The sequence below is a fragment of the Microtetraspora glauca genome (assembly GCF_040656155.1).
GTDB lineage: Bacteria > Actinomycetota > Actinomycetes > Streptosporangiales > Streptosporangiaceae > Microtetraspora > Microtetraspora glauca.
The window spans coordinates 35,845-148,061 of sequence record NZ_JBFALK010000001.1 but is presented as its reverse complement, the minus strand read 5'-3'; the positions used below and the strand labels follow the sequence as shown (position 1 = coordinate 148,061).

117 protein-coding genes, 2 tRNA genes and 2 pseudogenes are annotated in these 112,217 nt (G+C 68.9%); 30 read left to right on the top strand and 91 right to left on the bottom strand.

Annotated features, from left to right (window positions below; translation table 11 throughout):
* Positions 1–91 precede the first annotated feature (91 nt).
* From AB0I59_RS00800 to AB0I59_RS00610, 39 genes are all read right to left on the bottom strand, one after another.
* Complete coding sequence (locus AB0I59_RS00800; protein WP_061253233.1) at positions 92–745, bottom strand: adenylate kinase; 654 nt, start codon at positions 743–745, stop codon at positions 92–94.
* A complete protein-coding gene (secY, locus tag AB0I59_RS00795; RefSeq protein WP_061253232.1) occupies positions 745–2,052 on the bottom strand; it encodes a preprotein translocase subunit SecY in 1,308 nt (435 codons plus the stop codon). Before secY ends, AB0I59_RS00800 begins: the two co-directional genes overlap by 1 nt.
* A gap of 168 nt (positions 2,053–2,220) precedes the next feature.
* Positions 2,221–2,676: a 50S ribosomal protein L15 gene (rplO, locus tag AB0I59_RS00790; protein WP_061253231.1), complete on the bottom strand. Its 456-nt coding sequence runs from the start codon at positions 2,674–2,676 to the stop codon at positions 2,221–2,223.
* Between the two features lie 2 nt (positions 2,677–2,678).
* A complete protein-coding gene (gene rpmD, locus AB0I59_RS00785) occupies positions 2,679–2,861 on the bottom strand; it encodes a 50S ribosomal protein L30 (protein WP_020542293.1) in 183 nt (60 codons plus the stop codon).
* Between the two features lie 3 nt (positions 2,862–2,864).
* Complete coding sequence (rpsE, locus tag AB0I59_RS00780; protein WP_061253230.1) at positions 2,865–3,497, bottom strand: 30S ribosomal protein S5; 633 nt, start codon at positions 3,495–3,497, stop codon at positions 2,865–2,867.
* 64 nt (positions 3,498–3,561) lie between these two features.
* A complete protein-coding gene (gene rplR / locus AB0I59_RS00775; RefSeq protein WP_061253229.1) occupies positions 3,562–3,939 on the bottom strand; it encodes a 50S ribosomal protein L18 in 378 nt (125 codons plus the stop codon).
* Positions 3,940–3,941: 2 nt separating this feature from the next.
* The gene (gene rplF / locus AB0I59_RS00770) at positions 3,942–4,484 is read right to left on the bottom strand and encodes a 50S ribosomal protein L6 (RefSeq protein WP_061253228.1); all 543 of its coding nucleotides are present in this window, start codon (positions 4,482–4,484) and stop codon (positions 3,942–3,944) included.
* 18 nt (positions 4,485–4,502) lie between these two features.
* On the bottom strand, positions 4,503–4,901 hold the full coding sequence (gene rpsH / locus AB0I59_RS00765) for a 30S ribosomal protein S8 (RefSeq protein ID WP_061253227.1): 399 nt from the start codon (positions 4,899–4,901) through the stop codon (positions 4,503–4,505).
* Between the two features lie 160 nt (positions 4,902–5,061).
* Positions 5,062–5,247 (bottom strand): type Z 30S ribosomal protein S14, encoded by a 186-nt coding sequence (locus AB0I59_RS00760; RefSeq protein ID WP_061253226.1) that lies wholly within the window; start codon positions 5,245–5,247, stop codon positions 5,062–5,064.
* A 2-nt stretch (positions 5,248–5,249) separates the two neighbouring features.
* The gene (gene rplE, locus AB0I59_RS00755; protein WP_061253225.1) at positions 5,250–5,819 is read right to left on the bottom strand and encodes a 50S ribosomal protein L5; all 570 of its coding nucleotides are present in this window, start codon (positions 5,817–5,819) and stop codon (positions 5,250–5,252) included.
* Positions 5,819–6,109 (bottom strand): 50S ribosomal protein L24, encoded by a 291-nt coding sequence (gene rplX / locus AB0I59_RS00750; RefSeq protein WP_358129500.1) that lies wholly within the window; start codon positions 6,107–6,109, stop codon positions 5,819–5,821. The genes rplE and rplX overlap by 1 nt, the downstream gene beginning before the upstream one ends.
* 9 nt (positions 6,110–6,118) lie before the next feature.
* The gene (gene rplN / locus AB0I59_RS00745) at positions 6,119–6,487 is read right to left on the bottom strand and encodes a 50S ribosomal protein L14 (RefSeq protein ID WP_055482781.1); all 369 of its coding nucleotides are present in this window, start codon (positions 6,485–6,487) and stop codon (positions 6,119–6,121) included.
* Between the two features lie 348 nt (positions 6,488–6,835).
* The gene (gene rpsQ, locus AB0I59_RS00740) at positions 6,836–7,120 is read right to left on the bottom strand and encodes a 30S ribosomal protein S17 (RefSeq protein ID WP_061253223.1); all 285 of its coding nucleotides are present in this window, start codon (positions 7,118–7,120) and stop codon (positions 6,836–6,838) included.
* A complete protein-coding gene (gene rpmC, locus AB0I59_RS00735; protein WP_061253673.1) occupies positions 7,113–7,349 on the bottom strand; it encodes a 50S ribosomal protein L29 in 237 nt (78 codons plus the stop codon). Before rpmC ends, rpsQ begins: the two co-directional genes overlap by 8 nt.
* Positions 7,349–7,768, bottom strand: a complete 420-nt coding sequence (gene rplP / locus AB0I59_RS00730) for a 50S ribosomal protein L16 (RefSeq protein WP_061253222.1) — start codon at positions 7,766–7,768, stop codon at positions 7,349–7,351. The genes rpmC and rplP overlap by 1 nt, the downstream gene beginning before the upstream one ends.
* 2 nt (positions 7,769–7,770) lie before the next feature.
* Positions 7,771–8,619: a 30S ribosomal protein S3 gene (gene rpsC, locus AB0I59_RS00725; protein ID WP_061253221.1), complete on the bottom strand. Its 849-nt coding sequence runs from the start codon at positions 8,617–8,619 to the stop codon at positions 7,771–7,773.
* Positions 8,619–8,972, bottom strand: a complete 354-nt coding sequence (rplV, locus tag AB0I59_RS00720; RefSeq protein ID WP_061253220.1) for a 50S ribosomal protein L22 — start codon at positions 8,970–8,972, stop codon at positions 8,619–8,621. The genes rpsC and rplV overlap by 1 nt, the downstream gene beginning before the upstream one ends.
* 32 nt (positions 8,973–9,004) lie before the next feature.
* Positions 9,005–9,283 (bottom strand): 30S ribosomal protein S19, encoded by a 279-nt coding sequence (gene rpsS / locus AB0I59_RS00715; RefSeq protein WP_012887835.1) that lies wholly within the window; start codon positions 9,281–9,283, stop codon positions 9,005–9,007.
* A gap of 11 nt (positions 9,284–9,294) precedes the next feature.
* Positions 9,295–10,131, bottom strand: coding sequence for a 50S ribosomal protein L2 (rplB, locus tag AB0I59_RS00710; protein WP_061253219.1), 837 nt, complete (start codon positions 10,129–10,131; stop codon positions 9,295–9,297).
* A 142-nt stretch (positions 10,132–10,273) separates the two neighbouring features.
* Positions 10,274–10,576 (bottom strand): 50S ribosomal protein L23, encoded by a 303-nt coding sequence (rplW, locus tag AB0I59_RS00705; protein ID WP_061253218.1) that lies wholly within the window; start codon positions 10,574–10,576, stop codon positions 10,274–10,276.
* A complete protein-coding gene (gene rplD, locus AB0I59_RS00700; RefSeq protein WP_061253217.1) occupies positions 10,576–11,223 on the bottom strand; it encodes a 50S ribosomal protein L4 in 648 nt (215 codons plus the stop codon). Before rplD ends, rplW begins: the two co-directional genes overlap by 1 nt.
* On the bottom strand, positions 11,220–11,873 hold the full coding sequence (gene rplC / locus AB0I59_RS00695) for a 50S ribosomal protein L3 (protein WP_061253216.1): 654 nt from the start codon (positions 11,871–11,873) through the stop codon (positions 11,220–11,222). The genes rplD and rplC overlap by 4 nt, the downstream gene beginning before the upstream one ends.
* A 14-nt stretch (positions 11,874–11,887) precedes the next feature.
* The gene (gene rpsJ / locus AB0I59_RS00690) at positions 11,888–12,196 is read right to left on the bottom strand and encodes a 30S ribosomal protein S10 (RefSeq protein WP_012887830.1); all 309 of its coding nucleotides are present in this window, start codon (positions 12,194–12,196) and stop codon (positions 11,888–11,890) included.
* 252 nt (positions 12,197–12,448) lie between these two features.
* Positions 12,449–13,642 (bottom strand): elongation factor Tu, encoded by a 1,194-nt coding sequence (gene tuf, locus AB0I59_RS00685; RefSeq protein WP_061253215.1) that lies wholly within the window; start codon positions 13,640–13,642, stop codon positions 12,449–12,451.
* A 182-nt stretch (positions 13,643–13,824) separates the two neighbouring features.
* The gene (gene fusA / locus AB0I59_RS00680; RefSeq protein ID WP_061253672.1) at positions 13,825–15,873 is read right to left on the bottom strand and encodes an elongation factor G; all 2,049 of its coding nucleotides are present in this window, start codon (positions 15,871–15,873) and stop codon (positions 13,825–13,827) included.
* An 83-nt stretch (positions 15,874–15,956) separates the two neighbouring features.
* Positions 15,957–16,427 carry a 30S ribosomal protein S7 gene (gene rpsG / locus AB0I59_RS00675; protein ID WP_061253214.1) on the bottom strand — a complete coding sequence of 157 codons (471 nt, stop codon included), beginning with the start codon at positions 16,425–16,427 and terminating at the stop codon, positions 15,957–15,959.
* A 1-nt stretch (position 16,428) separates the two neighbouring features.
* Positions 16,429–16,803 carry a 30S ribosomal protein S12 gene (gene rpsL, locus AB0I59_RS00670; RefSeq protein WP_061253213.1) on the bottom strand — a complete coding sequence of 125 codons (375 nt, stop codon included), beginning with the start codon at positions 16,801–16,803 and terminating at the stop codon, positions 16,429–16,431.
* Between the two features lie 636 nt (positions 16,804–17,439).
* A complete protein-coding gene (locus tag AB0I59_RS00665; RefSeq protein WP_061253212.1) occupies positions 17,440–21,315 on the bottom strand; it encodes a DNA-directed RNA polymerase subunit beta' in 3,876 nt (1,291 codons plus the stop codon).
* A 23-nt stretch (positions 21,316–21,338) separates the two neighbouring features.
* A complete protein-coding gene (gene rpoB, locus AB0I59_RS00660; RefSeq protein WP_358128646.1) occupies positions 21,339–24,803 on the bottom strand; it encodes a DNA-directed RNA polymerase subunit beta in 3,465 nt (1,154 codons plus the stop codon).
* Between the two features lie 422 nt (positions 24,804–25,225).
* Positions 25,226–25,732, bottom strand: a complete 507-nt coding sequence (locus tag AB0I59_RS00655) for a hypothetical protein (protein ID WP_358128643.1) — start codon at positions 25,730–25,732, stop codon at positions 25,226–25,228.
* Positions 25,729–26,217 (bottom strand): Rv1363c family protein, encoded by a 489-nt coding sequence (locus AB0I59_RS00650; protein ID WP_358128641.1) that lies wholly within the window; start codon positions 26,215–26,217, stop codon positions 25,729–25,731. Before AB0I59_RS00650 ends, AB0I59_RS00655 begins: the two co-directional genes overlap by 4 nt.
* Positions 26,218–26,369: 152 nt before the next feature.
* The gene (rplL, locus tag AB0I59_RS00645) at positions 26,370–26,759 is read right to left on the bottom strand and encodes a 50S ribosomal protein L7/L12 (RefSeq protein ID WP_061253208.1); all 390 of its coding nucleotides are present in this window, start codon (positions 26,757–26,759) and stop codon (positions 26,370–26,372) included.
* Between the two features lie 81 nt (positions 26,760–26,840).
* The gene (rplJ, locus tag AB0I59_RS00640) at positions 26,841–27,365 is read right to left on the bottom strand and encodes a 50S ribosomal protein L10 (protein WP_061253207.1); all 525 of its coding nucleotides are present in this window, start codon (positions 27,363–27,365) and stop codon (positions 26,841–26,843) included.
* A gap of 227 nt (positions 27,366–27,592) precedes the next feature.
* Positions 27,593–28,414: an SCO4651 family lipoprotein gene (locus AB0I59_RS00635; protein WP_358128636.1), complete on the bottom strand. Its 822-nt coding sequence runs from the start codon at positions 28,412–28,414 to the stop codon at positions 27,593–27,595.
* A gap of 147 nt (positions 28,415–28,561) precedes the next feature.
* Positions 28,562–29,275: a 50S ribosomal protein L1 gene (rplA, locus tag AB0I59_RS00630; RefSeq protein WP_061253205.1), complete on the bottom strand. Its 714-nt coding sequence runs from the start codon at positions 29,273–29,275 to the stop codon at positions 28,562–28,564.
* Positions 29,276–29,348: 73 nt separating this feature from the next.
* Positions 29,349–29,780 carry a 50S ribosomal protein L11 gene (gene rplK / locus AB0I59_RS00625; RefSeq protein ID WP_061253204.1) on the bottom strand — a complete coding sequence of 144 codons (432 nt, stop codon included), beginning with the start codon at positions 29,778–29,780 and terminating at the stop codon, positions 29,349–29,351.
* Positions 29,781–29,919: 139 nt separating this feature from the next.
* Positions 29,920–30,690, bottom strand: a complete 771-nt coding sequence (nusG, locus tag AB0I59_RS00620) for a transcription termination/antitermination protein NusG (protein ID WP_061253203.1) — start codon at positions 30,688–30,690, stop codon at positions 29,920–29,922.
* Between the two features lie 52 nt (positions 30,691–30,742).
* On the bottom strand, positions 30,743–31,000 hold the full coding sequence (gene secE / locus AB0I59_RS00615) for a preprotein translocase subunit SecE (RefSeq protein WP_061253671.1): 258 nt from the start codon (positions 30,998–31,000) through the stop codon (positions 30,743–30,745).
* Between the two features lie 77 nt (positions 31,001–31,077).
* Positions 31,078–31,150, bottom strand: a tRNA-Trp gene (locus AB0I59_RS00610).
* A 199-nt stretch (positions 31,151–31,349) separates the two neighbouring features.
* Between AB0I59_RS00610 and AB0I59_RS00605 the strand changes: the two genes are divergently transcribed.
* The gene (locus tag AB0I59_RS00605) at positions 31,350–32,555 is read left to right on the top strand and encodes a pyridoxal phosphate-dependent aminotransferase (protein ID WP_358128631.1); all 1,206 of its coding nucleotides are present in this window, start codon (positions 31,350–31,352) and stop codon (positions 32,553–32,555) included.
* A 79-nt stretch (positions 32,556–32,634) separates the two neighbouring features.
* On the opposite strand, the gene AB0I59_RS00600 is transcribed toward AB0I59_RS00605, so the two are convergent.
* The 4 genes from AB0I59_RS00600 to AB0I59_RS00585 form a co-directional block, all read right to left on the bottom strand.
* Positions 32,635–34,047, bottom strand: a complete 1,413-nt coding sequence (locus AB0I59_RS00600; protein ID WP_358128628.1) for a hypothetical protein — start codon at positions 34,045–34,047, stop codon at positions 32,635–32,637.
* Positions 34,034–34,534, bottom strand: coding sequence for a SigE family RNA polymerase sigma factor (locus AB0I59_RS00595; RefSeq protein ID WP_061253200.1), 501 nt, complete (start codon positions 34,532–34,534; stop codon positions 34,034–34,036). The genes AB0I59_RS00600 and AB0I59_RS00595 overlap by 14 nt, the downstream gene beginning before the upstream one ends.
* 261 nt (positions 34,535–34,795) lie before the next feature.
* Complete coding sequence (locus AB0I59_RS00590) at positions 34,796–35,770, bottom strand: PASTA domain-containing protein (protein ID WP_358128625.1); 975 nt, start codon at positions 35,768–35,770, stop codon at positions 34,796–34,798.
* Positions 35,767–36,267, bottom strand: a complete 501-nt coding sequence (locus AB0I59_RS00585; protein WP_061253198.1) for a SigE family RNA polymerase sigma factor — start codon at positions 36,265–36,267, stop codon at positions 35,767–35,769. The genes AB0I59_RS00590 and AB0I59_RS00585 overlap by 4 nt, the downstream gene beginning before the upstream one ends.
* Before the next feature lie 68 nt (positions 36,268–36,335).
* Between AB0I59_RS00585 and AB0I59_RS00580 the strand changes: the two genes are divergently transcribed.
* Entirely contained in the window at positions 36,336–37,361 is a 1,026-nt protein-coding gene (locus tag AB0I59_RS00580) for an adenosine deaminase (protein ID WP_228647636.1), read from the top strand.
* 18 nt (positions 37,362–37,379) lie between these two features.
* Here the strand turns inward: AB0I59_RS00580 and AB0I59_RS00575 are convergent, their stop codons facing one another.
* The 3 genes from AB0I59_RS00575 to AB0I59_RS00565 all read right to left on the bottom strand — a co-directional run bounded on the left by AB0I59_RS00575 (position 37,380) and on the right by AB0I59_RS00565 (position 42,305).
* A complete protein-coding gene (locus tag AB0I59_RS00575; RefSeq protein ID WP_358128621.1) occupies positions 37,380–38,495 on the bottom strand; it encodes an ATP-binding protein in 1,116 nt (371 codons plus the stop codon).
* Between the two features lie 325 nt (positions 38,496–38,820).
* A complete protein-coding gene (locus AB0I59_RS00570; RefSeq protein ID WP_358128618.1) occupies positions 38,821–41,031 on the bottom strand; it encodes an ATP-binding protein in 2,211 nt (736 codons plus the stop codon).
* Entirely contained in the window at positions 41,028–42,305 is a 1,278-nt protein-coding gene (locus tag AB0I59_RS00565; protein WP_358128615.1) for a LuxR C-terminal-related transcriptional regulator, read from the bottom strand. Before AB0I59_RS00565 ends, AB0I59_RS00570 begins: the two co-directional genes overlap by 4 nt.
* A 178-nt stretch (positions 42,306–42,483) precedes the next feature.
* Between AB0I59_RS00565 and AB0I59_RS00560 the strand changes: the two genes are divergently transcribed.
* From AB0I59_RS00560 to AB0I59_RS00550, 3 genes are all read left to right on the top strand, one after another.
* The gene (locus AB0I59_RS00560) at positions 42,484–43,215 is read left to right on the top strand and encodes a class I SAM-dependent methyltransferase (protein WP_061253193.1); all 732 of its coding nucleotides are present in this window, start codon (positions 42,484–42,486) and stop codon (positions 43,213–43,215) included.
* A 136-nt stretch (positions 43,216–43,351) separates the two neighbouring features.
* A complete protein-coding gene (locus AB0I59_RS00555) occupies positions 43,352–45,226 on the top strand; it encodes an acyl-CoA dehydrogenase family protein (RefSeq protein ID WP_061253192.1) in 1,875 nt (624 codons plus the stop codon).
* 298 nt (positions 45,227–45,524) lie between these two features.
* Positions 45,525–45,674 (top strand): hypothetical protein, encoded by a 150-nt coding sequence (locus AB0I59_RS00550; protein WP_358128612.1) that lies wholly within the window; start codon positions 45,525–45,527, stop codon positions 45,672–45,674.
* 135 nt (positions 45,675–45,809) lie between these two features.
* Here AB0I59_RS00550 and AB0I59_RS00545 read toward each other — a convergent pair whose 3' ends face one another.
* From AB0I59_RS00545 to AB0I59_RS00535, 3 genes are all read right to left on the bottom strand, one after another.
* Positions 45,810–46,955, bottom strand: coding sequence for an acetyl-CoA C-acetyltransferase (locus tag AB0I59_RS00545; protein ID WP_061253191.1), 1,146 nt, complete (start codon positions 46,953–46,955; stop codon positions 45,810–45,812).
* 202 nt (positions 46,956–47,157) lie between these two features.
* Complete coding sequence (locus AB0I59_RS00540; RefSeq protein ID WP_358128610.1) at positions 47,158–48,045, bottom strand: class F sortase; 888 nt, start codon at positions 48,043–48,045, stop codon at positions 47,158–47,160.
* A 9-nt stretch (positions 48,046–48,054) separates the two neighbouring features.
* Positions 48,055–48,969: a hypothetical protein gene (locus AB0I59_RS00535; RefSeq protein WP_358128607.1), complete on the bottom strand. Its 915-nt coding sequence runs from the start codon at positions 48,967–48,969 to the stop codon at positions 48,055–48,057.
* 729 nt (positions 48,970–49,698) lie between these two features.
* On the opposite strand from AB0I59_RS00535, the gene AB0I59_RS00530 reads away from it, so the two are divergent.
* Positions 49,699–51,105: a DUF2079 domain-containing protein gene (locus tag AB0I59_RS00530; protein ID WP_358128605.1), complete on the top strand. Its 1,407-nt coding sequence runs from the start codon at positions 49,699–49,701 to the stop codon at positions 51,103–51,105.
* 209 nt (positions 51,106–51,314) lie between these two features.
* Here the strand turns inward: AB0I59_RS00530 and AB0I59_RS00525 are convergent, their stop codons facing one another.
* The 5 genes and pseudogenes from AB0I59_RS00525 to AB0I59_RS00510 all read right to left on the bottom strand — a co-directional run bounded on the left by AB0I59_RS00525 (position 51,315) and on the right by AB0I59_RS00510 (position 56,490).
* Positions 51,315–52,439: a class F sortase gene (locus AB0I59_RS00525; protein WP_061253187.1), complete on the bottom strand. Its 1,125-nt coding sequence runs from the start codon at positions 52,437–52,439 to the stop codon at positions 51,315–51,317.
* Positions 52,440–52,453: 14 nt separating this feature from the next.
* Positions 52,454–53,869 carry a hypothetical protein gene (locus tag AB0I59_RS00520; protein WP_358128602.1) on the bottom strand — a complete coding sequence of 472 codons (1,416 nt, stop codon included), beginning with the start codon at positions 53,867–53,869 and terminating at the stop codon, positions 52,454–52,456.
* A gap of 275 nt (positions 53,870–54,144) precedes the next feature.
* A pseudogene (locus AB0I59_RS42070) lies at positions 54,145–54,747 on the bottom strand (site-specific integrase); the annotation flags it as partial.
* 144 nt (positions 54,748–54,891) lie between these two features.
* A pseudogene (locus AB0I59_RS42065) lies at positions 54,892–56,148 on the bottom strand (RNA polymerase sigma factor); the annotation flags it as partial.
* Between the two features lie 18 nt (positions 56,149–56,166).
* Positions 56,167–56,490 (bottom strand): YciI family protein, encoded by a 324-nt coding sequence (locus AB0I59_RS00510; RefSeq protein WP_358128596.1) that lies wholly within the window; start codon positions 56,488–56,490, stop codon positions 56,167–56,169.
* A 139-nt stretch (positions 56,491–56,629) separates the two neighbouring features.
* On the opposite strand from AB0I59_RS00510, the gene AB0I59_RS00505 reads away from it, so the two are divergent.
* The 3 genes from AB0I59_RS00505 to AB0I59_RS00495 all read left to right on the top strand — a co-directional run bounded on the left by AB0I59_RS00505 (position 56,630) and on the right by AB0I59_RS00495 (position 59,076).
* The gene (locus tag AB0I59_RS00505) at positions 56,630–57,313 is read left to right on the top strand and encodes a DUF998 domain-containing protein (RefSeq protein WP_358128593.1); all 684 of its coding nucleotides are present in this window, start codon (positions 56,630–56,632) and stop codon (positions 57,311–57,313) included.
* Positions 57,314–57,384: 71 nt separating this feature from the next.
* The gene (locus tag AB0I59_RS00500; RefSeq protein WP_358128591.1) at positions 57,385–57,756 is read left to right on the top strand and encodes a DUF1801 domain-containing protein; all 372 of its coding nucleotides are present in this window, start codon (positions 57,385–57,387) and stop codon (positions 57,754–57,756) included.
* 174 nt (positions 57,757–57,930) lie between these two features.
* Complete coding sequence (locus tag AB0I59_RS00495) at positions 57,931–59,076, top strand: acyl-CoA dehydrogenase family protein (RefSeq protein WP_358128588.1); 1,146 nt, start codon at positions 57,931–57,933, stop codon at positions 59,074–59,076.
* 48 nt (positions 59,077–59,124) lie between these two features.
* Here AB0I59_RS00495 and AB0I59_RS00490 read toward each other — a convergent pair whose 3' ends face one another.
* The 4 genes from AB0I59_RS00490 to AB0I59_RS00475 all read right to left on the bottom strand — a co-directional run bounded on the left by AB0I59_RS00490 (position 59,125) and on the right by AB0I59_RS00475 (position 63,270).
* A complete protein-coding gene (locus tag AB0I59_RS00490; protein WP_358128585.1) occupies positions 59,125–59,286 on the bottom strand; it encodes a hypothetical protein in 162 nt (53 codons plus the stop codon).
* Between the two features lie 113 nt (positions 59,287–59,399).
* On the bottom strand, positions 59,400–60,176 hold the full coding sequence (locus AB0I59_RS00485; RefSeq protein WP_061253180.1) for an alpha/beta fold hydrolase: 777 nt from the start codon (positions 60,174–60,176) through the stop codon (positions 59,400–59,402).
* A 43-nt stretch (positions 60,177–60,219) separates the two neighbouring features.
* Positions 60,220–62,445 (bottom strand): ATP-binding SpoIIE family protein phosphatase, encoded by a 2,226-nt coding sequence (locus AB0I59_RS00480; RefSeq protein WP_061253179.1) that lies wholly within the window; start codon positions 62,443–62,445, stop codon positions 60,220–60,222.
* Positions 62,446–62,565: 120 nt separating this feature from the next.
* A complete protein-coding gene (locus tag AB0I59_RS00475; RefSeq protein WP_358128581.1) occupies positions 62,566–63,270 on the bottom strand; it encodes an iron-dependent transcriptional repressor DtxR in 705 nt (234 codons plus the stop codon).
* A gap of 77 nt (positions 63,271–63,347) precedes the next feature.
* Here AB0I59_RS00475 and AB0I59_RS00470 point away from each other — a divergent pair, with 77 nt between their 5' ends.
* A complete protein-coding gene (locus AB0I59_RS00470) occupies positions 63,348–63,959 on the top strand; it encodes a UdgX family uracil-DNA binding protein (protein WP_061253177.1) in 612 nt (203 codons plus the stop codon).
* Between the two features lie 23 nt (positions 63,960–63,982).
* On the opposite strand, the gene pdxH is transcribed toward AB0I59_RS00470, so the two are convergent.
* Complete coding sequence (gene pdxH / locus AB0I59_RS00465; RefSeq protein WP_358128578.1) at positions 63,983–64,627, bottom strand: pyridoxamine 5'-phosphate oxidase; 645 nt, start codon at positions 64,625–64,627, stop codon at positions 63,983–63,985.
* A gap of 168 nt (positions 64,628–64,795) precedes the next feature.
* Between pdxH and AB0I59_RS00460 the strand changes: the two genes are divergently transcribed.
* Complete coding sequence (locus AB0I59_RS00460) at positions 64,796–65,902, top strand: citrate synthase 2 (RefSeq protein ID WP_061253176.1); 1,107 nt, start codon at positions 64,796–64,798, stop codon at positions 65,900–65,902.
* 125 nt (positions 65,903–66,027) lie between these two features.
* Here AB0I59_RS00460 and AB0I59_RS00455 read toward each other — a convergent pair whose 3' ends face one another.
* Positions 66,028–68,712 (bottom strand): ABC transporter substrate-binding protein, encoded by a 2,685-nt coding sequence (locus tag AB0I59_RS00455; RefSeq protein ID WP_358128575.1) that lies wholly within the window; start codon positions 68,710–68,712, stop codon positions 66,028–66,030.
* Positions 68,713–68,837: 125 nt separating this feature from the next.
* On the opposite strand from AB0I59_RS00455, the gene serC reads away from it, so the two are divergent.
* Complete coding sequence (gene serC, locus AB0I59_RS00450) at positions 68,838–69,950, top strand: phosphoserine transaminase (RefSeq protein ID WP_358128572.1); 1,113 nt, start codon at positions 68,838–68,840, stop codon at positions 69,948–69,950.
* A 193-nt stretch (positions 69,951–70,143) separates the two neighbouring features.
* Positions 70,144–70,698 carry a TIGR00645 family protein gene (locus AB0I59_RS00445; protein ID WP_061253173.1) on the top strand — a complete coding sequence of 185 codons (555 nt, stop codon included), beginning with the start codon at positions 70,144–70,146 and terminating at the stop codon, positions 70,696–70,698.
* Positions 70,699–71,018: 320 nt separating this feature from the next.
* Here the strand turns inward: AB0I59_RS00445 and AB0I59_RS00440 are convergent, their stop codons facing one another.
* The 8 genes from AB0I59_RS00440 to AB0I59_RS00405 form a co-directional block, all read right to left on the bottom strand.
* Positions 71,019–71,648 carry a rhomboid family intramembrane serine protease gene (locus tag AB0I59_RS00440; RefSeq protein ID WP_061253172.1) on the bottom strand — a complete coding sequence of 210 codons (630 nt, stop codon included), beginning with the start codon at positions 71,646–71,648 and terminating at the stop codon, positions 71,019–71,021.
* Between the two features lie 149 nt (positions 71,649–71,797).
* Positions 71,798–72,562: a crotonase/enoyl-CoA hydratase family protein gene (locus AB0I59_RS00435; RefSeq protein WP_061253171.1), complete on the bottom strand. Its 765-nt coding sequence runs from the start codon at positions 72,560–72,562 to the stop codon at positions 71,798–71,800.
* A gap of 15 nt (positions 72,563–72,577) precedes the next feature.
* The gene (locus tag AB0I59_RS00430; RefSeq protein WP_061253170.1) at positions 72,578–73,357 is read right to left on the bottom strand and encodes an SDR family NAD(P)-dependent oxidoreductase; all 780 of its coding nucleotides are present in this window, start codon (positions 73,355–73,357) and stop codon (positions 72,578–72,580) included.
* 33 nt (positions 73,358–73,390) lie between these two features.
* The gene (locus AB0I59_RS00425; protein ID WP_061253169.1) at positions 73,391–73,735 is read right to left on the bottom strand and encodes an STAS domain-containing protein; all 345 of its coding nucleotides are present in this window, start codon (positions 73,733–73,735) and stop codon (positions 73,391–73,393) included.
* Positions 73,736–73,800: 65 nt separating this feature from the next.
* A complete protein-coding gene (locus AB0I59_RS00420) occupies positions 73,801–74,550 on the bottom strand; it encodes an energy-coupling factor ABC transporter ATP-binding protein (RefSeq protein ID WP_358128567.1) in 750 nt (249 codons plus the stop codon).
* Positions 74,547–75,311 (bottom strand): cobalt ECF transporter T component CbiQ, encoded by a 765-nt coding sequence (cbiQ, locus tag AB0I59_RS00415; protein ID WP_358128564.1) that lies wholly within the window; start codon positions 75,309–75,311, stop codon positions 74,547–74,549. Before cbiQ ends, AB0I59_RS00420 begins: the two co-directional genes overlap by 4 nt.
* Before the next feature lie 100 nt (positions 75,312–75,411).
* Entirely contained in the window at positions 75,412–76,434 is a 1,023-nt protein-coding gene (locus AB0I59_RS00410; RefSeq protein WP_358128561.1) for an energy-coupling factor ABC transporter permease, read from the bottom strand.
* A 68-nt stretch (positions 76,435–76,502) separates the two neighbouring features.
* Complete coding sequence (locus AB0I59_RS00405; RefSeq protein ID WP_061253167.1) at positions 76,503–78,299, bottom strand: glycosyltransferase family 2 protein; 1,797 nt, start codon at positions 78,297–78,299, stop codon at positions 76,503–76,505.
* A gap of 383 nt (positions 78,300–78,682) precedes the next feature.
* On the opposite strand from AB0I59_RS00405, the gene AB0I59_RS00400 reads away from it, so the two are divergent.
* Positions 78,683–79,405 (top strand): DUF4352 domain-containing protein, encoded by a 723-nt coding sequence (locus AB0I59_RS00400; RefSeq protein ID WP_435830900.1) that lies wholly within the window; start codon positions 78,683–78,685, stop codon positions 79,403–79,405.
* Positions 79,406–79,596: 191 nt separating this feature from the next.
* On the opposite strand, the gene AB0I59_RS00395 is transcribed toward AB0I59_RS00400, so the two are convergent.
* Both AB0I59_RS00395 and AB0I59_RS00390 read right to left on the bottom strand, forming a co-directional pair.
* A complete protein-coding gene (locus AB0I59_RS00395) occupies positions 79,597–79,752 on the bottom strand; it encodes a hypothetical protein (RefSeq protein WP_358128556.1) in 156 nt (51 codons plus the stop codon).
* Positions 79,753–79,844: 92 nt separating this feature from the next.
* A complete protein-coding gene (locus AB0I59_RS00390; protein ID WP_061253164.1) occupies positions 79,845–80,198 on the bottom strand; it encodes a hypothetical protein in 354 nt (117 codons plus the stop codon).
* A 262-nt stretch (positions 80,199–80,460) separates the two neighbouring features.
* Here AB0I59_RS00390 and AB0I59_RS00385 point away from each other — a divergent pair, with 262 nt between their 5' ends.
* A complete protein-coding gene (locus tag AB0I59_RS00385) occupies positions 80,461–81,402 on the top strand; it encodes a MerR family transcriptional regulator (RefSeq protein WP_061253163.1) in 942 nt (313 codons plus the stop codon).
* A gap of 254 nt (positions 81,403–81,656) precedes the next feature.
* Here AB0I59_RS00385 and AB0I59_RS00380 read toward each other — a convergent pair whose 3' ends face one another.
* Both AB0I59_RS00380 and AB0I59_RS00375 read right to left on the bottom strand, forming a co-directional pair.
* Entirely contained in the window at positions 81,657–82,640 is a 984-nt protein-coding gene (locus tag AB0I59_RS00380; RefSeq protein WP_358128552.1) for an alpha/beta fold hydrolase, read from the bottom strand.
* A gap of 93 nt (positions 82,641–82,733) precedes the next feature.
* Positions 82,734–83,774, bottom strand: coding sequence for a sigma-70 family RNA polymerase sigma factor (locus tag AB0I59_RS00375; protein ID WP_358128549.1), 1,041 nt, complete (start codon positions 83,772–83,774; stop codon positions 82,734–82,736).
* A 249-nt stretch (positions 83,775–84,023) separates the two neighbouring features.
* On the opposite strand from AB0I59_RS00375, the gene AB0I59_RS00370 reads away from it, so the two are divergent.
* Positions 84,024–84,413 (top strand): hypothetical protein, encoded by a 390-nt coding sequence (locus AB0I59_RS00370; RefSeq protein ID WP_061253161.1) that lies wholly within the window; start codon positions 84,024–84,026, stop codon positions 84,411–84,413.
* Positions 84,414–84,884: 471 nt separating this feature from the next.
* Here AB0I59_RS00370 and AB0I59_RS00365 read toward each other — a convergent pair whose 3' ends face one another.
* Positions 84,885–85,025, bottom strand: coding sequence for a hypothetical protein (locus AB0I59_RS00365; RefSeq protein ID WP_358128546.1), 141 nt, complete (start codon positions 85,023–85,025; stop codon positions 84,885–84,887).
* Positions 85,022–85,696 carry a GbsR/MarR family transcriptional regulator gene (locus AB0I59_RS00360; protein ID WP_063818607.1) on the bottom strand — a complete coding sequence of 225 codons (675 nt, stop codon included), beginning with the start codon at positions 85,694–85,696 and terminating at the stop codon, positions 85,022–85,024. The genes AB0I59_RS00365 and AB0I59_RS00360 overlap by 4 nt, the downstream gene beginning before the upstream one ends.
* Positions 85,697–85,879: 183 nt before the next feature.
* Here AB0I59_RS00360 and AB0I59_RS00355 point away from each other — a divergent pair, with 183 nt between their 5' ends.
* The gene (locus tag AB0I59_RS00355) at positions 85,880–87,127 is read left to right on the top strand and encodes a serine hydrolase domain-containing protein (protein ID WP_358128543.1); all 1,248 of its coding nucleotides are present in this window, start codon (positions 85,880–85,882) and stop codon (positions 87,125–87,127) included.
* 365 nt (positions 87,128–87,492) lie between these two features.
* Here the strand turns inward: AB0I59_RS00355 and AB0I59_RS00350 are convergent.
* From AB0I59_RS00350 to AB0I59_RS00335, 4 genes are all read right to left on the bottom strand, one after another.
* Positions 87,493–87,565, bottom strand: a tRNA-Thr gene (locus AB0I59_RS00350).
* A gap of 49 nt (positions 87,566–87,614) precedes the next feature.
* Complete coding sequence (gene rlmB, locus AB0I59_RS00345; RefSeq protein ID WP_061253159.1) at positions 87,615–88,571, bottom strand: 23S rRNA (guanosine(2251)-2'-O)-methyltransferase RlmB; 957 nt, start codon at positions 88,569–88,571, stop codon at positions 87,615–87,617.
* Positions 88,572–88,593: 22 nt separating this feature from the next.
* The gene (cysS, locus tag AB0I59_RS00340) at positions 88,594–89,988 is read right to left on the bottom strand and encodes a cysteine--tRNA ligase (protein ID WP_061253158.1); all 1,395 of its coding nucleotides are present in this window, start codon (positions 89,986–89,988) and stop codon (positions 88,594–88,596) included.
* Between the two features lie 110 nt (positions 89,989–90,098).
* Complete coding sequence (locus AB0I59_RS00335) at positions 90,099–90,464, bottom strand: PPOX class F420-dependent oxidoreductase (protein WP_358128540.1); 366 nt, start codon at positions 90,462–90,464, stop codon at positions 90,099–90,101.
* Between the two features lie 111 nt (positions 90,465–90,575).
* Between AB0I59_RS00335 and AB0I59_RS00330 the strand changes: the two genes are divergently transcribed.
* On the top strand, positions 90,576–92,153 hold the full coding sequence (locus tag AB0I59_RS00330; RefSeq protein WP_358128537.1) for a DUF2637 domain-containing protein: 1,578 nt from the start codon (positions 90,576–90,578) through the stop codon (positions 92,151–92,153).
* A 280-nt stretch (positions 92,154–92,433) separates the two neighbouring features.
* On the opposite strand, the gene AB0I59_RS00325 is transcribed toward AB0I59_RS00330, so the two are convergent.
* The 4 genes from AB0I59_RS00325 to AB0I59_RS00310 form a co-directional block, all read right to left on the bottom strand.
* Positions 92,434–92,703, bottom strand: coding sequence for a GlsB/YeaQ/YmgE family stress response membrane protein (locus AB0I59_RS00325; protein ID WP_061253155.1), 270 nt, complete (start codon positions 92,701–92,703; stop codon positions 92,434–92,436).
* A gap of 86 nt (positions 92,704–92,789) precedes the next feature.
* Positions 92,790–93,053, bottom strand: coding sequence for a GlsB/YeaQ/YmgE family stress response membrane protein (locus AB0I59_RS00320; RefSeq protein ID WP_061253665.1), 264 nt, complete (start codon positions 93,051–93,053; stop codon positions 92,790–92,792).
* 211 nt (positions 93,054–93,264) lie between these two features.
* A complete protein-coding gene (gene ispF / locus AB0I59_RS00315; protein ID WP_358128533.1) occupies positions 93,265–93,720 on the bottom strand; it encodes a 2-C-methyl-D-erythritol 2,4-cyclodiphosphate synthase in 456 nt (151 codons plus the stop codon).
* A 17-nt stretch (positions 93,721–93,737) separates the two neighbouring features.
* The gene (locus tag AB0I59_RS00310) at positions 93,738–94,220 is read right to left on the bottom strand and encodes a CarD family transcriptional regulator (protein WP_030510364.1); all 483 of its coding nucleotides are present in this window, start codon (positions 94,218–94,220) and stop codon (positions 93,738–93,740) included.
* Positions 94,221–94,480: 260 nt separating this feature from the next.
* On the opposite strand from AB0I59_RS00310, the gene AB0I59_RS00305 reads away from it, so the two are divergent.
* On the top strand, positions 94,481–95,131 hold the full coding sequence (locus tag AB0I59_RS00305) for a copper chaperone PCu(A)C (RefSeq protein ID WP_358128529.1): 651 nt from the start codon (positions 94,481–94,483) through the stop codon (positions 95,129–95,131).
* Positions 95,132–95,245: 114 nt separating this feature from the next.
* Here AB0I59_RS00305 and AB0I59_RS00300 read toward each other — a convergent pair whose 3' ends face one another.
* Positions 95,246–95,935 (bottom strand): response regulator, encoded by a 690-nt coding sequence (locus AB0I59_RS00300; RefSeq protein ID WP_061253152.1) that lies wholly within the window; start codon positions 95,933–95,935, stop codon positions 95,246–95,248.
* The gene (locus tag AB0I59_RS00295) at positions 95,932–97,041 is read right to left on the bottom strand and encodes a sensor histidine kinase (protein WP_228645680.1); all 1,110 of its coding nucleotides are present in this window, start codon (positions 97,039–97,041) and stop codon (positions 95,932–95,934) included. The genes AB0I59_RS00300 and AB0I59_RS00295 overlap by 4 nt, the downstream gene beginning before the upstream one ends.
* Positions 97,042–97,226: 185 nt before the next feature.
* On the opposite strand from AB0I59_RS00295, the gene phoU reads away from it, so the two are divergent.
* Complete coding sequence (gene phoU, locus AB0I59_RS00290) at positions 97,227–97,874, top strand: phosphate signaling complex protein PhoU (protein WP_061253663.1); 648 nt, start codon at positions 97,227–97,229, stop codon at positions 97,872–97,874.
* 102 nt (positions 97,875–97,976) lie between these two features.
* On the opposite strand, the gene AB0I59_RS00285 is transcribed toward phoU, so the two are convergent.
* The 3 genes from AB0I59_RS00285 to mshA form a co-directional block, all read right to left on the bottom strand.
* The gene (locus AB0I59_RS00285) at positions 97,977–98,720 is read right to left on the bottom strand and encodes a phosphoglyceromutase (protein WP_061253151.1); all 744 of its coding nucleotides are present in this window, start codon (positions 98,718–98,720) and stop codon (positions 97,977–97,979) included.
* A gap of 25 nt (positions 98,721–98,745) precedes the next feature.
* Positions 98,746–99,243, bottom strand: a complete 498-nt coding sequence (locus AB0I59_RS00280; RefSeq protein WP_061253150.1) for a type III secretion system chaperone family protein — start codon at positions 99,241–99,243, stop codon at positions 98,746–98,748.
* 98 nt (positions 99,244–99,341) lie between these two features.
* Entirely contained in the window at positions 99,342–100,625 is a 1,284-nt protein-coding gene (mshA, locus tag AB0I59_RS00275) for a D-inositol-3-phosphate glycosyltransferase (RefSeq protein WP_358128524.1), read from the bottom strand.
* 136 nt (positions 100,626–100,761) lie between these two features.
* Between mshA and AB0I59_RS00270 the strand changes: the two genes are divergently transcribed.
* Positions 100,762–101,499, top strand: coding sequence for an SDR family NAD(P)-dependent oxidoreductase (locus AB0I59_RS00270; protein ID WP_061253149.1), 738 nt, complete (start codon positions 100,762–100,764; stop codon positions 101,497–101,499).
* A gap of 1 nt (position 101,500) precedes the next feature.
* The gene (locus AB0I59_RS00265; RefSeq protein WP_061253148.1) at positions 101,501–102,289 is read left to right on the top strand and encodes a class I SAM-dependent methyltransferase; all 789 of its coding nucleotides are present in this window, start codon (positions 101,501–101,503) and stop codon (positions 102,287–102,289) included.
* 60 nt (positions 102,290–102,349) lie between these two features.
* Here the strand turns inward: AB0I59_RS00265 and AB0I59_RS00260 are convergent, their stop codons facing one another.
* Positions 102,350–102,865, bottom strand: a complete 516-nt coding sequence (locus AB0I59_RS00260) for an O-acetyl-ADP-ribose deacetylase (RefSeq protein WP_061253147.1) — start codon at positions 102,863–102,865, stop codon at positions 102,350–102,352.
* A 51-nt stretch (positions 102,866–102,916) separates the two neighbouring features.
* Here AB0I59_RS00260 and AB0I59_RS00255 point away from each other — a divergent pair, with 51 nt between their 5' ends.
* The 5 genes from AB0I59_RS00255 to AB0I59_RS00235 all read left to right on the top strand — a co-directional run bounded on the left by AB0I59_RS00255 (position 102,917) and on the right by AB0I59_RS00235 (position 105,635).
* On the top strand, positions 102,917–103,273 hold the full coding sequence (locus AB0I59_RS00255) for a BlaI/MecI/CopY family transcriptional regulator (protein ID WP_308066867.1): 357 nt from the start codon (positions 102,917–102,919) through the stop codon (positions 103,271–103,273).
* The gene (locus tag AB0I59_RS00250) at positions 103,270–104,184 is read left to right on the top strand and encodes a M56 family metallopeptidase (RefSeq protein ID WP_061253145.1); all 915 of its coding nucleotides are present in this window, start codon (positions 103,270–103,272) and stop codon (positions 104,182–104,184) included. Before AB0I59_RS00255 ends, AB0I59_RS00250 begins: the two co-directional genes overlap by 4 nt.
* 70 nt (positions 104,185–104,254) lie before the next feature.
* Positions 104,255–104,695 (top strand): helix-turn-helix domain-containing protein, encoded by a 441-nt coding sequence (locus AB0I59_RS00245; RefSeq protein ID WP_061253144.1) that lies wholly within the window; start codon positions 104,255–104,257, stop codon positions 104,693–104,695.
* A gap of 3 nt (positions 104,696–104,698) precedes the next feature.
* Positions 104,699–105,130 carry a Tim44 domain-containing protein gene (locus AB0I59_RS00240; protein ID WP_061253143.1) on the top strand — a complete coding sequence of 144 codons (432 nt, stop codon included), beginning with the start codon at positions 104,699–104,701 and terminating at the stop codon, positions 105,128–105,130.
* 163 nt (positions 105,131–105,293) lie between these two features.
* Positions 105,294–105,635, top strand: a complete 342-nt coding sequence (locus AB0I59_RS00235; protein ID WP_061253142.1) for a DUF2516 family protein — start codon at positions 105,294–105,296, stop codon at positions 105,633–105,635.
* Between the two features lie 15 nt (positions 105,636–105,650).
* Here AB0I59_RS00235 and AB0I59_RS00230 read toward each other — a convergent pair whose 3' ends face one another.
* Positions 105,651–106,304 carry an SGNH/GDSL hydrolase family protein gene (locus tag AB0I59_RS00230; protein ID WP_358128517.1) on the bottom strand — a complete coding sequence of 218 codons (654 nt, stop codon included), beginning with the start codon at positions 106,302–106,304 and terminating at the stop codon, positions 105,651–105,653.
* 325 nt (positions 106,305–106,629) lie between these two features.
* A complete protein-coding gene (locus AB0I59_RS00225) occupies positions 106,630–107,601 on the bottom strand; it encodes a magnesium transporter CorA family protein (RefSeq protein ID WP_358128514.1) in 972 nt (323 codons plus the stop codon).
* 60 nt (positions 107,602–107,661) lie between these two features.
* On the opposite strand from AB0I59_RS00225, the gene AB0I59_RS00220 reads away from it, so the two are divergent.
* The gene (locus AB0I59_RS00220) at positions 107,662–109,275 is read left to right on the top strand and encodes a DUF2207 domain-containing protein (protein WP_358128511.1); all 1,614 of its coding nucleotides are present in this window, start codon (positions 107,662–107,664) and stop codon (positions 109,273–109,275) included.
* A 74-nt stretch (positions 109,276–109,349) separates the two neighbouring features.
* On the opposite strand, the gene AB0I59_RS00215 is transcribed toward AB0I59_RS00220, so the two are convergent.
* Positions 109,350–110,291, bottom strand: coding sequence for an asparaginase (locus AB0I59_RS00215; protein ID WP_358128508.1), 942 nt, complete (start codon positions 110,289–110,291; stop codon positions 109,350–109,352).
* A gap of 303 nt (positions 110,292–110,594) precedes the next feature.
* Here AB0I59_RS00215 and dtd point away from each other — a divergent pair, with 303 nt between their 5' ends.
* Both dtd and AB0I59_RS00205 read left to right on the top strand, forming a co-directional pair.
* A complete protein-coding gene (gene dtd, locus AB0I59_RS00210; RefSeq protein WP_228645642.1) occupies positions 110,595–111,020 on the top strand; it encodes a D-aminoacyl-tRNA deacylase in 426 nt (141 codons plus the stop codon).
* A 69-nt stretch (positions 111,021–111,089) separates the two neighbouring features.
* Positions 111,090–111,902 carry a hypothetical protein gene (locus AB0I59_RS00205; protein ID WP_358128505.1) on the top strand — a complete coding sequence of 271 codons (813 nt, stop codon included), beginning with the start codon at positions 111,090–111,092 and terminating at the stop codon, positions 111,900–111,902.
* Positions 111,903–112,217 lie beyond the last annotated feature (315 nt).

Sequence of the window (112,217 nt, the reverse complement as noted above, 5' to 3'; positions counted from 1 at the left end):
AACGGCCGGACTATCAGGCCAATTCCCCCGATTCTGCCCTAAAGCGCCGGACGCCATCCCACGGATGGGATGGCGTCCGAAAAGGGGACCTTCAGTTTCCGGGCGTGCGCAGTGCCGCCATGGCCCGCCGGGTGACCTCGTCGACCGGACCGGTCGCGTCCACCCGTACGAGTATGCCCTCGTCCGAATAGAAGTTGATCAGCGGGGACGTCTGCTCCTGGTAGACCTCCAGGCGTCGCCTGATGGTCTCCTCGCGGTCGTCGTCGCGCTGGAACAGCTCGCCGCCGCACGCGTCGCAGACACCCGCCACGGAAGGGGGGTCGAAATCGACGTGCCATACCTTGCCGCATGAGCGACAGGTGCGTCGTCCGGCAAGTCGCCGTACGACCTCTTCGTCGTTGACGATCAGTTCCAGGACGATGTCCAGCCCGGTGCCGAACTCGGCCAGCATCTTCTGCAAGATCTGCGCCTGCGGCACGTTCCGCGGGAAGCCGTCCAGCAGGAAGCCCTGCTGGGCGTCATCCTCGCCCAGACGATCGCGGACCATGGCGACCGTCACCTCGTCGGGGACGAGGTCGCCGCGGTCCATGTACTCCTTGGCAAGCTTGCCGAGTTCCGTGCCGCCGGAGACATTGGCGCGGAAGATGTCACCTGTCGAGATTTTCGGGATCGACAGATGTGATGCGATGAACTGGGCCTGCGTCCCCTTGCCCGCTCCGGGGGGCCCGACCAAGACGACGCGCACTATCTCAGGAAGCCCTCGTAGTTGCGCTGCTGAAGCTGGCTCTCGATCTGCTTGACCGTGTCCAGGCCGACACCAACCATGATGAGAATGCTGGTCCCTCCGAACGGGAAGTTCTGGCTCGCCCCGGCCACCGCCAGTGCGAGGATCGGGATCAGCGAGATGACGCCCAGATACGGAGCACCGGCGGCCGTGAGTCGCGTGAGCACATAGTTGAGGTACTCAGCGGTCGGCCGGCCCGGACGGATGCCCGGGATGAACCCACCGTACTTCTTCATGTTGTCGGCGACTTCAACGGGGTTGAAGGTAATGGACACGTAGAAGTACGTGAAGAAGAGGATCAGCGCGAAGAACGTGGCCATGTAGACGGGGTGGTCGCCCGTAACCAGGTTCTGGGCCAGCCATTCGATGACCGGGCCAGGGTTCGCGCTGTTGCCGAAGATCGTGACCAGCAGCTGCGGCAGGTACAGCAGCGACGAGGCGAAGATGACCGGGATGATGCCGGCCTGGTTCACCTTGAGCGGGATGTAGGTCGAGGTCCCGCCGTACATCCGGCGGCCCACCATGCGCTTCGCGTACTGCACGGGCACGCGCCGCTGCGCCTGCTCGATGAAGACGACGACGGCGACCATGACAATGCCGACGATCATCACCACGACGAACTTGAAGGCGCTCTGCCGGAAGATGTTCATCAGCTCGGACGGGAAGACCGCCACGACCTGGGTGAAGATCAGGATCGACATGCCGTTGCCGACACCGCGATCGGTCACGAGCTCGCCCAGCCACATGATCACCGAAGTGCCCGCCGTCATCGTGATGACCATGGTGACGAGCGTGAAGACATCGTCGTTCAACAGGATGGGCAGGTTGTTGTTCGGGAACAGCTGTCCCGAACGCGCCAGCGCCACGAAAGCGGTCGACTGCAGAACGGCGAGACCGATGGTCAGATATCGCGTGTACTGCGTGATTTTCGCCGTACCGGACTGGCCCTCCTTCTTGAGGGCCTCCAGGCGCGGAATCACGACGGTCAGCAGCTGCAGGATGATGCTCGCCGTGATGTACGGCATGATGCCCAGGGCGAACACTGAAAGTTTCAGCAGCGCGCCACCGCTGAACAGCTGGACCATCCCGTAGATGTTGCCGCTGTCGCCCGCCTGCGCCTGCTCCAGCGCTTTACGGACGTTCTCGGAGTTGACACCCGGGGTCGGCAGCACCGAGCCAAGCCGGAACAGCGCGATGATGCCCAATGTGAAGAGCAGCTTCTTGCGCAGGTCAGGCGTCCGGAATGCCCGGGTAATCGCGGATAGCACGGTACCTCCTGCGCGCCTGTGACGCGATAAAGGTCGGCGATGACGCGAAGGCGTCCATCGGCATGTCTACTTGCGAATGATCGGCGGGACGGCGCCCGCGCTCAGCGAACTCTAACGCACTACGGGCGCGGAGGCTCATAACGAACCTCCGCGCCTCGCATTACGTGCCTAAAGCTCGGAAACCGAGCCCCCGGCCGCGGCGATCTTCTCCTTGGCCGAGGCGGAGAAGGCGTGCACCTTCACGTTCAACGCCACGGAGACCTCACCGGTTCCCAGCACCTTGACGAGCTGGTTCTTGCGGACCGCGCCCTTCGCGACCAGACCCTCGACGGTGACCTCGCCACCCTCGGGGTACAGCTCGCTGAGCTTGTCCAGGTTGACGACCTGGTAGGTCGTCTTGAACAGCGCGTTGCTGAAGCCCTTCAGCTTCGGCAGCCGCCGCTGGAGCGGGATCTGGCCACCCTCGAAACCGAGCGGGACAGTCGTACGCGACTTGGTGCCCTTCGTACCGCGACCGGCGGTCTTCCCCTTGGACGCCTCGCCACGGCCCTTGCGGGTCTTGGCCTTGTTGGCGCCGGGAGCCGGGCGCAGGTCGTGGAGCTTGAGCGGAGCGTTCTCAGGCATGACTAGTCGACCTCTTCCACCTCGACGAGGTGCGTCACCACGGCGACCATGCCCCGGATCTCCGGGCGGTCCTCCTTGACGACGACATCGCCGATTCGCTTCAGGCCCAGCGAGCGCAGCGAGTCACGCTGGTTCTGCTTGCCACCGATCTTCGATCGGACCTGGGTGATCTTCAGACGAGCCATTGACTAGCTCACCGCCTTCGCCGCGGCAGCGGCCTCGGCGAGCCCCTCGGCCCGAGCCTTCAGCATCGCCTTGGGCGCGACGTCCTCGATCGGCAGGCCACGGCGAGCGGCGATCTCCTCGGGCCGGCTGAGGCCCTTCAGAGCGGCCACGGTCGCGTGGACGATGTTGATCGGGTTGTCCGAGCCGAGCGACTTGGACAGCACGTCGTGGATCCCGGCGCACTCCAGGACCGCGCGCACCGGACCACCCGCGATGACACCGGTACCGGGCGAAGCCGGACGCAGGAGGACGACGCCGGCGGCTTCCTCGCCCTGAACGGTGTGCGGGATGGTGCCCTGGATGCGCGGCACCTTGAAGAAGTGCTTCTTGGCCTCCTCGACACCCTTGGCGATCGCCGCGGGCACCTCCTTGGCCTTGCCGTATCCGACACCGACCAGGCCGTTGCCGTCGCCGACGATGACCAGCGCGGTGAAGCTGAAGCGCCGACCACCCTTGACGACCTTGGCCACTCGGTTGATCTTTACCACGCGCTCGATGTACGAGACGCCCTTGTCTGCGGCGCCACCGCGGCGATCGTCACGACGGTCCCGCCGCTCGCCACCGCCGCTTGCGCCGCGACGCGGAGCTGCAGCCATCAGTGGTTCCTCTTCTCATTGCTCAGGGCCATTGGGTGCGTTGCGAACCCTCGGAACGGAGTCATCAGAACTCCAGCCCGCTTTCACGGGCACTGTCCGCGAGGGCCGCGATGCGTCCCGCGTAACGGTTGCCACCGCGGTCGAAAACGACAGCGGTGATCCCGGCGGTCTTGGCCCGCTGAGCGAGAAGCTCGCCGACCTTCTTCGCCTTGTCGGTCTTGTCACCCTCGGTGGTGCGGAGCGCGGCGTCCATGGTGGACGCGCTCACCAGCGTGTGCCCCTGGGTGTCGTCGACGATCTGCACGAACAGGTGACGCGCCGACCGGTTGACGACCAGGCGCGGACGCTCCTGGGTGCCGAAGACGTTCTTCCGCACACGGCCGTGCCGACGGGCTCGCGAAAGGGCGCGAGCGGCGGTGTGCTTGCCGTACTTCGCGGCCATTTCTACTTACCAGCCTTTCCGACCTTGCGGCGGATAACTTCGCCCTGGTAGCGGACGCCCTTGCCCTTGTACGGGTCGGGCTTACGCAACTTACGGATGTTCGCGGCGACCTCGCCGACCTTCTGCTTGTCGATGCCGTCCACGTGGAACAGCGTCGGCTTGTCGACGCGGAAGGTGACGCCCTCGGGCGCATCCACGATCACCGGGTGGCTGAAGCCGAGAGAGAACTCCAGCTGCGTCGGGCCCTTGGCCTGAACGCGGTAACCGACACCGACGATCTCGAGCGTCTTGCTGTACCCCTGCGTCACACCGGACACCATGTTGGCGATCAGCGTGCGAGACAGGCCGTGCAGCGCACGGACCTTGTTCTCGTCGTTGGGGCGGGTGACGGCGATGTTGCCGTCCTCGGCCCGAGCCACCTCGATGGGCTCGGCGACCGTGTGAGAGAGCGTGCCCTTCGGGCCCTTGACCTGGACATCCCGGCCGTTGATGGTGATGTCAACACCACTCGGTACGGGGATGGGCAGCCGTCCGATTCTCGACATGCTGGATTCCTCCCCTCGTTACCAGACGTAGGCGAGGACTTCCCCGCCCACTCCACGCTTGCCGGCCTGCTTGTCGGTCATGAGGCCGCCGGACGTCGAAATGATCGCGACGCCCAGGCCGCCCAGAACGCGGGGCAGGTTGTCCTTCTTTGCATAGACCCGCAGACCGGGCTTGGATACCCGGCGCAGGCCCGCGAGCGAACGCTCACGGCTCGGCCCGAACTTCAGCTCCACCACGAGGTTCCTGCCGACCTTGGCGTCCTCGACGCTCCAGGCCTGGATGTAGCCCTCCTGCTGGAGGATCTCGGCGATGTGCGCCTTGATCTTCGAGTACGGCATGGTCACGGTGTCGTGATAGGCCGAGTTCGCGTTACGCAGACGCGTCAGCATGTCTGCGATCGGGTCGGTCATCGTCATGGCCGGTGGCCTTCCTCACCGTGGTTTCCACCCTTGATCCGTGTCTGCGACACGCGGTGGACCTACGGTGCGGTCGTGGACGCCTGAGGGCGTCCGGTTGATATGACTTCTTGGGTACGGCTGGCGCCGCGCGGGGCACGGTCCCGGCCCCGCGACAGGTCTACCAGCTCGACTTGGTGATGCCGGGCAGCTCGCCCCGGTGCGCCATCTCGCGGAAGCACACGCGGCAGAGCCCGAACTTGCGGTACACAGCGCGGGGACGGCCGCAGCGCGAGCACCGAGTGTACGCCCGGACCTCGAACTTCGCCTTACGCGCTGCCTTGACCTTGAGCGACGTCTTCGCCATGATCAGGCCTCCTTGAACGGGAATCCGAGGAGCTTCAGCAGCGCCCGGCCCTGGTCGTCGTTCGATGCTGTGGTCACGACCGTGATGTCCATGCCCCGCTGCCGGTCGACCTTGTCCTGGTCGACCTCGTGGAACATGACCTGCTCGGTGAGTCCGAAGGTGTAGTTGCCGTTGCCGTCGAACTGCTTCGGCGAGAGGCCGCGGAAGTCACGGATACGCGGCAGCGCCAGCGACAGCAGCCGGTCCAGGAACTCCCACATGCGGTCGCCGCGCAGCGTCACGTGGGCGCCGATCGGCATGCCCTCACGCAGCTTGAACTGGGCGATGGACTTGCGGGCGCGAGCCACGGCCGGCTTCTGACCGGTGATCGCGGTGAGGTCGCGGACAGCGCCCTCGATGAGCTTGGAGTCGCGAGCGGCCTCGCCGACGCCCATGTTCACCTTGATCTTGGTGATGGTGGGCACCAGCATGATGTTCTCGATGCCGAACTCCTCGCGCAGCTTCGCGATGATCTCTTCGCGGTAGCGCTGCTTGAGACGCGGGATCGTGCGCTCTTCAGTCGTGGCGGTCATCAGTTGTCCTCACCCGTCGTGTCGGCCTTCTCCTCGGCCTTCTTCTCGGGCTTCTCGTCATCCTTGAGCTTCTTCACGTTGCTCACGTGGATGGGAGCCTCCATGGTCTGCACGCCGCCTTCCTTGGCGCCACGCGGGCCCTGGTGGGTCACCTTGGAGTGCTTCTTGACCAGGTTCACGCCCTCGACGACCACACGCTCATCGCGCGGGAAGGCGGCGATGATGCGGCCCTTGGCACCCTTGTCCTTGCCGGCGATGACCTGGACGAGGTCACCCTTCTTCACATGCAGCTTCGGCATTTACAACACCTCCGGCGCGAGCGAGATGATGCGCATGAACTTCTTGTCGCGCAGCTCGCGGCCGACGGGGCCGAAGATACGCGTGCCCCGGGGGTCACCGCTGTCCTTGATGATGACCGCGGCGTTCTCGTCGAAGCGGATGTAGGAGCCATCGGGACGGCGGCGCTCCTTGACGGTGCGCACCACGACAGCCTTGACAACGTCGCCCTTCTTCACGCCGCCGCCCGGGATGGCGTCCTTCACCGTCGCAACGATGATGTCGCCGATACCCGCGTAGCGCCGGCCAGAGCCACCGAGCACCCGGATGCAGAGAATCTCCTTGGCACCCGTGTTGTCGGCGACCTTGAGTCGCGACTCCTGCTGGATCACGTCAACTCCTGTTTGTCGCGCCGGTTCTCACCTGGAAGGTGAGCCTGGCGGAACCTGATGTGGTCTTGTTCCCCCGGCGACAGTTCTGTCGGTCGAGCCCGCCTCGCCTCGCACGCATCCCGTACGGCTTGCGCCGTCCGGCCGTGCCCGGCTCCGCTACCTCTCCCGCCCACCGCCGCCGCAGGCGGACCGGGCCCGAAATGGGCCCGACCCCTTGGACACCGTCATGGGGGGCGGTCGCCCACCCCCCACGAGGCGCGTTCTGTGCGGGCGGTTCCGCCGGTCCCCGTCCGGCCGGTACGGCTCTCGCCGTCCGTCCGAGCCCAGGCCCGGCGTCCCCTCCCTGGCTTACTTGGCCTTCTCGAGGATCTCCACGACCCGCCAGCGCTTGCTGGCGGACAGCGGCCGGGTCTCCATCAGGAGGACGCGGTCGCCGACGCCGCAGGTGTTCTGCTCGTCGTGAGCCTTGTACTTCGTCGTACGGCGGATGACCTTGCCGTACAGCGGGTGCTTGACGCGGTCCTCGACGACGACGACAACGGTCTTGTCCATCTTGTCGCTGACCACGAGGCCCTCGCGGGTCTTGCGGTAGTTCCGCACCGACTTCTCGGTTGTCTCAGTTGCCTCAGCCATCGCTCGACTCCTTCTCGACCGTGACGATTCCGAGCTCACGCTCGCGCATCACGGTGTAGATACGGGCGATCTCGCGGCGGACGGCCCGCAGCCGCCCGTGGCTCTCCAACTGTCCGGTCGCCGCCTGGAAGCGGAGGTTGAACAGCTCCTCCTTGGCTTCCTTCAGCTTCTGGACCAGGACGTCCTGGTCCTCCACACGCAGCTCACCGGCGGTCAGGCCCTTAGCCATCACGCCTCACCCACTTCACGCTTAACGAACCGGCACTTCATGGGGAGCTTGTGCATCGCACGCCGAAGGGCCTCGCGGGCCACCGGCTCGGCAACGCCCGAGAGCTCGAACATGACTCGACCGGGCTTGACATTGGCGATCCACCACTCCGGCGAACCCTTACCGGAACCCATGCGGGTCTCGGCCGGCTTCTTGGTGAGGGGACGGTCCGGGTAGATGTTGATCCACACCTTGCCGCCACGGCGGATGTGCCGGGTCATGGCGATACGAGCGGACTCGATCTGGCGGTTGGTCACGTAGGAGTGCTCAAGCGCCTGAATGCCGTACTCGCCGAACACGACCCTGGTGCCGCCCTTGGCGGCGCCGCTGCGGTCGGGCCGGTGCTGCTTACGGTGCTTGACCCTGCGCGGGATCAGCATGGTCAGCTCCCTTCAGCACCCGGCTGCTCCGCCGGGCCGGTCTCAGGGGCGGCCTGTGCGGCAGCCTCGGTTCTGGGGGCGCGGTCCGAACGGCCACCGGCGCCACGACGCGGACGGTCGCCGCCGCCACGACGCGGACGGTCACCGGCGCCGCCACGACGGTCGTCGCGCTCGCGGCGCTGACCGGCGCGGGCACCTGCCGCGGCGGCCTCGCGCTCGGCGCGGCTCGTCGGGGCCTCACCCTTGTAGATCCACACCTTCACGCCGATGCGGCCGAAGGTGGTGCGGGCCTCGTAGAAGCCGTAGTCGATGTCGGCACGGAGCGTGTGCAGGGGCACGCGGCCCTCGCGGTAGAACTCCGAGCGGGACATCTCGGCGCCGCCAAGACGACCGGAGCACTGGACACGGATGCCCTTGGCGCCGCTCTTCATGGCGGACTGCATGGCCTTGCGCATGGCCCGGCGGAACGAGACGCGGCTGGACAGCTGCTCGGCCACGCCCTGCGCGACGAGCTGCGCGTCGATCTCGGGGTTCTTCACCTCGAGAATGTTCAGCTGGACCTGCTTCTTGGTCAGCTTCTCCAGGTCGCCGCGGATGCGGTCGGCCTCCGCGCCGCGACGGCCGATGACGATGCCCGGCCGGGCGGTGTGGATGTCGACCTGGACACGGTCGGTCGTGCGCTCGATCTCGACCTTGGAGATGCCGGCCCGCTCCATGCCCTTCTGCAGCATGCGACGGATCGCCACGTCCTCGGCGACGTACGACTTGTAGAGCTTGTCGGCGTACCACCGGCTCTTGAAGTCGGTCGTGATGCCGAGGCGGAACCCGTGCGGGTTAACCTTCTGGCCCACTAGCGGGTCCTTCCCTTCGGCTCGCGGGACTCCACAATCACGGTGATGTGGCTCGTCCGCTTGTTGATCCGATAGGCACGACCCTGGGCACGGGGACGGAACCGCTTCAGCGTCGGTCCCTCGTCGACCCACGCGCGGCTCACGAAGAGCGTCTCACGGTCGAGCTTGAAATTGTGCTCCGCGTTCGCGATCGCGCTCGAGAGCACCTTGTAAACGGTCTCGCTCGCCGCCTGGGGAGCGAACTGCAGCACGGCCTGCGCCTCCGAAGCGGGCAGCCCGCGAATGAGGTCCACCACACGGCGGGCCTTCCGGGGCGTGTGGCGCGCGTACCGCGCCTGTGCCCTGGCTTCCATCGCTGTCTCCTCTGATGCTTACTTGAAGGCGCTTACCGCCGGCTGCGGCGGTCTTCCTTGACGTGGCTGCGGAACGTCCGCGTGGGCGCGAACTCACCGAGCTTGTGGCCGATCATCGACTCGGTGACGAACACCGGGACGTGCTTGCGGCCGTCGTGCACGGCGATCGTGTGACCGAGCATGTCGGGCACGATCATGGAGCGCCGCGACCACGTCTTGATGACGTTCTTGGTGCCCTTCTCGTTCTGGACATCCACCTTCTTCTGAAGGTGATCGTCCACGAAGGGACCCTTCTTAAGGCTACGTGGCATTTCGGCTGCTCCTACCGCTTCTTCCTCTTGCTCCGACGACGGATGATCAGCCGGTCGCTGGCCTTGTTCGCCTGGCGGGTACGGCCCTCGGGCTTGCCCTTCGGGTTCACCGGGTGGCGACCACCGGAGGTCTTGCCCTCACCACCACCGTGCGGGTGGTCGACCGGGTTCATGGCGACACCGCGGACCGTGGGGCGCTTGCCCTTCCAACGGTTACGGCCGGCCTTACCGATGTTGATGTTGGCCTGCTCGGCGTTGCCCACCTGGCCGACACTGGCCCGGCAGCGGACGTCGACCTGGCGCATTTCGCCGGACGGCATACGCAGCGTGGCGTAGGTGCCCTCCTTGGCGAGCAGCTGGATCTGCGCGCCGGCGCTACGGCCGAGCTTCGCGCCACCACCCGGACGGAGCTCCACCGCGTGGATGAAGGTACCGGTCGGGATGTTGCGCAGGGGCAGGCAGTTGCCCGGCTTGATGTCGGCGCCAGGGCCGTTCTCGATGCGGTCCCCCTGCTTGAGGCCGGTCGGCGCGAGGATGTAGCGCTTCTCGCCGTCGGCGTAGTGCAGCAGCGCGATACGGGAGGTCCGGTTCGGGTCGTACTCGATGTGAGCGACCTTGGCGGGGATCCCGTCCTTGTCGTGGCGGCGGAAGTCGATGATCCGGTAGGCGCGCTTGTGCCCGCCACCCTGGTGCCGGGCGGTGACCCGGCCGTGGACGTTACGGCCGCCCTTGCTGTGCAGGGGAGCAAGCAGCGACTTCTCCGGCCGGCTGCGCGTGATCTCGGCGAAGTCCGAGACGCTCGCGCCGCGGCGACCCGGGGTCGTCGGCTTGTACTTACGGATGCCCATCTTTTTCGTTCATCCTTCGTCGGTTCATACCGGTCGGAGTCCGCCTCACGGCGGTCTCCCCGGTGCTAACTACGTGGATCGGGTGCCCGGTGCCGAACCTCGGTCGGTACGGCAGGGCACCCTCCCCTTACGCGGCGGATCTTCAGCCGATCTGGCCGAAGATGTCGATCCGGTCGCCCTCGGCCAGGCTCACAATCGCGCGCTTGGTGTCGGGACGCTGACCGAAACCCGTCCGGGTCCGCTTGCGCTTGCCCTGGCGGTTGATCGTGTTCACGCTGGTGACCTTGACGCCGAAGATCTGCTCGACGGCGATCTTCACCTGCGTCTTGTTGGCACCCTTGCGCACCAGGAACGTGTACTTGTTGTGCTCATCGATCAGGCCGTAGCTCTTCTCGGAGACGATCGGCTTGAGGATGATGTCGCGCGGGTCGGCGATCTTCTCCATCAGGCCTCTTCCTTCCCGCTCTTCGTGAGCCGCGCCACGACCTGGTCGTAGGCCTCCTGAGTGAAGACCACGTCGTCGTAGCACAGGACGTCGTAGGTGTTGAGCTGCCCGGCGTCCAGCAGGTGGACCTCGGGAGCGTTGCGCAGGCTGAGCCAGGTCAGCTCGTCGTTCTCGTCGACCACGACGAGGACGCTGCGAGCCTGCGTGATCTTGCGGAGCGCCTCGAGGGCGACCTTGGTCTTGGGCGTCTCACCCGTGACCAGAGCGCTCACGACGTGCACCCGACCGCCGCCCGCCCGGTCAGAGAGGGCGCCGCGCAGGGCGGCGGCCTTCATCTTCTTGGGCGTGCGCTGCTCGTACGAGCGCGGCTGCGGACCGTGGACGGTGCCACCGCCCGCGAACTGCGGAGCGCGGGTCGAACCCTGACGGGCGCGACCGGTGCCCTTCTGGCGGTACGGCTTCTTACCGCCACCGCGGACGTCACCACGGGTCTTGGTCGCGTGGGTGCCCTGCCGGCGAGCGGCGAGCTGGGCGACGACGACCTGGTGGATCAGCGGAATGTTGACCTTGGCGCCGAAGATCTCCTCCGGCAGGTCGACGGTGCCCGCCTTGGCACCGCTGGCGTCGAGGACGTCAATGCTCGTCACTTCGCAGCCCCCTTCTTGGCAGCGGTGCGGATGAGGACCAGGCTGCCGTTGGCGCCGGGGATCGCACCCTTGATCAGGATGAGGCCCTTCTCGGCGTCCACGGCGTGGACCTTCAGGCTCTGGATGGTGGTGCGGGCGTTGCCCGTACGGCCGGCCATGCGCAGGCCCTTGAAGACGCGACCCGGGGTGGCGCAACCGCCGATGGAGCCCGGGGAGCGGTGCTTGCGCTGGGTACCGTGCGAAGCGCTCAGACCACGGAAGTTGTGGCGCTTCATGACACCCGCGAAGCCCTTGCCCTTGCTCTTGCCCGTCACGTCGACGTGCTGCCCGGCCTCGAAGGTGTCCGCGAGGACCTCCTGGCCGATGGTGTACTCGGAGGCGTCCTCGGTGCGGACCTCGACGAAGTACCGGCGCGGGGTGATGTCGTGCTTGCGCAGGTAGTCGCCGAGCGGCTTGTTGACCTTGCGCGGGTCGACCTGCCCGTAACCGAGCTGAACGGCGGAGTAGCCGTCCTTCTCCGGCGTGCGGACCCTGGTGACCACGCACGGACCGGCCTCGACCACGGTGACCGGGACGATCCGGTTCGCCTCATCGAAGACCTGGGTCATGCCGAGCTTCTTGCCCAGGACGCCCTTGATCTGCTTAGCCATGTCAGTGCGTTCCCTCAGAGCTTGATCGAGATGTCAACGCCGGCGGGGAGGTCGAGTCGCATGAGCGAGTCGACGGTCTTCGGCGTCGGGTCGATGATGTCAATCAGCCGCTTGTGCGTACGCATCTCAAAGTGCTCGCGGCTGTCCTTGTACTTGTGCGGCGACCGGATGACGCAGTACACGTTCTTCTCGGTCGGCAGCGGCACCGGGCCAGCGACCTTGGCGCCGGTCCGCGTCACCGTCTCGACGATCTTCTTGGCCGAGCTGTCGATGACCTCGTGGTCATACGCCTTAAGCCGGATGCGGATCTTCTGTCCCGCCATAATGGCCTCGGTGTCCTTCGCTGTCGTCCTATTAAGCTTCGTGCGGCCTACTGCCGCTTGTTGTCCCACGTAACAGACAGTCCGGACCAGGTCCGTTCTTCCGTGATCCGGCAGTCGTTTCGGTCACATTCCGGCCGAAACGGCTGCGAGATCACGGTCGGGTCTTCCGTGGGGGGCGGGGAGCCGGGTGGCTCCCCTCGTGGATCGGCGGTCAGGCCCTGGTGCGGGCCCGACCGCCGCCCCGCGATCGTACTACTTGATGATCTTCGTCACGCGGCCGGCGCCGACGGTGCGGCCACCCTCGCGGATCGCGAACTTGAGGCCGTCCTCCATCGCGATCGGCTGGATGAGCTGGACGGTCATCTCGGTGTTGTCACCGGGCATGACCATCTCGGTGCCCTCCGGCAGGTTCACGACACCGGTCACGTCAGTGGTCCGGAAGTAGAACTGCGGACGGTAGTTGTTGAAGAACGGCGTGTGGCGGCCGCCCTCGTCCTTGGACAGGATGTAGACCTGAGCCTCGAACTCGGTGTGCGGGGTCGTGGTGCCCGGCTTGATGATGCACTGGCCGCGCTCGACGTCCTCGCGCTTGATACCGCGCAGGAGCAGACCGACGTTGTCACCGGCCTGGCCCTCGTCAAGGAGCTTGCGGAACATCTCGACGCCGGTGACGGTCGTCGTGGTGCTCTTCTCCTTGATGCCGATGATGTCGACGGTCTCGTTGACCTTGATGATGCCGCGCTCGATACGGCCGGTGACGACGGTGCCGCGACCGGTGATCGAGAACACGTCCTCGATCGGCATCAGGAACGGCTTGTCGGTGTCACGGACCGGCTCGGGAACGTTGTCGTCGACAGCGGTCATGAGCTCGATGATCGCGTCGCCCCACTTCTCGTCGCCCTCGAGCGCCTTCAGCGCCGAGACGCGAACGACCGGCAGGTCGTCGCCCGGGAACTCCTGGGCGGAGAGCAGCTCGCGGACCTCGAGCTCGACGAGCTCCAGGATCTCCTCGTCGTCGACCATGTCAGCCTTGTTCAGGGCGACGACGATGTAGGGTACGCCGACCTGGCGGGCCAGGAGGACGTGCTCCTTGGTCTGCGGCATCGGGCCGTCGGTGGCGGCGACCACGAGGATCGCGCCGTCCATCTGGGCCGCACCGGTGATCATGTTCTTCACGTAGTCGGCGTGACCGGGGCAGTCCACGTGGGCGTAGTGGCGCTTCTCGGTCTGGTACTCGACGTGCGCGATGGAGATGGTGATTCCGCGAGCCTTCTCCTCAGGCGCCTTGTCGATCTTGTCGAACGGGGTCGCCTCGTTGAGCTGCGGGAAACGGTCGTGAAGCACCTTGGTGATCGCCGCGGTCAGAGTGGTCTTGCCGTGGTCGATGTGCCCAATGGTGCCGATGTTCACGTGCGGCTTGTTCCGCTCGAACTTGGCCTTGGCCACTGGTCTGTCTCCTTAGAGATTCTGACTTGACTTTCGTCTTCTAACTCAGGCTCTGTACGGCGGGGCACCACGCGTGCGCCCCGCCCCACACTGGGAGGCTGATCGGGTCCCGGTCGGAATCCGACCCGCCCCGAGCCCCTCCGGCCGCCGGCGCGAGGCGCCTGGCCGGAGCGGTTCGGAACTTATTCGCCCCGAGCCTTCGCGACGATCTCCTTGGCGATGCCCGGAGGCACCTCCGCGTAGGAGTCGAACTGCATGCTGTACACGGCCCGGCCCTGGGTCTTGCTGCGCAGGTCACCCACGTAGCCGAACATCTCCGACAGCGGGACGAGGGCCTTGATGACCTTGGCCCCGGTCCGGTCTTCCATCGCCTGGATCTGTCCGCGGCGACCGTTGAGGTCACCGATGACGTCACCCATGTAGTCCTCGGGCGTGGTGACCTCAACGGCCATCATCGGCTCGAGGATTACGGCGTCCGCCTTACGAGCGGCCTCCTTGAAGGCCATCGAGCCGGCGATCTTGAAAGCCATTTCGGACGAGTCGACCTCGTGGAAGGCGCCGTCCTGCAGCGTCACCTTCACGCCGACCATCGGGTAGCCGGCGAGGACACCGAACTCAGCGGCCTCCTGGGCGCCCGCGTCGACCGACGGGATGTACTCCCGCGGGATGCGGCCACCGCTGACCTTGTTCTGGAACTCGTAGCCGTCGTTGCCGTCGCCCAGCGGCTCCAGGTCGATGATGACGCGCGCGAACTGACCGGAACCACCGGTCTGCTTCTTGTGCGTGTACTCGACCTTCTCCACCTTGCGGCGGATGGTCTCGCGGTAGGCGACCTGCGGGCGGCCGACGTTGGCCTCGACCTTGAACTCGCGACGCATCCGGTCGACGAGGATCTCCAGGTGAAGCTCGCCCATGCCCCAGATGACCGTCTGACCGGTCTCCTCGTCACGACGGACCTGGAAGGACGGGTCCTCCTCGGCCAGCCGCTGGATCGCGGTGCTGAGCTTCTCCTGGTCGCCCTTGGTCTTCGGCTCGATGGCCACGTTGATGACCGGGGCCGGGAAGGTCATGGACTCCAGGACGACCGGGTTCGCCGGGTCGCACAGGGTGTCACCGGTGGTGGTGTCCTTCAGACCCATCACGGCCACGATCTGACCGGCGTGCGCGGACGAGCGCTCCTCGCGCTTGTTCGCGTGCATCTGGTAGATCTTGCCGATCCGCTCCTTCTTGCCCTTCACCGAGTTGATCACACCGGTGCCGGTCTCGAGCGTGCCCGAGTAGACGCGGATGTAGGTGAGACGGCCCAGGTGCTGGTCGCTCATGATCTTGAAGGCCAGCGCGGAGAACGGCTCGTTGACGTCAGCGTGCCGCTCGACGACCTCCTCCTCGTTGCCGACCGCGTGCCCCTCGAAGGCGGGGATGTCGGTCGGGGCCGGGAGGTAGGCGACGATCGCGTCGAGCAGGGGCTGCACACCCTTGTTCTTGAACGCGGTGCCGCACAGGACCGGGTTGAGCGCGCTGGACAGGGTCGTGCGACGGATCGCGGCGACGAGCTGCTCCTCGGTGGGCTCGATGCCCTCGAGGTACAGCTCCATCAGCTCCTCGTCGTGCTCCGACACGGTCTCGATGAGCTTGTCGCGCCACTCGCGGGCCACGTCGGCGTGGTCGGCCGGGATGTCGACGACGTCGTACATCTCGCCCTTGGCCGCCTCGGCCGGGTAGAGCAGACCCTTCATCTTGACCAGGTCGATGACGCCCTTGAAGTCGGCCTCAACGCCCCAGGGAAGCTGGACGACCAGCGGAGTGGCACCGAGACGCGACACGATCATGTCGACGCAGCGGTGGAACTCCGCGCCCACCCGGTCCATCTTGTTGACGAAGCAGATACGCGGAACGCCGTACCGGTCGGCCTGCCGCCAGACGGTCTCCGACTGCGGCTCGACACCGGCGACGGCGTCGAAGACGGCTACGGCACCGTCGAGGACGCGCAGTGAGCGCTCCACTTCGACGGTGAAGTCCACGTGACCGGGCGTGTCGATGATGTTGATCGTGTGATCAAGCCAGCTACAGGTCGTCGCGGCAGACGTGATCGTGATGCCGCGCTCCTGCTCCTGCTCCATCCAGTCCATCGTGGCTGCGCCGTCGTGGACCTCACCGATCTTGTAGTTGATGCCGGTGTAGAACAGGATGCGCTCAGTCGTGGTGGTCTTGCCCGCGTCGATATGGGCCATGATCCCGATGTTGCGGACCTTGGCCAGTTCAAGAGCGGTCGTGGTGGCCACTGCTCTGCGTCCTTAACTCGTCGTGGGTGCCACTACCAGCGGTAGTGGGCGAAGGCCTTGTTGGACTCGGCCATCTTGTGCGTGTCCTCGCGCCGCTTGACGCTGGCGCCAAGGCCGTTGCTGGCGTCGAGAAGCTCGTTCATGAGCCGCTCGGTCATGGTCTTCTCGCGTCGCGCCCGGGAGTACTGGACGAGCCAGCGGAGAGCCAGGGTGGTGCTGCGCGCGGCACGCACCTCGACCGGCACCTGGTAGGTGGCGCCACCGACCCGGCGGCTGCGCACCTCCAGGGTGGGCTTGACGTTGTCGAGCGCACGCTTGAGGGTGACGACCGGGTCGTTACCGGTCTTGTCCTTGCAGCCCTCAAGGGCGCCGTACACGATCGACTGCGCGATGGAGCGCTTGCCGTCCAGGAGAACCTTGTTGATCAAGGCGGTCACCAGCGGCGAGTTGTGCACCGGGTCAGCGACCAGCTGGCGGCGACCAGGGGAACCCTTGCGCGGCATGTCAGCTCTTCTCCTTCTTAGCGCCGTAGCGGCTGCGGGCCTGCTTGCGGTTGCGGACACCCTGGGTGTCCAGCGAGCCGCGGATGATCTTGTAGCGAACACCCGGCAGGTCCTTCACACGACCGCCACGCACGAGCACGATCGAGTGCTCCTGAAGGTTGTGACCGACACCAGGGATGTAGGCCGTGACCTCGATGCCGTTGGTGAGCCGAACACGCGCGACCTTGCGCAGCGCCGAGTTGGGCTTCTTGGGGGTCGTGGTGTAAACGCGGGTGCAAACGCCGCGCCGCTGAGGGCTGCCCTTGAGGGCAGGAGTCTTGGTCTTACTGACCTTGTCCTGCCGGCCCTTGCGGACCAACTGCTGAATCGTGGGCACCGCGTCTCCGTTTCGTGCCTAGCCGGTGATACGTGAATCCCGGTCGGCCAAACCGTCCTGGCACACCGCGGCCCGCTGACGCGAACCTCTCAGTGCCCGGCTCGGCAACCGTCCAGGTTGTTCTTTCGCAGGTGCTGCCGGTGTCATGACCTGCTGGTTTTACTTCCCCTTCGACCCACGCGCTCGGGCGTGTCGCGCACTTGTCGCACCACACCCGGGCGGACCCGGTCGATCTGGAGGAGTCCTGCGGCGCTCGCCGCCCTCCCCGAAGTCGGGAACAGCTCTCCAAGCGCACGCATGCGAGCCCATGAACCATGGGCACGAAGGAAAAGACTACCCAGCCCCTTGCAACACGTCAAAACGGATGCGGCGGGGTGCGCCGTGATTCGTGTCATGGTTCGCGCGGCCCGCTCTGATGCGGGTCACTACAAGCTCGGAGCGAGTATACCCGGACAGCGGGCTCTTCCGGCCATTTCCGCTGATCCGGACGAACTCGCGGCGTGCCGCGTCCGCTCCCCCGCACCAGCCACCGCGGCGGACCGAACCGCCTCTGGCCGCCGCGGACCGCCCTCAGGCCCGCGCACGCGGAAGCGCCCGGCACCTGGGCCTCCAGATGCCGGGCGCTTCCGTTGTGGACTAGCGGCCGTACTGGCCGAAGTCGTACTCCTCCAGCGGCACGGCCTCGCCGCTGCCGGAGCCGAAGGTGTACTCCGCGGCGGAACCGTCGTAACCGCCGACCGTGTACATCGCGGCCTTGGCCTCCTCGGTCGGCTCGACCCGGATGTTGCGGTACTGGGGCATGCCCGTACCGGCCGGGATGAGCTTACCGATGATGACGTTCTCCTTGAGGCCGAGCAGCGAGTCCGACTTGGCGTGGATCGCCGCGTCGGTGAGCACTCGCGTCGTCTCCTGGAAGGACGCCGCCGACAGCCACGACTCGGTGGCCAGCGAGGCCTTCGTGATGCCCATCAGGACCGGACGGCCGGAGGCCGGCTGGCCACCCTCCGCCACGGTCTCCCTGTTGAGCACCTCGAACCGCGGCCGCTCGACGAGTTCGCCGGGCAGCAGCTCGGTGTCGCCCGACTCCAGCACGTTCACGCGCTTGAGCATCTGGCGGACGATGACCTCGATGTGCTTGTCGTGGATCGACACACCCTGCGAGCGGTACACCTGCTGGACCTCGTCCACCAGGTGGAGCTGGACCGCGCGCGGGCCGAGGATGCGCAGGACCTCGTTCGGGTTGCGCGCACCCGCGATCAGCAGCTGACCGACGTCCACGTGCTGACCCTCGGAAACCAGCAGCCGCGACCGCATCGACACCGGGTAGGCGATCTCGTCGGAGCCGTCGTCCGGAGTGATGACGATCTTGCGGGTCTTGTCGGTCTCGTCGATCCTGACGCGGCCGGTGACCTCGCTGATCGGGGCGACACCCTTGGGGATGCGCGCCTCGAACAGCTCCTGGACACGCGGCAGACCGTGGGTGATGTCCGCACCCGCCACACCACCGGTGTGGAAGGTACGCATGGTCAGCTGGGTGCCGGGCTCACCGATCGACTGGGCGGCGATGATGCCGACGGCCTCGCCGACGTCGACCAGCTTGCCGGTGGCCAGCGAACGGCCGTAGCAGGTGGCGCATACGCCGATCTTGGCCTCGCACACCAGGGTGCTGCGGGTCCTGACCGTCTCGACCCCGGCAGCGACGAGCGCGCTGACCACGGCGTCGTTGATGTCGACGCCAGCCGTGGCGACGAGCTTGCCGTCCACCTCGACGTCCTCGGCCAGGATGCGACCGTGCACGTTGCTCTCGGCGTTCTCGGCCTTGACCAGGTTGCCCTGGGCGTCCCGCTCGCCGACGTGCAGCGGGACCGCGCGGTCGGTGCCGCAGTCGATCTCGCGGACGATGACGTCCTGGGCCACGTCGACCAGACGACGGGTCAGGTAACCGGAGTCGGCGGTCCGCAGCGCGGTGTCCGCCAGACCCTTCCGCTGGCCGTGCGTGGAGATGAAGTACTCCAGCACCGACAGGCCCTCACGGAACGAGGACTTGATCGGCCGCGGGATGGTCTCACCCTTGGTGTTGGACACCAGACCACGGATGCCGGCGATCTGCCGGACCTGCATCTTGTTACCGCGGGCGCCGGAGTTGACCATCATCCAGACCGGGTTCGTCGCCGGGAACGCGTTGACCATGTCGGTCTCGACGTCCGCGGTGGCGTGGGTCCAGATCTCGATGAGCTCCTGACGACGCTCCTCGTCCGTGATCAGACCGCGGTCGTACTCACGCTGGACCTTGTCCGCGCGCCTCTCGTACGACTCCATGATCGCGGCCTTGTTCGGCGGGGCGACGACGTCCTCGATCGAGATGGTGACACCGGCGCGGGTGGCCCAGTGGAAGCCCGCGTCCTTCAGCGCGTCCAGCGCCTGCGCGACCTCGACCTTCGGGTACCGCTCGGCCAGCTCGTTGACGATCGCCGAGAGCTGCTTCTTGCCGACCTGGTAGTTCACGAAGGGGTAGTTGTCGGGCAGCGTCTGGTTGAACAGGCACCGGCCGAGCGTGGTCTCCAGACGGATCGGCTGACCCGCCTCCCAGCCCTCGGGCGCCTCCCAGCCGCGCGGCGGCGGAACGTCCTTCAGACGCACCTGGATCTTGGCCTGCGTGTTCAGCTCGCGGCGGTCGAACGCCATGAGCGCCTCCGCGACGGAGGCGAACACGCGACCCTCACCCTCGGCGCCGTCCTTCTGGGTGGTCAGCCAGTACAGACCGATGACCATGTCCTGGGTGGGCATCGTCACCGGCTTGCCGTCGGCCGGCTTGAGGATGTTGTTGGTCGAGAGCATCAGGATGCGCGCCTCGGCCTGGGCCTCGGCCGACAGCGGCAGGTGCACGGCCATCTGGTCACCGTCGAAGTCCGCGTTGAACGCGGTGCAGACGAGCGGGTGGATCTGGATGGCCTTGCCCTCGACCAGCTGCGGCTCGAAGGCCTGGATGCCCAGGCGGTGCAGGGTCGGTGCGCGGTTGAGCAGCACCGGGTGCTCGGTGATGACCTCTTCGAGCACGTCCCACACGACCGGGCGGGCCCGCTCGACCATCCGCTTGGCCGACTTGATGTTCTGCGCGTGGTTCAGGTCGACCAGGCGCTTCATCACGAACGGCTTGAACAGCTCCAGGGCCATCTGCTTGGGCAGACCACACTGGTGCAGCTTCAGCTGCGGGCCGACGACGATGACCGAACGGCCGGAGTAGTCGACACGCTTACCGAGCAGGTTCTGGCGGAAGCGTCCCTGCTTACCCTTCAGCATGTCGCTGAGGGACTTCAGGGGACGGTTGCCGGGACCCGTGACCGGACGACCGCGGCGGCCGTTGTCGAACAGCGCGTCGACGGCCTCCTGGAGCATCCGCTTCTCGTTGTTCACGATGATCTCGGGCGCGCCGAGGTCGAGCAGCCGCTTGAGGCGGTTGTTCCGGTTGATGACCCGGCGGTACAGGTCGTTCAGGTCGGAGGTCGCGAACCGGCCACCGTCGAGCTGCACCATGGGGCGCAGGTCCGGCGGGATGACCGGGATGCAGTCCAGGACCATGCCGCTGGGCGAGTTCCGCGTGTTGAGGAACGCCGCCACGACCTTGAGCCGCTTGAGGGCACGAGCCTTCTTCTGGCCCTTGCCGCTGCGGATGGTCTCGCGCAGGTTCTCGGCCTCCGCGTCCAGGTCGAAGCTGTTCAGCCGCTCCTGGATCGCCTGGGCGCCCATGCCGCCGCGGAAGTAGCGGCCGAACCGGTCGCGCATCTCGCGGTAGAGCAGTTCGTCGCCCTCCAGGTCCTGGACCTTGAGGTTCTTGAACCGGCTCCACACCTCGTCGAGGCGGTCCAGCTCACGCTGGGCGCGGTCGCGCAGCTGCCGCATCTCGCGGTCGGCGCCCTCACGCACCTTGCGCCGCGCGTCCCCCTTGGCACCGGCGGCCTCGAGCTCGGCCAGGTCGGCCTCGAGCTTCTTCTGCCTGGCCTCGATGTCCGCGTCACGGCGCTGCTCGATGTGCTGCCGCTCGACGGAGATCTTGGCCTCCAGCGACGGCAGATCACGGTCGCGCGTCTCCGCGTCGACGTGCGTGATCATGTAGGCCGCGAAGTAGATGACCTTCTCCAGGTCCTTCGGGGCCAGGTCGAGCAGGTAGCCGAGACGCGAGGGAACACCCTTGAAGTACCAGATGTGGGTGACCGGAGCGGCCAGCTCGATGTGGCCCATCCGCTCACGACGCACCTTGGCCCGGGTCACCTCGACGCCACAGCGCTCACAGATGATGCCCTTGAACCGGACACGCTTGTACTTACCGCAGTAGCACTCCCAGTCCCGGGTCGGACCGAAGATCTTCTCGCAGAAGAGTCCGTCCTTTTCCGGCTTGAGAGTCCGGTAGTTGATCGTCTCTGGCTTCTTCACCTCGCCGTGCGACCACTGACGGATGTCGTCAGCCGTCGCAAGGCCGATTCGCAGTTCGTCGAAGAAGTTGACGTCTAGCACTTTTGATCCCCTCAGCTTCTAGATCAGACCTCTTCGACACTGCTCGGCTCACGCCGGGACAGGTCGATGCCGAGTTCTTCAGCGGCACGGAAGACGTCCTCGTCGGTGTCCCGCAGTTCGATTGACATGCCGTCGCTCGACAGGACCTCGACGTTGAGGCAGAGCGACTGCATTTCCTTGATGAGGACCTTGAACGACTCGGGGATGCCCGGCTCGGGGATGTTCTCGCCCTTGACGATGGCCTCGTAGACCTTCACGCGGCCGAGAACGTCGTCCGACTTGATCGTCAGCAGCTCCTGAAGCGCGTACGCGGCGCCGTAGGCCTCGAGGGCCCACACCTCCATCTCACCGAAGCGCTGCCCACCGAACTGGGCCTTACCGCCGAGCGGCTGCTGGGTGATCATGGAGTACGGGCCGGTCGAACGCGCGTGGATCTTGTCATCGACCAGGTGGAGCAGCTTCAGGATGTAGATGTAGCCGACCGAGATCGGGTGCGGGAACGGCTCGCCGGAACGGCCGTCGAACAGCCGCGCCTTGCCGTTCTCGCCGACCATGCGGGAGCCGTCCCTGTTGACCAGGGTGTTGCTCAGCAGGCCGACGATCTCCTCCTCGTGGGCGCCGTCGAACACCGGGGTGGCGACGTTGGTACGCGGCTCGACGGTGCCGAGACCCTTGTCACGCAGCCTCTCGGCCCAGGCCTCCTGCACGCCGGTGACGTCCCAGCCTCTGGCGGCGATCCACCCGAGGTGCGTCTCCAGCACCTGGCCGACGTTCATTCGTCCCGGAACACCCAGGGGGTTCAGGACGATGTCGACCGGCGTGCCGTCCTCAAGGAACGGCATGTCCTCCACCGGGAGGATCTTGGAGATGACGCCCTTGTTGCCGTGACGGCCGGCCAGCTTGTCACCGTCGGTGATCTTGCGCTTCTGGGCCACGTACACGCGGACCAGCTCGTTGACCCCCGGCGGGAGCTCGTCGCCCTCCTCGCGCGAGAACACGCGGACGCCGATGACCTTGCCGGACTCGCCGTGCGGCACCTTCAGCGAGGTGTCGCGGACCTCGCGCGCCTTCTCGCCGAAGATCGCGCGCAGCAGCCGCTCCTCCGGCGTCAGCTCGGTCTCACCCTTCGGGGTGACCTTGCCGACGAGGATGTCACCGGTCGTGACCTCGGCGCCGATGCGGATGATGCCGCGCTCGTCGAGGTCCGCCAGCACCTCCTCGGACACGTTCGGGATGTCCCGGGTGATCTCCTCGGGGCCGAGCTTGGTGTCGCGGGCGTCGACCTCGTGCTCCTCGATGTGGATCGAGGAGAGCACGTCGTCCTGCACCAGACGCTGGGACAGGATGATCGCGTCCTCGTAGTTGTGCCCCTCCCACGGCATGAACGCCACCAGCAGGTTCTTGCCCAGCGCCATCTCACCGGTGTCGGTGCAGGGCCCGTCGGCGATGACCTGACCGACCTCCACCCGGTCGCCCTCGGCCACGATGGGCTTCTGGTTGAAGCAGGTGCCCTGGTTGGAGCGCTTGAACTTCGCGACGCGGTAGGTGGTGCGCGTGCCGTCGTCGTTCATCACGGTGACGTAGTCGGCGGAGACCTCCTCGACCACGCCCGCCTTCTCGGCGCTGATGACGTCACCGGCGTCCGTGGCGGCGCGGTACTCCATACCGGTGCCGACCAGCGGCGCCTCGCTCTTGAGCAACGGCACCGACTGGCGCTGCATGTTCGAACCCATGAGCGCGCGGTTGGCGTCGTCGTGCTCGAGGAACGGGATCATGGCCGTCGCGACCGACACCATCTGGCGCGGCGAGACGTCCATGTAGTCCACGTCGGACGGGTGGACGGCCTCGAACTCGCCACCCTTGCGGCGGGCCAGCACGCGGGAGTCCGCGAAGCTGCCGTCGGCGTTCAGGGCCGTGTTGGCCTGGGCGACGACGTGCCGGTCCTCCTCGTCCGCGGTCAGGTAGTCGATCTCGTCGCTGACCCGGCCGTCGACGACGCGGCGGTACGGGGTCTCCACGAAACCGAAGGAGTTGACGCGGCCGAAGGACGACAGCGAGCCGATCAGACCGATGTTCGGGCCTTCCGGCGTCTCGATCGGACACATCCGGCCGTAGTGGGACGGGTGCACGTCACGGACCTCGAAGCCGGCCCGCTCACGCGACAGACCACCCGGGCCCAGGGCCGAGAGACGCCGCTTGTGCGTCAGACCGGCCAGCGGGTTGGTCTGGTCCATGAACTGCGACAGCTGCGAGGTGCCGAAGAACTCCTTGATCGACGCCACGACCGGGCGGATGTTGATCAGGGTCTGCGGCGTGATCGCCTCGACGTCCTGCGTGGTCATGCGCTCGCGCACGACGCGCTCCATGCGGGCCAGGCCCAGGCGGACCTGGTTCTGGATGAGCTCGCCAACGCTGCGCAGGCGGCGGTTGCCGAAGTGGTCGATGTCGTCCGTCTCGACGATCACCGAGCCGTCGGGGCCCATGCTGTCCTCGCCGGCGTGCAGGCGCACGATGTACTCGATCGTGGCGACGATGTCCTCGTCGGTCAGCGTGCCCTGGGTGATGTCGGCGTCGACGCCGAGCTTCTTGTTAATCTTGTAACGCCCGACCTTCGCGAGGTCGTAACGCTTGGGATTGAAATAGAGGTTCTCCAGCAGCGTCTGCGCGGACTCCTTGGTCGGAGGCTCACCCGGACGCAGCTTGCGGTAGATGTCGAGCAGGGCGTCGTCCTGGCCGGAGGTGTGGTCCTTCTCCAGGGTGGCCCGCATCGACTCGTACTGACCGAAACGCTCCAGAATCTGGTCGGTCGTCCAGCCGAGCGCCTTCAGCAGCACCGTGACGGGCTGCTTGCGCTTGCGGTCGATGCGGACGCCGACGCTGTCGCGCTTGTCGATCTCGAACTCCAGCCAGGCACCCCGCGACGGGATCACCTTGCAGCCGAACAGGTCCTTGTCGGAGGTCTTGTCGACCGAACGGTCGAAGTAGACGCCCGGGGACCGCACCAGCTGGGAGACCACGACACGCTCGGTGCCGTTGATGATGAAAGTGCCCTTCGAGGTCATGAGCGGGAAGTCGCCCATGAACACCGTCTGGCTCTTGATCTCACCGGTGGTGTTATTGATGAACTCCGCCGTCACGAACATCGGGGCGGAGTAGGTCATGTCCTTGTCTTTGCACTCATCGACTGAGTACTTCGGCGGCTCGAACCGGTGGTCGCGGAACGACAGGGACATGGTTCCGGAGAAGTCCTCGATCGGACTGATCTCCTCGAAGATCTCTTCGAGACCTGACTGGGCCGGAACGTCCTTGCGCCCGACCTGGCGAGCCGCCTCGACCCGACCCTTCCACTTCTCGTTGCCGAGCAACCAGTCGAACGACTCGGTCTGCAGGGCCAGAAGGTCGGGAACTTCGAGCGGCTCCTCGATACGTGCGAATGACACGGTACGGGGACCGGCGGGTACGGCGGAGGCGTTGCGCGAGGCTGCCAACAGATGTCCTTCCGAGGGCTCGCGGACTGACTACACGCACGCCAGACGACCATGCAACAGAGTTACTCAGAGAAGCGGGTCGTCAAAGGGCAGCGCAAAGGGGCAGTGTAGCCGATGGGCATACACCTGTCCACTCCGCTCTCGCTCTGCGCTCCACGTTGGTGGCAGCATCACCCGTCAGCGCCGAAACGTCAAGCCCGAGGGGCGACATTTCGGCCAACTGATGCCCAGCACGCTGGGTTTTCCCGCTCGCATGACGATCGAACCTCGCCGGACCCAGACGATACCCGCGAGCCCGTCCGGCTAACGCTCTGTCACACGGCGAGCCGAACGCTGACCAACGGTCGACACTGCCTGTGATCGGTATGTCCCTGCGTAACTCAGCCCAAACATAGTCTTTGCTAACAATTGAATAACCCGGCCTACTGGGCGGGCGTGTCACCCAGGAGCGTGGAGAGATCGGAGACCAGCCAGCGGCCGTTCTCCCTGGTCATCACCAGGCGTGCCCGGTTCTGATCGACCACCTGTTTCGGCTGGTTCCCGCCGGGTTCGCGGCTGCTGGTGACCGTGTTCAGGAACACCAGGATCCGGGCCTCATCCGGGGTCGCCGACTCGACCGCGGCGGCCGCCACGACCGCCTGCCGTACCTCCTGGCGCTGCCGGGCGACCGGTGGCAGCGTCTCCGCGAGCCGGGCATACCGTACGGCGAGCGCGCCCGTGGTGTGGCTCCCGGCCAGGGCGAGGTCCGCCCCCATCGTCCGGTAGTCGTAGGACAACATGTCGGCGGCGTACGAGCGGGCCGCGGTCATGGCCTCACGCCCCGCCGCGACGCCGTCCTGGATGCGCCTCAGGTCCGCGTACAGCAAGGCGACGGCGGCGGCGAGCACCACCGCGAGCGCCGTGAGGACCGCGACCAGGATCCGCCTCACTGCACCAGCTCCGACCTGGAGACCAGCCATCGGTCGCCGACCTCGGTGACCTCCATCCGCCATCGATAGAGGCGCTCCTCCGGAGCGTCCTTGTCGTCCGCCTCCCAGCGGATCAATGCGTCGCCCACGACGAGGACCTCGGCGGTGTGCCTTTCCCCGTCCATCGACACGAGGCCCGACGCGCGAAGCACCCCGGTCTGCGAGACCTCGCGCTCCAGGGTGGCCTGTCTCATCGCGGCCCTGCCCCTGACGTAGCCCTCCCGAGCCTGGCCGGTCGAGGTGTCGATGAGGCGCTTCACGTCCTGGTCGACCGTACGGTGGTCCAGCGCGAGCAGAGCGGCCGCGTGGACGGTGGCGGCCTGGACGGCCGCCCGGCGGTCCCGCTCGTCCGCCTGCGCCGCGCTCCGGCTCGTCCCGGCCCACACGGCGGCCGCGGCCAGCCCGGCCACGAGCACCGCCAGCCCTGTGATCAGTGTGCGTCCCAACGACGCCTCACCCCCTGATCATGTAATCGGACGCCGGATGGTATCCCGCTACATAGATCGACATATAGGAGTCTGCCGATACGGTCTGGCCGTAGGAACGCGGAAAGGGCGGCCACCCGAAGGTGACCGCCCTTTCGCGGTGAACGTCAGAGTTACTTGACGGTGACGCTGGCGCCGGCACCCTCGAGGGCAGCCTTGGCCTTCTCCGCCTGCTCCTTGTTGACCTTGCCGTCGAAGACGGCCTTGGGAGCGCCGTCCACGAGGTCCTTGGCCTCCTTGAGGCCCAGGCTCGTCAGAGCGCGGATCTCCTTGATGACCTGGATCTTCTTGTCGCCGGCCGACTCGAGGATGACCTCGAACTCGTCCTGCTCCTCGGCCTCCTCGGCGGCGGGCGCGCCCGGGGCGGCGGCCGCGGCCACGGCGACCGGAGCGGCGGCCTTGACGTCGAAGGTCTCCTCGAAGAGCTTCACGAAGTCGGACAGCTCAAGGAGGGTCATCTCCTTGAAGGTCTCGAGCAGCTCGTCGGTGCTGAGCTTCGCCATGATTGTTCCTCCGTGTGGATCTAGCAAAAACGTGCAGGGACCGCGGTGTGCGCTTCCCCCCAGGGTCCGTGGTTGACGGACCTACTCGCCGGCCTCTTCGCGCTTGGCGCGCAGGGCCTCGGCCAGTCGAGCCATGTTGGTGGGCAGCGCGGCGAAGGTGGCGGCAGCCTGGGACTGCTTCGCCTTCAGCGCACCGGCCAGCTTCGCGAGGAGGACCTCGCGGGACTCAAGGTCGGCAAGCTTGGAGATCTCGGCCGGGGTCATCGACTTGCCGTCGACGACACCACCCTTGATCACCAGAAGGGGGTTGGCCTTGGCGAAGTCACGCAGACCCTTGGCCGCCTCGACCACGTCGCCCTTGACGAACGCGATCGCGGTGGGGCCCTGGAGCAGGTCGTCCAGAGCGGTGATCCCGGCGCGGTTGGCCGCGATCTTGGTCAGCGTGTTCTTCGCCACGGCGAACTTCGCATTCCCACCGAGAGAAACGCGCAGCTCCTTGAGCTGAGCGACGGTGAGACCGCGGTATTCGGTCAGAACGGCGCCGCTGGAGCCCTCGAACTCATTCTCGAGTTCGGCAACCGCGGTCGCCTTATCCGCCCTCGCCATGGGCCTCCTTCCAGATGTGCCACCGGCGAAGGCGTCCAGAAAAAGGAGGAGCCCCGGCGCAGGCGCACGGGGCTGACACAGACGCGAACGCGTCCGAAGCTCACATCACACCTGCGCTGGTCGTCCACTGATGTGGATCCTTCGGTCACTGGACTGTTGGCAGTCCAGAGACGACCGGCGGTCTTTGGCAAACGCCAGAATAGAGTGTCAACCCCCCTGACGCCAAATCAGTTGCCGCGAAGGTGCTGCGGCAACTCCCCGACCTGGTCCGCGGCCGGCGTCTCGATCGCGACGGACTCGTTGAACGACGTGAAGGCGACGGTGGCGTTGAACGAACCACGGCCCTGGTCGCCGTTCAGCGTGATCTTCCGCGGCAGGCCGTCGGCGTCGATCCACGCGTCGAACTTCATGTCATCGACCCTGGCCAGGCCGGCCTCCGCCTTGGCGCGCATCTCGGGAGCGACCTGCTTCACGGCCTCGGCCACCGGGAAGGTGCCCGAGTAGTGCGTGGTGTCCACGCCGCCGACCTGCTCGGCGCCGACGGCCTTGACGTCCTTGGAGGCGGTCAGGAGCGCCACGCTCGTCTTGAGGTCGATCTGCTGGGCCCGGCCGAGGATCTCGTCCACGTTGACGCCCCCGGACGCGCCGAGCTGCTTGAGATCCAGCTTGATCCACGGCTTGGTGGCGCCCACGAAGGTCTTGAGCATGTCGGACTTCACGTACACGGTGTCGCCCTGGAGGATCACCCGGAGCCCGCCGGGGATGTTCTGGCCGTCCATGGAGATCTGGTTGAGCGTGAGATCCGTCGCGAGCTCGGGCTTCTGCTGGTAGCGCATCTTGCCCTGGATGTTGCCCGTACGGTTCGTGGCGTCGGAGAAGTCCACGACGAGGTCGGCGGTGTAGGAGGTGACGTCCTGCGCCTTCTCGGAGGTCTGCTGCAGCACCTCGGACGCGGAGAGCCTCACGTTCTCGATCGAGGTGACCGCGGGGGCGCATCCCGCGACCCCGATCACGGCGACCGCCCCGGCGGCCAGCAGAAGTCGGCGCATGTCATTGTCCCTTCGTTTCCGGACGACTGCCCTTGACCCTATGGTGCCCGACCCTCCGCCGCGCGTTCTGCGCAGTATCCCGACATTCCGTACACGAGAAAGCCCCTGCCCGGACACCCGGGCAGGGGCTTTCTCAGATGTGAGAGATCAGGCGTCGATCTCGGCGGTCATCGCCCGCGTCACGTTCGGGTCGACCGGGATGCCCGGGCCCATGGACGTGGTGAAGGTGACCTTCTTGAGGTAACGGCCCTTGGCGGCCGACGGCTTGAGACGCAGCACCTCGTCGAGGGCGGCGGCGTAGTTCTCGACGAGCTGACGCTCCTCGAAGGACGCCTTGCCGATGATGAAGTGCAGGTTCGCGTGCCGGTCGACACGGAACTCGATCTTGCCGCCCTTGATGTCGGTGACGGCCTTGCCGACGGCCGGCGTGACGGTGCCGGTCTTCGGGTTGGGCATGAGACCACGCGGACCGAGCACGCGGCCGAGGCGGCCGACCTTGCCCATCAGGTCCGGCGTCGCGACGACGGCGTCGAAGTCGAGACGACCCTTGGCCACCTCGTCGATCAGCTCGTCGGCGCCCACGATGTCGGCGCCCGCGGCGCGCGCCTCCTCGGCACGGTCGCCGGTCGCGAAGACCAGGACCCGGGCGGTCTTGCCGGTGCCGTGCGGGAGGTTGACGGTGCCGCGGACCATCTGGTCCGCCTTGCGCGGGTCGACACCCAGGCGCAGGGCGACCTCGACCGTGGCGTCGAACTTGGCGGTCGCGGTCTTCTTCGCCAGCCGGACGCCGTCCAGCGGGCTGTACAGGCTGTCGCGGTCGACCTGGTCGGCCGCGTTCTTCCAGTTCTTGCTGCGCTTCACTTCAGGCTCCTCATGGAGTTCGTGGTGCGGGCCGGCGCTGGCCCTGCCACAGTGCTTGTCTGCGTCGGGTGAACTACTCGGCGATCGTGATGCCCATCGACCGGGCGGTGCCGGCGATGATCTTCTCAGCGGCCTCGATGTCGTTGGCGTTGAGGTCCTGCATCTTGGTCTCGGCGATCTGACGCAGCTGGTCCTTGGTGAGCTTGCCCACCTTGTCCTTGTGCGGGTTCGCGCTGCCCTTCTGCAGACCGGCGGCCTTCTTGATCAGCTCGGGCGCCGGCGGCGTCTTCGTGATGAAGGTGAAGGTGCGGTCTTCGAAGATGGTGATCTCGACGGGGATGATGTTGCCCCGCTGGGCCTCCGTCGCAGCGTTGTACTGCTTGACGAATTCCATGATGTTCACGCCGTGCGGACCGAGCGCGGTACCGACCGGCGGCGCGGGAGTGGCCTGGCCAGCGGGAAGCTGGACCTTGACCAGTGCCGCGATCTTCTTCTTGGGAGGCATGCTCTCTCCGGGTCCTTGACTACTTGAATCTCTCAGCCCGGCCCTCACCACGTGAGGACACGGCGGCACCGTCAACGGTGCCGCCGTCCGGGCTCACCCTCACGACCGTGAGGACGACTAACGAGTCTATGCCAGGCCGTCAGATCTTCGAGACCTGGTTGAACGACAGCTCGACAGGAGTCTCGCGGCCGAAGATGGACACGAGCACCTTGAGCTTCTGCGACTCGACGCTGATCTCGCTGACAGTGGCGGGCAGCGTGGCGAACGGGCCGTCCATGACGGTGACGGACTCGCCGACCTCGAAGTCGACGGTCGCGGCGGTCGCCTTGGAGGCGGCCTTCTTCACTTCCTCGGTCGGCTCGGGCGCCAGCAGCTTGGCGACCTCGTCGAGGTTCAGCGGGCTCGGCTTGTTCGAGAGGCCGACGAAGCCGGTGACCCCGGGCGTGTTGCGCACCGCGGCCCAGGACTCGTCGGTGAGGTCCATCCGGACCAGGACGTACCCCGGAAGCACGCGCTCCTTGATCGGAGTCTTCTTGCCGCCCTTGAACTCCGTGATGGTGTGGGTCGGAACCTCGACCTGGAAGATGTAGTCCTCCATGTTGAGAGACCCGGTGCGGCTCTCGATGTTCTGCTTCACGCGGTTCTCATAGCCGGCGTAGGAGTGGATCACGTACCACTCGCCGAACTGGCCGCGGAGCTGGCGCTTGAACTCTTCGACGGGGTCGACGTCCGGGACGACATCGCCGTCTTCGTCAACCTCTGCCACAGCCTCGCCCGAGTCGACGTCGACATCAGCGTCAGCGCCGTCCTCGCCGGCGGCTGCGGTGTCGTCGACCTTCTCTACGGCCTCGTCCGGCTCGGTCTCCCACTCATCGCGGGAGCCATCGACCGGCAGCGGGGACTCGGACACGGTGACTCTTCCTCTTTCGTCGGTGACATGACGTGCGACGACCAGGGTCGGATCAGGATCCGCCGAAGACCGCCAGCACACCCTTCGTCAGCAGGAAGTCTAGCCCGGCTACGATCGCAACCATGATCACAACAAAGCCGAGGACCACAGAGGTGTAAGTGATCAGATCCTTGCGCCTCGGCCAGATGACCTTATGCAGTTCGGCGACGACCTGCCGGTAGAAAAGCGCGGGAGAGGTGCGCTTGGCCTTCTTCTCACCGCTCGGCTTGCCTGGCTTTCCAGCGGTTTCACCGCGGGTGTCGATCGCCACAGTCCTCACCTGATCCGTCGTGTCCATCGCAACTTGCGGCGCGCTTTTCACGCCTTTGGTGCGCGGACCGCACTCCGCAGGGCACGAGGGACTCGAACCCCCAACCGCCGGTTTTGGAGACCGGTGCGCTACCAATTGCGCTAGTGCCCTAAGCCGTGCACCACCATACCCGAGAAACGGATCGACATCGCCGAACGTTTCCCGTCGTGGCCCACTAGACGCTGAAGTGTACGTGGGAATGCCGACTTCGTCGAACCAGATCGTCCGCGCAGCTCAAAGCTACCTTCCGCGACTGTCCGGATGATGGATAAGCGCGGAAGGATTCCCGCAGGTCTGGAACGATGGAGGCATGACCCGACCTCGCATCTCCGCGCGTATCTCCGCGATTTCCGAGTCCGCGACGCTGGCGGTGGACGCCAAGGCCAAGGCGATGAAGGCGGCCGGTCGGCCGGTCATCGGCTTCGGCGCCGGCGAGCCCGACTTCCCGACTCCGGACTACATCGTCGAAGCGGCCATCGAGGCGTGCCGGAACCCCAGGTTCCACAAGTACACGCCGGCCGGTGGGCTGCCCGAGCTCAAGCAGGCCATCGCGGAGAAGACGCTGCGCGACTCGGGGTTCCAGGTCGACGCCTCGCAGGTGCTGGTGACCAACGGCGGCAAGCAGGCCGTCTACGCGACGTTCGCGACCCTGCTCGACCCGGGTGACGAGGTTCTGGTCATCGCGCCCTACTGGACGACCTACCCGGAGGCGATCAAGCTCGCCGGCGGCGTCCAGGTCGACGTCGTGACGGACGAGACCACGGGATACCTGGCCTCGATCGAGCAGCTCGAGGAGAAGCTGACCGAGCGGACCAAGGTGTTGCTGTTCGTCTCCCCGTCCAACCCGACCGGCGCCGTCTACTCGCCCGCGCAGGTCGAGGAGATCGGCCGCTGGGCGCTGGACAAGGGCCTCTGGGTCGTCACGGACGAGATTTACGAGCACCTCGTGTACGGCGACGCGACGTTCTCCAGCATCGCCACGGCCGTGCCCGAGCTGCGCGAGCGCGTGGTGGTCCTGAACGGCGTGGCGAAGACGTACGCGATGACCGGCTGGCGGGTGGGCTGGCTCCTCGGGCCGTCCGATGTGGTGAAGGGCGCGACGAACCTGCAGTCGCACGCGACGTCCAACGTGTCGAACGTGGCCCAGGCCGCCGCGCTCGCCGCCGTCTCCGGCGACCTGTCGGCCGTCGCGAAGATGCGCGAGGCGTTCGACCGCCGCCGGCAGACCATGGTCCGGATGCTCAACGAGATCCCGGGCGTGGTGTGCCCCGAGCCGCTCGGCGCGTTCTACGCATACCCGAGCATCAAGGCCCTGCTGGGCAAGGAGATCCGCGGCCGTCGGCCCGCGTCGTCCGCCGAGTTGGCCGAGCTGATCCTCGAAGAGGCCGAGGTGGCTCTGGTGCCCGGTGAGGCGTTCGGCACCCCCGGCTACTTCCGGCTGTCGTACGCGCTGGGCGACGACGATCTCGTCGAGGGCGTCAGCCGCGTGGCGAAGCTGCTCGCGGAAGCGCACTGACATCACCGTCGGAGAGACCCGGGTCGCCGTGACCCGGGTCTCTCCGTTCCGGTAGGTGTGCCGCCAGGCGTGGGTGCGGCTACTGCACGCGGACGCCCCGTACCAGCTGATCGAGGTCGAGGTTCGGGTGGGCGGTCGAGGACGCCGGATCCGTGACACTGGTCACCACGACGGCGAGGCCGGTCGCCGGCTCCCAGGCGAAGCTCCGGGTCCGCATGAGCCGCGGCCGGCCACCGGCGCGCACCGTCTCGGTGGAAGTGGTCAGAAGGCCGCGGACGCCGCCGACGGTCGCGGCCTCGGGCTTCGTCCGGAAGACATCCTTCCGCCATTGTTCGGCGCCGACGAGCCCGCCTCGGTGAACGGATACAGCGACATACCAGCCCTTGCCGGGCGGATGCCCCCAATACCTTGTCGTGGTCGTCCAGTTCCACCCCAGCGTGCGGACCTCGGCCGCCTCCGCCAGCGATCGGAGAGCGGGGGGCGCCTCGACGCCGTCCACTGACGGGCCATCCACCGGCGGAGCCGGCTCGATGCCTTCGGCCACCCGCCGCATCTCGTCCTCGGTCGCGCCCATCGCCCAGATCCGCGCGCCGAGGCCGGGCTCGATGAGCCACATGAGCATCCGGCCCTTGTCGAGCCTCCCGCTGTTGCCCACGACGCGTCCCTCCAGGGCGCGCGATCGGCCGACGGTGGTCGTCCGCACGTCGAGGAACTCCTCGTTGGTCGGCCAGGAGACCCGGCGCAGCGCGCTCAGGTTCTTCGCCCGGTCACCGCGTACGACCTCGACGGCGACGGAGGCGTTCTGATCGTCGCTCCACCACCGGCCGAGCCCGTCGAGGATCTCTCGCGGCTCGCCGGAGACGCGATCGAAACGCTCCGGCATGTAGGTCACGCGCATGGTGTCCAGGGCGGGATCCCAGGGGACGCGCAGGCTCATCGCCACCGGTTCGAGGTACTCCTTGGTGGAGGCCGAGGTCGTCACCCGCAGCACCAGGCCATCCTGTTCCCACCAAATCAGGTCGTCGCGCCCGGCGGACATCAGGCCGCCTCCGCGGTGCCGCCAGAGTGTGCCGTCGGGCAGGAACCCGCGCTGCTGGAGTCCGAGGTAGTCGCCCGCGTGCTCCTCCGACCGGTAGACGGTGACCTGGACGGTGCGATCTCCCTGGCTCCAGCGGGCGGCCTTCCCCCGCAGGCCGTGGTCGTTCAGCTCGAACGTCTCGGGCCGGCCGAGTCCCTCGGGAAGGCCGCGCACCTCGACGCCGTCGACGGTCTCGGCCACGGTGGGAGCGGTGGACTGCCGCTGCTCGCGGATCACCGCGTACACCGGGATCGTCGCCAGCACGAGGGCGACGACGGTGGCCACCAGCCGGAACCTGGCGGCGTTCCCCCGGCGCGTGCGCAGCACGACACGGTCGGCCAGGTCGGGGGCGATCCGCAGCGTGGCGGTCGCCTCGGCCATGGCGTTCCTGAGCTCACTCTCAAGATCCGACAAGGCCGGTCACCTCCTCACCGAGCAGCGCGCGGAGCCGTACCAGTGCTTTGGACGCCTGGCTCTTCACCGTGCCGACGGAACATCCGAGAACCTGGGCGGTCTGGGACTCTGTCATGTCCTCCCAGTACCGGAGAACGACGACGGCGCGCTGGCGCGGCGGGAGGGTGCGCAGGCCGTCCATGAGGACCTGCCGCAGTTCGACGTCGGCGGCGGGTACGGCCCTGTCCGGAGGGGAATGCGTCGGGATCATCCGCAGGATGGCGCGGCGTCGGCCACGGCTGATCGCGAGGTTGACGATGATCTTCCGGACATAGGGTTCCGGCGCGACGTCCTCGCGGAGCCGGTGCCAGTTCCGACACGCCCGCTCCAGCGCGCTCTGCAGTACGTCCTCGGCTTCGTCCTGGGAGCCGCAGGCGAGGTACGCCGTGCGCAGCAGGCTCGTGCCACGGGCGGCCACGAACTCCGCGAACCCCTCGGGAGGGTTCACTCGGCTCTGTCCAGTGTCATGCCCTCTTGTACGCCCGGGAGCGGGAAAGGGTTGCCCGGCCGCGTCGCGAGCCCGCCGCCGGACGCCACGCCCGCGGGCCGCGCCTGACGCCACACACCCGAACCCGCCTTCGGCCGCCGCGCTTCCCCGAGCCTGCCGGCCTGTGAACGAGGAGGGGGCCGAGCGGTGCGGTGAAGCCTCGGGAACGGCTCGCGCCCCTGTGAACCCGACGACACAGGGGCGCGAGACTCGTGAGGATCGTCAGTTCTTGACGGCCACCCCCTCGGCGATCTTCTGGATCTCCGCGGCGGCGGCATCCCCGCCGAGCTTCTCTGCGAACGTGGGGCTGAACATGATCTCGACCGCGAGGTTCTCGCGGTCGAACCAGACCAGCGTGAGGGTGGTCTCCGGGGTGCTCCCCGCGACGTCGCCGCCCTCAGTTAATGAACCGAGGAATCCCTGCTTGCCGTGGATCATCACCGGGTCGCCCTTGGCGAAGCCGCGCCGGTCGCGGGCGGCCTTGCCCTTGTAGACCACCGCCTGCACCGAGTACTCCCCGGTGTCCGCCCGGCCCGGCTCGACCCACGTGGTCGTGTAGCTCGTGTGGCCGAAGCCGTCCTTGCCGGACCACTTGCCCCATACGAGGCCGTCGGGGAGGTAGCCGAAGTGGGCACCGCCGAAGGTCCGGCCGTCGCCCAGGTCGCCGAGGTCCTGCGGCATCGGGGCCTCGGACGACGGCGCCGGGGTCGGCTGCCCGCTCTCCTTCGGCTGTGGTCCCCCGCTCGTCGCCATCGTGATCTCTACGGTGGATCCTTCCGGGGCGACGGTCCCTGCCGCGGGCTGCTGGGTGATGATCGTCCCGGGCGCCCGCTCCTCGTGGATGACCTTCCTCCAGGCCACCTTGAATCCGGCGGCCTCCAGGACTTCTCTGACCGTGTCGTTGGTCATCCCGACGACATCAGGTACGACATTTCCGGACAGGGCGTGATCGTCACCCGCCGGCTCGGACGTCCCGCCGGGCGCTCCCACCGGCGCCGCCACCGGAGCCGACGTCGCGGACAGATACACCGGTACGGCTCCCGCGACGGCGACGGTCAGCAGCGCGGCCCCCGCCGTACGAAACCGGACGACATGGCTGCGGTTGCGGCGGCGGATCCGCTGCCCCATCGTCGGGGGGGCCTGCACGCCCGCCACCCGGGAGGTCATGGCCTCCTTCAGCGCCTCTTCCACGTTCATGCGGACGCTCCTTCCAGCGTTCCCAGGCGTTCACGGATTCTCGCCAGACCACGGGCGGCCTGGCTTTTCACAGTCCCCACCGAGCAGCCGAGAGACGCCGCCGTCTCGGCCTCGGACATGTCCTCCCAGTACCGCAGGACCAGCACCGCGCGCATCCGCGCCGGCAGCTTCCCCAGCTCCGCCAGCAGGAGCTCCCGCAGCCCCGGGTCCGGTGACTCCACGGGCGTGTCGGGAGGGCTCGCGAAGGTGATCTCCTGGATCACCCGCCTCCTGCGGGCTTTCGTGATCGCGGCATTGACGACGACCCTGCGCGCGTACGCCTCGGGGTTGTCGTGCCGGATGCGCGGCCAGTGCCGGTACACCTTCTCCAGCGCGCCCTGGACCAGGTCCTCGGCGTCATGCGGGGTCGCGCCGCAGACCAGGATCGCGGTGCGGAGCAGAGCGGTGCTTCGCGCGGCCAGGAACTCGTCGAAGGCCGCTTCGTCTTCTTCCGTCATAAGCTCCCCTTTCGACCGTCCACAACGCGTGGAAGCCGCACGAGGTTGAGACGCCGATGCGGCAGGATATGGAAATGCCGCGCTCACTCGACAAGCTCCCCAAGGCCCACCTGCACCTTCACTTCACCGGCTCGATGCGGCATACGACGCTGATCGAGCTCGCGCAGGAGCGCGGTGTCCACCTGCCCGACGCCCTGGTGCAGGACTGGCCGCCGAAGCTGCGCGCGACGGACGAGCGCGGCTGGTTCAGATTCCAGCGGTTGTACGACATCGCCCGATCGGTGCTCGCCCGTCCGGAGGACGTCTACCGCCTGCTCAAGGAGGCGGCGGAGGACGAGGTGGCCGAGGGGTCGCGGTGGCTGGAGATCCAGGTGGACCCGTCCGGCTACGCCGGCCGTTTCGGCGGGCTGACCGCGACTCTGGAGCTGATGCTCGACGCCGCGGCGCGTGCCTCGAGTTCGGCCGGTGTCGGCATCGCGGTGATCGTGGCGGCCAACCGCACCCGGCATCCCCTCGACGCGCGGACGCTCGCCCGGCTGGCCGCGCAGTACGCGGGGCGGGGTGTGGTGGGCTTCGGCCTGTCGAACGACGAGCGACGGGGCCGGGCCAGGGACTTCGACGCCGCCTTCCGCATCGCCAAACGGGCCGGGCTGCTGGCCGTACCGCACGGCGGCGAGTTGCTGGGCGCGGCCAGCGTCGCGGAGTGCGTCGACGACCTGGACGCCGACCGGGTCGGGCACGGCATCCGCGCGGCCGAGAACGACCGCCTGCTCGAACGCCTCGCCGACCGGCAGATCGCGTGCGAGGTGTGCCCTCTTTCCAATGTGGGGCTCGGCGTGGCCGAGAGCCCCGAGAGCGTGCCGGTGCGGAAGCTGTTCGACGCGGGGGTGCCGATCGCGTTCGGCGCGGACGACCCGCTGCTGTTCGGCGCGCGGCTGCTCCCGCAGTACGAGCTCGCGCGGGATGTGCTCGGCTTCCGGGACGCGGAGGTCGCCGAGCTGGCCCGGCAGTCGATCCGGTCGTCGACGGCTCCCGACTCCTTCAAGAAGGAACTGCTCGGCGAGATCGACGTCTGGCTCACCCAGCCGGAGTGACCGCCGGGGCGTGAGAAGTCAGTGCCCCGGTCCGGGGTGCGGGCGGCTGGACTCCGGCCTCCTCGCGGGGTCGCCCACGTCGCGCCGCCTGGGGTGCCGCATCCCGCGCCGGAGCGCGAGGGAGTGTTCACGGTGGCGGCGGGCGAGCAGCCGCTCCTCCCCGAGCACGTGGAGCCACTCCCTGCCGTAGTCCCGCATCATGTCGAGCATGCGGAACCGCTGGCCGTGCCGGATCACCACGGACTTGTCCACGAGCCGGGCGAGCAGGTCGGGCACGTTCACCAGCTGTTCGTCGGAGCACACGTCCGCCGCGGCCTCGGCGCCGAACGTCCCGCCGAACACCGAGAGCCTGGCCCACAACAACCGCTCCTCGGGGGTGCACAGCTCATGGCTCCACCCCACCGCCGTGCGCAGGGTCCGGTGCCTGGCGGTACGGCCGCCGCCGGCGAGCAGCGAGAACCGGTCGTCGATGCGGTCGAGCAGCTCACCCGCCGTGAGGGCGCGCAGCCGCCTGGCGGCGAGTTCCAGCGCCAGGGGAACGCCGTCGAGTCGCCCGCACAGCCGTACGACGGCGTCGGAGCATTCGAAGCCGGGGCGCACCGCGCGGGCGCGCTCGCGGAAGAGTCGTACGGCGTCGCAGTCCTCCTCGGTGACGGGGAGCGGCCGGACGGTGTGGACGCGCTCACCGGGGAGGCCGAGAGGCTCCCTGCTGGTGGCCAGGACGCGGACGTCGGGAGCGGCCCGCAGGATCTGGCCGACCAGCGCCCGGCACGGGCCGATGAGGTGCTCGCAGGTGTCGAGGATCAGGAGCATCCGCCTGCCGGAGAGGTGTTCGGCGAGGACGTCCTCCTGGGGTCGTGCCGCCTGTTCCTTCAGGCCGATCGCGGCTCCGATCGTGTGCGCCAGGAGGGCGCCGTTGCGCTCGGCGGACAGGTCGGCCAGCCAGGCGCCGTCGCTCCGCTCTCCGGCGACCTTCAGCGCGAGCCGCGTCTTCCCCACTCCCGCCACGCCGGTCAGTGTGACCAGGGACTCCTCCCGCAGGAGCCGTCCCACCTCGGCCAGATCTTCGGCCCGCCCCATGAAGGTGCTCGTCTCAGCGGGAAGGTTGCCTCGCCGCCCCAGCACGTCCGTCACCAGATCCGCCCTCCCATGCATGGCCGCCAAGCCAATCATGAGTGCGTAACCAGGTGACTACTCTGGGTGGAGGATTGCTCCACCCCGGTGAAGATTCACCACCCGGAGTGGGAGGTTCGGCGGCGAGACGGTCCCCCTCGGCCCGACCTCGCCGCCGACCCCTGCCGCGACGTCGTCCCCCGCCGCGCGGCATCAACCGGACGGTTTCCCCCCTACGGACCGACCGGATACGAACAGTATCGGGACAGATGCCGTCCGTGACATCGGGACGATGCCCGATGTCGCTTGCCCGGGACGGGGCGATCGGCCTGTCTGGGCCGTGCACCTAGCGCCGCGCGGAGCGCCGTACCGCGACCCAGGCCGCGATCTGCACGCGGGACGACATGCGGAGTTTGGCCAGGATGTTCTCCACGTGAGTGTCGGCCGTGCGTTCGGCGATCATCAGCCGTTCCGCGAGCTCCCGGTTCGACAGCCCGTCCGCGATCAGCTCGGCCACCTGGGACTCCCTCGGGGTCAGGCCGGCGCCCTCCTTGGGCGGGTCGCCCAGCGCCCGGCGGTAGGCCGCGTCCAGGTCGAGGGCGGCACCGTCGGCGACGGCCGTACGGAACGCGGGACCGCCGACGAGGCCGCGCGCGATGTCCGCGCACGTGGAGTGGCGGGCGCCCCAGTAGGGTGCCTCGTCCAGCCGGATGCCGGCCGCGCCGCCGAGTCCGTCCACGGCTCCCAGCAGGGTCGCGGCGAGCCCTCCCCTGCCGGTGGCGGCGGCGATCCACGCCTGGATCTCGAACCCGACGAGCGCGCCGGCCAGGTCGCCGAGCTCGCGGCTGAGCCGGATCGACTCCCGGTTCTGCTCCTCCGCGCCGACCAGGTCGCCGTTCTCCCAGCCGAGGACGGCCAGGCCCTGGTGCGCGACCGCCCGGCTCCAGCAGTCTCCCGTGAGCGCGCTCCGCCACATGGCGTCGTCCAGAACGGCTCTGGCGCGCTCGCCGCCCGACCTGGCCAGAGACAGTCCCGCCTGGCTGAGGACGCAGGCGGGGCTCTGGCCGAGGAGCCATACGGGGCCGGGGCGACCTCGGGCCGCGAGCACCTCCTCGAAGCCCAGGACCGCGTTCTCGTCGTCGCCGGCGGCGAACGCGACCAGGGCCTCGGCGTGCTTCCCCCACACGGCGGTCCCCGGGCCGCGACGGCATTCCTCCATGCGCGTACGGGCCCGGCGTACGTCGAAGTGCCTGGCGTCCACCCACGCGGCGGCCCAGAGGGCCTTGACGCGATGAGGGGTCGGCCTGTCGGTGGCCGCGAGCGCCCGGTCCAGATAGCGGCGGCCCTCGCGGTGGTGGCCGCAGGCGATCCAGAGCGGCCACAGCGTCCCGGCGAGTTCGACCGCGGCCCGCGGATCCTCCGCGAGGGAATGATCGAGTGCCGCGAGGAAGTTCGGCAGTTCCTCGGTCATCCGGCGAGCCCACGCGGCCTGCGCGGGCCCGGCCCACTCCGCCTCCGCCCTGCGGGCGAGCCGCAGGTACGCGTCCCGATGGCGACGGCGGGTCGCCTCCTCCTCGCCCAGCTCTCGCAGCCGCTCCGCCCCGTAGGCGCGTACGGCGTGCAGCAGGCGGTAGCGGTCACCCTCGCGCAGCAGGACGGACTTCTCGACGAGCCGGGCCAGCAGGGCGAACACGTCGCGGCGCGAGAGCGTGTCCCCCGCGCAGACGTCCTCGGCCGTCTCGCGGTCGAAGCCGTGGGAGAACACCGACAGCCTGGCCCAGAGCAGCCGCTCGCGCGGTTCGCACAGCTCGTGGCTCCAGCCGATCGCGGTGCGGAGCGTCCGGTGCCTGCTCTCGCCCGTATCGCAGTCGGCGCGGCGTAGCAGCCGGAACCGGTCGGGAAGCCGGGCGGTGATGTCCGTGACGGACAGCGCCCGCAGCCTGGTGGCGGCCAGTTCGATCGCGAGCGGAACGCCGTCGAGGTCTTCGCAGAGCCGTACGACCTGGTCGCGGTTGGTCCCGTCGACCACGAAGTCGGGCACCGTGGCCACGGCCCGGTCGGCGAAAAGCGTGACCGCGTCGTCGCCGAGCGGGAGGACGGTCACGACGTGCTCGCCCGGCGCGTCGAGGGGCTCCCTGCCCGTGGTCAGGACGCGGAGCCACGGGCATCGCTCCAGCAGTTCGCCGACCAGGTCGGCGCACGCGCTCAGCAGGTGCTCGCACGTGTCGAGGACGAGGAGCATCCGCTTGCCGCCGATGTGCTCGGCGAGCGCGCCCATCTCCCGCGCGCCGGAGTCGTCGGGGCCGCCGAGTGTCTCGCTCACCAGCGGCGCGAGCCCTCGCGGGTTCCGCAGTGAGGAGAGCTCCACCAGCCAGACACCGTCGGGGAAGCGCCGGTGCGCGTCCGCCGCGACGCGCAGCGCGAGTCTGCTCTTGCCCACTCCCGCCGCGCCGGTGAGGGTGACCAGGCGGGTACGGCCCAGCAGGCCCGCGACACGCTCCCGCTCCTCCGCGCGGCCGACGAAGCTGGCCGGCTCGGCGGGCAGGTTCCCGATCACCGGTCACCGCGCCGCTGGGCGACCCAGGCGGCGACCTGGGTACGGGAGGAGAAGTTGAGCTTGGCCAGGATGTGCTCCATGTGCGCCTCGGCGGTGCGCTTGGAGATCACCAGCTTCTCGGCCACCTCGCGGTTGGACAGGCCGTCCGCGACCAGTTCGGCGACCTCGTGCTCGCGGCGGGTCAGCACTCGGGGGCGCTCCAGATCGCTCACGCGGGCCGCGCCGCCCATGGGCCGGGGCCCGCCGCGCGGCCGTACGGGTTCGGTGTCTCTCCGGGGTCGCTCTCCCATGGACGGCTCTCTCCGGCGCCGTTCTTCTCGCGATGGCAGATCGGCGAGGGGCGGTGGCAGATCGGCGGGCCGTTCGGCCTCGGTCGCGCCGGAGCCGCGCGGGAGCCTGACTGTGTGGCCGCGTACGGCGTCGGGCACGCGGAAGCGCACCTCCCCGTCGCTCTCCTCGCGGAGCAGGACCGACTTGTCGATCAGACCGATGAGGGCGTCGAGGAACTCGCCGGGCGGCGGCCCGTCCGGGCAGGCGCGCTCGGCCTCCGCCAGGCCGAACGGTCCGCGAAAGCCCGCCAGCCCGGCCCACACGAGCCGCTCCGCGGGCGAGCAGAGCTCGATGGTGCGCTCCAGCGCCCTCCTGGCGGACGCCTCGTGGACGGGGTCGTCGAGCAGTGCCTCGATCGCCAGATCCGGCGTGTCGCGCAGCCGTTCCGCGGCCGATTCGATCGCGGAGGGCATCCGGCCGAGCTCTTCGCACAGCCTGGCCGCGATCTTCCGGTCCAGGTCGATGATCGCGCGGCCCGCGCGGTGGATCAGCAGGGCGACGGCGTCGGCGGACGGCAGGGGGCCGACCGGCAGCAGGTGCTCGCCCACGACTCCGAGGGAGCGCCGCCCCGTCGCCAGGATCCGCAGGCCGGGCGCACTCCTGAGCAGGGATTCCACGAGCACGGCGCAGGGGCCGGCCAGGCGCTCGATGCCGTCGAGGACGAGGAGGAGCCGCCCGCCCCGCGCCCCGGGGCCGGCCTTCGGGAGGGCGTCGCGGACCTCGCGGGCGAGCGCCCGGGGATCGCGGATCTGGGAGACGTCCACCATGTGGACCCCGTCGGCGAAGGCCTTGCGCACGTTCCACGCGGCCTCCTCCACCAGCCGCGACTTCCCGACACCGGAGAGCCCGGTCAGGGTCACCAGTCGCGAACGGCCGAGCAGCCGTCTGATCTGCGCAATCTCGGCCCGGCGGCCGACGAATGCCGGAAGATCGCGTCGCTCCATCGCAGCCTCGAATCGTGGGGGGACTTCACTGCACCCGGCGCTCCGGTTCACGAATGGTAACCCCGGCATCGCGCACGGGAACGGGCGTTTCACCGGTTGCCATACGGGAACGGGAATCCGCCGTACGAGGCGGGCACTAGACTCGGCGCCACTGCCAGCACGCGCGAACGAGGATTGTATGTCTGGGTATGACCGTGTAGTCCAGCCGGCGGCCGGAGACGAGGCTCTGGAGAACCACCTCGGTGGGGACGAGGCCAAGAACTACCGGCAGTACGAGTTCGACATGGTCGCGCCGCACGTCGGCCGCTCGATGCTGGAGATCGGATCGGGTCTCGGGCACTTCGCGGAGCAGTTCCTCCCGCGGCTCGACCGGCTCGTGGTGAGCGACTTCGACCCTTATTGCGTCGAGCAGCTCAACAAGCGCTTCGCCGAGCGCGACGACATCTCCGTGCTCCAGTTCGGCCTGCCGACGGAGATCCCGCTGGAGGAGCCCGTCGACACGGTGATCATGATGAACGTCCTCGAGCACATCGAGGATGACGTCGAGGCGCTGCGCTCGCTGGCCAAGGTCACCGCGCCGGGCGGGCGGATCGTCATCTGGGTGCCCGGCTACATGCAGTTGTACGGGGACTTCGACCGCAAGGTCGGCCACGTCACCCGGTACACCCCCTCGACACTGGGCAGGACGGTCGTCGCCGCCGGGCTCAGGCCGCAGGTGCTCAAGCCGATCAACTTCCTGGGCGGCATCGCCTGGTGGGCCGCCGTACGGCGTGGCGGGGTGGGGTACCCCGACCCCCGGCTGGTCAAGATCTATGACCGGACGGTCGTCCCTGCGACGCGGTTCATCGAGCGGTTCGTCCGGCCTCCTTTCGGCCAGACCGTCTTCTGCGTCGCCCGCGTTCCGCGTTAGGGGTCACAGCTAGCCGTCCCGTCTGCCGTTTCATGACGGCTCCGGTCCGTCGCCGTCCCGGACTTGTCCGTTTCCTGGGGGTTTCAGGGGCTACTCGCGGGTAGCACCACGGCATCCACTGCCTCAGGAGGTCGTGATGACCGAATACGCCAAGGCACGCGAGGTGGCCGAGCAGGCCCGCGAGACGGAGTGGGCCCGCCCGAGTTTCGGCAAGGAGCTGTTTCTCGGGCGTTTCCGGCTGGATCTCGTCCATCCCGCGCCGCAGCTCAGCGAGCAGCAGACAAGGAAGGGCGAGCGGTTCCTCCAGACGCTCACCACCTTCCTGCGCGACAGTGTCGACCCTTCGGTCATCGAGCGTTCCGCGGTCATTCCCGACGAGGTGGTCAAGGGGCTGCGCGCGGTCGGCGCGTTCGGGATGACGATCGACGAGCAGTACGGCGGGCTCGGGCTGAGCCACCTGTACTACTGCCGGGCGCTGATGCTGGTCGCGTCCTACTCTCCCGCGCTGGCGGCGTTGTTGTCGGCGCACCAGTCGATCGGCGTGCCGCAGCCGCTCAGGCTGTTCGGGACACCGGAGCAGAAGCAGCGTTTCCTGCCCCGATGCGCACAAGGTGAAATATCAGCTTTTCTCCTGACAGAGCCGGATGTGGGATCAGACCCGGCCCGGCTGGCGACGACCGCCGTACGCGACGGCGACGCGTACGTCCTCGACGGGGTCAAGCTGTGGACGACCAACGGGGTCGTGGCCGACCTGCTCGTCGTCATGGCCAGGACGGGCACCCGGATCTCCGCGTTCGTCGTCGAGGCCGACGCCCCCGGCATCACCGTCGAGCACCGGAACGCGTTCATGGGCCTGCGCGGCATCGAGAACGGCGTGACCCGCTTCCACAAGGTCAGGGTCCCGGCGGAGAATCTCATCGGCCGCGAGGGACAGGGCCTGAAGATCGCCCTCACGACGCTGAACACCGGACGCCTGTCGCTGCCCGCGACCTGCGCGGGCGCCGCCAAGTGGGCCGCCAAGATCGCCCGGGAGTGGGGCGCGGAGCGCGTCCAGTGGGGCCGCCCGATCGGCGAGCACGAGGCCGTGGCGCGCAAGATCTCCTTCATCACCGCCACCGCGTACGCCGTGGAGGCCGTGGTCGACCTCGCCGGCCGGCTGGCCGACGACGAGAGCAACGACATCAGGATCGAGGCCGCCCTGGCCAAGCTGTACGGCTCGGAGATGGCCTGGCAGATCGTGGACGAGCTCGTCCAGATCAGGGGCGGACGAGGTTACGAGACCGCCGAGTCTCTTCAGGCCCGCGGCGAGCGCGGCGTGCCCGCCGAGCAGATGTTGCGTGACCTGCGGATCAACCGCATCTTCGAGGGATCCACCGAGATCATGCATCTGCTCATCGCCCGCGAGGCCGTGGACGCGCACCTCTCGGTCGCCGGGGACCTCATCGACCCGAAGGCCGACCTGCGGGCCAAGGGCCGGGCCGCGACCAAGGCGGGCGCGTTCTACGCCCGCTGGCTCCCCGGCCTGGTGGCCGGAGCCGGACAGTTGCCGAACTCCTACTCCGAGTTCGGGCCGCTCGCCCACCACCTGCGCTACGTGGAGCGGACCAGCCGCAAGCTCGCCAGGTCCACCTTCTACGGCATGTCGCGCTGGCAGGGGAAGCTGGAGCACCGTCAGGGCTTCCTGTCCCGGATCGTCGACATCGGGTCGGAGCTGTTCGCGATGACCGCGGTCTGCATCCGCGCCCAGGAGGACGCGGCCAGGCACGGGCGCGGCGCGCTGGAGATCGCGGACACGTTCTGCCGTCAGGCGCGGCTCCGCGCGGACGAGCTGTTCACGCGGTTGTGGGTCAACTCCGACGCCACCGACGTACGGCTCACGCGCCGGATCCTCGCCGGCCGCTACGCCTTCGTCGAGGACGGCATCCTCGACCCGTCGACGGACGGTCCGTGGATCGCGCCCGCCACGCCGGGGAAGGCGACCGCGAAGGACGTCCACCGCGACATCCCCTAGCCAGGAGCAGCCCGCCGTACGAGGGCCGTCCCGGCGTCGCCGGGGCGGCCTTCCGCCGCCCGGAAAACCTGTTGGAACCGGAAGGCCCGCCTTGTTACGGTCCCCGTGTGTGGATTCTTCTCTACCGCGACCGCTGATCATCTGATCGCTCGCGATCTCAGCCCGCTCGCCGTGAGCCGCGCCTGACGCGGCATCCCGGGGCGCCCCACGCGCGCGCCCCTCGGCCCTGTCCTTTCGACGCGGCAGCTGAGTGACGGCACTTCGTGCCGCGTTCCCGTTCTTGCCAAGGAGATCTCACATGCGTGTACGCGCGTCCAAGAAGCGCGGCGGGAAGACCCTCCCGCATACCCCTCAGCCCCAGCGCAACCTGCCGCCGCGCCAGATGCCCATCCCGGCGCGGCCGGTACGACCGGCGCAGATGCCGCGCAGGCTGCCGCGCCCCAAGTAGCGGGCGAGCCTCCACTCCCGCGTCCATGAGAAAGGGCACCCCGGCCGGGGTGCCCTTTCCGTTCCCGTCCGTACGGCGGGGCCGTACCGGGCGGATCACCCGGGACGGCGTGGCCTCCGTCCCGGGCGAGTGATCTCAGAGGCGCTCGATGATCGTCACGTTGGCCTGACCGCCGCCCTCGCACATCGTCTGCAGGCCGTACCGGCCGCCGGTGCGCTCGAGCTCGTGCAGCAGCTTCGTCATCAGGATCGCGCCGGTGCCGCCCAGGGGGTGACCGAGGGCGATGGCCCCGCCGTTCGGGTTGGTTCTGGCGGGATCCGCGCCGATCTCCTTGAGCCACGCGAGCGGCACCGGGGCGAACGCCTCGTTGATCTCGATGGCGTCGATGTCGTCGATGCTCAGCCCGGCCTTGGCCAGGGCCTTCCTCGTCGCCGGGATCGGCGCCGTCAGCATGTAGACGGGGTCGTCACCGGTGAGCGCGAGGGTGACGATCCGGGCCCGGGGCACCAGGCCATGATCACGTACCGCCTGCTCGGAGGCGATCAGCACGGCGCCGGAGCCGTCGGAGATCTGCGACGAGGTCGCCGCGGTGATCCGCCCGCCCTCGCGCAGGGTCTTGAGCTCGCCCATCTTCTCCAGGGTGGTGTCCGGGCGGGGGCCCTCGTCGTTCTCAACGCCGTTGACCGGGGCGATCTGGTCCTTGAAGTGCCCGTTGGCGATCGCCTTCGCGGCCCGCTGGTGGCTCTCGTAGGCGAACCGCTCCAGCTCGTCGCGGCTCAGGTCCCACTTTTCGCACATCAGCTCCGCGCCGCGGAACTGCGAGATCTCCTGCTTGCCGTACCGTTCGACCCACTTGTCGCCGAAGGGGAAGGGCATGCCCTTCTCCAGCGCGGCGGTGATGCTCGACCCCATGGGGACGATCGACATCGACTCCACACCGGCGGCGACGACGAGGTCCTGCGTGCCCGACAGGATCCCCTGCGCGGCGAAGTGGATCGCCTGCTGCGACGAGCCGCACTGGCGATCGATGGTGACTCCGGCGACGTTCTCCGGCAGTCCGGCCGACAGCCAGGCGTTGCGCGCGATGTCCATCGACTGGGGACCGAACTGCATGACGCAGCCCATGATCACGTCGTCGACGGCGGACGGATCGACGCCGGTGCGATCGACCAGCGCCTGGAGCGTGTGCGCGGCAAGGTCCGTGGGGTGGACCGTCGACAGCCCGCCCTTCTTCTTGCCGACCGGGGTGCGGACCGCCCCGACGATGTACGCCTCTGCCACAGTGCCTCCCACAGGAAACCGAGCATTGTTCGGTTACCAGGAGGCTACAACAGAACTTTCGTCGGCGCTTGTCCTGGTATGAGAACCGATCGCGGATATATCCGGCATACCCAGCGCGTTGGATCGGCCGGCTTCCCGGACACCTACCCGCCACGGACATCACCGATCAGCCGATACGGGATGCCCTTGGCCTTCGGGCCGCTCAGTCCGAGGCGAGCCGGGTGCTGGTCATGGTGGCGTACACGATCACGTTGTCCACGTAGTGGCCCGTGTTGCGGTTGTACGACCCGCCACAGGTGATCAGGCGCAGCTCGGCGTTCTCCCGCGAGCCGTAGACCCGATCGGTCGGGAAGGTCTGCTTGTTCGCCTGCTCGACGCCGCCGACCGTGAAGACCGCCACCGTGCCGTCCATCCGGACGACCTCGATCGTGTCGCCGTACTGGATCTCGTGCAGCCGGGTGAAGACGGCGCTGCGCGTCGTGGTGTCCTTGTGCCCCAGCATCACCGCGGGACCGGGCTCCCCCGCCGTGGGGCCGCCGCGGTACCACCCGACGAGGTTGTGGTTGCTGATCGGCGGCGTCTCGATGGCGCCGCTCTTGTCCGTGCCCACGGACTTGATCGGCGCGTTGATCCCGAGTCTGGGGACGATCAGCCGACGCGGCGAGGACGGCTGCATCGCGGCAGCCGGTGGCAGGGTGGGCGCGGGCGGAGGCGCGGTGGCGACGGCCTGCGTCAGCGGCTGCCCCGTACCGCCGGGACCGACCGAGGGCACCAGCCCCTCGGCACCCTTGATCTTCAGCGTTTGACGGGCCGGTGGCGCGTACTCGTCGGGCGAGCCCAGGATGAAGAACACGCCGATGATCACGGTGATGACGCCCGCGACGGCGGCCAGGATCAGCACGCCACGCATGGCCGACGCGCCGCCGCCCTGCGGCTGCGGCGGCGGCTCAGGCTCCTGGTACGCCTGGGGATAGACGACCGGCGCCGCGTGGAACACCGGCTGGCCGTACACCGGCTGCGGATGGACGGGGGCGCCGTAGGGCGGAACCGGCTGGCCGGGCGGATACTGCCCCGGTGGCGGCGTGGTCACTGCCGCACCTCACCGCTGCGCGGCACGACGCCGGGAGCGCAGCATGAGTCCGCCGGTGGCCGCCGCCAGGACCAGCGCGGTTCCCGTGAGCACGAACATTCGCCCGTCCGGTCCCGCGTCCGCGCCTCCTCCGGTCGCGGCGCCGCCTCCGGGCGTCTTCTTGACCTGGGTGTCCTTGGACGGCTTCGCCGTCACGGTCTTGTAGACGGTGTGCGTCGGCAACGGCGTGGGGCTCGACGCCGACGTGGACGGAGTCGGCGTCGTTGACGAGCTGGACGACGCGCTCGCACTGGCGGTCACCACCGCGATCGTCGCCACGGCCGGCGCCGACTTGGCTCCATCCGTCGTCGCGATCGCACAGCTGTAGAGCAGCTCCGAGGTAGCTGCGGTGCCCGCCGCGCCGGCCTTCAGCACGTTCAGCTTGAAGTCCCTGGCGGTGAGGACGATCGATGAGGCACCCGTGGACGGGGTGATGGTCACCGTCGCCGCGGGTAGCGGTCCGAAGGTCGCCCCCTTCTCCACCGTTGCGGTCACCGATGTGGAGGGCGAGGGCGTGGACATCGCCACGATCCCCGTAGCCGGGCTCACCGAGGCCACGACCGAGGGTTGCACCTGGATCCACGCGCCTGCTGGGATCTCCTCCGGAGCCCCGAACTCGGATGTGGATGTGGTGCCGGGGGTGATGCTCAACGTGGCGAGGAACTGCGTTCCGACGGTCGCGGTCGCCACCGATGACGTCAGGCTGACGGTGAAGTCATGGGTGACGGCGTCGGCTTCCCCCGTCTTCGGGGTGCATTTGTACGTCACCGGCTTGCTGTCCGCGAGCGCACTGACGGCCGAGAGGGCGCCGACGAGGACGGCTGCGCTGGCTACTCCGGCGGCGGCTTTCGTGGCGATACGACGCCGTGCCTTTGACTTCAGCACTTCCTTCACTCCCGTGGGTCGGTTTCGGTCGCGGCTTTACCAGACGTACCAGAATCCCGGTCTAGCGTCTCAGTTAGGTAGAGATCTTATGAACTCTCCCTGGGAATCGCCCCATTTGTAGGGAAACACGGTCAAGGAACCCTATCGCGAGACACGGCTCACTTGCCGGTGCTGCGTAGCAGCATGTCGTCCTCGCGATGCGAAACCACCTGGTGGCCCCGCTACATCAGCTCCCTACTCGGGCCCGCTGGGCATGGGTACGCGCACAGCCGGATCTGTGGGTGGCCGAGGTGGGCCCGGTCGAAGTTGTGCGGCTCGATCAAGGTGGCTTCGTCATGGCGACAACGAGATCGCCCACACCATCAGCGCTCCGGAAGTGACAGCCTCGCCCACGCCACCGACCCTCTGAAGGACGGGGTCACGGGCGTGGACTCGATTCGCCGTTTCCCAACCAGGCATCCGATTTCTCGCTTTCGCGGCGATATCCAAGGTGCTAGCTTTGATCGGCCTCACGGAACGGGTGCCGTCGGCCTCGACCGTGCATCACCGCCGTCGGCTCCACCCCGCGGCAGCTTTCTGTATCGAGCGCCGCAGGGAGGATCACACATGGGCTTATCGCCCAGTGCCACAGAGCGCACGGCGCAGGAAGCCGGAACCTCTCAGCGTCGCCGAACTGGAGCCCTACAAGCCGTCGCCGCAGCGCTTTCGCCGACGACACGCTCTCGGAACGTGATCGCCCTGACAGCCGTCGTCCTCGCCGCCACCGGTGTCTACTGCCTTCTGGGGCTGGTCAGGTTCTACATGTACCGGGCGACCAGCATGGACCTGACGCTGTTCGACCAGATGGTGCGGGGATTCGCCTCGTTCAGCGCTCCGACGAGCCCACTACGCGGGGAGACACTCGACCGGGGCATGGATTTCGTGCAACTGGGCGAGCACTTCTCACCCATCCTGGCGGTCCTGGCCCCGCTGTACTGGCTGCATGACGGACCCGAGACCCTCATCGTGGCTCAGGCCGTTCTGTTCGCGCTGGCGATACCGCCCCTGTGGCTGTTCACCCGGCGCGTGCTCGGCACCAGCCCCGCCTATCTCGTCGTCGTCGCCTACGCCGTCTCCTGGCCCGTCGCCCAGGCGGTGAACTTCGACTTCCACGAGGTCGCCTTCGCCCCACTGCTCACCGCCGTCATGATCGAACGGTTCAGCGCGGGCAGATACACAACCACCGCGCTTGCCGCAGCCGCACTGCTCCTGGTCAAAGAGGACATGGGGCTCATGGTCGTTGGTTTCGGCGGATACGTCGCACTACAGGGGCGGCGCCACACCGGGATCATGTACATGGGCATCGGCATGCTCTACACCGGCTTCGCCCGCAGCATCTTCATACCGTCCGTCGGCGGCGACCCCGGCATGTATTGGGCCTACAGTCAGCTCGGCAGCAGCGTGTCGGCCGTGGCCGTCAAGGCGCTCACCGATCCGCTCAGCGTCCTCGGCACCTTCTTCAGCCCTCAGATCAAGGTCGACACGCTTGCGTTCCTGCTGTGGCCCGCCCTGCTGACCTGCCTGTTCTCGCCGCTGATGCTGATGGCACTGCCACACCTCCTGGAGCGCATGCTGTCGGACCGCGCACACTGGTGGGTCACCGACTTTCATCACAGCGCCTTCACGGTGATCATTCTGTTGTGCGCCGGTGTCGACGGGGCCTCCAGGCTGATCCGCTGGTCACGGCGCCGCCGGCCCGACCTCAGCGAGCGCACCGCGTCACTGATGTGGGCGGCAGGCGCCTGCGCGATCTCGCTCACGCTGGTGCCCCGGTTCCCGTTCGACCAGCTCATCAGGCCGGACTTCTACGAAAAGCATCCCGACGTGGCCGCCGCGGAGCAGGCGGTCGCGGCCGTCCCGTCCGGGGTGGTCGTCGAGGCCGTCAACCACGTCGGACCGCATCTGTCCGCCCGGACGACGGTCCTGCTGTGGGAGGACAAACCCCCCAAGGCCCCATGGATCGTGGCCGACGCCGTCCGGGGCGCATTTCCGTGGGGCTCGCCGACGAGACAGCAAGAGCGGGTGGACGAGCTGATCGGCCTCGGCTACCAGGTTGTCTTCAAAAGCGAAGGCTATGTGGTGCTACACCGCGGCTGATCAGCGCCTGCGAGAACCAACCTTGGTTCGCCACACGTGCGGCTTTCGCCGACACCCGCGGCACCCACCGATGCCACCCGTAGCCGCGAGGTCCGTGACCGGAACACCGATGACGGCCTCGCTGCGGCGGCGGTAGGTTCGTCCGCCGCCTTGCGAGCGGGAACCCTCGCCGCCCGAGGCGAGTGGGACGTCCCGGAGTCCCCCACCGGCTACTTCGCGTTGCGGGTGCCGGTCATGGTCGCGTACACCACGATGTTGTCCGTGTAGCTGTGGTTCTTGGCGTTGTAGGCGCCACCACACGTGATCAGCCGGAGCGCGGCGGTGGAGACGTTGCCGTAGACACGGTTCGTCGGAAACGTCGTCTTGCCCACCTGCTCGACACCGTCGACCGTGAAGATCGCGCTCTTGCCGTCGGCCCGGCGAACCTCGATCTTGTTGCCGCGCTTCAGCTCGCGGAGCCGGTTGAAGACGGCGGAGCCGGTACGGGTGTTCACGTGGCCGAGGATCACGGCCGGGCCCAGTTCGCCGGGCGCCGGTCCGAGCCGATACCACGCCGCGAGGCTGGGACGGCTCAGCGGCGGCGTCCCGATCTCGCCCGACTTCGCCACCCCGACAGAACCGACGGTGGCGTAGACGCCGATCGCCGGGATGCGAATCTTGACCGGCTTGGCGGAGGCCGCCTTCTTGACCTTGGTCGAGGCAGCCGACGCGGGCGCCGTCGTGATCGTCAACGGGGGCAGCGGCTGGAGCGCGGGAAGCGGCGGAGGCGCGGTCGGCGCGGCGGCCGTCAGGGCCGTGCCCGGACCGCCGGGCCCCACGGTCGGCGGAAGGAACGTGCCCGCTCCCTGAAGTGCCACCTCTCCGCCGGGGACCGGCTTGCTCCCCTGGACGTCCTCCGGCGCGGGCGACAGTACGGCGAGCAGCCCCGCCATGATGGCCGCGATACCGCCGAACGACCCGCCCACCAGCAGCGTGGCGAGAACAGGCTGAGGCAGCGGCTTGCGCGTCTTCACGACCGGAGCGACCGGAGCGACCGGAGCGGCTGGGACAGCCCCCATCTGAACCGGTACGCCGGGCACCCCGCCGACCTGCGGGGCGACCTGCGCCGGCGGGACCTGACCTGCGGGGACCTGCCCGGGAGAAGGCTGCCCGGGGGCGACCTGGGCGCTGCCCCCGGCCGTGCCCGTATCGCCGGAGGAACCGGCGGCCGTGCCCGGCTGCTCCGCGGGGGCCTGCCCGGTAACGGGCGAGGTGGCACCGTCGGGCGCGGCCGTACCGGCGGGTCCGTCGCCGGGCTGGGGCTTGTCGTCGTGCGCGTCAGGAGTCGAGTTCATCTCCGTCAGTCCCCTCAAACCGTCCGCGACCGGTCATTGGCATGTGCCGCCCGCCTGCGCAGAAGCACGATTCCGCTGAAAACTCCGCCGATCACCATGGCGCCGCCGGAGCCGATGAGCAGTGCGGCGGAGGCACGCGAGGTCTCCGGAGCCTCTCCGGTCTGGGCCCCACCCTTCGGTGTGACCTTCACCTGCGCCGCGGTCGGCGTCGTGGCCGGCAACGTGATCGTCGTCGTCGCCGTCGGCGTCGGACTGCCCAGAACGACGACGCTCGTCAGCTTGCTGTCCGTCGGAGTGGAGGTGGAGCCGTTGCCCGTCGTGGGCGGAGACGAGCTGTTCCCGGGCGTCGGAGTCGTCGAGCCCGACGCGGTGGCCGAGGGACTCGTCGAGGGACTCCCCGAGGGGTTGCCACTGTCCGAGGGATCCGCCGACTGCGAGCCGCCCGGCGATGTCGGGGCGGTTCCGCCCTCGCCGATATTGACGTTCACCGACACGGGTGCGCTGACGAGGTTGCACTCGGCGCGATATTCCTTCGGCGGGTTGACCAGCTCTCTGGTGATCACACGGAAGGCGTCGAGCTGCCCCCACTTGCCGTCTTCGACGTTGGTGACCGTAATGGTGTGCTGGCCGTATGGGAGCCCGCGGAAACGCCACAGGGTCTGCCCGCCCTTGTTGGCGTCGTTCACCTGCGTGCCGTCGTCGTTCTTCGAGGGGTCGATCCTCGGCGGGGTGCCCGCGACGCCGTCGATGAAAATGTCCACCGGCCCCGCACGCTGGTCTTTCTGGGCGACGTACTCGACCCCGGTTCCGGTGAAGGTGTAACTGGCCCAGGCGCCGGCCTTCGTCGTCCGGTGCAGGTCCAGGTGGTAGTCGTTGTTCTGGCTCAGTTGGTCGTTGTGATCGTCCCAGTCAGCGCTGTACGTGATCCCCGGATCGTCGTCGTTGACCATGATCTCGGACGCCGGCGGCCGGAAGTCCACGAAGAGCTTGCGGGGCGTGACCTTGACCACGCCGACTCGGTCCGTGTGCGCGAAATCGGAGATTCCCTCGGGGAGCTTCAGGGGGCTGCCCTTCACCAGCGGCGCCTCCTGGTCCACGTTGCCCATCGGCTTGAGCACGCCTTCCCATGCTCCCGAGAGCTGGACGTTGCCGGTCACCTCGATCTTGCCGCCGTTGGGCAGCAAGGCGGGTGCTCCGAACCTGGTCACGTCCTTGTAATTGAGGTCCCACCCGATGTTGAGCGGGTCGCCGACGTTCAGCGTCGTGGGAATGGTGACTTTCGTGCGGAGATTCACCACGCCCGAGCCCGTCCCCGCGACTCCACCGGTACAGGCGTAGTCGACGACCAGCTCAGCGGTGCTCGCGCCCGCGGACATCGACGGAACCACGATCGCCGCCGCTCCCGCCAAGCCCAGAACTGAGGCGGCCACAGTCCTCCGGAGACCTGTTCCCCAGCGATCCACCGCACGCTCCGATCACGAAAGCCGCATCCCATGCAGCCCATAGCAAACCGAAGGTAGATCTTATGGGTTTCAACAGTTCCCAAGGAGGACGAAAAGCCGAAAGTTGGCGTACTTGTAATCCGGAAGCCCAGAATTGATCATTCGCGGCGCCTCCCGCCCGATGATCCGCCTCGAACCGGCCGTCTACTCCCGAACGCTCCCCGACCTCGAACGTCGTACGCACACCCTCGGCCGACCGGCGATCAGGCGCGGGGCTTGAGCTGCCGCAGGGTGTAGCCGCCGCCCGCCGGGTCCAGGGACTTGGTGGCCTGCTTGAAGAGGTACTCGGCCCGTTCGTACGACAGGCGGCCGCGGCCCGTATCCGGGCACAGGTCGGCCGCCGCGGGCATGCGGGACGGCCCGGGCCGCCGATCGGCGAGGAACAGCGGGCCCCGGGTCCGGCCCGCCAGCAGGTGAGGGAGAAGCCGGGCGGTCCCGGAGCGCCAGCTCACCCAGGCATCGCCCGCGCGGGCCCGGCGGTCGTCCAGGTCGAGGTGCTCGACGTTCAGGGACAGCACGGCCGTCACCGCCGCCGCCGACTCGTGCAACAGCCGCCACAGGGTCCGCTCGCGCAAAGGCAGGTCGGGACGGCTCCACAGCGCGTCGAGCTGTGCCGACCCGATCGTCTCGGCCCGGGGACGGGTCTCCGCGCGGCGGTCAAGGCCCGTCGCGAGGTCCATGGACGCCCAGGCTCCGAACGACCGGACGGCCGACCGATGCCGGTTCCACGTCTTCGCCGCGGCCTCGTCCCAGGCCGTCGCGAACACCCGCGCCACCTGGTCGGCCGTCAGGGACGCCAGCGGCATGTGTTCACCCAATGTCAGGCACATGCGCCGCAGGGTCTGCCCGTACGAGCGGATCGTCACGGCGTCCAGATCGTCGCGTGCCAGGAAGTCGCGCGCGGCCTGCCCGAGGGTGGCACCCGGCGAGCCGGTGACGGTGATCTCGTCCGCACGACGCCGCAGGAAGGCGCGCTCGGCGACGTTCCTGGCGAGAGACGCGCCCCGCTCGAACTCCAGCCGCGCCTCCGCGTGCCGCCCCAGCCGGACCAGGAGATCGCCCCGGACGCCGGGAAGAAGGTGGTAGTCCCGCAACGCGGGATCGGCGATCAACGAGTCGACCAGGGCGAGCCCCTCCTGCGGCCCGTGCGCCATCCCGACCGCCACCGCCCGGTTGAGCTGCACGATCGGTGTCGGCAGCAGCCGGGCCAGCGCCTCGTACAGGGCCGCGATCTGCGCCCAGTCGGTGTCCTCGGCGGTCCGTGCCTGCGCGTGGCACACGGCGATCGCCGCCTGCAGCACGTACGGACCGGGCGTGCCACCGACCTCCCGCGCGCGGAGCATCGCGGTGAAGCCACGACGGATGAGCAACTGGTCCCAGCGCCCCCGGTTCTGCTCGTGCAGTTGGACGGGCTCACCCGAGGGCCCGGTCCGCGCGGCAGAGCGGGACGACTGGATCTCCATCAGCGCGACCAGCCCGTGCACTTCGGCCTCGTGCGGCGCCAGCTCGGCCAGCATCCGGCCCAGCCGCAGCGCTTCGAGGCAGAGTCCCGGCCGCATCAGGTCATCCCCGGACGTCGCCGAATATCCCTCGTTGAAGATCAGATAGATGACTTCGAGCACCGACGACAGGCGCTCGGCCAACTCCGATCCGTCCGGCAGCTCGAACGGCACCCGCTCCTCGGCCAGCGTCCGCTTCGCCCCGGCGATGCGCTGGATGATCCGCTGCTCGCTGACGAGGAACGCCCGTGCGATCTCCTCGGCCGTGAGACCGCCGAGGAGCCGGAGCGTCAGCGCGACCCGCGCCTCGGTCGGCAGCGCCGGATGGCAGGAGATGAACATCAGCCGCAGGACGTCGTCCCGCTCAGGGTCCCGCTGCTGTTCCAGATCGTGGGCGAGCTGCTCGTGCTTGCGCTCGAGACGCTGGGAGCGCCGGATGTGGTCGACGGCGCGGCGCTTGGCGATGGCCGTCAGCCAGGCGCCGGGGTTGTCCGGAATCCCCGACTCCGGCCACTGTTCGAGCGCGGCGACGAGCGCGTCCTGGGCGAGTTCCTCGGCCAGGCCGACGTCGTGCACCATCCGCGTGAGCCCGGCGACGATCCTCGCCGACTCGAGTTTCCAGACCGCATCGATCACGCGATGGGCGTCCGTCACGACACGATGACAGCACCGCCCCGGCTCGTTCGCAAACCGGGGAGGTCCCGTCATCGGATCAGGGGCCGCGGCTCAGGGACCGAAGACCTGCTGGATCACGCTCTCGCCGTCACCGACGATCGCGCGGAACCGGCGGGTCAGCTCGATCGCCTCCTCCTTGGAGCGGACCTCGACCAGCGCGAAGCCGGCCACCGCCTCCTTGGCCTCGGCGAACGGCCCGTCGGTCACCGTGATCGTGTCACCGGAGGACGTCACGCGGATCCCGCCGGGCTCCAGCCCGCCGGTGGCCAGCAGGACGCCCGCCGCCGTCATCTCCTCGATGAATGCGGCCATCTCGGCGTACAGCTTCTCGTCGGGGGCGGCGTCGGTGGGCTTGGTCGTCATCAGGTAGCGCATGGGTCTTCTCCTTCTTGTCCTGGGCTCTGCCTACGCGTCGAACGTTCTCATACGACAGGGAACGAGGGTCATTCCCTGTCACATGGCCGGATCGACGTGTGAGCGAGAACCGAAGACGAACCCGAGAGAGGCACCGGCCATGACCGCCATCCAGACATCCGCCACCCCCGCCGCCAGCGCCACCGCAGCCACCACCACGGCCGCCTCGACCCGCTCCCTGCTCACGTGCGCGGCCGTCGCGGCGCCCCTGTGGGCGATCGTCTCCCTGGCCCAGGCCGCCACCCGCGAGGGCTTCGACCTGACGCGGCACCCGTTGAGCGCGCTGAGCAACGGCTCCCTCGGCTGGCTGCAGATCACCAACTTCCTGGTCTCCGGCGTTCTGACCGTCGCCGGAGCGGTCGGCCTGCGCCGCGCGCTGCACGGCACCCCCGGAGGCAGGTGGGCACCACGGCTGGTCACGCTCTACGGCATCGGCATGATCGCCGCGGGGATCTTCGTCATGGACCCGGCCGACGGCTTCCCCTCCGGCACTCCCTACGGGATGCCCGAGGCGCTCACCTGGCACAGCTACGGCCACATGGCCGCAGGCTCGATCGCCTTCATCTCCTTGATCGCCGCCTGCTACGTCCTGGGCCACCACTTCGGCCGCACCGGGAACCGCGGCCACGCCGTCGCCTCCCGCGTCGCCGGCACCGCGCTCCTGCTCGGCGACGGCTGGGCGATGAGCGGCGGCACGGCCGGCTCGCTGACCCTGGCCGTCGGCGTCATCCCCGCGATGCTCTGGGTCTCGACGGTCGCCGTCCGCTACCGCCGCGGCCTCTGAACCTCCCCGTACCGGGGCACACCCCACACCCGCAGGCCCGAACCCATCTCACAGGAAGCAAGGACATCGACATGACCGCGTTCGCCACCATCGAGGACTACCTCGCCTCCCTCCCCGAGTCCCAGCGCCAGATCACCGACGAACTCCTGCCGCTCATCGAGAAGGCGCTGCCGGGGACCGGTGCGGTCTGGCACGGGCACCCGGTGTGGAGCCTCGGCCCGGCCCCGGGCAAGTCCCCGGTCTGCTACATCAAGGCCTACTCCAGCTATGTGACCTTCGGGTTCTGGCGGGGGCAGGAGATCACCGACCCGTCCGGCCGCCTCGAAACCGGCGCGCGGGCGATGGCGAGCGTGAAGCTCCGCGCCCTGTCCGACGTCGACGCCGACCTGTTCACCACCTGGCTGGACCAGGCGCGGGACCTCGAAGGGGCGACGGGCGACTGACCCGAACGACACCGTGGAAGCAGGAGCGCTCCGGATGAACGAGGAGATCGTTCACCCGGCGCTCTGCGTGCGCGTCTTCGGCCGGCCCGAAAACGGGGCCAGGACTGTGTACCTACGAGTAACAGAATCGTATTCTGGCCGGGCGAGATGTCCCCGGCCCGGAAGGCGTGTCCGATGCAGCGCGACCTCTTCGAGGAAGAGCACCTTCTCTTCCGTGAGACCGTCCGTGAGTTCCTGGTCCGCGAGGTGGCGCCTCATCACCCCCAGTGGGAGAAGGACGGCATCGTCCCGCGAGAGGTCTGGAAGAAGGCCGGAGAGCTCGGCATGTTCGGCTTCTCCGTCCCCGAGGAGTACGGCGGAGCCGGGATCACCGACTTCCGCTACAACGCCGTCGTCGTCGAGGAGATCATCAGGATCGGCGCGAGCGGGCTCGGCTTCTCCCTCCACAACGACGTCATGGCACCGTACTTCGTCGATCTGACGAACGACGAGCAGAAGCGCCGCTGGCTGCCCGGCTTCGCGTCCGGCGAGCTGATCACGGCGGTCGCCATGACCGAGCCCGGCGCGGGCAGCGACCTGCAGGGCATCCGCACCACCGCCGTACGCGAGGGCGACCACTACGTGGTCAACGGCCAGAAGACGTTCATCACCAACGGCATCAACTCCGACCTCGTCGTGGTCGTGACCAAGACGGACCCGGCGGCCGGAGCCCGCGGCACCACGCTGCTCGTGGTCGAACGCGGCATGGAGGGCTTCACCCGGGGCCGCAACCTCGAAAAGATCGGCATGCACGCGCAGGACACCGCCGAACTGTTCTTCGACGGCGTCCGGGTTCCGGTCGCCAACCGCCTCGGCGACGCCGACGGGCAGGGCTTCATCCAGCTCATGAACAACCTGCCGCAGGAGCGCCTGTCCATCGCCGTCGCCGCGGTCGCCTCGGCGGAGGCCGTCCTTGAGACGACCATCGAGTACTGCAAGAACCGGACGGCGTTCGGCCGGAACATCGGCTCCTTCCAGAACACCCGCTTCGTGCTGGCGGAGCTGGCCACCGAGGTCGAGATCGCCCGGCACTACGTGGACAAGTGCGTCACCACGCTGAACCGCCGCGAGCTCTCGGTCGTGGACGCGGCGAAGGCCAAATGGTGGACCACCGAGCTGCAGAACAAGGTCATCGACCGGTGCCTGCAACTCCACGGCGGCTACGGCTACATGACGGAGTACCCGGTCGCCAAGGCATGGCTCGACAGCCGCGTCCAGACGATCTACGGCGGCACGACCGAGATCATGAAGGAGATCATCGGCCGTTCCTTCGGCTTCTAGCCGCACCTCGGGGAAGGCGGCTCACGGGGCGAAGCCGGCTCATGACGGTCAGCGGAGAGTCTGGCCCCAGATGAGCAGCATCGCGAGCACGAACACGATCATCACGCCCGCGTATCCGATCGCGCCGAGCCGGAAGAACCTGCGCACCCGGTTGAGCAACCACGCGAACAGGAAGGCCAGGAAGACCAGCAGGATGAGTCCGGCGTCCATGTCGACCAGTATGCGGTGCTTTCTCCGCGAGCGCGGGCGCGATGGCCGTACTGCGAGGCCGACGAGGCTGACGAGGCTGACGAGGCCGCGTGCGCATCGGGCCGTGGCACCGGTCAGCCGCTCGTGGTCTCCAGGATGATCCGGGCGACCAGCGAAGGGTCGTCGCTCATCGGCACATGACCGCAGCCCGCGAGCAGCTTGACGCGCTGCTGCGCCCAACGCCCCGCGCGTACGGCCTGGCGCCGCGGCAGGAGCCGGTCGTGATCACCCCAGGCGATCGTGATCGGCACCTTCGGGGGCGCGGGAGGGGCCATCCACGCGAACGACTCCAGCATCTCGTCGAACCCGGCCGAGTTCCGCAGCGCCTGGGTGCCCAGCAGCACCTCCTCGTCGGCCATCCCGTCGGGGTTGGCCACGAGCAGTCCCAAGGAGGCCCTGCGTCCCACGGCGGACGACATCAACGCGGCGGCCGTCCCCTCGGACGTGGCGGTCGCCGCCTTCCGCAGGGCACGCAACGCCGTACGCGCGTAGAGGCACTCGCTCCTGGACCAGAATCCGGCGGGCGAGAACGCGACTGCCGAACGGACGACACCACGGGAGGCCATGTCGAGCGCCACATAACCGCCCAGCGAGTTGCCTGCCACATGCGGCTGCGAGAGGCCGAGCCGATCCCAGAACTCCTCGATCGCGAAGGCGGCCGTCTCCGCGTTGTACGGCGTTTCCGGTGGGAACGGCGGCGAGGCCCCGAATCCGGGAAAGTCCACCGCGATCACATCGTGCCGTTCGGCCAGCAGGTCCATGACGGGCGACCATGCCTGCCAGTGATGACCGATTCCGTGCAGCAGGACGAGGGGCGGCCCCGTCCCCCGGCGTTCGTACGTCAACTCCATATCTGCGAGTCAAGCACCCGGGGGCCGGGCCGTACAGGATGGCTCAGCGGCCGCCCACCGGAATCTCGAACCAGACCGCCTTGCCCTCCCTGGTCGGGCGGGACCCCCAGCGCTTGGCGAGCTGGTCGACGAGATAGAGGCCACGGCCGCCCTCGTCGTTCTCGCCGGCGCTGCGGATGCGGGGCAGCCGCAGGTCCTGGTCGAACACCTCGACCCAGACGGACTCCTCGCCACGGCGCAGCCGGAGCGTGAACTCCTTGTCGCTGACGACCTCGTCCTCGAAGCCCGGCACGTCCCACGACTCGTCGAACGGCAACGGCGGGCCGTCCATGATCAGGTCACGACGCGGCACGCTGGCGCTGGCCGCGTGCAGGACCACGTTGGTGACGACCTCGGAGACCAGCAGGCAGGCGAGCTCGGCGCGCTCGTCGGGGACCTGCCAGCGCTCGAACGCGACGGACGCCATGCGGCGCGCCTCACCCACCATGATCGGCTGGGCGGGGAACGTCTGCTCCTCGAACTGCAGCTCGGCGCCGACTGAGCGGATCACCAGGATCGCCATGTCGTCGTCGATCTCACCGGGAATGGCGACGGTCGCCGCGTCGGCGATGCGCTCGACCGTGTCCCCGGCGATCTTGGCGACCTTGTCGCAGAGGATCCGCAGCGTCTCGTCCTCGCTCGGCGGCGGTTCCTCGGAGTCGCGGGCGGGCCGCCGGTCGACCAGGCCGTCGGTGTAGAGCAGCAGAGCCGCGCCCGGCGGGAGGACGCGGGTCTCCTCCTTGTAGACCAGGTCGGCGTGCACGCCCTTGGCGTGGACGCCGAGCGGCTGGCCCACCTCGGTGATGTCCAGTTCGGTCACGTTGCCGTCGACGATCAGCAGCGGCGGCGCGTGACCGGCGTTGGCGAAGGAGAGCTGCCGGGACCAGGCGTCGTAGACGAGGTACTGGCAGGTGACGATCGGCGGGTTGGTGATGTCCTCGCCGAAGTCGTCGCGCTCCGGAGCGGCGACGATCCTGGTCCACTCGTCGAGGCGGGCGAGGATGTCGGCGGGCGGCTTGTCGTCCTGCGCGAAGGCGCGCAGCGCGGCCCGGAGCTGCCCCATGACGGCGGCGGCCTTGGCCCCGCGCCCCTCGACGTCGCCGATGACGATGCCGACCCGGCCGGCGGACAGCGGGATCACGTCGTACCAGTCGCCGCCGACCTGGGTCTGGATGCCCTGGCCGTGCGACGCGAGCGGAGCCGCCGGGTAGTAGCGGACCGCGATCTCCAGCCCGTCGAGCGAGGGCAGCTCACGCGGCAGCAGGTGCTTCTGGAAGGACTCGGCGGTGTGCCGCTCCTCCTCGAACAGGAGGGCGTTGTCGACGGCCAGCGCCACCCTGGTGGCGATCGCGCCGACGAAGTCACGGTCGAACGTGTCATAGTGGGGCGAGCGCCTGTCGGTGAGGTTCGACAGGCCGAGGTACATCAGGCCGAGCGTCTCGCCACGGACGCACAGCGGCGCCACGATGGCGGAGGTCATCCCGATCTCGCCGCAGATGCGGGCCGACGCCTCGCTCGGCGCGGGATAGCTGACCTGCGAGAAGTCCTCGATGAGGATGGTCTCCTGGCGGCGCAGCGCCGAGTCGGCGTAGTGGCCGGAGGGGTACCTGATCTCTCCGCCGACGGGCAGCCACGACTCCGGGGGCGGTGCCCAGCCGTTGACGTGGGTGGAGACCTTGCGGATCAGCCGGTCCCCCTCGACCAGCTCGATGAAGCAGTGGTCCGCGAACTGCGGGACCAGCATCTCCGCGACCCGGTTGAGCGTCTCCTCGACGTACAGGGAGCCGGCCAGCCGCTCGCCGATGCGCTCGAGGAGGCCGAACCGGTCCTTCTCGCGCTCGTTGCTGCGCATGGCCTCGCGCGCGGTGATGACGACACCGGTGACCGAGCCGGACGGATGCCGGAGCGGGACGGCCTGGGCTCGCACGTAGATCATCGTGCCGTCGGCCCGGACGATGTCGAAGGTGCCCTCCCAGACGCCGCCCTTCAGCACGCTCTTCGCGAGCTCGGCGGTCAGCGGGTGATCCTTCTCGGTGATCCCGAGGGAGAGGAGCGACTCCTTCCCCTCCTCGCCACCCGGCCTGCCGAACAACCGCTCGGCGAACGGATTCCAGTAGAGGACGTTGCTGAACCGATCGGTGACGACGACCGCCATCTCGGCCTGGTCCAGCACGGAACCGGCGGTGAGATGGTCGGCGCTGTCCTGCGAGAGGTCCCCCCAACGTTTCATCCGATCACCCCTTGGGGGCGGGTGTTCGCAAAGCGGACCACTGGCGCTCCTGCCTGAACAGAGGCTGGGTTCTGACGGGAGAGGAGGGGCTCCCTGCTGGGACTCAACGAACGCTTTCGGTCATCGTCTCGTGACGAAGACGTGCGCGGCGACGTCGCGCGGAAGTTCCGCAAGGTTGCTGTCCGCTTCACCGTCACCCGTCACCCGTACACCGTCGTCGCTCGCCGCGAGCGTCACCTCGCGTCCGGGTTGTATCCCAACTTGCTTGAGTTTAAGCATCACGGCGGGATCACTTTGCACTTGTTCGCTAATTCGACGCACTACAACGGGTATCTCCCGGGGCCCCGCCAGATCGATCATGGAGATGATCCGCTCTTCCTTGACCGAGGCGGACTCGTCCACGCCGAGCTCCCCGAGCCCGGGGATGGGATTTCCATGAGGGCACGTGGTCGGGTTGTCAAGGAGTCCGACCAGGCGTGTCTCCACCGACTCCGACATCACGTGCTCCCAGCGGCACGCCTCGATGTGGACCTCTTCCCAGGGCAGTCCGATCACCTGGGTCAGCAGGCACTCGGCGAGCCGGTGCTTGCGCATGACCCGGATGGCCAGGGTGCGCCCGAGATCGGTCATGCTCAGATGCCGATCACCCTCCACCTTGACAAGACCGTCACGCTCCATCCGCGCGACCGTCTGGCTGACGGTGGGGCCACTCTGCTGCAGCCGCTCCGCGATGCGGGCGCGCAGCGGAACGATGCCCTCCTCCTCGAGCTCGAAGATCGTCCGGAGGTACATCTCGGTGGTATCGATCAGGCCGTGTGCGGTCAACGTTCCTCCCGTCCTGTAATCGATGCTACGAGCTTCCGATGTGTTCGCAGCCGACCCTATTGGGGAAGCGACATGGGATGGCAAACATCGGTGCGGAACGATTTCTTCCAGAGGAGATCAGCCTGCCCGCGCTCCGCGAGGCCGCCCGCCGCTGCGAGGGCTGTGACCTCTATCTGAACGCCACGCAGACGGTCTTCGGTGATGGCGTTCCCGACGCGCGCTTCATGCTCGTGGGCGAGGAACCGGGAGATCAGGAGGACCGCCAGGGGGCCCCGTTCGTGGGGCCCGCGGGCCGCGTGCTCGACCGGGCCCTGGAGGAGGCCGGCATCGACCGTGACGCCGTCTACGTGACAAACGCCGTCAAGCACTTCAAGTTCCAGCCGAGGGGCAAGCGCCGGATCCACCAGAAGCCCACCGCGGCGGAGATCGACGCGTGCCATCCGTGGCTCGACGCCGAGATGCGCCTGGTCGATCCGGCGGTGACGGTGATCCTCGGCGCCACGGCCGGGCGTGCGCTGCTCGGGCCGTCCTTCAGAGTGACCCGGCAGCGCGGCCAGGCCCTCCCCCGGGCGGAGGGCAGCTACTACGTCGCGACCGTGCACCCGTCGGCGATCCTGCGTGCCCCGGACAGGGAAACCGCCTACACCGGTTTCCTCTCCGATCTCAGGGTCGCCGCCGCGCTGCCCTGACGCCGTACGGCGGCACGCCGGGGTCAGGGCGCCAGTCGCTCCAGGAGCCACGAGTCACCGGCCCGCCGGTAGCGCAGCCGGTCGTGCATCCGGTCCGTCTGCCCCTGCCAGAACTCCATCTCCGTGGGGATCACCCGGAACCCGCCCCAGAAGTCGGGGGTCGGCGGGTCCTCCGGCCAGCGGTCGGCCAGCGCGGCGAACCTCTCGTCCAATTCGTCCCGTGACCTCACCACCGCGGACTGGCGCGAGGCCCACGCCGCGATGCGGGAGCCGTACGGACGGGACCGGAAGTAGGCGGTGGAGTCCTCGCGGGACACCCGTACGACCCGGCCCTCGACGCGGACTTGGCGGCGGATGGGATGCCACGGGAAGAGCAGGCAGGCCCGCGGGTTCTCGCCGAGGTCCCGGCCCTTGCGCGACTCGTAGTTGGTGAAGAAGACGAAGCCGCGCTCGTCGAAGCCCTTGAGGAGGACCGTACGCGCGGACGGGCGGCCGCCGGCCGAGCTGGTCGCGACGATCATGGCGTTGGGTTCGGGCAGCCCGGCTTCCAGCGCGTCGCCGAACCACACCGCGAACTGGGTCACGGGGTCGTCGGCGAGGCCGGATTCGAGCAGGGGCTCACCCTCGTAGCTGTGCCGGAGACCGGGCAGATGGGAAGCGGTGTCCACGGAACGGTATTGTTGCGCGCTTGACGGAGGACGCCCACATTGCCCCCTACCAGGGACAACGGCGTTTCGTAGGGACCGGCGGGAACCCACTGGAACCCTGCGGGTTAAATTGACCCGCCGGTATCTCGACATCAAGGCTTTTGACTTCAAGAGAGGGAGGCGGCCGAAGTGTCCGACTTCAAACCCGGACTCGAAGGTGTGGTGGCTTTCGAGACCGAGATCGCGGAACCGGACAAAGAAGGGGGCGCCCTTCGCTACCGGGGCGTCGACATCGAAGAACTCGTGGGCCGCGTGTCGTACGGACATGTCTGGGGCCTGCTCGTCGACAACACGTTCCAGCCCGGACTCCCTCCGGCGGAGCCGTACCCCGTTCCTGTCCATTCCGGCGACATCCGTGTCGACGTACAGAGCGCGCTGGCGATGCTCGCTCCTGCCTACGGCTTCCGCCCGCTGCTCGACATCGACGACGACCAGGCGCGCGACGACCTCGCCCGCGCCTCGGTGACCGCGCTGTCGTTCGTGGCCCAGTCCGCCCGCGGCCTCGGGCTGCCGATGGTTCCCCAGAAGCGCGTCGACGAGGCCGAGAGCATCGTCGAGCGGTTCATGATCCGCTGGCGCGGTGAGCCCGATCCCAAGCACGTCAAGGCCATCGACGCGTACTGGACCTCCGCCGCCGAGCACGGGATGAACGCCTCCACGTTCACCGCGCGCGTCATCGCCTCCACCGGCGCTGACGTCGCCGCCGCCCTGTCGGGCGCGGTCGGCGCCATGTCCGGCCCGCTGCACGGTGGCGCCCCCGCCCGCGTGCTGCACATGATCGAGGGCGTCGAGCAGGTCGGCGACGCCAAGAAGTACGTCCAGGCCGAGCTGGACAAGGGCCAGCGGCTGATGGGCTTCGGCCACCGCGTCTACCGTGCGGAGGACCCCCGCGCCCGGGTGCTGCGCCGTACGGCCAAGGAGCTGGACGCGCCGCGCTACGAGGTCGCCGCCGCGCTGGAGACGGCCGCCCTGGAGGAGCTGCACGCCCGCAAGCCCGACCGGGTGCTCGCCACCAACGTGGAGTACTGGGCCGCGGTCATCCTCGACTTCGCCCAGGTCCCCGCCCACATGTTCACCTCGATGTTCACCTGCGCGCGCACCGCCGGATGGGCCGCGCACATCCTCGAGCAGAAGCGCACGGGCAGGCTGGTCCGCCCCAGCGCCAACTATGTGGGCCCGGCCCAGCGTTCGATCAACGACGTCCCCGGCGCGGCCGAGGTCGTCGGCAAGGTCTGACCGTACGTCGCCGGCAGTCGTCGGCCATCCCCTGAATCGGCCCGCACGTCAGGTGCGGGCCGTTTCGCTTTCCCGGCCCTTCCCCCTGTTCCCGGCCCCTCCCGCCGTTCCCGCGGGCGCCGTACTCAGGGACGGCCGGTCTGCTCGCTCGGGGGCGCGTCGGGGAGGTTCGCGCAGAGCGGGTTCGCGACGGGCCGCTCGTCCATGTCGAGCAGCCCGCACCGGACCATCGGCACCGAGTGTCCCTGCCCGGAGTCGGTCACCTTCATGATGGCGACGACCTTGTTCGCCGGGTCGTGCCTCTCGGTGTCGACGAAGTCGATCACGCCGCTCGACCCGTTCCACGCGGCCACCCGCGAGGTGAGGACGAGCTCGTAGAGGATGTCTCCCTTGCTGGGCAGCCCTCCGGCACGGTAGGCCCGGTTCGCCGCCTGATAGACCACGCTGACGGCGTCGTACGTGATGATCAGGTTGTCGTCGGACGCCTTCGGATGGCCGCCCTTCAGCAGCCCGTACACGAACGCGGTGGGCGTGGCGCCGCTCTGGCGCCACAGTTCCCGGCCGGCCAGCGTCGCGTGGTAGACCTCGACCCGCCGAAGGCTCGTGATCTGGTCGCCGTGGTCGGCGACGACCTTGATGACGTCGTCGCTCGCGATGACCCGCACCGTGTCCGTCCCGCACGCCTTGCCCTCCAGAGCCCGCAGGAAGTCGAGGAACTCCGGGGCCCGCCCCGCGTAGAGGTAGACGTCGGGACGGCGGCGGCAGGCGTCCAGAGCCGCCTTGGAGATGCCTCCTCCGTCCACGCTGTAGTAGATGCGGGCGCGGACTCCGACCTTCTCCGTCCCGAGGGCGGTGACGAGGTCCTCGGCCAGGTTGTTGGTGTACTGGTCACCGGGCGAACCGTCCTGGACGACCACGGCCGACGGCGACGTAACGCCGCTCAGGAGCGTACGGCGGGCGAACCGCGCGGCGAGGGTGGCCTCGCGGAAGTTCGTCGGGCCCAGGTGGAAGTAGTACGGGGACGGGTAGCCCGTGTCACCGTTGATCGAGCCGTCCCTGATGTAGCCGAGCCGGTCCGCGGTCCCGGTGGTCCCGACCATGGGGATCTTCGCCTCGTGCAGCACCTGGATGGCCTGCTCGACGCCCGCCACGCTCCGGGGGAAACCGACCACCCCCACCACGTGGGGATCACGGGCGGCCATGTCCTTGATCAGCTCGGCGCCGCGCCGGCCCTGGCGGAGGTTGTCGCCGGAGTTCGCGATCAGCACCTGGAGCCGCGGAGTGCTGGAGACCGTGCGCTGGTACTCCTCGACGGCCGTCAGTTCCGCGAGCGCGCCCGCCCGCCTGCTGTCCTCCGACCCGGTGTCCCTGATGGAGTACTCGCCGAAGAGGACCACGCTGACGTAGGAACCGGAGTCCCCCGCGGAGGCGTTGTTCTTGTCGATCTTCGCGATCAGCTTCGTGACCTCGCCGTCGAACAGGTCCCCGGGCGCGGCCCCTTCGGCGTTGACGACGCCCACGCACTCGCCGTCGATCCGCTCGGCCCAGGCCAGGCCGCCGCAGTGCGCCTGCTGGTCCCGCTGGTTCTCCACGGCCCAGGCGGCGGGGCCGACGAGCAGCAGCGCGACCACCGACCAGTAGCCGATCGCCCGCAACCTGCTCCCCAGCAGCCGAGGCCGGTGATCGGCGTCCGGGAGCGGACCGCCCGCCTCGACCACCAGTCGCAGGCGGGGCACCCGCCGCCGCACCGTCCTGCGCCAGCCGTCGACCAGGGCCGGGAGCCGGGCGAGATCGGCGGAGACGGTCCGTCGCCGCTCGTCCTTCAGCTCGTCGGGGACCGCGGCCAGGACCAGGATCGGGGCCAGCAGCCCGGTCTCCTCGGTGGTCTCCTCCAGGATCCGCAGGAACCTCTCGGTGGCCTCGCCGGAGCTCCGCGCCTCCAGGACCACCATGCCGTACAGCCCACGGCCCCAGCTCGGCCAGGGGATGATCCACTTCTGGTACGCCTGCCGGAGGTCCTGGCAGAGGGCGTGGACCAGCAGATGATCGATCTCATCGTCGGTCGCGTTCGCCAGCCGGAGGGCGTACCTCGGGAGGCGTTCGAAACGTCGTCTCGTCAGGTACGGCTGCCGCCTGAACCAGCCGTTGAAGAACGATCCCCTGATCGACAGCACCGCCTGGAGCGCCGTTCCGGCCAGGGCCACGAGGATGCCCAGCGCCCACGGGATCAGGCCCACCAGATCGGACGTGCCTCCGGCCAGCCACACCGCGAGCGTTCCCAGGGGAACCCAGGTGGTGGCAGCCCGGCCGATGAAGTCCGCGGAGGTCCTGCGTCCCCGGTCGCCGCCGTACCGGCCCCTGCGCCAGCCCTTGACCCGCTCCTTGAACTCGTCCTGGCCCCTGCGCGAGTGCGGATCGGGCGGCCACCGTCTGCCGGTCCCGCCACCCGCGTCCCGTGCGCCGCCGCTGTCGTCGTCGTCCGAGGGGCGCTCGTCGCGCTGGCGCCTGGCCCACAGGACGAACTGGACGAGCGGGAACCGCGGCGGGGGTAGGAAGGATCCGGCCACCGGCTTCCCGAGCTGCCCCTGTTCCCCGGCCAGGCCCGAGACGAGCTCGCGAATCGTGCCGTACTCGCCGGACTCCACGGACGCGTGCGGGAGAACGTCCTGGAACGGCGCGGCGAGCCGTCCGGCGACCTCGAAGGCGACGCCGTCCCGCCCGGCGACGAAGACGATGGGGAGGGGCTGATCTGCCCGCCAGAACCACGGCCTGCGAACGAGCTCCTCGATGGCGCCATGCGGATCGGCCACGCGGTTGTCTCCCGGACGGAAACGCTGATTCGGCTCAGTGCATGATCAATGGTTTTGGCACACCATGATGTCTCACATTCCGGACCTGGGTCTAGACCATCGCCGCGGCTCACTACGCTGGATACGTGGCTGACATCGTGATTCCCGCTGACATCAAGCCCGCCGACGGCCGTTTCGGCTGCGGGCCCTCGAAGGTACGCCCCGAGCAGCTCTCGGCTCTCGCCGGAGCCGGCGCGAGCATCATGGGCACGTCCCACCGCCAGAAGCCGGTCAAGGACATGGTCGGCCGGGTGCGCGCGGGCCTGTCCGAGCTGTTCTCCCTTCCTGAGGGGTACGAGGTCGTCCTCGGCAACGGCGGCACCACCGCGTTCTGGGACATCGCCGCCTTCGGCCTGGTGCGCGAGAAGTCGCAGCACCTGCAGTTCGGCGAGTTCTCGTCCAAGTTCGCGTCGGTCGTCACGAAGGCGCCCTGGCTGGGCGACCCGACGGTGATCAAGTCCGAGGTGGGCAGCCACCCCGTGGCCATCGCCGAGGAGGACGTGGACGTCTACGCGCTCACCCACAACGAGACCTCGACCGGCGTGGCCATGCCGATCAAGCGAGTGGCGAACGACGAGTCGCTGGTCCTGGTCGACGCGACGAGCGGCGCCGGCGGCCTGCCCGTCTCCGCCGAGGAGTTCGACGTCTACTACTTCGCGCCGCAGAAGAGCTTCGCCTCCGACGGCGGCCTGTGGATCGGCCTGTTCTCGCCCGCGGCCCTGGCCCGGGTCGAGGAGATCACCGCCTCCGGGCGCTACGTCCCCGAGTTCTTCAGCCTGCCGGTCGCGATCGACAACTCCACGAAGAACCAGACGTACAACACCCCGGCCCTCGCCACCCTGTTCCTGCTGGCCGAGCAGATCGAGTGGATGAACTCCCAGGGCGGCCTGGCCTGGACCACGGCGCGTACGGCCGACTCGGCCTCCCGGCTCTACAACTGGGCGGAGAAGACCTCCTACACCACGCCGTTCGTGGCGGACCCCGCCCAGCGGTCCAACGTCGTCGGCACGATCGACTTCGACGACTCGGTCGACGCCGCGGCCGTGGCCAAGGCGCTGCGCGCGAACGGCATCGTGGACACCGAGCCCTACCGCAAGCTCGGCCGCAACCAGCTGCGCATCGCGATGTTCCCGGCCATCGACCCGGCCGACATCGAGGCGCTGACCGGCTGCGTCGACTACGTGGTCGAGCGCCTCTGATTCCGAGGCTGATCCGGCACTGATCGGACGCCGCCACCGGGCCGGTACGCGCATGCGTACCGGCCCGGTCGCGTCCGCGCACCCCCTCGGGCGGTCGAACCCGCGTCGCGGACGGCCGAACCCGCGTGCCAAAGAAGTCGCCCGCCCTCCGTAAAGTTTCTCCCGCGACGGACGACTTCTGACAGGAGCAACGGTGAGTTCGACCTCGGGGGATCTGCGGGCACGGCAGCGCAGCCTGGGCTATGTGATGTTCGCCAGCAGGTGGCTGCAGGTGCCCCTCTATCTCGGGCTGATCGTGGCCCAGGGGGTCTACGTCTGGCAGTTCATGGTCGAGCTGTGGCACCTGGTCACCGGTGACTTCTCCGCCAGCGGCATGAACGTCGAGCAGTCCGTGATGCTCAGCGTCCTCGGGCTCATCGACGTCGTGATGATCTCCAACCTGCTCATCATGGTGATCGTGGGCGGCTACGAGACCTTCGTGTCAAGGATCAACCTCGACGGGCACCCCGACGAGCCCGAGTGGCTGTCCCACGTCAACGCGAACGTGCTCAAGGTCAAGCTCGCCACCGCGATCATCGGCATCTCGTCCATACACCTGCTGCAGACGTTCATCAGGGCCCGCGACATGAGCACCGACACCATGTTGTGGCAGACGCTGATCCACCTGGTGTTCATCGTGTCCGCGATCGGGCTGGCCCTCATCGACCGCATGCTCAACTCGTCCGCCGGCGACCGCGCGCACGACTGAGCCACGCCCAGTTCCACGCCTGAACGCCGCGCCCGTCTGAACGCCCGGCCGAACACCGTGCACGCGAGCCAGAAACGACGCAACGGGCTCCGCACCTTCCCCCCATCCCTTTGGGTGAGTACGCGAACGCCAGGGGCTCCTGGGGGCTGTCAGGCGCTCAGGGTCGAACCGCGCGCGACGGCCCGGCATTCGTGCCGTACCTGCTCCTGCCGTACCTGCTCGGGCCGGTCCGTGCCGTCTCCGCGCGATCCCCGTCTGATCCCGCCTCACCGACCCGGTGTCCGGGCCGCGCCGCCCTCAGTACGGGAAGGGCGGCGCGGTCAGGCGCCTTCCCGTACGGCACGGCGGCGGAGCAGCCAGGCCGCGACGACGCCGCCGATGAGGCCGAACAGGTGGCCCTGCCAGGAGATCCCGGACTCGCCGGGCAGGGCTCCCCACAGGATCGAGTAGTACAGCCCGGCGACGACGACCCCGAGGAGGATGTCCAGGGCGCGCCGGTCGAACAACCCCCGCGCGACCACGTACCCGAAGTAGCCGAAGACGAGGCCGCTGGCGCCGACCGTCAGCGTGCCCGGCGGGCTGGTCAGCCAGACCCCGGCGCCGCTGACCAGGATGATGATGAGGCTCGCCCCCAGGAACCTGCCGATGCCGCGGATCGCGGCGATGAAGCCCAGGATGAGCAGGGGCACCGAGTTGGCCATCAGGTGGCCGAACCCGTCGTGCAGGAACGGGGCGAACAGGATGCCGGGCAGGCCGTCGGGATCGTGCGCGAGGATGCCGTACCGGTCGAGGGCGCCATCCTCGATGTAGTCCACGACCTCGACCGCCCACATGGCGGAGACGAGGACGGTCATGACGATCGCGCTGCCGAGAGCGCCGCTCAGGAGGCCGACCACGCGATCGCGGGTCGACCGGCCGGTAGGGGGAACCGGTGCGCCGGAGTCGTTCATCTCTTCACGGTACGCAGTCCCGGCCGCGTATGCGGATCGTGTCCGCGGCCGGGACGGCCGGAACGGGCGGGATAGGGGGAACGGTCCGCGCGTCCGGCGCGGGATGCTCCCCGCCCCCGGCGATCACCGCGAGGGGCGGGGAGAGCAGGTCAGGCGCCCGTCCAGTTGGGCGAGCGCTTCTCCGCGAACGCGGCGGCGCCCTCCATGGCGTCCGCCGAGCCGAAGACCGGGTTGACGATCTCGCCCTGCTTCGCGAACATCTCGCCGCTCGACCAGTCGGCCGACTCGACGACGACCCTCTTCGTCGCGGCGAGCGCGAGAGGGGCGTTGGCCGCGATCGTACGGGCGAGCTCCAGCGCGCCGGCGAGCGCCTCGCCCGCCGGGGTGACCCGGTTGACCAGGCCCAGCTCGTACAGCCTGGCCGCCGGGTAGTGATCACCGGTCAGGGCGATCTCCATGGCGACGTGGTACGGGATGCGCCGGGGCAGCCGCATGATCCCACCGGCAGCGGCGACGAGGCCGCGCTTGGGCTCGGGCAGCCCGAACTTGGACTCCTCGGACGCAACGACGACGTCACACGAGAGCACCAGCTCGAACCCACCGGCCAGGGCGTAGCCTTCGACGGCCGCGATCAGGGGCTTCTTCGGGGGGTTCTCGGTGAGCCCGCCGAAGCCGCGGCCCGCGACGACCGGCATGTCCCCGGTGAGGAAGCCCTTCAGGTCCATGCCCGCGCAGAACGTGCCGCCCGCCCCGGTGAGCACGATCGCCGAGATGTCCGTGCGCTCGTCCAGTTCGTCCATCGCGGCGGCGATACCACGGGCCACCGGGCCGTTGATCGCGTTCCTGGCCTTGGGGCGGTTGATCGTGACGACGGCGACCGCGCCGTCGACCTCTACGAGAACCTCGTCAGACACGTGACCTCACCTCGGTTACTTGGGCTGGAAGCGGATGCCGCCGTCGAAGCGGATGACTTCGCCGTTCATGTAGTCGTTCTCGACGAGGCTGCGCACGAGGTGGGCGAACTCCGAGGCCCGGCCCAGGCGCTTGGGGAACGGCACGGGCGCGGCCAGCTTGGCCTTGAACTCCTCGGCGTTCTTGTCGCCGATCTTGCCGTAGATCGGCGTGTCGATGATCCCGGGGCAGATCGTGAGCACGCGGACGCCGATCGCGGCGAGGTCGCGGGCGGCCGGGAGGGTCATGCCGATGATGCCGCCCTTGGACGCGGAGTAGGCCACCTGGCCGGTCTGGCCCTCGATGCCCGCGACCGAGGAGGTGTTGATGACCACGCCGCGTGCGCCGTCGGCGTCCGCCGGCTCCGTCTTGGCCATGGCCGCCGCGCCGATGCGCATGAGGTTGAAGGTGCCGATCAGGTTGATGTCGATGACCTTGCGGTAGGACGCGAGGTCGTGCGGGGCGCCGTCGCGGCCGACGGTGCGGGACGCCCAGCCGATGCCGGCACTGTTGATCACGGCGCGCAGCGGCTTTCCAGTGGCGACCGCGGCGTCGACCGCCGCCTGCACCGACGCCTCGTCGGACACGTCCGTCTGCACGAAGACGCCGCCGAGCTCGTCGGCGATCGCCTTGCCCCGCTCCGTGTTGAGGTCGGCGATGACCACGGTCGCGCCGACGGCTGCCAGCTCGCGTGCCGTCGCCTCACCGAGGCCGCTGGCACCGCCCGAGATGATTGCTGCTGCTCCGTTGAGATCCATAGCCGGACCTTAACGCGACAACCGAATGAAGTTCTACTCAGGGTGGGTCAAAATCGCGGTGTCCACATCCGGATAGACCTTCATACGGCGATCGAGCCCGGTCGTGCGCAAAATGCGGGCCACCGGCGGCTGCGGCGCGGCGAGGCAGACGCCCCCGCCCTCGCTCGTGGCGAGCCGCCACGCCTCGATCAGCACGCTCAGCCCGCTGGAGTCCATGAAGGACAGGGCCGCGAGGTCCAGGACGAGGGTCGGGCCGTCCTGCATGATCGCGTCGCGTACCTCATCGCGCAGTATCGGCGCGGTGAACAGGTCAAGCTCTCCGGTCACCGCCACGACGACGGCGCCGGAGAGCGATCGACGCGCGAGCCGCAGCTTCATGATGGACCTCCTCAGCGAGGCCACTTTACTTCGACATCACCGACGGTGAAGTTCACGAACCCGATCTAAACGGCTGGAACCGCGAAGCCGTACGGCAATTCGAGCCGGTGGGCGGCGAGCAGATCCCGATCGGACAGCAGCGCCGGTGTGGGACCGTCGGCGGCGATCACGCCGCCGGACAGGATGAGCGACCGCTCGCACAGCTCCAGCGCGTACGGAAGGTCATGCGTGACCATCAGCACCGTCACATCAAGATTTTTCAGGATCTCGGCGAGTTCGCGGCGCGCGGCCGGATCGAGGTTGGACGACGGCTCGTCCAGCACCAGGATCTCCGGCTCCATCGCGAGCACGGTGGCGACCGCCACCCGCCTGCGCTGGCCGAACGAGAGGTGGTGCGGCGGCCGGTCGATCGCGTCGAGCATGCCGACCCGTTCGAGCGCGTCGCGCACCCGCCGGTCGAGCTCCGCGCCGCGCATCCCCAGGTTGGCCGGGCCGAAGGCGACGTCCTCGCGGACGGTCGGCATGAAGAGCTGGTCGTCCGGATCCTGGAAGACCAGCCCCACCCGGCGGCGGATCTCCTTCATCGTGTCCGCGCGCACGGCGAGCCCGGCCACGTGAACCGAGCCGTGCCCGGCGGTCAGGATGCCGTTGAGGTGCATGACCAGGGTCGTCTTGCCCGCACCGTTGGGCCCGAGCAGGGCCACCCGCTCTCCCCTCCCGATCGAGAGGTCCACCCCGAACAGCGCCTGGGTGCCGTCCGGGTACGCGTAGGCCAGGCCGCTGACCTCGAGCGAGGGAATGGGGTGAGATGTCAAGAAAGGCTCCAGGAGAGTACGGCCGTCACGGCGGCGAGACCGGGGAGCAGTCCCGCGGTGCCCCATTGCCGAAGCGATGCCGACAGGTCACGGATAATCGGCATCTCTCCGGTATACCCGCGGCTCAGCATCGCGAGGTGCACCCGCTCGCCCCGCTCGTAGGAGCGGATGAACAGCGCGCCGGCCGATTTGGCCAGCACGGGGACCTGCCGCACGTCCCTGGCCACGAACCCGCGCGACTCGCGGGCGACCCGCATGCGGCGCATCTCGTCCATGATCACGTCCATGTAGCGCAGCATGAACATGGCGATCTGCACCAGGAGCTGGGGCAGCCGCAGCCGCTGCGCGCCGAGCAGCATCATCCGCGGCTCGGTGGTGGCCGCGAGGAGGATCGACGCGATCACTCCGAGGGTGGCCTTGGCCAGGATGTTCCACGCCGCCCACAGGCCCTGCTCGCTGAGCGACATGCCGAGGACCTCGACCCGCTCGCCCAGCCCGATGATCGGGATGGCGACCGCGAACAGCACGAACGGCACCTCGATCACCATGCGGCGCAGTACGAAGCCCGGCGGCACCCGCCCCGCCGCCGCGACGGCCGCCAGCAGGAGCGCGTACACGCCGAAGGCCCAGAAGCTCTCCCTCGGCGTGGCGACCACGGCCACGGCGAACCCGGCCGCCGCCAGCAGCTTGCACTGCGGCGGCAACCGGTGCACCACCGTGTCGCCGGGGCGGTAGAGCTGGTGGTGATGGCCCGCGCTCACGGCCGGTCCGGCCGCGACGACCACGCGACGGCGGTCACGCCGAAGCCGGTCGCGGGTGACACGATCGCGCGGAACGCGGTCGCGGGTGACGCGGTCCCGCTCACGCGGCGGCCCTGTCCCGGTTGCGTCGCCGCACCGTGTAGAAGACCGCGCCTCCGGCCAGGACGGTCAGCCCGACCCCGGCGACGCCCGCGACGCCGAGAGACAGCCGCTCGTTCTCCACGCCCTTGACACCGTAGTCGGCGAGCGGCCAGTGTCCGACGCTGCTGGCCTTCTCGCCCGCGTTGAAGCCCTTGTCGGCCGCCACCCGCTCCAGGCCGTCGGGCGAGCCCGAGGCGTAGAAGGACACGACACCGGCGAGCAGCACGGCGATGAGGCCGCCGCCGAGCAGGACGGGCCGGATGCCGGCCTTCGGCGCCGGAGCCGGCTCCTCGACCGGGACCTCGCCGTCGGCGGTCCGCAGGACCAGGCGCCGGGCCAGGCCGGCGGCGCCGTACACGAGGTCCGGCCGCACGGCGAGGACGCTGCTGACGGTCAGCGCGGTGATCAGGCCCTCGCCCAGGCCGATCAGGACGTGCACGCCGCCCATCGCCGCCGCCACCGCCGCCAGGTCGATGGGCGCGGTGCCGCCGATCCAGAACAGCGCGGTGAAGGCCAGCGCCGACACCGGCACGGACACCGCCGCCGCGACGAACGAGCCGACCACCACGGCGGTACGACTACGCGGGGCGCTCCGCGTGATCAACCGGAAGACGGCCCACCCGACCACCGACGTCACGACGGCCATCAGGGTGATGTTGATCCCCAGCGCGGTCAGCCCGCCGTCGGCGAAGAAGAAGCCCTGCACCAGCAGGACCACCGCCACACATAGGACCGCCGTGTACGGCCCGACGAGTATCGCGGCCAGCGCCCCTCCGAGCAGGTGGCCGCTGGTCCCCGCGGCGACGGGGAAGTTGAGCATCTGGACGGCGAAGATGAACGCCGCGACGAGCCCCGCCATCGGGGCGGTGCGGTCGTTCAGCTCGTTCCGCGCGCCTTTGAGGCATACGGCCACGCCCGCGGCGGCGAAGACCCCTGCCGCGAGTGAAACGGGAGCGTTGAAGAACCCATCGGGTACATGCACGGCAAGCCTCCGAAATGCGCGTCTGCGACAACTTTAGGACATGGCCTAGCAGTTGCAAACAGTTCGCATTAGCGGCGGCGGAGGAGCCTGCGGAGGACGGTGAACGGTGTCACGACACGTACGGCCGTGCTGAGCCTACGGTTGACGGCAGTGGCGTACGGCCGGGCACCCCACCGGGCCAGGCCGCTCCACCACGCCAGCGGCGGCGGCAGATGCCGCAGATCACCGATTTTGACGGGGAATCGGACGGGCGGGCCACCCACGTCCAGTTCGAGATAGGCGTCCCAGGTGCCGGGGGCGGGCCATCGCGTCTCGGCCACGAACGTGCCGGGCCCCACCGCCCTTGCCGCCGTGCGCCATTCCCGACCGGACCGCCGCTCCCGCCAGACCAGGTGGCGTACGGCCACGCCGGCGGGCTCGCCCGCCACCTCGACGACGCCCTCGACACGCAACCGGTCGCGCAGCCACCTCGCTCCCGCCAGCCGTACGGACGCGGGGACCCGGGCCAGATGGCCGCCGATGTCCACGCTGAGGTTGCCGTACTGCCGGGTGAGGTAGGGCAGGGCGACGACACCGGAGGTGAACCGCGGCTCCGGGCGGTCCAGGCCGGGCATCCGCTCGCCGCCGAGCCGGGCGAGCCTGCGGACACCCTCGCAGTCGACGGCGGCGTAGACGTCCCACATCCCGGTCGGGAGCGAGGTCACCCGGATCGACACGCTGAACAGGTCGGCCACCCTCGTGATCGGGACGCGCCTCTCGCGCCGGGTGGTGCGCTCCCTCAGCAGGAGGCAGGCGTCCCCCTCGAACCCGTCCAGGGAGACGTGCCCGCCGATCACCAGGCGGTCGTCGTCCCACTCCAGGGTGGTCAGGCGATGGCGGAGCGCGGCCGTCTCGACGCGGGCCAGCCGTACGAGCCGGTCGAGGTCGTGCAGGGACTCGACGCGCATCCTGTCGGCGGCACCCAGCCGCGCGATCACGCCCTCGGTGAGCCATTCGGCGCAGATGTCGGCCGCCTCGATGGCGATCTTCTCGCGATCGGCCTCGTCCGCGGCCAGGAACGGGGCTCCGAGCTGGTCGAACACGTCGAGCCTGAAGTGCCGCAGCAGCAGGTGATCACGAAGGGGGCCGGGCGGGACGTGCCGGACCATGAGCCCGATGGGGACGCGGGCCATCCGCAGCCAGGCGAGCGGGTCGCGGCTCCCCAGCTCCTGCATGACGCTGCTGCCGTCCGGCCGCGAGATCAGGTGGTAGCAGTCGTAGTCGGAGACGACCGAGATCACCCCGGCGTGGCAGTAGGCGTGGGCCGTGAAGACCATGTCCTCACCCACGCGCAGCGTCTCGTCGAACCGGATGCCGTGCCGGTCGAGCAGGTCACGCCGGAAGAGCTTGAAGCAGACCAGGCTGTTGTAGACCGTGCTCTCCAGCAGGGTGACCCGGTCGGCGTTCTCCCGGAACATCGACTCCGGCGCCCTGCGACCGTGTCCGATGATCTTGCCGAGGACGATGTCCGCCCCGTTGTGGTCGGCCGTCGTGAGCATCCGGTTCAGCGCGTCCGCGCCCAGATAGTCGTCCGCGTCGCAGAAGAAGACGTACCGCCCCCGGGCGAGCGCGAGGGCGCGGTTGCGCGGACTGCCGGGAGTGCCCGAGTGGTCCTGGTAGACCACCTTGATCACGTTCGGATGGTGGGCGGCGTACAGGTCCAGGAGCGATCGGGTGTCGTCGGTGGAGCCGTCGTCGACGACGATGATCTCCTTGCTCACCCGCTGGATCAGCAAGGAGACGAGGCACCGGTCGAGGTACGCGCGGCAGTTGTGCGTCGGCACCAGGATGCTGACGTCGACCGGGCACTCACTCACCGTCTCCATCGCGAAACATTATGTGACGACCACCCGATCCGTAGCAGGCCAATGAGCAGCTCTTGACCATTCACACCCATCCCGTACGGCGGCCTCCCGCTCCACGGGTCAGAAGTCCTCGCAGACGACGTACCAATCGTCATTCCAGACGGCCCGCCGACGAGTGGACGTAATCGTCGATCCGATCACCGGTCAGGTACCTGGGGCCGCACCATTCGAGCAGCCCACCGCCGCCCACGATGCCCAGGTAGGCACTTCCGGCATCGCGACTCCATCCTCCGACGGGGTAGAGCCCCACGAGCCGGAACCGCGGCCCGTTCGGGTTGCCCCAGTCCATCAGGTCCCGAGCGCGGTCTTCTGTCGCCCCTGGCGTATCGCCCCCATGACCCCGCATGGAGTGCCAACCATTCGCGCATAGCGCGCAAACCAGCACGTCAGGGCACACGTCAACACCACACCAACACCCGTGCGTCGAAGGCGATCCCCCTATGTCACAGCCATACGGCCCCCCGCCCCAGCCCGAGCCCGGCCATGGACGGACGCATCCTCCACGCTCCTATGTCCCGCGCAGGGCGCGGAAGAAGCGCGGCTGCCTGATCTGGGCCGCCGCTGTGGTGGCTGTGCCGGTCCTGCTTGTCGGAGGTTGCCTCGCGATCGCCACCCGCGGAAGCGACGACACCCCATCGACCGCCACCGGCCCGAAGACGTCCCGGGAGGCGCGCGCCGCCGGCATCGGTGACGTGGTCGAGGATGGCAAGTTCTCGTTCAAGGTCACCAAGCTCGACACCGCCTCGAAGGTCGGTGACGACGTCCTCGGCAAGTCGGCACAGGGTGAGTTCGTCCTGGTCAACGTGACGGTGAAGAACATCGGCGACGAAGCCCAGTCGTTCGCCGGAGACGCGCAGAAACTCCTCGACGCCTCCGGTAAGGAGTACTCCGCCGACTCCGAGGCGGCGCTCTACCTCGGCGAGTCCAAGAGCCTCTACGAGCAGGTCAACCCGGGCAATTCCGTACGCGGCGTCGTCCTGTTCGACGTGCCGAAGGGCACGGAACCGGTCGCGATCGAGCTGCACGACTCCGTGTTCTCGGGCGGCGTGAAGGTCTCGCTGAAGTAGCCGCCGACGCGCACACGGCACAGGCGCCCTGCCCAACGGTTCGCCGGGGTCACGTCCATGGACGTGACCTTCGCCGGCGAACCTCATCCGCTCGGCGCTGTCGGTTCAGGCGCACGGCAGGTGGTTCCGTCCGCGGGCGAGACCCGGCTCGCTCGCATGGACGCCCGAGATCTCGCCGGGCCCGGCACTGATCAGGACGTGTCGAGTCCGAGCCATTCGGCGACGGTCATGGTGAGCGCCTCCGCGGGAACCCGGAAGGGCAGGACGTAGGGGATGACGAGAACGTCACCGTCCGCGGTGGGCAGGACGGTGGCGACGGTGTCTGGACGAGGCGGAGATATGATCACAATGCTGTCCAGTGTGGCAGAGGGATACGACAGTTCTCACCGAGCGTCGAACGGCCGTCCCCGAGTGGCCGCGGACATGGGCACCGGCCCGGTCAGGAACCAGCGGTCGAGGACTTCCAGCCATTCTTGGCGCAGACGCCCGACAGCGCGTTCACGTCGAGCTTCACCACTGCCTCCCGGAGCTTCGCGCCGGCCTGGCCCTCGTCGAGCGACGTGACGAATTCGTCCAGACTTCCCGCCACCTTCGTGAGACGGCGTTTGATCTCCTCGTTCGAGGTCTCCAGAGCGCGCGGTCTGGTAGCCGCCTCCGCGAAGGGCTTGCCCGCCGCCGACCCCGTGGCCTGGGCCGCCGCGTTCTTCGCCTCGGCTCCCGCCGCGTCCAGGATGCGAAATGCCTCATCACAGGTCGGGCCGGCATCTTCGGCGCAACCCGCGATCGCTGTCATAGCCAGCACTGACGCAACGACCATCCCGCGAACACGCATGCACGCCTCCGTCGCCCTCGGCCGACCTCAGTATGGGTGGCGCCAACGATCTCGTCCATCGGTGATCAGTTGTTCCGTACGCGCCTGGAACGGGTGCCTGCCCGTACCCGCATCCGGCTGCCCGGCGAGGAATTATCCGGACTTATGCGCATAAGGCGTGGTTTGGCTGCTGGCAGGCGAATGGGCTTGAGTCTCCAGTAAGGGGAGACGCGAGGGTGAGGGCATGGACGGCGACACGCTCTACTCGATCGGCGATCTGGCCCGGCGGACAGGGCTGACGGTCAAGGCCATTCGGTTCTACTCCGACCTCGGGATCGTGCCGCCGACAGACCGCAGCCCCGCGGGCTACCGCCGCTACGGCATCGACGCCGTCGCACGCCTGGACCTCGTACGGACGCTGCGCGACCTGGGACTGGACCTGTCCACGATCCGGAAGGTCGTGGACCGGGAGATCTCGCTTCCCGAGGTCGCCGCGGCGCACGCCGAAGCACTGGCGGTGCAGATCCGAACGCTGCGCCTACGGCGCGCGGTGCTGACAGCGGTGGCCGAACGCGGGTCCAGCCCCGAGGAGATGGAACTCATGCACAAGCTGGCCAAACTCTCCGAGGACGAGCGTCGACGTCTGATCGGCGATTTCCTCGACACCGTCTTCGGCGGCCTGGACGCCACGGCCCGGTTTGCGGGGATCAGGAGCTCGATGACCCCCGAACTGCCCGACAACCCCGAGGCCGAGCAGGTCGAGGCGTGGGTGGAGTTGGCCGAACTGTCCCAGGACCCGGATTTCCGTGCCAGCGTGCGGCGCATGGTTGAGCACCATGCGGCCGAGCATGCCCAGGGCGACACGACGACCCTGCGCCGCGACTCCACCGCGATGGTTCGCGACCATGCCGGCCCGGCCCTGGCGGCCGGTATCGACCCGGCCTCGCCCCAGGCCGACCCTGTCGTCGCGGCGGTCACGGCGCGATACGCGTACGTCTTCGACTGCCCCGACGACGTCGACCTCCGACGTCGCCTGTTGACCCGGTTGGAGACCGCGAACGACCCTCGCAGGGAGCTGTACTTCCGACTGCTCGCGGTGATCAACGGCTGGCCGGCCCCGGAAAGCCTGGTGCCGGTGTTCGACTGGTTCATCCGGGCCCTGCGCGCCCGGATGCCGGAGGAGTGACCCGGAGCACGTCCCCGGCCGGCTGACCGGCGACCGGCGGTGCCGACCCAGAATCCGCCTGCGCCTCCCGTACGCGAACGCCGGCGGCGGCTCCGCCGAATGCCGCGATCCCGGTGCCCTGGAGAGTGGGCCGCGAACGGATGCGGGGAGCCCGCGGCCAACGGGGAGCCGGTCAAGACCCAAGGGACCTTGAGCTGCGCGCCGCCTGGGGAATCGAACCCCAGAGCCACCCGTGCGATCTCCGCAGGCGCGGTTCACCTCTCCTCTGCGAAGGAAAGACCGTTCGCGGTGAGAGCCCGGCGAAGTTGATCCATCGCTTTGGGGCCCATGCCGTGCAGGCGGCCGAGGTCCGCCTCGCTGACCAGGGTGAGCTGTCCCAGATGCGTGAATCCGGCGGCGACGAGGGCACGTCGGGCGGGCTTGGCCAGGTCCGGAGGAAGGTTCCCCTGTTCATGACTGAAAGGGCCGAAAGCGGTATACGAGCCGGCGCGGCTGACCGGCATCCAGGTAGGTGCGGGTTCGGAGCTCAGGAAGTCGGTCACCAATCCGGTGCACAGCTCCGGCTTCTCGTGCAGGAGGAGATGCGAGGTCCTGGGCACGACGGCCAACTCCGCGTTCGGCAGAGCCCGGTACAGCTCCAGCGTGTGTTCCAAGGTCACGATGTCGTCGTCGGCGGTCATGACCAGCGCCGGGCAGGTGACGGCGCGCAGATCGGCCGGTGCCATGCCCGGTTCCTCGGCCGCCGAATGCGCGATCTTGGCGAGCACCACCGGGAAGTGGTCGGCACCGTCGGGTGACACCTCGGCATAGGCCGCGACCAGAGGAGCGGGCGGCTGATCGTCGGCGGTAGGCCGGAGGATCATGCCGTCCGGATGGAAGCCGCCGCTGACCAGGACGAGCCTGTCGACCAGGTCGGGGCGGCTCACGGCGACCCGCAGCGCCACGGCCGCCCCGGCGCTGTAGCCGACCAGTCGCACCGCAGCTGCGACGATCTTGTCCAGGAACGCGATGATGTCCTGGGCCATCACCTCAATCGTGATCGGTCCTGGCACATCGGCGGTGCGGCCGTGGCCCCGGCGTTCGGGGAGCAGGAGTCGGAATCGCCCAGCCAGTGCGTCGAGGTTCCCGGAGAAATCTCTGCTGTCGGTGAGGCCGCCGTGCAGGAGCACCACGAAATCGCCCTCGCCACGGTCGTCGTACCACATGCTCACGCCGTTGACGTCCACATAGTCGGCCATCGTGCCTTCGTCCCTTCGTTTCCGCTCCTGGCGCATGTCAGCGTGAAATGCGCCCTCGCCTGTAGTACGAAGCGGCACGCGGAAACTCATCGCTCATCCTGAACGATCCGAAAAAGAGTCAGCAGACGGCGGCGGGAGCGGGGGCAGGTCGAAAAGCGGGAACAGCCGCTCGGCGTCGAGGTAGGTCGTCGTTTCGTTGATCAGTCCGCCGGAGAGCTCCACGACGATGAGCGCGAACGGCTGGAGGTGGCCGCCCGGCCCGCTGGGCCGGTACTGCCCGAACGCCGGCGAGCCGTTGGCCACGGTCGGCACCAGGCGAGCGCCCTCACAGGGCCGCCCGGCGGCGAGCAGCGCCCGGCGGATCTCGGCGCGACCGCGCAGCCACCACGAGAACGGCGGCATGGACATGGTGGCGTCCTCGTGCAGCAGTGACACCAGGGTCTCCACGTCGTAGCGCTCGAAGGCCTCGCAGTAGCGGGCGAGGAGTCGCCGTTGCGCCTGGTCCGTCGGCTGGACCGGCTCAGCGGGAGCGATTTCGATGGTTTTGAGAGTCGCGCGGGCACGCTGCAACGCGCTGGTGACCGACGCGACTGTGCTGCCCAGCAACCGCGCGACCTCGTCCGCCTTCCACGACAGCACGTCACGCAGGATCAGCACCGCCCGCTGGCGAGGCGGCAGATGCTGGAGCGCGGCCACGAACGCCAGGCGGATCGTCTCGCGCCGCGCCGTCAGCTCCGCCGGATCGCCGCCTGCGGGGAGGACGCGGCCGTCCGGTATCGGCTCGAGCCACATGTTCTGCGGCAGCGGTACACCGAGGTCGGGGCCGGCCTGCGCGGACGGGCCGAGGTCCATCGCGCGGGCGCGGCGCTGCGCGCTGCGCAGCATGTCAAGGCAGATGTTGGTGGCGATGGTGTAGAGCCATGACCGCAGCGGCCCTCGGGCCTCGTCGAACCGATCGAGGCTCCGCCAGGCGCGCACCAGAGTCTCCTGCACGGCGTCCTCCATCTCGAACGCCGAGCCGAGCATCCGGTAGCAGTATCCGCCCAGCTCAACCCGGAACTGCTCAAGGTCCATCTCACCGGAATCGCGCCTGGGCACGCTCCCGGCGTCGTCTGCGGCCGACAGCGCCGTCATCCGATATCCCCTCTCAAGGCCGGGCGACGGGAGCGACGATACCGGGCCCGGGGCCCCGAAGCCGGAGGCAGCGAGGAGCCCGCAGGCAAGGGCGCCGGAGGTCGTCCAACCTGCAAGGACCCTGGTCAGGGCCGGGATGGCTCTCCTGCGACTTCCCCCGATCCCCCTTGTTCACCGCTCGTACTGGCATGTTCGTGGCACGAGATCCTTCACACCTCAGCACGAGCAAATCTGCGGGACCCTTGGGCCATGTCTCCAGAGCTCCCGCGAACTGTCAAGGCAGTCGACACGGCTCAACTCCTCGAACTCGACGCGGAAGCGGAGGAGTGCGGGCTGAACCGAAGGCACGGCGTCGCATGGCTGTCTGAGTATGCCGACCGTACGGCGATTCACTACCTGTGGCCGGCGCTTGTCCATCGTTTGGAGCACCGACCTGAGTATTCGCCGCATTGGCGCTGCATGCTGCTACTGACAGTCCGCGACGGCCAACAGGTCTTCTCGCTGTTGGATGTCCTACCTGCTTCCTTCGACCAACTGCCGGAGACGCTGGATGCGGCGTCGGGGACGGAGATCGCTCACAAGCTGATGCATGGGCGGCTACCGACCCAAGCGGAGTGGGCTGAGCGCAACGGTGCTTGAGTTGTGACCCCTTTCGTTGCGGCCACGCCCGCTCTTGCCCTGTCCTGATCTCTCGTCTGCCATCGACCCACCGCGAAGCGGCAGTGGCCCGGCGTCCCCCGACTTCGTGTTCACGGCACTCGGCACACCTGCGCCTCGCTCCTGGCCGCGCTCGACGTTCACTCGCGCGTGGCGATGCGCATCCTCCGCCACTCGCAGGTCTCGCTGACCATGAACGTCTACACGCAGATCCCCTCACCCGCTACACGCAAGGCTCTCGACCGGCTGAGCCAGAGCCTCGACGGCTGATGACATTGCTGTACTCCGTACAGAGATCGCAAAGGTCCCTCGCGATGATCGCAAGGGGCCTCATGTTCTTTCCGCGCCACGGGGGCGTCCTCCAGGTCGATCTCTGCGGATTCCTGGATCACGGTACTTGTCATAGGTGTCTCCTTGATCAGGAGTTACACCGTTGTTTGTACAGTCCCCGCCCTAGTGCAGGTCGAGCCCGGCGTGCTTGTCGAGCAGGCCGCGAGCGCGGTCGTAGCCGAGGCGGGCCGGCCGGTGTGCCCTTGCGGGGCCGGTGATGAATGACGCGCCAGGCGGGCTCCTCAGGTGGCTGAGTCCTGTCACGTCAGGAGGTGGCGCCAGCGGTCGGCGGACTCGATGATGTCCAGGCTGACCCGTTCCAGGAACGCCGCTGTCTTGGCCAGCCGTTGCCCGACGGGGCCGTTGAGCCCGTAGATCTCGGCCACCGCCATCGTGGCCCGTACCGTCTCGAGGGTCTGCTGCCTGCTGATCACGACGGAGTGGTACCAGGCGTCGCCGTCGATGACGTAGATGTCGCGGCGGCGGCGCGGGTCGCGATCGCGCCGGGCGTACCCCTGCTGGACCAGGTAGTTCACGGCCACGGAGACGGAGGCTGGGCTGACGTTCAGCCTGCGGGTCAGCTCGGCGGCGGTGCGCCTGCCGTCCTCGGACAGCATCAGGTCGTGGTGCACGCGCGCGGCTGTCCTGGGCATCCCCGCTCTGACCGCCATCTCGATGATCTCCTGTTCCATCGTGGCGACCGGTGGCGTGGACGCGTGTGGGGGTGTCGGTGTGCCGCGCCGTGCCCGCTGGATCGTGGCTTGGTGCGCCTGCTGGGGCCGGTAGTCGGCGGGGCCGCCGTTGCGTGCGATCTCCCGTGTGATCGTCGAGGTCGGTCGGTCGAGCCGCCGGGCGATCTCGCGGTAGGTGAGTCCGTCGGTGAGTCCGGCCGCGATGCGCTGGCGGTCCTGCTGGGTCAATCGTCGTCGTGGCATGCCGTCAGTGTTGCCTTAGCCTCCATTCATTGCAACATGGTGTTGCTTTCAGGCGCAGCGCCATCGCACCAATTTGTCGCCATTCACCTGGGCAAATACCCCTCCGTAGATTGACGTGAATCTGAATGCAACATAGCTTTCGAGCCATACAAAACACGTACTATCGCGAAATGGGGAATGGCGATGAGTGGATCCCTCCACACCGTCAAGATCTTCCGGCCGGTGGCGGTCACAGCGCTGGCGGCCGGGCTGCTGGCCGGGTCGGCCACACCTGCGGTGGCCACGGCGGATGTGCCCGCCCCAGACAGCCGTGTGGCCGTGTCGAAGGCCGCCGCCGGGCAGGACCGCCCGGAGCTGCAGAAGGCCATCCAGGCGTTCGCCGATGCCGGTTTCCTCGGGGTGCAGGTGCGCGTGAACGATGAGCGGGGCGAGTGGGCCGGCAGCGCCGGGGTACGCAAGCTGGGCGCGAACGCAAAGCCGCCGACGAACGGGCATTTCTGGGTGGGCAGCGTCACCAAGACCTTCCACGCGACCGTGGTGTTGCAGCTGGTGGCCGAGGGCAAGATCGGGCTGGACGCCCCGGTGGCCAGCTACCTGCCCAAGCTCGGGCTGGACCGTCGGATCACGGTGCGGATGCTGCTGCAGCACACCAGCGGATTGTTCAACTACACCGGCGACCTCGACCCCGAAGGGACATGGGTTCCGGGGCTCCCCGCGACGGGCAAGGAGTGGCTGGACAACCGGTTCCACTCCTACCGGCCGGAGGAGCTGGTGCAGTTCGCGTTGTCCAAGCCGGCGAAGTTCGCGCCGGGGACGGACTGGAGCTACTCCAACACCAACTACACGCTGGCCAGGCTGCTGATCGAGAAGGTCACCGGCCATTCGTTCGACGCGGAGCTGAAGCGGCGGATCGTGAGGCCGCTCGGGCTGAAGGGCACCGTGGTGCCGGGCAACCGGACGCAGCTGCCCAGGCCGTACTCCCACGGCTACTTGCGCTACCAGGACGCCGACCAGTGGAAGGTGGTCGACGTCTCCCGCCAGAACCCCTCCCTGCTGGCAGGCGCCGGTGACATGATCTCGACCACCCAGGATCTCCACACGTTCTTCTCCGCGCTGAACGGCGGCAAGCTCCTGCCGGCCAAGCTGCTGGCCGAGATGCGCAAGCCGCACCCGAAGAGCGCCCCCCTCTACGGCCGCTACGGCCTCGGGATGTTCGTACAGGACCTGGGCCCGACCTGCGGCACCGTTCTCAACCACAACGGCAGCCCCCCGGCGGGCTACGCGGCGCTGATGTACAGCACGCCCGACGGCAGCAAGACCCTGACCGCCTCGCTGACCGCCGGCGACGCCGCATTCGACCTCGCCACTTATCCGAAGATGCTGGACGGGCTCGTCAAGGCGGCGTTCTGCGGCGGGCAGGCCGCAAGCTGACCAGGCCGTGCCGGCGGCAGCGGCCATCGGCACGATGCCGGTGACAGCTTTGTAGTGCGCCACGACATGGCCGCCGTCCGGCCGTCAGGCCCTGCGCAGCTTCCACCGGGAGGGCCTGCCCAGGCAGCATCATCGCGGCGTCGGGGCAGCAACCGAACGGCCAGTGGCGTTAACGAGCCCGCGGGGGAATCCGGCCGTGCAGGGAAACGTAGGCCGCTCCGGCTTCAGGATCCTCAGTCAACGTGCCGGGGCGCTCTTCCAAGGTCATCTCCTGTTAGCAAGGGTGTTAGCAAGATCGCAGATTTGTCCGGACAAAGACAAGGCCCCTGACCAAGTGATCCCCGGTCAGGGGCCTTCCACATCCGAGCCGCCTTGGGGAATCGAACCCCAGACCTTCTGTTTACAAGACAGATGCTCTGCCGATTGAGCTAAGGCGGCGTGACGCCCACGAGTTTAGTGGGCTGGAGGCCGTACCGTCACCGAGGATTCATCGGCGACGGTGACGGGCGACCTCATAGAGGGCGATGCCGGCTGCGACGCCCGCGTTGAGCGACTCGGCCGCCGCGTTCATGGGAATGCGAACGACCTGGTCACAGGACTCGCGGACCAGGCGGGACAGCCCCTTGCCCTCGGAACCGACGACCACGACCAGCGGCTCGGCCGCCAGCTCGACATCGCCGACGTCGATGGAGGCGCCGCCGTCGAGGCCGATCACGAACAGCCCGCTCTCGCGGTACGCCTGGAGCGTCTGGGTGAGGTTGGCGGCACGGGCGACGGGCAGGTTGGCCAACGTGCCCGCCGACGTCTTCCACGCTCCGGCCGTGACGCCCGCCGAACGACGGGACGGGACGAGCAGGCCGTGCGCACCGAACGCGGTGGCCGACCTGGCGATGGCCCCGAGGTTGCGGGGGTCGGTGACGCCGTCCAGGGCGACGATCAGCGGCACCTCGGCCGCGTCCTGTGCCCGCTCCACGAGCTCGGACGGGTGGGCGTACTCGTACGCCGGGATCTGCAGCCCGATCCCCTGGTGGACGCCGCCGTCGGTCAGCCTGTCGAGCTTGTCGCGCGAGACCTCCAGCAGGGCGATGCCACGATCAGCGGCGATCTTGATGGCCTCGCGGACGCGGTCGTCGCTGTCGATGCGCTGCGCGACGTAGAGGACGTTCGCGGGGACGCCCGCGCGGAGCGCCTCGACGACCGGGTTACGGCCGCCGATGACCTCCGGCCCGTCCTCGCGGCGTGTCCTGGACTGCGCGCGGGCGGGCCGGGCCACACCGGCGGCCTCGCGCTCGATCCGCTCGGTGCGCGCCTTGTCCTTGTACCAGTGGCGCATGTGGGCCGGGGGCGTCGCGCCCCTGCCCTCAAGCGAACCACGGCCCTTGCCGCCGGTTCCCCTGGTCGATCCCTGCCTCCGTGAGGGCTTCCCTGAAGCCTTTCCCGCCATGGTCTCTAGCGTAGGGGCACCTCTAGCGTGCCAGCTCCCAGCGAGGCCCCTGAGGGGTGTCCTCGACCACCACGCCCGCGGCGGCGAGCTGCTCACGGATCGCGTCGGCGGCGGCGTAGTCCTTGCGGGCACGGGCCGCCTGGCGCTGCTCCAGCGCGACGGCCACCAGGCCGTCCACGACCTCGCGAAGCCCGGAGTCACCCGTGCCGCGCCACTGCTCGGAACGCGGGTCCAGGCCGAGCACGTCGAGCATGTTCTGCGTCTCGGCCAGCAGCCGCGCGATCTGCTCCTTGTTGCCCTGGGCCAGCGCGACGTTGCCCTCGCGGACGACCTCGTGGATGACCGCGAGCGCCTGGGAGACGTTGAGGTCGTCGTTCATGGCGTCCACGAACGCCTGCGGCAGCGGGGCCACGGCGTCCACGTCGTGGATCACTTCGGCCGCCCGGGTGACGAAGCCCTCGAGCCGCCGGTATCCGGCGGCCGCTTCCTGCAGCGCCTCCTCCGAATAGTCGATCTCAGAGCGGTAGTGCGCCGCGACGAGGTAGTAGCGCAGCTCGACGGCCCGCACCTTGCGCAGCATGTCCGGGATGAGCAGCGAGTTACCCAGCGACTTGCTCATCTTCTCGCCGGCCAGCTTGAGCATGCCGTTGTGCAGCCAGTACCGGGCGAAGCCGTCGCCCGCGGCCTGCGACTGGGCGATCTCGTTCTCGTGGTGCGGGAAGATCAGGTCGACGCCGCCACCATGGATGTCGAACGTGCCGCCGAGGTATTTCGTCGCCATCGCCGAGCACTCGAGATGCCAGCCGGGCCGGCCGCGACCCCACGGAGTGGGCCACGTCGGCTCACCGGGCTTCGCGCCCTTCCACAGGGCGAAGTCGCGCGGGTCGTGCTTGAGCGAGTCCGTGTCGGTGTCGCCCGCCCTCCGCATGTTCTCCAGCTTCTGGTTGGAGAGCCTGCCGTACCTGTCGGCGTAGGACACCACATCGAAGTAGACGTCGCCGCCCACGGCGTAGGCGTGCCCCTTGTCGATGAGCCGGCGCATCAGCTCGACCATCTCGGGAACGTGGCCCATGGCCCGCGGCTCGACGGTCGGCGGAAGGCATCCGAGCTGGTCGTACGCCCAGCCGAAGGCCCGCTGGTTGCGCTCGGCGACGACGAACCACGGCACGCCCTCGTCGGCGGCCACTCGGATGATCTTGTCGTCGAGGTCGGTGACGTTGCGGCAGAACGTCACCTCGTATCCCAGCCGGACCAGCCACCGGCGGAGCACGTCGAAGTTGACGCCGGACCGGATGTGGCCGATGTGCGGCGGAGCCTGGACGGTCGCACCACACAAATACATCGAGACCCGGCCGGGCTCGACCGGTACGAAATCACGGACCGTACGCGTGCTTGTGTCGTAGAGGTTCAGGCTCACGAAGGCAAGGCTAATGCCTCACGCCGCACCACAGGCCGACTTACGGGACCGTGAACACCGCCCGTATGAACCCGCGCCCCGGGCGTACCACGCATAAGCCCAGAAACCACTCAGCGGAGATATACCTTTTGCGGCTTAATGCGGACGATCACCCGTTCGCTGTCGGGGTGGGGCTCCTCCCACGACCTGCCGGCGTACTTGAGGGAGAGTTCCTCGATCAACGCGCTCGCCGGGTCGTCCTCCATCGTCACGGTGCCCCTGACCTCGGCGTACCGGTACGGGTTCGCCGGGTCGATCACCACGATCGTGGTCCGCGGGTCACGATCGAAGTTGCGGTGCTTGCGGCGTCCCTTGACCGTCGAGAAGACGATGTCGTCCCCGTCGGTCCTGACCCAGATGACCGACGCCTGCGGCGCGCCATCCGGATTGAGGCTGACGACGGTCGCGAAGTTCGGCGCGTCGAAAAGTTCGCGCACACCGTCAGGCAACATCGCTTCCTCCGGTGATCTCCTGGTCCGATACGCGGATCATGTTACTTGTCGTCCGTGATCGGCGGGGCTGCTCCCATTCTGTAGGCTCGAAACGCCATGGACGCCTCTCCCCCCGCGGCGGCAGGCAGCGCCTCCCGCCCGCCCGAATCCCCATCCGCCGGACTCCCGCTGGTGCTTCGCCGCCTGGCCGTCGGCGTCGCGGGTCTCGCGGTCGCCCTGCTGGCGGCGGCGGCCTGCGTACTGTCCTTCGACGATCTGCGCGCGCTGGCGATCGCCGGTCAGGCCGAGCCGCGCTTCGCCTATCTGTACCCTGCCGCCTTCGACGCGCTGCTGGTCGTCGCGCTGATCGGCGTTCCGCTGGTCCGCACCGGACGGCCGCTGCTCCGGCTGCAGGCAGGTCTCATCCTGGTCCTGCTGATGGCGGCCGCCGCCACGGCGACCGTCGCGACCGCCACAGGTGCGACCCCTGACGTACGGCAGGCCGCCGTCGTGGTGGCGTTGCTGCCCTGGGTGATGTTGAGCATCGGGCTCTGGCTGCTGCTGATCCTCGCCAAGCAGGCGCAGGCGCACTGGTCCGATCGGGACCCCCTGACGGACGCCGCCGAGATCGTTCCCTTCGAGAGGGAGGAGCCGCGCCGCGCCTCTCGGGAGACGTATTCCCCGGCGGTCTCCATCGCGCAGGAGACCGCCCCGGCTCCCGCCGTCTCCGCCCTGGAGGAGGCCGCTCCCGCTCGGGAGGAGGACGCTCCGGCACCCGCCGTCTCGCCCCGTCCGGCCCCTGAGCCGTCCCATCCCGTACGGCGGGCGCCCACGCGGGAACCGGCCGAGGCACCGTCGCACGCGGCGGTCACGGCGACGCCTCAGGAGGACGGCCCTCAGGAGGCCGGCGACGCCCCGGCGACCACGGAGCCGGAGGCCGCACCGGCGGAAGCCGAGCCCGCGGAGGTCACGCCTACCGAAGCCGAGCCCACGAACCCGAGGCCCGGGGCCGAGCCCGCGAGCCCGAGGCGCAACCGGCCCGTCCGGTGGGGCGACCTCGTCCGGCCGCACATCGGTGACGTCCTCGTCCATCCCCGCCCGCGAGGCGAAGCTCCGACCGACTCCGTCCGGGAGTCCAGCGCGGGGGTGAACGCGGATCCCGGCGAACCGCCCGCGAAGGATGCCCAGACCACGCCGGATAACCGGACGACGCCGGACGCCCCAGCCACGCCGGATAACCTGACGATGCCGGACGACCGGACGCCGGACGCTCCCGGCACGCCGCGCGGGGGCGCGGCCACCGCGGAGCCGGATGAGGCCGCGACGCCGCACGACACGCCGGCGGACATCGCCCGGGACCGGACCGAACAACCGGAGCACGCTGCCCACCGGCCTTCCGAGCCGCACACCGAGTCCACCGAGAAATCCGTCGAGGAGTCCGTCCAGGAGTCCGTCCAGGAGTCCGTCGAACGGCGCGGCGAGGCGCACGACGCCCGCACGTCGGAATCGGAGATCGACACCCAGCCGCTACGCCGGCTTCCCGAGATCCCCGACCCGGCTCACGAAGCGGACGCGGCCGACGAGGAGGAGGCCCGGCGGAAGCCGTACGGCACCGCGGCGGAGGCCAAGGACGAGCCGGTGCCGGTGGACCCGCCCTCCGGTCGCATGCGCAGCACCCCGCTCCCGCCGGACTGAGCCACCCCCTCGGAGCCATCCAGACCCGTGAGCGGCCGGGAACGACCAGAGCGTCTGTGAGCGGTCCTCCGGGGCTGGGGGCCCTCCGGCCCCCGGAAGTCTGTCGGAGGCGCGAGAGCGACTCTCAGCGACCTGCGGGGCGACATACCAGGCGGACACACGGCAAAAGGCCCGCTCACCCCTCAGGGAGGGGCGAGCGGGCCTTTCCTGCTCGGGACGGCCGCTCACGCCGGTGGCGTCCAGCAACCGTTCACAGCGGGTCACCTCCCGCGGGACGGATCTAGACGCGCGTTCCGCCGCGGATGCCTGCGACGATGCCGACACCGATGACGGCGAGCACGACCTGCATCACCAGTTCGATCCAGTCGATGCCCGGCGTGGTGTCGACTCCGAGGACCTGGGCGATGGCGGTACCGATGAGGGCCGCCACGATGCCGACGACGATGGTGAGGATCCAGCCGATCGGCTGCCTGCCGGGAAGGAACAGACGCCCCAGCGCACCGACGACCGCACCAATCACAATGGCACCGAGAATGGATTCGATGGTCATGATCGACCTCCCTTGAGGGTGACACCTTCACCGTCAAGGGAGATCACTACCCAGTATTCGGGAGATATTCCTTTACCTGCCCGCCTTTACTGGCTTCTGCTCTTCGCCCTCGTGACCGCGTACACGCCCACGATGGCGAGCAGAAGCTGAATGAGGTGCTCGGTCCAGTCGATGCCCCTGGTATTCGCGACTCCGAGAACGCTGGCGATCAGCGAGCCGATCAAAGCGGCGACGATCCCGACGATGATCGTGAGTCCGATGCTGATGTTCTGACGGCCCGGAAGTATCAGCCGCGCGAGCGCTCCGATGATGATGCCGATGATGATGGCACCGACGATCGCTCCGATCATGACCAGCTCCCCCGTCGAAGTGATGGTTTTCACGTCCGACTTGGAGTTTTACCCGGCTAGCCGACAAATCATCAAAAATGGGGCGGCGACCCTTTCCGCGCCTGGATTCCGGGTCGCCACCCACGTGTTGAATAGGACGCTCCTGTGCCCATCCGGGTTTGCATGTCCCTTTGGACGGGGCCATTCGCCGCCGGAGGATCCGACCGACGGGTCAGCCGAAGACGATCGCGGTCGCCATCGCCGCGACGCCCTCTCCACGCCCGGTGAGGCCCAGGCCGTCCGTGGTGGTGGCGCTGACGCTCACAGGAGCCCCCACAGCGGCTCCCAGGGCCTTCTCCGCCTCCGTACGGCGAGGCGCGAGCTTGGGCCGGTTACCGATGATCTGAACCGCCACGTTGCCTATCTGGAAGCCGGCCGACCTGACCTGGCGGGCCGCCTCCTCCAGGAGGACGGCGCCCGAAGCCCCGGCCCAGCGTGGATCGGCGGTCCCGAAAAGGCCGCCGATGTCCCCGAGGCCGGCGGCCGACAGCAGCGCGTCGCAGCACGCGTGCGCCGCCGCGTCCCCGTCGGAGTGTCCTGCGAGCCCGGTCTCGCCCGGCCAGTGCAGACCGGCGAGGTGCAGCTCACGACCAGATGCGAAAGGGTGGACATCGACACCGATGCCCACCCTTGGTGACGTCGTGTTCAGGAGTTCAACACCTCGTCGAGCAGCGCCTCGGCCTTGTCCTCGTTGGTCTTCTCTGCCAGCGCCAGCTCGCTGACCAGGATCTGCCGAGCCTTGGCGAGCATCCGCTTCTCACCGGCGGAGAGCCCGCGCTCCTTGTCGCGTCGCCACAGGTCGCGAACGACCTCGGCCACCTTGTTGACGTCACCGGACGCCAACTTCTCCAGGTTGGCCTTGTAGCGGCGGGACCAGTTGGTCGGCTCCTCCGTGTGCGGCATGCGCAGCACGTCGAATACGCGCTCAAGGCCTTCCTGGCCGACGACATCACGCACACCGACGAGCTCGGCGTTTTCCGCTGGCACCTGGACGGTCAGGTCGCCTTTGTCGACCTTCAGCACCAGGTAGGTCTTTTCCTCACCCTTGATGGTTCGGGTCGTGATGGCCTCGATCCGAGCAGCCCCATGGTGGGGGTAGACGACAGTGTCGCCGACCTGGAAAGTCATGTGACAAGTACCCCTTCCGCTGTACTCCAGAGTACCACGCGCTCACAGCCTCCCGGAACAGTGAAATGAACATAACTGCAGGTCAAGACGTCATTTTAGGACTTGACAAGCAGTCGACTCTGTGAATGGCAAAGCGGGACATACCGGATGACCTGCAAAACCAGACGGACTCGACATCGGGAGCCCGAGTCCGTGACCGGAGCCGGGCGCAGATATGGTGTTTGCTGCTCAAAACCATGCATACCAAGGAGAATCGCACCGTGAGCAGCACCAGCCGCCGCAGGGTGATCGCCATTGCCGCGCTCCTCGCCGCCGCCCCTGCGCTGGCCGCGTGCGGCGCCGGGTTCGACGCCAACACCAACATCCCGTACGCGCCGACCGAGGCGGGTGTCCACATGGTCGGCGACGGCGCGGACAGGGACTACGGCCACAACGGCGTCAAGATCGCCCAGGCGTTCATCCTCGGACCTGACTCCGGCGGCCAGATCGCGGCCGGCGGCTCCGCACCGCTCTACCTCAGCCTGGTGAACACCAACACCGCCGCCGACGCGCTCACCGCGATCGTGCCCGACAGCGGACAGGCCGACTCCGTACGGATCCCCGGCGCGTTCCAGCTCTCGCCCAACACGCTGGCGAAGTCCACGGGCACCACCGTCGAAGGGCTCAAGCAGACGCTGCTCGGCGGCGAGAGCGTGAAGCTGACCCTCCGGTTCAAGAACGCGGGCGACGTCACCATGTCCGTGCCCGTGATCCCGCGCAGTCGCGAGTTCGCCACCCTGCCGCCCGCTCCGAACGCGCAGCCCCCGGCGGCCGACACCACGACCACCGACACCACGACCACCGACACCACGACCACCGAGGCCACGGGGACCGAGACCGGGACGGGCACCGAGGCGACGCACGGCCACTGACGCAGAGCCACTGACGACGGCCTGCGCCTGGGCGGGACACCGCTGAGAACGACGTCCCGAGAACGACGAAGAACCCCTTGCCGTCCCCGGCAAGGGGTTCCGCCGTTCCCGGTGTCAGGCCTCCACGGGGTCGAACTTGTAGCCCAGTCCGCGCACGGTGAGGATGCAGCGCGGGTTGGAGGGGTCGGCCTCGACCTTGGCGCGCAGCCGCTTCACGTGGACGTCCAGGGTCTTCGTGTCGCCCACGTAGTCGGCGCCCCAGACCCGGTCGATGAGCTGGCCGCGGGTGAGCACCCTGCCGGCGTTGCGCAGCAGCACCTCCAGCAGCTCGAACTCCTTCAGCGGAAGCTGCACGTGCTCGCCGCGTACGGCGACGATGTGCCGGTCGACGTCCATCCTGACCGGGCCGGCCGCGAGGATGGCCGACTCCAGTTCCTCCACGTCCCCCTGGCGCCGGAGGACCGCCCGGATGCGGGCCACGAGTTCCCGCGAGGAGAAGGGCTTCGTCACGTAGTCGTCCGCGCCCAGTTCCAGGCCGACCACCTTGTCGATCTCGCTGTCCTTCGCCGTCAGCATGATGACGGGGACCTTGGAACGTTGCCGGAGCGTGCGGCACACCTCCGTGCCCGGCAGGCCGGGAAGCATCAGGTCGAGCAGGACGATGTCCGCGCCGTTGCGGTCGAAGGCGTCCAGCGCCTCGGGGCCGGTGGCCGCGACGGCCACCTCGAAGCCTTCCTTACGGAGCATGTAGGACAGGGCGTCCGAGAACGACTCCTCGTCCTCGACGACGAGTACCCGGGTCACTTCGCAGCCTCCATGGGGGTTGTTGTGCTCTGTACCGCTCCCGCCGTACCGCCGAACGCGGGCAGGCGGAGGGTGAAGGTCGATCCGGAGCCTTCCTTGCTCCAGACCGTCACCTCGCCGCCGTGGGCGGCGGCGACGTGCTTGACGATGGCGAGACCGAGCCCGGTCCCGCCGGTCGCGCGCGACCGGGCGGCGTCCACCCGGAAGAAGCGCTCGAAGATGCGCTCCTGGGCGAACTCGGGGATGCCGATGCCCTGGTCGCTGACGCTCACCTCGACCGAGTCGCCCGCCGGGCGCACGCTGACCACGACCCGGGTCTGCTCGGGGCTGTAGGCGACGGCGTTGTCGATGAGGTTGCGCAGGGCGGTGACCAGCAGTTCGTCGTCGCCCCATATGCGCAGGCCCTCCCTGCCGCCGGCGACCAGGGTGATCTGCTTGGAGGACGCCTTGGTGTTGCAACGGTCGATCGCCTCGTGGACGACCTCGTCGACGGACACCGCGCACGGCGTCGGGATGGGCTCGGCGCCCTGGATCCGGGAGAGCGTGATCAGGTCCTGCACCAGGTAGGTCAGCCGCGCGGCCTCGTGCTGCATCCGGCCCGCGAAGCGGGTCACCGCCTCCGGGTCGTCCGCGGCGTCCTGAATGGTCTCCGCGAGCAGGCTGAGCGCGCCGACGGGCGTCTTGAGCTCGTGGCTGACGTTCGCCACGAAGTCGCGCCGGACCGCGTCGACCCGGCGGCTCTCCGTCTGGTCCTCGGCCAGGACGAGCACCTGCCCGTGCGATCCCAGAGGGGCCACGCGGACCGCGAAAGTCGTCGACTCCTGGCCGAACCTGCGTCCCGCCGTCTCGATCTCGCTCTCGCGGATCTCGCCGTCCCTGCGGACCTTTCTGGCCAGCGCGAGCAGTTCGGCCGCCATGAGGGAATCACCGTGCACCAGGCCGAAGGCGCGGGCGGCCGAACTCGCGCGCAGCACCCGGTCGTCCCGGTCCAGGACGACGGCCGACGAGGGAAGCACCGCGAGTACGGAGGCCACGCCGGACGACAGCACGTCGTCGGAGGTCTCGGTCCGCTGTTCGTGGTCGGACTGGCGGCCGATCGCCATCATGACGACGGCGCCCAGAATGAATCCGGCCATCGCGGCGAGGCTGGCGAGCAACTCGTTCACGGTTCCAAATGTAGGCGGCGTTTCTCGCCCGGTATCCTCCCTGATAGGGCGTGACCATGGCTTTTCCGGAAAAGTTCATCTGACGGTCGAAGTTCGTTCACGGAACCACGCGTAGGTTGATCGGCATGCGCGACGCCTACCACGATGAGCTGGAAGCCCTCACCGACCGCCTGGTGGAGATGACCCGACTTGTCCGCTCCGCCATGTCACGGGGCACCACCGCACTGCTGGACGCCGACCTCCAGCTCGCCGAGAGCGTGATCTCCCGCGACGCGGAGGTCAACCAGCTCTACGCGGAGATCGAGACCTCGATCTACGAGGTGATGGCGACCCAGCAGCCGGTTGCCGTCGACCTGCGCACCGTGATCACCGCGCTGCGGATGGCCGCCGACCTGGAACGCATGGGCGACCACGCCGAGCACATCGCCAAGATCGCCCGGATGCGCCACCCCGACTCGGCCATCCCGGCCGAGCTGCGCGACACCATCGTGGAGATGGGCGCGATCGCCGAACGTCTGATCGTCAAGACCGGAAGCGTCATCGTCTCCCGTGACGTCGAGACCGCCAAGGAACTGGAGAGCGACGACGACGCGATGGACCGGCTGCACCGCCGGCTCTTCCGCGTGCTGCTCGCCGACGGGTGGTCGCACGGCGTGGAGGCCGCGATCGACATCACCCTCGTCGGGCGGTACTACGAGCGGTACGCCGACCACGCGGTGCGCGTCGCCCGCGACGTCGTCTACCTCGTCACCGGCTCACGGAACACGGACTGAGACATTCCTCGTGGCGGCGCGGCAAGACTTCCTTGCCGCGCCGTTCCGCGTCCGTGGCCCGCCCGCGCGGAGCTCCTGTCCGCGCCGCGGAGCGGTACGGGATCACCTGCCCTGGTTGGCGACGGCCTCGATGGCGGCCTTGGCCGCGTCCGGGTCGAGGTAGTCCCCGCCCGGGTTCAGCGGGCGGAAGTTCTCGTCGAGCTCGTACCGCAGCGGGATGCCGGTCGGGATGTTGAGCTTCGCGATCGACGCGTCGTCGATGCCGTCGAGGTGCTTGACCAGCGCGCGCAGCGAGTTGCCGTGCGCGACGACCAGAACCGTCCGCCCCTCGGCCAGGTCGGGCACGATCCGGTCGTACCAGTACGGCAGCATCCGGTCGACGACGTCCTTGAGGCATTCGGTCCTCGGCATGAGCTCCGGCGGGAGGAGGGCGTACCTGGGGTCACCCGCCTGGGAGAACTCGTCGCTGTCGGCGATCGGCGGCGGCGGAGTGTCATAGGAGCGGCGCCAGAGCATGAACTGCTCGTCGCCGAACTCCGCGCGGGTCTGGGCCTTGTCCTTGCCCTGGAGCGCGCCGTAGTGGCGCTCGTTCAGCCGCCACGAGCGGTGCACGGGCAGCCAGAGCAGGTCGGCCACCTCCAGCGCGAGGTTGGCCGTCCGGATCGCCCGGGTCAGGAGGGAGGTGTGCACCACATCGGGGTGGACACCGGCGTCGAGCAGCAGCTGACCGCCGCGCCGCGCCTCTTCCTCGCCCGCCGGGGAGAGCGTGACATCCACCCACCCGGTGAACAGGCCCTTGACGTTCCACTCGCTCTCGCCATGCCGCAGCAGCACCAAAGTCGCCATAGCCCGAAAGCTTAGTCCGTATGGCTTATGCGGGGTCCCGTGCCGGATCGGCGAACCTCGCGAACGCCTGCAGGTTGGCGAGGGACTCGCCCCTCTTGACCCGCCACTCCCACTCCCTGCGGATGGAGGAGGCGAACCCGAGTTCCAGCGCGCGGTCGAAGGACTCGTCGGAGTAGGTGAGGACGCATCCGAGCACCCGGTCGATCTCGGTCTCCGTGACCGCATCGAACGGCACCCGGCCGACGAGGTAGACGTCACCCTCCGGGTCGAGCGCGAAGTGCACACCGTACATCGAGCCGTTCTTGGACAGCAGCCACCGGTAGAAATCGGCGTGGTTCTCGTCCGGCTGCCGGCAGAAGAACGCCTCGACGTTGAGCGCCTGGTCGCCGAGGACGAGCCAGGTCATGGTGGCGAGCTTGTGCTGGCCGGGCAGCTTGACGAGGAACGCCCCGGGCCGAGGCCGCTCGTAGGCGAGGTCCGCCGCCTTGAGCGCTCCCTCGATCACGCCTTCCAGATCACTCATGTCCCCTCCAAGCCTCGCCGGGCGGCTCCCGCCCTGTCGTTCCGTGCGTGAACCTCGGCGCCGCCCGTTCTTCTCAGACTAGGCCGTGCCCCGGGAGATCAGGAGTTGACCGCGATCGGGACGCGGTGCAGCCGGGACATCGCGCCCGCGTACACCTCGACCAGCCGGGCGGCCGTCGCCGACCAGCCGAAGGCCTCCGCGTGCCGTACGGCGTTGCCGGAGAGGTAGTCCAGCCAGGCGGGGCTCCCGAGGAGGCGGCGAAGCGCCACCGCCCACTCGTGGGGGTCGTGCCCGTCGATGAGTATGCCGGACACGCCGTCCTTGACCGCCGTGCGCAGGCCGCCGACGGAGGCGGCGGCGACGGGGGTGCCGCACGCCTGTGACTCCAGCGCGACGAGCCCGAAGGACTCGTTGTGCGAAGGGACGACGGTCACGTCCGCCGCCCGGTACCAGTCGGCCAGCTCGTGCTGCGGCGCGGGCGGCGAGAGCCGTACGACGTCGGTGATGCCGAGCTCCCCCGCGAGTTCGGTGAGCAGGGAGGGGCGGGCCAGGCCGTTGCCGCTCGGCCCGCCGACGAAGGCGACGACGAGCCGCGAGCGCAGCGACGGATCCTCGACGAGCATCCGGGCGACCGCCTTCATGAGGACGTCGGGCCCCTTGAGCGGCTGGATCCGGCCCACGAAGAGCAGTACGTGGGCGTCCTGCGGCAGGCCGAGGCGGTGCCGGGCCGCCCCTTGGGACGCCGGTTGGAAGACGCCGAGGTTGACGCCGGGATTCACGACGGTCACCCGGTCTCTGGGCGCGTCGTACAGCTCGATCAGCTCGTGGGCCTCGGCGGCCGTGTTGGCCACCAGGCGGTCGGCGACGCCGACGACCTGCTCCTCGCCGAGGACGCGCGCGGTGGGCTCCGGCTTGTCGCCTTCGGCGAGCAGGAGGTTCTTCACCTTGGCCATGGTGTGCATGGTGTGCACGAGGGGGATGCCCCAGCGCTCCTTCGCGAGCCAGCCGACCTGCCCGGAGAGCCAGTAGTGCGAGTGGATGACGTCGTAGCGGCCGGGCTCGTACATCGCCTCGGTCCGCAGCACGCCGGACAGGAATCCGCAGAGCTGGGCGGGAAGGTCCGCGCGGTCCAGCTCCTCGTACGGCCCGGCGGTGACGTGCCGTACGGACACCCCGGGCGCGATCTCCGCCGTCGGCGGCAGGTCCCTGGCGGTCTGCCGGGTGAAGATCTCCACCTCGATGCCGAGGGCGGCCAGCCTCTTGGCCACCTCGACGACGTACACGTTCATGCCGCCGGCGTCGCCCGTCCCGGGCTGGTCCAGCGGCGACGTGTGCATGCTGATCGTCGCGACCCGGTTGACCCGGCGCCGACTGAGCGCCACCCGCACCACCTCCAGAACGGTAACAACCTCGAGAAACCCGACAAGATTCCCGAATCGGTGCGGTTCCGCAGCTTTTCCAAGCTCCTGGAAAGATGAGAAGTCCACCCACGGTTTGGAATCCCTCTTTGGAGCGACCATGACGAAGACGGCAGTGGTGACCGGAGCGAGCAGCGGCATCGGCGCGGCGACGGCCCGGCGACTCGCCGCCGAGGGCTTCGACGTCGTGGCCGCGGCCCGGCGGCGCGACCGGCTGGACCGGCTGGCCGCCGAGGTGCCCTCGATCCGCCCGGCGACGCTCGACGTCACCTCCCAGGAGTCCGTCGACGCCTTCGCCGCCACGCTCGACCGGTGTGACGTGCTGGTCAACAACGCGGGCGGCGCGATCGGCCTCGAACCGGTGGCCTCGGGCCGGGTGGACGACTGGCAGCGGATGTACGAGGTCAACGTGATCGGCTCGCTGCGCATGACCCGGGCCCTGATGCCCAGGCTGATCGCGTCCGGCGACGGCGTGCTGGTGATGCTGACCTCGGTCGCCGGTCTGGTGTCGTACGAGGGCGGCGGCGGATACTGCGCGGCCAAGCACGCCCAGACCTCGATGACGGAGACCCTGCGGCTGGAGCTGTGCGGCGAGCCGGTCCGCGTCGTCGAGATCGCGCCGGGCATGGTCCACACCGAGGAGTTCTCGCTGACCCGGTTCCGGGGCGACGCGGAGTCGGCCGCCAAGGTCTACGACGGCGTGCCCGACCCGCTCACCGCCGAGGACGTCGCCGACGTGATCGCGTTCGCCGTCACCCGTCCCGCGCACGTCAACATCGACCGCCTGGTGATCCGGCCGCGCGCGCAGGCCGCCCAGCACAAGGTCCACCGGGTCTGAGGTGCGCAGGCCCGTCGGCGAGATCACCCGCGGCACCACCGGGCACAACCGGCTCAGGCGGTCCGACCGCTGGATCGCCGCCGTCCACGCTCCGCTGCTGCGCTCGGCCCGCGACGCCCCGCTCGTGGTCGACCTCGGTTACGGCGCCTCGCACATCACGACCCTGGAGCTGTTCGTACGGCTCCGCGTGGTGTGCCCGAGGGTCGAGGTCGTGGGCGTCGAGATCGATCCGGCGCGGGTCGCGGCGGCCCGGCCGTACGAACGGGACGGGCTCACCTTCGTCAGGGGCGGATTCGAGCTCCCGGTGCCTCGCCGCCCCCTGATCGTGCGCGCCTTCAACGTGCTCAGGCAGTACGCCGAGGCCGACGCCTGGGCGCACTGGGACCTGCTGCGCTCGCGGATCGACCCCGGCGGCGTGATCGTCGAGGGCACCTGTTCGGAGATCGGTCACCGCGCGGTGTGGGCGGCGCTCGGGGCCGAGGGACCGCGCACGCTGACGTTCGCGGCCCGGTTCGGCGGGTTCGACCGCCCGTCCGACCTGGCGGAGCGGCTGCCCAAGACCCTGATCCACCGGAACGTCCCCGGCGAGCCCGTCCACGAGTTCCTCCGCCAGTGGGACCGCGCCTGGGCGACCTGCGCCCCGTTCGCGCCGTACGGCTCCCGCCAGCGCTGGGCCAGGACGGCGGAACTGCTGGCGCGTGACTGGCCGGTGGCGGTCACGCCGCCCCTCGGCGGCCCGTCCCGCTGGCGGCTCGGCGAGCTGACGATCCCCTGGTCGGCGGTCGCCTGAGCGCCTCGACGTCAAGATTTCCGCATGGAACGGCAAACCCGAGGGCTGGATCCCGCCGATTCACCCGAATTCTCGTAGGACCCGGTCGAAGATCTCATATGCTGCGAAGTCGAACAGCACGAAACGCGCCTCGTCGATCGTCGACCCGGAGCGCAGCACGGTGGTGACCGAGATGCGGGCGGCGTCGTCCATCGGCCAGCGGTAGACGCCGGTCGACACGGCGGGGAACGCGACCGTCGCCGCGCCGAGCGCGTCGGCGACTTTGAGCGACTCCCGGTAGCAGGAGGCCAGCAGGTGAGACCGGTCCTCACTTCGCGAGTACACCGGCCCGACGGTGTGGATTACCCACCGGGCGGGCAGCCGTCCCGCCGTGGTCGAAACAGCCTGTCCCGCGGGAAGGCCGCCTCCGTACCGGGACGCGCGCAGCGCCCGGCACTCCTCCAGGATCTCCGGACCGCCCTTCCTGTGGATCGCGCCGTCCACTCCGCCGCCGCCCAGCAGCGACGAGTTGGCCGCGTTGACGATCGCGTCCACCCGCTGCTCGGTGATGTCCCCCTGGACCAGCGTGAGCTTCATGACATGCGCCCCTCTACGACACGTAGTACTACCCCAGGTAGGCTAGTTGGCGTGAAAGGACTTGGCGATCTTGAACGTAGCATCATGGACATCCTCTGGGCACAGAGCGCACCGTTGACCGCACGCGAGGTCGGCCGCCTGATCGCGGACCGCGACCTGGCACCCACCACCGTGATGACCGTACTCGACCGTCTTTCCCGCAAGGGGTTCCTGAACCGCACCCGGGACGGGCGCGCCTGGCGCTACGAGCCCGCCGAGAGCCGTGACGCCTACGTCACCGAGCTCATGCTCGAAGCCCTGGACCTGACGGGAGACCGCAGCGCCGCGCTGACGCGCTTCGCCCAGGCGGTTTCCGGGTCCGAGGCCGAGATCCTCCGAAGAGCCCTCACGGAGCTGGAGGAGCAGTGATCGCGGCGGCTGTCCTGGCGGCCCTCGCCCTGGCATGCGCGGTCGGTGCCTGGCGCCTGACCTCCGCGCGTTGGACGTGGCGTGCGCCTCGCACCGCCATCCTCCTGTGGCAGTCCCTCGGAGTGACGTGGGGACTCGCCACGACCGGAGCCCTCTTCGCGTACGCCCTGGCCCCTTATGGCGCCGGCGTCGTGCACGGGCTCTCCATCCTGCTCATCCGCGCCGAGTTCGACATCCGCGAGCCGCACGACGCGATCAGGCTCTGCGCGCTGCTCAGCGGGCTCACCCTGCTCGCGGTGCTCGTGGCGGTGCTCGTCGCGGCCGGCGTGCAGACGCTCCGCGCCCAGCGCCGCCACCGCATGCTGCTCTCCCTGATCGCGAGGGACGAGCCCGCCGTCCCCGGCGTCCGGGTGGTCGACCACCCGGGCGCGGCCGCGTACTGCGTGCCGGGGCTCAGGTCGCAGGTGGTGATCAGCGCGGGCACGCTCGACCTGCTCTCGCAGGACGAGCTCGACGCGATGCTCGCGCACGAGCTCGCGCACGCGCGCGAGCGGCACGACCTGGTGCTGCTGCCGTTCGGCGCGCTGCTCCGGGCGCTTCCCTGGGCCGCCGTGGTCCGGGACGCCCAGGCGTCCGTGGCGCTGCTGGTCGAGATGGCCGCCGACGACCGTGCCCGCCGCTTCTGCTCTCCGAAGCGGCTCGCCACCGCGCTCCTGCGGTTCGGCGCCGCCACCTCCGTCCCGACTCCGCACGGGGCGCTCGGTGCCACGTCCGGGCAGAACGTGATGACGCGCGTGAACCGGCTCATCAAGCCCGACCTGGACCTTCCCGCGCACGTCAGGTACGCCATCCTGACCGCCTCCGCGGCCCTCGCCGTCTCGGCTCCGCTGCTCTGGCTGCTCCCCGCCTGACCCCGCACCGCTTGCAGGTGTTTGCCATCGAGTTTGCAATTGCAAGCACTTGGTGTGCACACTGGAGGGTATGGAACTACCGAAGGTCGGCTCGATCGGCGAGTACATCCGCCAGCAGCGGCAACAGGCGAAGATCTCTCTCCGCCAGCTCGCCGCGCAGGCGGGGGTCTCGAATCCCTATCTGAGCCAGGTCGAGCGCGGCCTGCGCAAGCCGAGCGCGGAGATCCTCAACCAGATCGCCAAAGGTCTGCACATCTCCGCGCAGGCGCTGTACGTGCAGGCCGGGCTGATCGAGGACCGCGAGCCGGACAGCGACGTGCTGGCCGCGATCCGGGCCGATGTCACCATCACCGAGCGGCAACGCCAGGTGTTGATCGACATTTACGAGTCGTTCCGCAAGGAGAACCGCGCCGGGAACCCGGAGGCCCAGCCGACGCAACCGGCTGAGCCCCCGCCTGATGCCGCGGTTCACAGGGAGAACACCGCCACACCGGATTCCAAGGAAGGGTAACCGATGACTCTCACCGCCGAAGTCAAGAAGATCACCGAGTCCAAGCCGTTCTACGCGGTCGCGGGCGCCGGTGACTACGCCGTCGAGAAGCTGCGCGAGCTGCCCGAGCAGTTCCAGAAGCTGCAGGCCCGCAGGGGCGAGCTGCGCGAGACCGCGAAGGACATCCCGGGCAAGGCGCGCGAGTACGCCGAGACCGTCCAGGGCAAGGCCGAGGCCGTCGCCAAGGACTTCCCCGGTAAGGCCCGCGAGTACGCCGACACCGCCGCCACCCGGTTCAACGAGCTGTACGAGGAGCTGGCCGTGCGCGGTCGCAAGATCGTCAGCAAGGTGAGCGGCGAGGCCGCGCTGGAGCTCGAAGAGGTCTCCAAGTCCGCCGAGCCGCGGCCCGCTTCCTCCGACAGGAAGCCCGGCCGTCCCCGTTCCACCAAGGCCTGAGGCACAATGACGCGGGCCCGCCATCGGCTCCGGCCGGGGCGGGCCCGCGTCGTCGCCGCCCTCGGGCGGTCGCGAGATCGCCGGTTGGACCGGTGGCGGCCCGGCACGGGCCACACCGCACTAGTCTGGGGGCGACAGAGACCGTGACCGCCTGGGAGAGTCCATGATCGGCCCCGTCAACAACATCCTCACTCTCATCTTCTGGCTGCTCTCCGTCGGGGCCTTCATCTTGTCCGTCTGGGCGCTGATCCACGCGATCCGGATCCCCGCACGCGCCTTCCCGGCGGCGAGCAAGCAGACCAAGCAGCTGTGGTTGATCATCCTGGGATTGGCGACGCTGTTCACGTTCGCCCCCGCGGTCAACTACATGGGCATGGGGATGGGCATGCCGGGTCTCCTCACCATCCTCTCCGTCATCGCCTCCGGCATCTATCTCGCCGACGTGAAGCCCGCGGTCAGCCAGTACCGCGGTGGCGGCAACCAGGGACCCTACGGCCCCTGGTGATCGACCGGAGGGGCACTAGGACGGCTCGGGCCCGACCAGGGCCGGGGGAGCCGCCGCGTCACCGGCGAGGCCCCGCGCCCGCAAGGTTCCGACGAGCCAGCGCGCCAGCCGCAGGTGCCCGTACAGGGTCGGGTGGATGCCGTCGGACAGGAGCACTCTGGTCCGGTCGTCCCTGATCCACCGCTGGGTCAGCGGATCCAGGAAGGGCACCCCGGCCAGCCAGGCCGCGCTCGCGATGGCGTCCCTGGTGCGATACGCCTCCTTCGGCGCGGTGTCGATCCAGATGGGGCCGACGAGCACGATCCTGGCCAGCGGCCACCGTTCCCTGACGTTCCCCACCAGGCGGAGTACGGCTTCCCGCACGCCCGCGGGCCGCGCCCGCCGGTCGTTGTGGCCGCCGGAGACGACGACCAGGTCCGGCGCGGGCCGCCAGGCGAGCTGCCGGGCGAAGGACTGTTCGAACGTGCGGCCGATCCGGCCCCTGGCGATGTAGCCGGTGCCGGCGCCTCCGGCGGTGATGAGCTGCCAGCCCAGGCTTCTGGCCGTCCCGGCCGCGTAGGTGTCCCACTCTGCGACCGGGCCCGAGCCGACCGTGAAGCTGTCACCGAGGAACATCACCACCGGTGGCCGTACCTGCGGCACCGCCTGGTGCCGCGCGGTCTCGCTCACCGCGTCGGCGCATCCCGTGATGAGAGGGCACGTCACCAGAACGGCGGCGACTGCGGCTCTCAGGGAACGCCGCGCTTTCATGGGCCCGCGCATGACACCTCTGGCTGTCCGTCGGGAGATCACCCTGACCAGGGCCGCAGTTTATCCAGCGCAGCGTGACCACCCCTGTCGAATGCGTGACTCCTCCCGGGATCGGGGGCGGAGGCGGGCCGCTGCCGTACCGGATGGGGCGGGTTTCTCCCATAATCGACCGCGGCCCAGCGCGAATCCGGCCGGGTTTCGGCTGCGCCGTACGCGTGATTCCGGGCCTCCCTCCGGGAGAGCGTCAGAGCCAGTCGCGCCTGCGGAACGATCGGTACAGCAGAGCCGACACCAGCACGATGAGGAACGTGGACACCCAGAAGCCCCATGGCCGCTCGAAGCCGGGGAACGGGAGATTCTGCCCGTAGAAACCGGTGATCATGGTGGGCACGGCGATGATGGCGGCCCAACCGGTCACTCTCTTCATGATCAGGTTGAGCCGGTTGCTCTGCATGGTCAGATGCGCCTCGCGGATGTTGGCGACGAGGTCGCGGAGGGACTCGGTCCACTCGGTGACCCGCAGGACGTGGTCGTACACGTCCTGGAAGTAGGGGAGCATCGCCTCGTCGCCCGAGTCGACGTGCCGCCGCAGCAGCGTGTTCACGACCTCGCGCATCGGCATGACGATCCGGCGGAGGAGTGCGAGGCTCTTGCGCATCTCGAAGGTACGGCGCTGCTCGGCGGACCCGATCGGACGGTCCTCGAACAGCGTCCCTTCCAACGCCTCGACCTGCTCGTCCATGGCCTCGACGGCGTCGAAGTGGCTGTCGACCACGTAGTCGAGGAGACCGTGGAGGAGGAAGGCGACGCCGTGCCTGGCCAGGCTGGACGAGGAGTCCCAGCGGCGGACGACCTCGTCGATCACGAAACCCTCGGTCTTGCGCACGGTGACCAGGACGTTCTCGGTGATGAACGCCGACGCCTCGGCGACGTCCAGGCTGCCCGTCTCCTGGTCGAACGCTCCGGCGTAGACGCTGAGGAACATATGGCTGTCGTAGACGTCGAGCTTGGGGCGCTGTCGATGCGCCAGCGCGCCCTCCACGGCCAGCTCGTGCAGGCCCAGTTCCTCGCTGATCTGGGCGAGGTCCTCCTCGTCCGGCGCGCACATGTCCAACCAGACGACCGCCGACGGGTCCCGCAAATGGTCGGAGACCTCGGAGACCGGGAAGTCCTCGGCCTCCATCACCCCGTTCCGGTACAAGCGCGTACGTGCCATGACGTCACACACTAGCGAGCCCGACATCGGTACAAAGGAGGACCGATAAGGTGCTGGCTCATGGTGGATCTCGCTCGCCGACTCGGTCTGGCTGCCCTGTTCGCCGTCCTCGCGCTCCTCACGGTCGGCACCCCCGCGCACGCCGACCCTGCGACGGTGACCAAGGACGACGTGACCATGGAGCTGCGCAAGGACGGCGTCCTGCACGTCGTGGAGAAGATCACTCTCTCCGGTGCTCCGATGCGACGTACGCTGCTCACGCGGACGCGGTACGACGACGGCAACGACCGCGTCTACCGCGTCTCCAACCTCAAAGGCGCCTCCTTCGACGGCGAGGCGATCACGTTCACCGGCAGCGGCACCGTGGAGTACGACGTGACCGGCGCCGTGACGCCCCTCACCGGTGGCGAGGAGCTGCGCTGGTTCGCCGTGGCCGGACCGGCGGAGCAGGTGACGGTGACGGTCAGCGGCCCGGGCCGGGCGGAGAACCTCTCCTGCTTCGCCGGCGAGCCGGCCTCGGCGATCGGCTGCACGGGCGCCTCGATCGACGAGACCGGGGCCGCCGCCACGTTCGAACAGCAGGGCCTGCGGGACGGCGAGGTGCTGACGATCGTCGTCGGCTACCCGAAGGGCGCGACGGGAGCCGCGCCGATCCTGGAGCGCCGCTTCGAGCTGGCCAACGCGTTCACCCTGAACGCCGTGACCGGCGGGGCCCTGGCGCTGCTGCTGCTCCTGCTGGGCGGGGGCGTCGGGCTGCTCTACTGGACCCGCGGCCGGGACGCCCGGGTGGTCGGCGCCCAGTCCGGCGTGGTCGTCGCGCACCAGAACGGCCAGTTCACTCCCCCGGACGGCGTACGGCCCGGCCAGATCGGCACGCTGATCGACGAGCAGGCCGACGTGATCGACGTGACGGCCACCATCGTCGACCTCGCCGTACGCGGCTACCTCCGGATCGACGAGCAGCCCCGGCAGGCGTACGACGCCCCAGACTGGCTCCTGGTCAGGTTGCCGTCGGCGCCGGTGGCCTCCCTCCTCCCCTACGAGCGCGCGCTCTACGACGCCGTCTTCGACGGGCGGGACACCGTACTGCTGTCGCAGTTGCAGGGCTCGTTCACCGCCGGGCTCGGCAAGGTGCGCGACGAGCTCTACCAGGACGTGGTGACCCAGGGCTGGTTCGCCCGGCGGCCCGACTCGGTCCGGACCCGCTGGACGACCGTCGGCGTGGTCGCGACCGTCCTCGGCGTCGTGGCGACCGTGGCCCTCGCCTGGTTCACGACGTACGCCCTGGTGGGACTCGCGCTGATCATCGCCGGAGCCGCGCTGGCCGTCGGGGGCCAGTACATGCCCGCGAAGACCGCCAAGGGCGCGGCGGTGCTCGCCCACACGCTCGGCTTCCGGGAGCATCTCGCGTCCGGGGAGATCGGGAGCATCCCGCCGGCACAGCGGATCGAGCTGTTCTCCCGCTACCTCCCGTACGCCGTGGTCTTCGACGGGGTGGACCGGTGGGCCCGCGTGGTGGCCTCCATCGACGGCGGCGGCCGCCCGGCGGACAACCTGTACTGGTACCAGGGCCCGGCCGAGTGGGACCTGTCGAAGTTCGCCGACTCGATGCGGACCTTCACGATGACGACCTCGGGCGCGATCTCCGCCGCGCGCCTGTTCCGCTCCTTCTAGGACCGACCCGGCACGCTTCCAGGACACGACCGGCAAGCAGGACGCGGCCGGGAAGCCGTCCCGGCCGGGAACGGTCAGGGACGGCGGACCCGGATCTCGCCGACCTCCCTGCCCCCGCCCAGCAGGGGTGAGGCGGCCAGCTCCGCGAACTTGGGGGCGTCCAGGCCGAGGGCGCGCAGGGCGGCCACGGTCACCGGCACGCGCGCCCTGGCGCCGCCGTCCTCGATCTTGACGGCGGCGGCGCGGCCGTCGGCGAAGGCGAACGCGTCGAACGCCTCCGCCCCGGCCTTGACCATGAGGCCGGGCATGGCGCGCATCAGTTTCGCCTCGGGCCGTTCGGTTCCGCTGGTCCATTCGGGGTGGGCGCGCATGGCGTCGGCGATGCGGCGCTCCGGGGTGCCCTCGTCGGCGAGCGTGAGCCGCCGGAAGGCCCGCACCACGCCCTCCATGGAGACGAAGAACAGCGGCGCGCCGCACCCGTCCACGCCGGTGGCCGCGACGCGCTCCCCGGTGAACTCCTCGACGGTGGCGCGGATGGCCCTCTGCAGCGGGTGCCCGGGATCGAGGTAGCTCTCGACCGGCCAGCCGTTCACCATGCAGGTCGCCAGCATGGCCGCGTGCTTGCCGGAGCAGTTCATGAAGATCCGGCCGGGCTCGACGTACGCCCGGATCGCCCGGTGCCGTGCGGCGGTGTCCTCGGGCAGGGCCTCGGGGCAGCCGAGGGCGCTCTCGTCCAGCCCCGCCCCGGCCAGGATCTTCCGCGCCCCCTCGACATGGAAGTCCTCGCCCGCGTGGCTGGCGCAGGCGAGCGCGAGCAGCTCGTTCTCCAGCGGGAGGCCCGACCACACCATGCCGAGCGCCTGCAGCGGCTTCATCGAGGAGCGCGGCGACACCAGGACGTCCGTGTCGCCGTGCCGCATGACGGGGGCTCCGGACGCGTCCACAGCGAAAACACGGGCCCTGTGGACGGATTCCACGAACCCGGAGCGGACCACCTCGACGATCAATTCGGACATACGGCGAGTGTACGCATTTACAGGAGGTCCCCCGTCCCACCCGATCTACAGCCAATCCTCCCTGTTCAGTCCGCAGTCCGCTCCGGCCGTACGCGGGCGATGTTCCTGTCCGCCACTCGTGTCGTCATCAGTCGGCGGGCAGGCCGCCGCGACACCGCCCCACACCAGTAGGCCGGACTCGCTGGCGGTCCGCGATCGACCCAGTCGAGTGCCTCTCGATGAGCCGAGGGTTGTCACTTGAAGCGGCGATCCCGGCTCTACGGGACCTGCCACCAGAATGCGGACATGGCAGAATGCGGGGCCATGCGTGCGGTCGTACAGCGGGTCAGCTCCGCGTCAGTCGTGGTCGACGGTCAGGTCGTGGGGGCGATCGACGAGCCGGGCCTGCTCGTCCTCGTCGGAGCGACACACACCGATGGGCCCGCCGAGGCGGCCCGGCTCGCCGGCAAGCTCTGGGGGCTGCGCGTCCTGCATGGCGAGAAGTCGTGCTCGGACGTCGGCGCGCCACTCCTCGTTGTGAGCCAGTTCACACTGTACGGCGACGCCCGAAAGGGACGGCGTCCGACGTGGCAGGCGGCCGCGCCCGGCCCCGTCGCGGAGCCGCTGGTCGAGGCGGTCGTGGCCGAGCTGAGAGCCCTGGGCGCCCGCGTGGAGACCGGAGTTTTCGGTGCCGATATGAAAGTGTCATTGACAAATGACGGGCCGATCACCTTACTACTGGAGGTCTGACGCCGATCTTCCTCTGTTAGGGTCTTGCCTCGCCCAGGTTTGGATCATCCATTACCCCCGGGGAGGGTCATGCGCATCACCGGAAAGATCGCGATCACGGGCGTCGCCTTGGCTGTGGCGGGAGCGCCGGTCGCGGCTCACGCCCAGGCGTCGTCCGCGTCCATCGCCTATCACGGCATCACATCGGCCCAGCAGGTCCAGAAGTTCCACGAGTTGAGCGGCAAGGGCTACGTACCCGTCAGCCTGAGCATCTCCTCCGGGTCCAGCTACGCCGGCGTGTGGGTCAAGTCGTCCGGTACTGCCTGGGCCATGTACCAGGACATGTCATCGCAGGGCTATCAAAAGCGGTTCGACGAGTACACCGCCAAGGGCTATCAGCCGACGGTCGTCACGGCGACGGGCAGCGGCGACGCCGCGCGCTTCGCCGCGGTGTTCGTGAAGAAGTCGGACAAGTTCGTCGCCCGGCACAACATGACCTCCGCGCAGTTCGCCGCAGCCAACGCCGCCGCCATCGGCAACGGCCTCGTGCCGACGTCGGTCGACGTGTACGGCAGCGCCGCCTCCCCGATGTACGCCGCGATCTGGTCGGCCAACGCCTCCGGCGTCCGGTGGGAGGTCACCGCGAACAAGACCTTCGCCGAGCATGAGGCGGAGTTCAAGGCGCGGGTCGCCAACGGCTACCGCCCCGGCTATGTCGCCGTGGGTCCCGGCGGCACCTACACGGCGGTCTGGCGCAACGACAAGATCGGCGGCTGGTTCGAGTACACCGGGATGTCGAGCTCGGGTTACCAGAGCAGGTTCGACAAGCTCAAGGGGGAGGGCTACTTCCCCGTCCAGGTGAACAGCGAGGACGGCAAGTACGCCGCCATCTGGACGAAGTAGGACTCCTACCAAAACGGCGTGATCACGCGGAAACGCGCGATCACGCCGTTACTTTTCGCCGTGCCGAAGGCGCGGCAATCAAGCACAGCGAGGGGCGCGGCGGGGAAGTAACCGACGAGCGAGCGGGGAGCGAGGCACGAGCGACCCCGAGCAAGGAGGGCACGAGTCGCCTCAAAGGCGCCCCGAGCCCGCCGTGCCGAAGGCGCGGCAATCAAGCACAGAGGGGCGCGGCGGGGAAGTAACCGACGAGCGAGCGGGGAGCGAGGCACGAGCGACCCCGAGCAAGGAGGGCACGAGTCGCCTCAAAGGCGCCCC

Bases quoted from the DNA above. Each gene is read 5' to 3' on its own strand.
- rplO (WP_061253231.1), bottom strand. From the start codon at position 2,676: ATGCCTGAGAACGCTCCGCTCAAGCTCCACGACCTGCGCCCGGCTCCC.
- rpmD (WP_020542293.1), bottom strand. From the start codon at position 2,861: ATGGCTCGTCTGAAGATCACCCAGGTCCGATCGAAGATCGGTGGCAAG.
- rpsE (WP_061253230.1), bottom strand. From the start codon at position 3,497: ATGGCTGCAGCTCCGCGTCGCGGCGCAAGCGGCGGTGGCGAGCGGCGG.
- rplR (WP_061253229.1), bottom strand. From the start codon at position 3,939: ATGGCCGCGAAGTACGGCAAGCACACCGCCGCTCGCGCCCTTTCGCGA.
- rplF (WP_061253228.1), bottom strand. From the start codon at position 4,484: ATGTCGAGAATCGGACGGCTGCCCATCCCCGTACCGAGTGGTGTTGAC.
- rpsH (WP_061253227.1), bottom strand. From the start codon at position 4,901: ATGACGATGACCGACCCGATCGCAGACATGCTGACGCGTCTGCGTAAC.
- AB0I59_RS00760 (WP_061253226.1), bottom strand. From the start codon at position 5,247: ATGGCGAAGACGTCGCTCAAGGTCAAGGCAGCGCGTAAGGCGAAGTTC.
- rplE (WP_061253225.1), bottom strand. From the start codon at position 5,819: ATGACCGCCACGACTGAAGAGCGCACGATCCCGCGTCTCAAGCAGCGC.
- rpsQ (WP_061253223.1), bottom strand. From the start codon at position 7,120: ATGGCTGAGGCAACTGAGACAACCGAGAAGTCGGTGCGGAACTACCGC.
- rpmC (WP_061253673.1), bottom strand. From the start codon at position 7,349: ATGGCTAAGGGCCTGACCGCCGGTGAGCTGCGTGTGGAGGACCAGGAC.
- rplP (WP_061253222.1), bottom strand. From the start codon at position 7,768: ATGCTGATCCCGCGCAGGGTCAAGCACCGTAAGCAGCACCGGCCCGAC.
- rplV (WP_061253220.1), bottom strand. From the start codon at position 8,972: ATGGAAGCCAGGGCACAGGCGCGGTACGCGCGCCACACGCCCCGGAAG.
- rpsS (WP_012887835.1), bottom strand. From the start codon at position 9,283: ATGCCACGTAGCCTTAAGAAGGGTCCCTTCGTGGACGATCACCTTCAG.
- rplB (WP_061253219.1), bottom strand. From the start codon at position 10,131: ATGGGCATCCGTAAGTACAAGCCGACGACCCCGGGTCGCCGCGGCGCG.
- rplW (WP_061253218.1), bottom strand. From the start codon at position 10,576: ATGGAGAAGATCGCCGACCCGCGCGACATCATCCTCAAGCCGATCGTC.
- rplC (WP_061253216.1), bottom strand. From the start codon at position 11,873: ATGGCTAAGCAGATCAAGGGCGTCCTGGGCAAGAAGCTCGGCATGACC.
- rpsJ (WP_012887830.1), bottom strand. From the start codon at position 12,196: ATGGCGGGACAGAAGATCCGCATCCGGCTTAAGGCGTATGACCACGAG.
- fusA (WP_061253672.1), bottom strand. From the start codon at position 15,873: ATGGCCCATATCGACGCGGGCAAGACCACCACGACTGAGCGCATCCTG.
- rpsG (WP_061253214.1), bottom strand. From the start codon at position 16,427: ATGCCGCGCAAGGGTTCCCCTGGTCGCCGCCAGCTGGTCGCTGACCCG.
- rplL (WP_061253208.1), bottom strand. From the start codon at position 26,759: ATGGCGAAGCTCAGCACCGACGAGCTGCTCGAGACCTTCAAGGAGATG.
- rplJ (WP_061253207.1), bottom strand. From the start codon at position 27,365: ATGGCGAGGGCGGATAAGGCGACCGCGGTTGCCGAACTCGAGAATGAG.
- AB0I59_RS00635 (WP_358128636.1), bottom strand. From the start codon at position 28,414: ATGCGCCGACTTCTGCTGGCCGCCGGGGCGGTCGCCGTGATCGGGGTC.
- rplK (WP_061253204.1), bottom strand. From the start codon at position 29,780: ATGCCTCCCAAGAAGAAGATCGCGGCACTGGTCAAGGTCCAGCTTCCC.
- AB0I59_RS00605 (WP_358128631.1), top strand. From the start codon at position 31,350: ATGACCCGACCTCGCATCTCCGCGCGTATCTCCGCGATTTCCGAGTCC.
- AB0I59_RS00590 (WP_358128625.1), bottom strand. From the start codon at position 35,770: ATGAACGTGGAAGAGGCGCTGAAGGAGGCCATGACCTCCCGGGTGGCG.
- AB0I59_RS00585 (WP_061253198.1), bottom strand. From the start codon at position 36,267: ATGACGGAAGAAGACGAAGCGGCCTTCGACGAGTTCCTGGCCGCGCGA.
- AB0I59_RS00580 (WP_228647636.1), top strand. From the start codon at position 36,336: ATGGAAATGCCGCGCTCACTCGACAAGCTCCCCAAGGCCCACCTGCAC.
- AB0I59_RS00565 (WP_358128615.1), bottom strand. From the start codon at position 42,305: ATGGAGCGACGCGATCTTCCGGCATTCGTCGGCCGCCGGGCCGAGATT.
- AB0I59_RS00560 (WP_061253193.1), top strand. From the start codon at position 42,484: ATGTCTGGGTATGACCGTGTAGTCCAGCCGGCGGCCGGAGACGAGGCT.
- AB0I59_RS00555 (WP_061253192.1), top strand. From the start codon at position 43,352: ATGACCGAATACGCCAAGGCACGCGAGGTGGCCGAGCAGGCCCGCGAG.
- AB0I59_RS00550 (WP_358128612.1), top strand. From the start codon at position 45,525: ATGCGTGTACGCGCGTCCAAGAAGCGCGGCGGGAAGACCCTCCCGCAT.
- AB0I59_RS00525 (WP_061253187.1), bottom strand. From the start codon at position 52,439: ATGAACTCGACTCCTGACGCGCACGACGACAAGCCCCAGCCCGGCGAC.
- AB0I59_RS00510 (WP_358128596.1), bottom strand. From the start codon at position 56,490: ATGCGCTACCTGATGACGACCAAGCCCACCGACGCCGCCCCCGACGAG.
- AB0I59_RS00505 (WP_358128593.1), top strand. From the start codon at position 56,630: ATGACCGCCATCCAGACATCCGCCACCCCCGCCGCCAGCGCCACCGCA.
- AB0I59_RS00500 (WP_358128591.1), top strand. From the start codon at position 57,385: ATGACCGCGTTCGCCACCATCGAGGACTACCTCGCCTCCCTCCCCGAG.
- AB0I59_RS00495 (WP_358128588.1), top strand. From the start codon at position 57,931: ATGCAGCGCGACCTCTTCGAGGAAGAGCACCTTCTCTTCCGTGAGACC.
- AB0I59_RS00490 (WP_358128585.1), bottom strand. From the start codon at position 59,286: ATGGACGCCGGACTCATCCTGCTGGTCTTCCTGGCCTTCCTGTTCGCG.
- AB0I59_RS00485 (WP_061253180.1), bottom strand. From the start codon at position 60,176: ATGGAGTTGACGTACGAACGCCGGGGGACGGGGCCGCCCCTCGTCCTG.
- AB0I59_RS00480 (WP_061253179.1), bottom strand. From the start codon at position 62,445: ATGAAACGTTGGGGGGACCTCTCGCAGGACAGCGCCGACCATCTCACC.
- AB0I59_RS00470 (WP_061253177.1), top strand. From the start codon at position 63,348: ATGGCAAACATCGGTGCGGAACGATTTCTTCCAGAGGAGATCAGCCTG.
- AB0I59_RS00440 (WP_061253172.1), bottom strand. From the start codon at position 71,648: ATGAACGACTCCGGCGCACCGGTTCCCCCTACCGGCCGGTCGACCCGC.
- AB0I59_RS00430 (WP_061253170.1), bottom strand. From the start codon at position 73,357: ATGGATCTCAACGGAGCAGCAGCAATCATCTCGGGCGGTGCCAGCGGC.
- AB0I59_RS00425 (WP_061253169.1), bottom strand. From the start codon at position 73,735: ATGAAGCTGCGGCTCGCGCGTCGATCGCTCTCCGGCGCCGTCGTCGTG.
- AB0I59_RS00405 (WP_061253167.1), bottom strand. From the start codon at position 78,299: ATGGAGACGGTGAGTGAGTGCCCGGTCGACGTCAGCATCCTGGTGCCG.
- AB0I59_RS00400 (WP_435830900.1), top strand. From the start codon at position 78,683: ATGGAGTGCCAACCATTCGCGCATAGCGCGCAAACCAGCACGTCAGGG.
- AB0I59_RS00390 (WP_061253164.1), bottom strand. From the start codon at position 80,198: ATGACAGCGATCGCGGGTTGCGCCGAAGATGCCGGCCCGACCTGTGAT.
- AB0I59_RS00385 (WP_061253163.1), top strand. From the start codon at position 80,461: ATGGACGGCGACACGCTCTACTCGATCGGCGATCTGGCCCGGCGGACA.
- AB0I59_RS00380 (WP_358128552.1), bottom strand. From the start codon at position 82,640: ATGGCCGACTATGTGGACGTCAACGGCGTGAGCATGTGGTACGACGAC.
- AB0I59_RS00375 (WP_358128549.1), bottom strand. From the start codon at position 83,774: ATGACGGCGCTGTCGGCCGCAGACGACGCCGGGAGCGTGCCCAGGCGC.
- AB0I59_RS00370 (WP_061253161.1), top strand. From the start codon at position 84,024: ATGTCTCCAGAGCTCCCGCGAACTGTCAAGGCAGTCGACACGGCTCAA.
- AB0I59_RS00360 (WP_063818607.1), bottom strand. From the start codon at position 85,696: ATGCCACGACGACGATTGACCCAGCAGGACCGCCAGCGCATCGCGGCC.
- AB0I59_RS00355 (WP_358128543.1), top strand. From the start codon at position 85,880: ATGAGTGGATCCCTCCACACCGTCAAGATCTTCCGGCCGGTGGCGGTC.
- rlmB (WP_061253159.1), bottom strand. From the start codon at position 88,571: ATGGCGGGAAAGGCTTCAGGGAAGCCCTCACGGAGGCAGGGATCGACC.
- AB0I59_RS00330 (WP_358128537.1), top strand. From the start codon at position 90,576: ATGGACGCCTCTCCCCCCGCGGCGGCAGGCAGCGCCTCCCGCCCGCCC.
- AB0I59_RS00325 (WP_061253155.1), bottom strand. From the start codon at position 92,703: ATGACCATCGAATCCATTCTCGGTGCCATTGTGATTGGTGCGGTCGTC.
- AB0I59_RS00320 (WP_061253665.1), bottom strand. From the start codon at position 93,053: ATGATCGGAGCGATCGTCGGTGCCATCATCATCGGCATCATCATCGGA.
- AB0I59_RS00310 (WP_030510364.1), bottom strand. From the start codon at position 94,220: ATGACTTTCCAGGTCGGCGACACTGTCGTCTACCCCCACCATGGGGCT.
- AB0I59_RS00295 (WP_228645680.1), bottom strand. From the start codon at position 97,041: ATGATGGCGATCGGCCGCCAGTCCGACCACGAACAGCGGACCGAGACC.
- phoU (WP_061253663.1), top strand. From the start codon at position 97,227: ATGCGCGACGCCTACCACGATGAGCTGGAAGCCCTCACCGACCGCCTG.
- AB0I59_RS00285 (WP_061253151.1), bottom strand. From the start codon at position 98,720: ATGGCGACTTTGGTGCTGCTGCGGCATGGCGAGAGCGAGTGGAACGTC.
- AB0I59_RS00280 (WP_061253150.1), bottom strand. From the start codon at position 99,243: ATGAGTGATCTGGAAGGCGTGATCGAGGGAGCGCTCAAGGCGGCGGAC.
- AB0I59_RS00270 (WP_061253149.1), top strand. From the start codon at position 100,762: ATGACGAAGACGGCAGTGGTGACCGGAGCGAGCAGCGGCATCGGCGCG.
- AB0I59_RS00260 (WP_061253147.1), bottom strand. From the start codon at position 102,865: ATGAAGCTCACGCTGGTCCAGGGGGACATCACCGAGCAGCGGGTGGAC.
- AB0I59_RS00245 (WP_061253144.1), top strand. From the start codon at position 104,255: ATGGAACTACCGAAGGTCGGCTCGATCGGCGAGTACATCCGCCAGCAG.
- AB0I59_RS00240 (WP_061253143.1), top strand. From the start codon at position 104,699: ATGACTCTCACCGCCGAAGTCAAGAAGATCACCGAGTCCAAGCCGTTC.
- AB0I59_RS00235 (WP_061253142.1), top strand. From the start codon at position 105,294: ATGATCGGCCCCGTCAACAACATCCTCACTCTCATCTTCTGGCTGCTC.
- AB0I59_RS00225 (WP_358128514.1), bottom strand. From the start codon at position 107,601: ATGGCACGTACGCGCTTGTACCGGAACGGGGTGATGGAGGCCGAGGAC.
- AB0I59_RS00220 (WP_358128511.1), top strand. From the start codon at position 107,662: ATGGTGGATCTCGCTCGCCGACTCGGTCTGGCTGCCCTGTTCGCCGTC.
- AB0I59_RS00215 (WP_358128508.1), bottom strand. From the start codon at position 110,291: ATGTCCGAATTGATCGTCGAGGTGGTCCGCTCCGGGTTCGTGGAATCC.
- dtd (WP_228645642.1), top strand. From the start codon at position 110,595: ATGCGTGCGGTCGTACAGCGGGTCAGCTCCGCGTCAGTCGTGGTCGAC.
- AB0I59_RS00205 (WP_358128505.1), top strand. From the start codon at position 111,090: ATGCGCATCACCGGAAAGATCGCGATCACGGGCGTCGCCTTGGCTGTG.